The sequence below is a fragment of the Romboutsia faecis genome (genome assembly GCF_014323405.1).
Lineage (GTDB): Bacteria > Bacillota > Clostridia > Peptostreptococcales > Peptostreptococcaceae > Romboutsia_E > Romboutsia_E faecis.
In genome coordinates, this window is sequence record NZ_JACRWE010000003.1 from 461,371 (window position 1) to 570,534 (window position 109,164).

Below are 109,164 nucleotides of genomic sequence, written 5' to 3' on the forward strand. Positions count from 1 at the left end.
GATCCAATATCTATTTTAATTAATGTGATTATGATAGCTTAATAGGTAAGGCGTTATTTATTAATATAACTAATACGTAACCTTCAAATTCAGTTTACTATCACATTACCTCCATTTACCCATAGACTAAATACAAAGACATTTTTTATAATTAACAGGATGATTTTTTATGTATTATAAAACTAATAGGCAGACACTTAAAACAACAGATACTAGAGATGTTTATGATGCCATAGATAAATATAATATCAGAAGACTTAGAATAACATTTTGCTCTCTTACTTTAAATAACGAATGTATAAACTCTAGAACTGAGGTAGGGTTAATAGATCTTGCGGTATTATAGAAGGACAAATTCTTAGGAATAATCAACCATTTGAGAATATAATTTTAAGATATAGTAAAATACTTAGAATTGAGTATGTAGGTGATAATACACCGTCATCAGTGCTTCCAATATTTGATATTATAGAAGGTTGTAGAGGATTTATTATGGTAACAGAATGTACACAATTGCAAGGAGGACAATGCACGCAACGTAGGAGTTATCCTTTCTTAGTTACTAGTATAGATGAGAGAAATAATGCTATTAGAGTTTTAGAATAAGAGGTAATCAAAATCCTGAGTTCTTTATTTTAGATGCTCGTATGATATTAAGGGTTGAATGTTTGAGCCAAAGTAGTAATCCTAGCCTTCCTTGGAACTTAATTCCTATTTTACTTCAAAATATACCCAATAGATATGAAAATTAATAACTAAATTAATAAAAAAATAAGAACTATTCCTTAATTTCCACATATGATATAAAGAACAACATTTATATCATAAAAAGGGGAATCAGCAATGGAAAGAAATTATTGGCAAGAATATTGGGACAATTATTATAAGTTTATGGCTGTATATCTAAGAGAATTACAAAATGCTTATCCTAATAAGGATATTACAAATGAATACGTAGAGGTTGCTAACTTATTTGCACCTTCTATGCCTTTAGAGAATTCCGAAAATTCTAATGAATCTAATGACAGTAGTGGTTATAACAATCCAGAATTAGATAATAACCCTACTTCTACATCACCTGATGGTGGACAGTCTTCTAATCCTTTTACATCACCTGGTGGCGGGCAATCTCCTGCTCCTTTTACATCACCTGGTGGTGGGCAATCTCCTGCTCCTTTTACATCACCTGGTGGCGGGCAATCTCCTGCTCCTTTTATATCACCTGGTGGCTGGCAATCTCCTGCTCCTTTTATATCACCTGGTGGTGGGCAATTTACTATAAATAATTGTAGAAGGATGGCTATAGTTAGAATAGAAATGAGGAGAGGTTTTAACCCTTCTAACTTCTTTATGATAGTAGATAGAGCTGATAGAAGGAGTATTCAAGGATTTAGAATAGCTTGCGAATCTGGTAGAATTAGATTCATACCAATGGCTGTAGAATATAGAAATATAAATCTCATAGAATGCGCATTTTAGATTAAATCCAAAAGATGTTATCTTAAGTAATATATCTATGTACTACTTGAGATAACGTCTCTTTATTTATTCTTGCTAATTATTGATGTATTTATAGAATGTGACTTTCAACTCCTTATTATCGCATTTAAAATTTGCTAGAAAGTCTAACGAATTATATTTATAAATGGTTTAAGATTTATATAATAATGAAAAAATACCTTCTATATTTGAAAAAAATAGAACATAGATGTTCTTCATCTTATCGAATATAAAAGGTATTTCAAAACTTTTCTTATTAAGCTTTAATTTATCAATTATGCATTAACAGCATACATTTCTTTTAATTTATTCTGGATGTCTTTATTTTCAAGATATTCATCAAGAGTAGTCTTTCTATCCATTATTCCACCAGGAGTTATCTCTATTATTCTGTTAGCAAGAGTTTGTATCATCTCGTGGTCATGAGAGTTGAATATTAAAACTCCAGGGAACTTTTCAAGCCCTTTGTTTACAGAAGTTATACTTTCTAAGTCTAAGTGGTTAGTTGGGTCATCTAATACTAAAACGTTAGAGTTAGATAACATTAACTTAGATAACATACATCTAACTTTTTCTCCTCCAGATAAAACTTGAGCTTCTTTTAAAGCTTCTTCTCCAGAGAATAACATTCTACCTAAGAATCCTCTTATGAAACTTTCACTCTTTTCTTCAGAGTATTGTCTTAACCAATCAACTAAAGAGTAGCTTACTCCATCGAAGTATTGATTATGATTTTTAGGAAGATATGCTTGTGATGTAGTTACTCCCCATTTAAAAGTACCACTATCGGCAGTATCTTCTCCCATTATTATATTAAATAATGTAGTTACAGCTATTTCGTCACCCATGAAGGCTACTTTATCATCTCTATCTAATCTGAATGATACGTTATCTAAAACTTTAACACCATCTATAGTTTTAGTTAATCCTTCAACTTCTAATACTTCATTTCCTATTTCTCTTTCAGGAGTGAATCCAACGTATGGATATCTTCTTCTTGATGGTTGTATCTCTTCTATTTCTATTTTATCTAATTGTTTCTTTCTAGCTGTTGCTTGTTTTGCTTTAGAAGCATTTGAGCTAAATCTAGCAATGAACTCTTTTAATTGAGCTATTTTTTCTTCAGCTTTTTTATTTTGGTCTTTAGCAAGTTGTAATGCTAATTGGCTTGACTCATACCAGAAGTCATAGTTACCCACGTACATTTGTATCTTACCAAAGTCAACGTCAACTATATTTGTACATATTTGGTTAAGGAAGTGTCTATCATGTGATACAACTATAACTATAGAATCTTCTAAATCCATTATGAAGTTGTTTAACCAGTTTATTGATTGGAAGTCTAAGTGGTTAGTAGGTTCATCCATTACTAGTATTTCAGGTTTACCAAATAATGCTTGTGCAAGTAATACTTTAACCTTTTCTCCACCAGTTAATTCCTTCATTTGCTTATAGTGTAAGCTCTTGTCTATTCCTAGACCCATTAATAGTCTTTCTGCATTTGTTTCTGCATCCCATCCGTCAAGTTCTGCAAATTCTCCTTCAAGTTCTGCAGCTTTTATACCATCTTCTTCAGAGAAGTCTTCTTTCATATATAATGCATCTTTTTCTTGCATTATAGAGTACAGTCTTTCATGTCCCATTATAACAACATTTAAAACTGTATCTTCTTCATATTTGAAGTGGTCCTGTCTAAGAACTGACATTCTTTCCTTTTCAGTTATTGAAACACTTCCTGTGTTTGGCTCTATATCTCCAGCTAATATTTTAAGGAAAGTTGATTTTCCTGCACCATTAGCACCTATTATCCCGTAGCAGTTTCCTTTAGTGAACTTTAAGTTAACATCTTTGAATAACTCTTTATCACCAAATCTAAGTCCTACATTAGTAACTTGTAACATTCGCTTAATTCCTTTCTTGTCTATATTTTCTTTATAATACACAACATTATTTATAATATAATAAATATTAGTTTTAGTCAACTAAATCGAACCTATGTTTTAACATTATTTTATATTTTTATCTCCATATTATATAAATGATTTTATAAAATAATAAATTTATATTTGCATATTATATCTTCATTAATGTGAACTTTATTGTAAGGCCTCCAATATTATTATTTTCAGCCCAAATCTTACCACCATGCCCTTCAATAGCACTTTTACATATTGATAAGCCAAGTCCAGCAACTTTTCTACTTTTATCTGATGTATAAAGAGCTTCAAAAATTTTATCTAGTTCTTCTTTATTAACCCCTTTTCCACTATCACTTATAGAAACTACAATATTTTCATCAAAGTCTTCAAAAGTAACTATAATTTCTTTTTTAACCGAATTCATATTTTTTATACTATTACCTATTATATTACCAAATACTCTTCTAATCTTTGATAAGTCTATGTCAATAAAATCTTCATCACAATCAGATTCTATATAAAAATCTATATTTAATTGATTTAATTCATCTTCATATTCTTCATTAATTAAATTGACTAGTTTTTTAATTCTTATTTTTTCTTTTTTGCTACTACTTTCTAAGTTATAACTTAAATAATCATCAAATTCATCAATTAATCCCTTAATATCTTGTGATTTTGAATACATTATATCAATATATTTCTTTTGTCTTTCTTCAGGTAATGATTTATTTTTCATTCTTTCAGCATATCCCATTATTGAAGTAAGCGGAGTTTTTATATCATGTGATATTGAGGCTATTATTCTATTTTGATTTTCTTTTTCTTCATCTAATTGCTCTGTAAGTTCTACAAAGTTATTTTTCAACCATCCAATTTCATCGCACCTATGACACTTTACAGGCTTTATACCATATTTATAATTTTCAATATCTTTTATAAGATTTAATATTGGATTTACTAATTTTATATAAATAATTGTCATTAAAGCAATTAAAATACCTCCTAGTATTACTATTTCAGCCTTTACAATTGATATATATATAGGTACTATTTCTACATCATTTATTGGGATTACTTGAATAACTCTAAGCAAATAATTCTCACCATTAATGCTAATTATCTCTGATGATGTCATATTTAAACTACCCTTATTTTTTTGTCCCTTTTCTAATAGTACATGCCCTTTTGAATCCTTTATTTCAAGAAAATACTGTCCTTCGTCTTTTATTTCATCAATATTATATATAATTTCCTTTATTTCATTTATACTTGATTTATCCTCAGACTTTATATCTATATATTCTACTATATTATCTAAGTTATTTTGTCTATTATCGAGTTCATTAGATAACTTTTTGGATAAAAACAACTCATAGTATCCTAAAAGTAAAATATTATTTAGTATAAATGCACTTATAATAGCTAATGCTAATTTATTTTTAATCTTCATATTATCCACTTGTAGGTCTAACTAATTTATAACCCACTCCCCATACAGTTTTTATATACTTATTTTCTTTATCAATCTTATTTCGTAAACTTTTTATATGAACTGCCACTGTTCCAATATCTCCAAATTCGCTACCCCACACAGAATCAAATATTTGTTCACGAGATAGTACTTTGCCTGCATTTTCACATAAATATAGAAGCAGTTGAAATTCTCTAGTTGAGAATTCTACTAAATTTTTGTTTATATATACTTCATAACTATCTTTATGCACTTCAATTTCGCCAATACTAATTATGTTAATTGGTGCTATCTGTTTTCTTTTTTCTCTTCTTAAGTGAGCTTTTACTCTAGCTACTAATTCTTCTACTACAAATGGCTTAGTTATATAATCATCGGCTCCCATTTCTAACCCTAAAAGTGTATCTAATGTTCTACTTTTAGCTGTTACAAATAATATAGGACAATTTATTTTTTCTCTTATGGTCTTACAAACCGCTAATCCATCTACTTTTGGCATCATTATATCTAGTATAATCATCGATAATTCTTCTTTATTATCTACTAATTTTATAGCCCTTTCTCCATCGTAGGCTAACAATACATCAAAACCTTCATCACAAAGAGAATCCCCTATAAGTGATGCAATCTCTTTATCATCATCTACTACTAAAATTTTTGACATCTTAATTCTCCTTTATTTAAAATAAGGGCGTGTTATAAAGCTATAAGCTCTACATCATGCCCTTTTACCTAATCATTATATTATTTATTGTTACATATTTCCATATATATTTTATTTATTAAAAAGAGCTAAGAATAACTCCCATATACTTGGTTTTTCTTCTTTTACATCTTCTACTTCTTTAACTTCATCTTCTAATTTATATACTCCATCTGTTCTCATAGCAAATTGTACAGATTCAATATTCGTGTTTTCTTCACTTACAAATGAAGCTGGCTTAAAATCTTTTCCTGAGTATTTTTCCATTATTTCATTAATTTGTTTGTCTATCTCTTCTGGCATAGAGTTAGTTTGTGAATTAAGCTCATTTGTTCCTGAACTTAATTTTGAAGCACCTTTATTGATTTCACTAATACCACTTACAAGTTGAATACTTCCATCATTTAGACCTGTAACACCCGTATCTATTGATTTTATTCCAGTCACTAGTTGGCTACTTCCACCTTTTAATTCTTTTGCACCTGAGTCAATACCATCTATACCTTGAACAAGTTGCCCTACACCTGTATTAAATTTACCCATACCATTATATATTCCATTAATTCCACTTTTTAAAGGAGATATATTAGTATACAAATTGTTTATTCCGCTATTTAATTCATCATATCTTGATGTTGTACTTTTTATTCCAGAATCTATAAGATTATATCCATCTAGTATCCCTTCAGCTCCTTTTTCTAGTTTGACTAATTCTATTTGTAATGCTTCTAACTGTTCTCCTGTTAAATTTGACTTAATTTTATCAATAGAGCTCTTAACTGAATTTATATTTGATTCTAAGGCTTGCTTATATCCTATAGACCCTTTAGATAATTCTGATAAACCTTGGTTAAATGCATTTGAACCTTCTTTAACTTGTGATAATCCACCTTCAAAAGACTTCATACCGCTATTAACCTCTTCTAGCCCTAAAAGTAAGTCATTACTATTCTTATAAATAGCTTTTACTCCAGTTTTGTATTCACCTATGCCTGATGATAAACTTTCTATACCACTATCTAATGAAGTTACTCCTGTTTTATATTGGCTTACTCCATTTTTTAATTCTGAAGTCCCATTATGAAGTGAATTTACCCCAATAGTATATTTATCTAATCCATCTTTTAAAGTTCCAGTACCATCATTTACAGATTCTATAGCTTCAACTAATGTATTTAAATCTCCAGTCATTTCTGATGCATCTACATCTACACTAATTGCCATATTCATACCATTTATAGATATTGCATCCATTTCAAAGTCTGTAACATCTGCCGTTAATGTATAATTTGCATCAGTACCTGGTAGTTTTATATAATTTATAGATTTTGTAGATCCGACATTTGCTATAGTAGCATCTTCTGACACTACATTTTTGCAACTATCTCCATTTAAAGTTAAAGCTATTTGTAAAGCATAGTTATCATAAAACACAGCGTTAATATTTTTATTTTGTGTTATATCTAATTTTATTTCTAATTTACCACTTTTACCAGCTAATTCCTCTGAAGTTATTAGTTTCCCATCAAGATAATACTTTAAACTTATATTCCAAGGTAGCTCATCAGATTCTAGTTCCCCTTGATAATAAAACTTTCCATCTATATTTGGAGCTTTAGCATTCAATACTCCACTTATATAGTTTAATTTATCATCAGTTGAAAGATTTAATACATTCGAGTAGTTTCCATAGTCTACTATGTCTTTATTTGAATCAAATCCATTAACTACATAAATATTGTTAATCTTACCATCTTCATTTAATTTGGCATATACAACTTCTTCTTTAGGAGTATTTCCATCTGCAAATACTGGTAAAATATTACTCATTAAAACTGTTGCTGTAATGACAAATGCTGTCGCCTTCTTTGTATTATTATAGTTACTATTTTTCATGTGCGAATTCATAGTGAACTTCCCCCTTATAAAATTCTGATTTATATGTAGTCTTTTCAATCACTTTATCAAACATAATTAATATTGTTGGTAAAAAGAATAATACTGAAATTGCTGAAATTACAGTTCCTCTACCAAGTAATGTTCCAAGTTGAACAATAACTGTATTAGTTGATATATTACCTAAAGCAAAACCTGATATTGAAAGAATACTTGCTGATGTTAATATACTTCCTGTCGCATGACTTATAGTATTTTTTATTGAAATATGCTTATCATATTGTTTTCTATTACTTAAATACTCATTAGCAAATAATATTGCATAATCAACTGTTGCACCTAGCTGAACTGCACTTATAACCATATATCCTATATATGCGATCTCTGAATTTGAAAAATATGAAACTGATAAATTTATCCATATTGCCGATTCAATTGCAATTAAAAGTAATAATGGTACCGATAATGATTTATAAGTAATAAGTATCACTATACCTATTGCAATAATTGCAGCTATAGTTGTTACCTTATTATCATTGGTTACAGTTTCTTTTATATCATAAGCACTTGCACTACCACCCGCTAAATAGCAGTCTTCTCCAAAATATTTTTCACCTAAACTTCTTATATCCTCTACTGCTTTAAATGCCTCTTTACTTTCTTCTTCTGCATTAAGTGTTATTATCATTCTACTATAATCCTCACTGACTAAAGCAGATAATTGATCTTCTGGAACAAAACCTTTTGGTATTTCATTGCCTACAGTCATAGAATAAGACATTATATTTGATACACTATCAATATTAGAAACTTCCTCACCAAATTCTTTTTCTAGAGCTGTCTTATCTCTTGGTAGTAAAAAAACTAGTGAATTAGATTTTCCAAATATATTATTAGTTTTGATTGTATCTCTACCTATTTCAGTTTCTTCTCCACTTGCCATTGATGATGCTCCATAAGTAAAATTACTTTTACCTTGAGCTATGTAGCAAGGAGCTACAATAAGTATTATTAAAGCCACTACTATTGGACCAATCTTCATAGATAAATTTCCTAAGTTTTTAAAAGAAGGCATAAATGATCTATGCTGAGTTTTGTCAATTATTTTATAAGTATAAATTGTTAAAACTGGTAACAGTAGCAATACTGATAAAAGACTAAACACTATACCTTTTGCAAGTACAATTCCAAGGTCTGGACCTATCTTAAATCTCATTAGTGTAAGTGCTAAGAAACCAAGTACTGTTGTTGCTCCACTTGCCAATATAGATGAAAATGATCTGGTCATCGCATTTAACATAGCTTCTTTTACATTCATGCCTTCATTTCTAAAATCTGCAAACCTATGAAGCAAAAATACAGCATAATCTATAGATACAGCTAACTGCAAAATAGAAGCTGTTGCTTCTGTTATAAAGGAAACCTCTCCTAAAAATACATTAGTTCCTCTATTTATTAAAATAGAGATTCCAACTGTAAATAAGAATAAAAATGGCTCAAACCATGAGCTAGTACTTATCATAAGAATAAATATTATTATAGGAATTAAGAATGCCATAATCTTAGAAATTTCTTCATTTGTTGAAGATTGAGCAAATGAAAGAGTCGCTGCGTCTCCAGATACAACGCCATCTTCTCCTACAAGCGTCTTTAACTGAGCAATTGTTGCAATTAGCCCTTCCTCATCCTCAACAACAACTTCTATTAATGCATTTCTATCTTTATATGAAGTTTCTAAAATGCTTTTATCTATCATGTCTAACGGTTGCTCTACATTAACATAATCATCCATCCAAGTTACTTCTTCTACTCCATCTACTTGTGATATAAGCTTTTTATATTCTAAAGCCTTTGCTACACTGACGTCTTCTAGCATTATCCTTAAATTTGGTGGACTTTTATCAAATTGCTCCTCCATAATTTTAAGTGATATTGTAGATTTAGAATCTTCTGGTAAATACTCTACCATATCAAAATTAACCTTAACCATTTGCATTGCAAATATGCTAAATAGTGTTAGTAAGAAAAAAACTATAAGCACTATGAACTTATGTTTTAATATTTGCTCTGATAATTTTTTCATTTTACACCCCCTGTTATATTTCAATGTTGATAAAATAAATTATATTAGTAAAAAATTAATAAGTTATGTATAAATTATTAAAAATTATTAAAAATAAAAAAATTCTGTATGATTTATATGTATATCAACATATTCATACAGAATTTTCATTAGAGTATTATATTTTTGCTATAGTTATATCTTTGCAAAATTACATGCAGGATAAGTACAAGTATCACATTGCATACAAAGTCCACCATGACCATAAGCTGCTATATCAGCTTTATTTAATCTCTCATTTACTAATAATCTAGGTAATATTACATCAAATACAGTAGTCTTGTTATACATTGCACATCCTGGTATTCCCATTATAGGTACTTCATTGTAGTAAGCAAGTAAAAACATCGCCCCTGGAAGTATTGGTGAACCATAAGTAACAAGTTCTGCACCACATTCCTTTATTGCAGTAGGTGTAACATCATCTGGGTCTACACTCATTCCGCCTGTACAACATATAAGCTCTGCACCTTTATTAATAAACTTTTGTATTGCTTCTTTTATTACTTCTTTATCATCTGGACATATAATTTGTCCAATTATTTCACAATTATATTTCCCTACTTTACCTTCTATCACTGGTCCAAATTTATCAACTATTCTTTTGTGATAAATTTCATTACCTGTTGTTACTATGCCTACTTTCTTGGGTTTAAAAGGGAGAACACTCACAATCTTATTTTCTCCAACTACTTTTTTAGCTTCTTCTAGTTTTTCTTCTCCAATTAACAAAGGTATTACCCTTGTTCCTGCTACCTTAGTTCCTTTTTTAACTTCAAAGTTATTATGAAGAGTTGCCATCATTATATCATCTATAGAATTTAACTTTAATAAAGTATCTACATCTATTTTTAATAAACCATCTATACCTGCTATAAAATCTATTTTACCTTCTTTTATTTCACTAAACTCTAAATTTTCTCCTGCTGCTATATCCTTTAAAAATATAGCACCATCATTTTCATGAATCATACCTTCTACAGCTTCCCATACATATAAATTATCTTTCCCTAAAGATAATAAAACAGGTATATCTTCTTCTTTTACAACATGCCCTTTTTTAAACTTTCTTCCTTTAAATTGACCTGGCAATATTTGAGTAATATCATGGCATAATACCTGACCTACTGCATCTACTGTTTTTATTTGTTTCATACTCTTACTCTCCTTTTACCTTTTCATAATCTTCTTTAGTATCTATATCAAATAACATTTCTTCATTTACATCCACATACATAACTTGATTACTATTATTTATTACCTTTTTACCCTTTTCATCACCATTTAATAATAATAGATCATTTTTCTTATCATAAGGAAATATCACTGGATTACCACATCTATTTTCGTGTTTCGGTATTACTATATTATCTTTATTTTTTTCAAATCTATCTATTAGCTTATTTATATACTTTCTACTGACTTTAGGTTGGTCACCTACAAAAAACATAAAACCATCACATTTTGTACTACTTTTTAATCCTAATTTTATGGATTCACTTTGTCCTATCTCTGCGTTATTATTTTTGATTAGTTTAAATCCATATTTTTCACCTATTTTAAGAACCTCATCATATTGGCTAACCAGTATTACTTCATTAAACTTACATTTACTTACTTCTCTTATCACATGCTCTACTACAGGTATTTCTTTATATTTTAATAGTAATTTATTCTCACCCATTCTCTTTGATAAACCCGATGCCATTATTATTGCATTAACCATATATCATCCTACCTTTATAAACATTTTACACAAAAATTCTTCTTTATACTTCCATAAAATATACTAATATTAGGGTTTTCATATTTTATAAGTTTAATTAGTTCTTTAGCAATACTTTCATAGTTTTCATCTTCTACTTTATTAATAAAAAGGATTTTATTATTCGTAGCATTTTTAAAAAGTCCATCTTTATGTAATATCATACTCTTTAAATGAAGAAGGTTAACTTTATCTTCATGTATATCAGTTATTTTTAAAAATTCCTTTAAGTTATGTATATTCTCATCCTTAATATCCATTCCATAAGATGTTATATCCACAATACCTATAACTTTATTTGTTTTAGGGTATACTACTGGTTCATAATCCCTCCATCCTTTTAGCTTTTTTTTCTTTGAACCATCTCCTTCTATAAGAATAAGTTCAAAATTATCTTCTATCTCATTTATTTCATAAAAGTCTAATCCAATTATTTTATTTTCATGGTTTATATACTTTCCTGCTACAGTCACTCCACAAGAATTAATTGTAGGTAATTCTTTATCATATTCAGTCATAAGTAGATTATCATAAGTATTTTCATTCAATAAATATATTTTCGTAGTTGTAGTTAAAAGCACCTTACACTTATTTCTATAATACTTAGCAAAATAATTTATAAAACTTGTCTTTCCACCTGCACCTACTACTGTTATAATCTTATCATTTGATTCTAACATTTCCATTAAAAGCATTATATCACCTCATACTACTTAACTATATAATAACATAAAAAAAGATATACTAGAGTGTCTCTGTATATCTTTTTTATATTTAATATTAATTTTATATAATTAAATTTAGTTATATACTAATCCAAATTTAACTTCATTTTTACTGCTTTCTCTCATATATAATGAGAATATTATCTCATAAGTAGAAGGAGATTTTTCTTGTATTTCTGTTAAAACGTTGTTTAAGAATACTATTGTACTTTCACTGTTATCCATTTCTACAAGTAGTATTCCTTTCTTTTCTATAAAATCAGTTCCTACTTCTTTTATATTACTTATAAGTTCTTCTGCTATGTCTCCCTCACTTTTACTTATGTCAAATTTATTGAATGAGTATTTTATCCCACCTTCACTTGCAAAAAGCTCTTTTAAGTCAGTTAGATCTATACTTATCATACAGAAGTCAGATACAGCTTCTATCATAAGATTTATTATATTCATTATTTCATTACAGTTCTCTTCATTTATTAAGAATTCTTGATTTAATCCTAACTCTTCTTTATGTTCTTTTTCTGAAGAGTTTAAACCTATACTTAATACTCTTCTTTCTCCTGCCATAAATGATATTGCTTTTACTATGTCTACCGCTCTCTTATCTTCTGTTGAGTAAGTTAATAATAATATATCTACTCCATCTAATAATTGTCTAACATATTCTTTGTCTACATCTTGGTTGATGTTTATTTTTTCAGTATCCATATTTTCTTTAACTACATTATATATAGATTCTAGGTTACTTATTCCTTCGTTACCTATTCCTATTATCTTTGCATTTTTACTTATGTTTTCCATTGTACTTCTCCTTATGGTTCTCGTTTTAAAATTACCTTATTATTAAATTAAAACATATTATTTAAATATTTTCCATATTTATTATTAACAGCTTTAAATAAAGGCACACCTATTATAGTTATTACCATAAATTGTCCAAATCCTACTTCTAACATTGTAATAAATAATGGCATTTCGAAGAATACGTTTAATTGTACTGCTACTATTATAGCATTCACAATTACTGGCCATAAAGATGCAATATATATATATCCTGTCTTATCTTTTATATACTTTCCTGTTATATAAACTAAGTATACACTTATGAAAGTTGCTAATGTTCCAAATATTATATCTGGTACTCCGTAAGGCCCTAATAAATTAGCCAAGAAACATCCTAGTGTAAGTCCTACTATATATTTTCTGCTAAATAAAGGCAATAGTGTCATTACCTCTGATAATCTAAATTGTATTGGCCCATAACTTATTAATGGCAAACCTAACGTTAATGTTGCATATAAAGCAGCAACTATTGCAGTCATTACTATTGATCTAGTCTTTTTTGTCATATGTTTCCTCCTATTGTTTACTTGTATAATTAGAATTTCATTTGCTTATTTATTTTATACAATAAAAAAACCGTAGATAATCTACGGTTATGCACAAATTTAGAACATTCATTAAAATGCAGGTTACCGTAGTTTTATTTAGAGACAGGAGGTTTACGAACTGTCTTATAGTTTTATATCCTATTATATAATAAATCTTGAATAAACTCAATATAGTTATTTTTATTAGTTATATTTCATATTATAAATTAGTATCTTTGTACTCTTATGGAGGTAATATGCCCGAAAAAAATAATTCAAATACACATTGTAACCCATGCGATATAAGCAACTATTGCAACAATCTAGCTAATCAATTCAACTTTTTGGCAGCTATTTATACTGCTATTATTTCACAAGAAATTGAGGATGATGAAGTTTTAGGTTTATTAGGATCTTTTTTAATTGTACTTGGAGAACAAGTTTCTTTAGCTTCTGAAACACGTATATTTTGTAAATCTCAATTTGAGGAGGGTGAAGAAAATAATCTTGAATCAGATACTAATATAGCTGTTGAAGACATTTTTGATAGAGGTATATCTAAAAATATTCCTAAACCTAAATATAGGAAAATTCGTAAGAAGATAAGAAAGAAAAAAAGAACTAAAAGATAAAAAGACTTATGATATTAATAAATAACTATCATAAGTCTTTGTTTTATATAATTAAGCAATAGGCTATTTTATATATTTATAATTTTAATCATTCCCCATGCATGTCTTTTATCTTATCCTTATCCAATACAACATTTTTATCATCATAAGCTGCTTTACTGAATATTTTTTCAGCTTCTTGTATATCTAAACCCTTTATATCCATTTTCTCAACTCTAGCCTCGCCTACTTTATCATTGTATAATCCATATAAATAAGCTACAGCTTGTGGTAAAAATCCTAATAACCTAGCTCCAACTGCATCTGCCGCCACTGGATCTGTACTTGCGATTATAAGGCCTGGTGTATCTACGCTTTTTCCACTCGAAGGGCCTGTACCTACCATCGCTTTATCACAACTTACTATTGATAAATCTATAGGGACTTTATTAGCAAACGCTCTTATAAACCCATGTAAATCTTCATGTATGCCTGTATTTTTCTTAGGATATCCATGAACTTCTGCTGGTGGCCATCCCATTGCTATATTTTTTATACTTGCAGTTACAGTTGCTTCTTCATGATTTTTAAGTTGGGTAAAAGATATAATCACATCTGCTTCATCTATTATCTTATTTATTGGAGTTGATTTTATTATATGATGATCTAGTTGTAAATTAACATATGGTCCATAGTTTAAATCAACAAATTCTACATTTTCCTCATCTATAACTTTGTCATATCCTACCTTAGTCATTATATCTGAAGTTTTACCGCCACCTGAACCTGTTGCTATATATATTTTAGCTACCTCTTTTGATTTCACATATTCTATTAAAGTTTTTAAAGTCTTTGGCCCTACCACTGCACCTGTTCTTGGCCCCTTATCATTGACCCAATTAGGAGTTATAATTACTGTATCACCTTTCTCAATTACCTTATCTATTGGAAGCATATCTAAAGCCTTCTCTAAGGATTTACTTTCTGTAAATGCTTTAGTTATAGCAACATACGGCTCTTTCACTTTGCGTTTTCTCATTCTTTCACCTCTTTAAATAATATTTTTCTATATTTTAATTATTTGTAAATTCCTCATAATTACACCTCTATAATCATAAATTTCATTAAGTATATTTTTAAAAGTTAGCAGGTGATTTTTTGCGTTTATTAAGAACTTATAGAAAACCAATTCATTTAGAAGTACTTACCAGTGTACTACTTATATGTGCAACTGTATTAGCATTAGTTACATACAACAGCCCTTATAGAAGTGTTTATAAATATATTTTTAATAAGATATATATTACTCCTAATTTTTCTTTACATATGTTTATAAATGATTTTTTAATGGCAATATTTTTTTTGGTGGCTGGACTTGAAATTAAGCATGAGATACTATATGGAAATCTTTCAAGTTTAAAAAAAGCATCCTTTCCAGTTATAGCTTCTTTAGGAGGAGTAGTTGTACCTGCAATTATATTTTTTCTATTTAATAAAAATACTCCTTTTTTAAATGGAATTTGTATCCCAATATCTACTGATATAGCTTTTGCTGTTGGTTTATTTTTATTATTTAGAAATAAACTAAACCCTTCTCTAAAGATATTTTTATTATCATTAGCTGTCGTAGATGACTTAATCTCTATTGCTGCAATTGGTATAATTTATTCTCTAGATATTAATCTATTATATCTTTCTATAGCTTTGTTATTCTTGATAGTATTATGTTTAGCTAACGCAGTTTTTAAAGTAGACAGTATTACATATTATCTTATTGGTGGTGTTTGCTTGTGGTATTTTATTCATTTAAGTGGTGTACACTCTACTATTAGTGGTATCCTTTTAACACTTGCAATCCCCTCTAAGCCTAGATTATATAATTTAAGCGTATTAGAAAGGCTCCAACGTTTTTTGGTTCCCTTAAATAGTTTGATTATCATTCCATTATTCGCTTTTTCTAATACTGGTGTATCACTTAACTATAATTTAGATTTTTCTAGTGCTACGTCATTATCTTTAGGTATTATTCTAGGTTTATGTATAGGTAAACCATTAGGAATTATGCTATTTTCATATGTATCTTGTTTATTTGGAATTACTGAAAAACCGTCTTATATACCTTGGAACTCTGTTTTTTTAGTTTCTTTACTAGCTGGTGTCGGTTTTACTATGTCTATATTTGTCTCAGAGATTGCTTTTATTCGAGATGCAGCTCTTATTAATATTGCTAAGATGTCTATACTTACATCGGCTATAATATCAATATGTTCTACTAGTATTGCGATTTATGTAAATAGCTTTTTTGAAAAGAAACATAATAAAAATAAATTTCAAAAATCAGATAAGTGTAATATTTCATAATTACATATTAATAAAGGTAGATAGTTTTTAAACTATCTACCTTTATTTTATAACTTCTCTTGTACTTCATTATATAGTGCATTAAAAAAAGGTCTTAGATTTGTTTTGATATAGTTATAGTTGTTGTCTTGTGAACTATTGTTAAGATTATCAACCATGTAATTAATTGCTCTTAGTAGACATTCTATTTGTATCGGTGTAAATGTTATTGGTTCTAATGTTCCTTCTTCATTGGATTCTATAGTCGCTTCTCTTAATAAACTTATAATATATTTTGCATATATATTTCCTGGCATTATTTGTTCTGCATATTTCATTTGTTCTTTAGTATTATTTGGGTGTTTTGATTTTATTTTCGTTATATAATCTTTATATGCTAACTTTCTTTCTTGCATCCTATCCCACCTTTCATATAACTTATTCTATTCACTTGCTTTAGCTTTTATTTGTATAAAAAGGCTGTATATGATTATTAACTAATTTTCATTATTTTAATTTAATATTTCCTATACATTATTTATCTATTTTACAACCTACATAGATCTCTACTAGCTTATCAATAGTTTTTGCTTTTATATTACTCTCATACCTTTACTACTTATATATTGTTTATACATTTTATGAAAGATACTTAGAATATATTTAAGTTTAAAATACAAATCAAACTCTAACTTAGATTTCAATTCTTTTAATTTTTATAAACTTATTATAATTATCTTATTTTTTTAGTATAATAAGATGATATATTTTCCAATATATAAAAATAATACTTCTTATCTAATAATCTAATAAAAAATTGAGAAAGGATGTGAGCTATTTTTGAATTTACCAAAGAATAATATAAAAATATTAGATAATATATTTATGATTCAACGCATTGTCGATCCTCAAGAAAAAAAAGTTATAGAACTTGAAAGTACACTTAAAGCATTTGGCTCTCATAAGTGTTTTGACTTTTGGAAAAGTGGTGCGTCATGCCCTAACTGTATTTCAATGAGAGCTTTGAATGAAAATAGTTCATTTTCTAAATTAGAAAGTTTAAATGATAAACTATATATGATAATAGCTGCTCCATTAAATATAAATAATAAAACTTATATCCTTGAGCTTATAAAAGATGTCACAAATGATACATTATTCTCTAATTACAAAGATAAAACTATAGAAGAATTAAAGTATGAAATAAATAAATTAAATATGCTAGTCGTGACAGATGAGTTAACAAGTATATATAATCTTAGATATTTAAATGAAAACTTACCTGTTGCCCTTAATCATTTGTCCTTACCAGATTATTCTGTTAGCATAATAATTTTAGATATTGATAAATTTAAGCTAATTAATGATACTTACGGCCATCTATGTGGCGATTATATAATTAAAGAGTTTGCGAATTTAATAAATTCATATATAAATAAAATAGGTGGATGGGCTTGTAGGTATGGTGGTGACGAGTTTATATGTGTTATTGAAAATATTTCAGAAAAAGATACTTATGATAAAATCTATTCCTTTAAAAGGATATTAAAAAATACTTCTTTTATCTATCAAGATAATGAAATTCATATTACATGTAGCTATGGCATTGCCAATCTTTCCAATGAAAATATAACCCTTACTGAAGCTTTGAATCTAGTTGATTCTAGACTTTATGAATCAAAAAAAACTAGAGATACTATTTCTTAAATTTATAAAACTTTAAAAATAATATAAAAAATAGAGCCCCCTATGCTCTATTTTTATATATTATTTATTAAATATTATCTTCTTGTAAATCTATAACTATCTTGTCACATCTATTACAAAAATAAGCCCCTACACTATTAGAACTAGACTTATCAGAAAGCCTAATCCCTTTAATAAATGGTGATAAAAATATACCCTTATCTTTTCCTTGTGGTATCCATTTAATAGAGTATCTATCTCCATGTATAATACCAGATTCCATATTTTTATTACAATATGGACAAACCATGTAATCCCCCCTAAATTTCAACTTGAAATTTTCTATGATACACTGTATCTTTCAAATTAGTATATTATTAAATAATGCTATTTCACATTAAAGTTTTCTTAAATATTGATATCATAGTAAATCCTAATGCAACTATAATTGATAACGAAATAACTATATTTTCAAAAATAATCATTACTATATATCCAACATATTCCAGTTGTACTCCTCCTTAACACAATAATTGTAATAATAAATTAATTTTATTTCAACAATATATAATAAATCTATTTTATTTAATTTTAAATATACAATTAATTCATTTTCATTTAAACTTACTCCTTAATAATATAAAATTTTTATACATTCTCAATTCAAAATACAAAATCAGTCAATAAGTTAACAAAACTGGATCATTTATATGAATTTCATATAATAATTCACAATTACCACATAGTAATATATAATACTACTTGGGGGTAATTGGTATAATATTTTACTAAAACATATGGGGGGTATTATGAAATTAAATTACAAGCATACTATGTATGCATCTTTTACCGGTTATATCGTACAAGCAATAATAAATAACTTTATACCTTTATTATTTTTAACCTTTCAGTCATCTTACAATATTCCAATTTCAAAGATTACTTTTTTAGTTACTTTCAATTTTGGATTTCAATTAGTGATTGATTTTTTATCAGCTGGATTTATTGATAAAATTGGTTATAGGACTTCAGTTGTTATTGCTCATATCTGCTCAGCTTCAGGTCTTATATCATTAACTGTATTACCAGAACTTTTTAATGATCCTTTTATAGGACTAATACTTTCTGTTATGATTTATGCTGTTGGCGGTGGATTAATTGAAGTACTTATAAGTCCAATTGTAGAAGCTTGTCCTACAGATAACAAGGAAACCGCTATGAGCCTTTTGCATTCTTTCTACTGTTGGGGACATGTAGGCGTAGTATTATTATCAACTGTATTTTTTGCAGTATTTGGAATTTCAAATTGGAAAGTACTTGCAATTATTTGGTCTATCGTACCATTAGCTAATACATTTTTCTTTATGAAGGTCCCTATTGCAAATTTAGTCGAAGAAGATGAAAATGGATTAACAATAAAAGAACTTTTGTCTCAAAAAATATTTTGGATTATGGTAATCTTAATGATATGCGCTGGTGCAAGTGAGCAATCTATTAGCCAATGGGCTTCAACATTTGCTGAAAAAGGTCTTGGTGTTAGTAAGTCAATCGGTGATTTAGCTGGACCAATGCTTTTTGCTGTAATGATGGGATTATCTCGAATTGTCTATAGTAAATTTGGTGAAAAAATTGATCTTGAAAAATCAATGATATATAGTGGAGTTCTTTGCTTTCTAAGTTATCTTATTATCTCTTTATCTCCTTGGCCAATATTAAGTCTTATCGGATGCAGCTTATGTGGATTATCAGTTGGTATACTTTGGCCTGGAACTTTCAGTATATCTTCTTCAAAAATAAAAGGCGGTTCAACAGCTATGTTTGCTTTTTTAGCACTAGCAGGAGATGTTGGTTGTTCTATAGGACCTACAGTTGTTGGTAGAGTTTCTAGTATTTTTAATGATAATATTAAAATTGGAATTATATCTGCTAGCATATTTCCTATCTTATTGATTGTAGGTATTTTTATAAACAAATTTATACAAAAGCCAAACACTTCTATTATAGAAGATATTTAATATAATTACTATATATTAATAAATTAAAAACCTGGGATAATACCCAGGTTTAATCAATTATAATTATATATCCCATTAAATATAAAACTCTTTCATCTCATCAAGTTTAAGACAAGCTAAATATTTCCCATAACAACATCCACAATCAATAAGAATCTTTCCTGGTTTGTGCATTATTTTGTCATGTCCTAAAGTATATGTTGGAGTATGCCCTAAAACAACTGTATAATCTTTTACTTTGATATCAGAAAGAAAGAATTCTCTATTCCATAATCTTTTATCTTCAGACGTATTATTGAGTGCTTCTTCTAATGTATAGTCTCTATCCGAATTATAAAATCCACCATGGACTAAAATATATTTACCTAAATTAACTACAGTAGGTAATTTATCTAGATACTCCACCAATTCTTCTATATATTTATCATCTTTTTCTTGTAATTTATTATACGTTATAAGTCCATCTGCTTTAAACCAAGGATTTTTTTGTATAGGAAATTCATCATACATACCTTTATAAAAATCTACCAATCTACGTTCATGGTTTCCTTTTATTAGGTGTATATTATTATATTGTCTAATATGATCTACAATTTCAAGTCCGCCTTCTTTTCTATCTATAACATCTCCAATTATATAAAGATTATCATTTTCATTAAATTCTATTTTTGATAACATTTCAATATACTTATTATATTCTCCATGTATATCTGAACATATATAAGTAGCCATAAATTTAGTCTCCATTTCATTATGATTAATAATTATATCATAAAATTTCAACAAAATTCACTAAATCACTTAAAAAACTAATTTATGGCTTATTATATACACTATATCATCCATCATTATATTTATATATTAGTTTTCTTAATTAACTATTCTTATGAGCCCATTTAATTAATTCATCCCATAAGTTCTCTGTACATACTCCTAATATTAAAACAAAAACAACAACATATAAAATATATATGGGTAAGATTAAGTATCTACGTTTCTTTCCATTAAGAAAATTCTTGCATTTATCTCTTAACAAATACATCAATAACCCTCCTCTTTATACCTTAATCATAGTTCAATTTAAGGAAATAATCATTATCTCTTATTTTTTACTAATATACTTCTATAGAATCAATGTCAATATACTACTTTAATTTATTTATAATTCATATAACGTATTTAATCCTAATAGTATATACTATAACTTTATTGTTAAAGGAGAATATTAATGAGAATAAAAGGTAAAAACGTACTTATAAATGATAATTGTATATTTCGATATATGCTAATGATATTTGGCATATTTTTATGCTCTATAGGTATCAATGCATTTTTAACTCCCTCTAAGCTTCTAAGTGGTGGCGTTGCAGGAATAAGTGTAATTTTATATCAGCTTTTTGGATTAAATCAAGGTATAAGTACCTTTTTAATCAATATTCCTATATTTATAATAGGAATAAAATATTTGGACAAAGATTTTTTAATTATTAGCTTCATTAATATGTTTATATTTTCTTTCGCATTAGGTGTAACTCAAAATTTATATAGATACATATACCTTAATGACAATATAATTCAATGTATATATGGTGGGTTATTAAACGGTTGTGGTATGGGTATTATATTCAAGTCTAGAGCATGTTGTGGAGGATTAGATATAATAGCTGCTAGCTTAAAAAAAGAATTCAATATAGAGATGAAAAATACCTTTTTAGCTATAAATTTATTTATTGTTGCTGTTGGTGGATTTTTCTTTGGATTTAAATTAGCATTATACACTCTAGTTGCAATGTATATTGCTTCACATACAATGGATGTGGTAAAAGATTCTTTCAATAGTCAGAAATCAATAATTGTTGTTACTGATTATGATGCACAAATTGCAGATTCAATAATGACTAAATTAGGAAGAGGTGTTACTTATTTATCTGCTGAAGGAGCATATACTCATCATAAAAAGAAACTTCTCTATTGCATTGTAAAAACTAGTGAAATAGCTAAATTTAAGGATTTAGTATATTCCATTGATAACAAATCCTTGGTTTGTATTAATGATGTTAATGAAGTTAGAGGTGGAGGATTTAGAGGTAAGTTTTTATAGTAAATATACTATTTTAATAATAAATAAACCCTACATATTTTAGCAGGGTTTATTTTCTTTATTTTTTAGGACTTGTTGCTTCCTCAAGTTCAATTAAATATTTTAAAGCTTCTTCTCTATTATTCTTGCACATATCTTCACATGGCTTTAATTCACCACATACTTTCGGTCGTTTAGGATTTTTAAATATTCTACACATGTTGTTGTCATCTAATTGAACACATCTTTGTCCTGCAGGTTTTCCATTTTCCATATTTGGAATAGGAGATGTAATAGATGGAGCTATACAACATGCGCCACAATTTGGCCTACATTCCATAGTTGTTATCTCCTTAAGTTTTATGTTCTAATATAATAACATAACTAACTATAATTTATAAAGTATTTATTTTGATATTTATTAAATATAACTAAACCTCTATTATACCAATCTCTTCTAATTCTGAAATATTTCCACTTTGCTTTATTTCATCTAGTATCCATCTGTCATTCACATTATTAAACTTCCAATATTCTATAAATGGTGCAGAAATATTTTTATTACCTTCAATAATTTTTGTATCTTTCTCTATATAATCTATCATAGATCCTTTTATAGCTACCCATATAACTTTTCTATTTTCTACTTTATCAATTTCTATCCCAAAAACTCTAATAGATAATAGTTTTACTTTTTTCAATACATTTCTTTCATTTCTTACTTTCATCCACTCAAGTTTAGTTTTATGATTATTGTAAAGCTTATCAGTAGAATATCCTATAGCTATATCTTGATTCATCTCTGTCCAAGCCTTTTGCATTATATAAAAAGTAGATTCTATATCTTTATTTATTTTATCCAATTCATAATTAAAGTCATTTACACATAACTCTTTTAAAACCCGATTGCATTCCTTTTGTTTTCTTATAACTCTAACATTGCAAAGTATATTATTTGTTCTTTGTATAATTATCATCGAAGTTGTCATAACTATCATTGTTATAGCTCCAGAGATAGGATTTACATTTTCTGATCTAGAACCTGAACCATGGCTGCCTGAACCTCCTCCAGATCCACCTCCAGATCCACCTCCACCTCCTCCTGCTCTAGCAAAAGATATTGATGTAAACATAAGAAATATAATTGTAAATACCACTAAATTCCTTGCTTTTCGCACTATAAGTCCCCCTAAATTCATTATATCAAAATAAAAAATAAAAGCTAACCAAATATGGCTAACTTATATAAAACATATTATCATAGTCCCAGCTAAAGTCAACAATAGTATAAATGTCATTACCTTACCTAATGGATGCGCCATATTCATACTCCATCCTGCTCCTAATCTTTTTTCTACCATAAGACAAGGATCTTCTTCATTGTAGTATATAAATCCATAAATCCATTTTTCATCATCATTTTCAGCTGCATATAAAGATTTATCCTTTGGTTTTAAACTTCCTAACATTATATAGAAATAAATTAAAGCTACTGATATAAATATAGGCGCTATACATACAAATAAAGTAAGTTGTAATGGTATGTTCTTTTCTTTAACCATAAAAATAGGTATTGTTGTAGTAACAGATTGAATGGTCAAAGTCATTATAAAAAATGAATATCCAATCCCATTTAAATATTTAATAGCTTTCTTTCTATTTATTTCTAAGTTTTTATTATCTATATATGTATTACTTGATACACTACCTACCCCCATTACTGCAAGTAAGATAACCATACATATATCTATAAAGTTAGTATAAAATACATCTATTATATTTTTTTTAGCAAAACCATCTGGCCTTCCTCCTGATCCCCAGTGAGTAATAATAGTTTCTGGCATACTATTATAATTTACTAGTACGTATAAAAAAGATAAAATCGATAACACTATACATATACCAAATAGTATTTTGAATTTTTTTATTATCTTTAATTTTATTTTTCTTAGCTCATTATCTTCTTTTAAAAATTTTCTTTCTTTTCTTTCCGTTTTAACATTTTCTTCATTTATAACTAAGTAATTATTCTTGATATTCTTAACTTTTTTATATTCATTTTTTAAAAATATATAATATAAAGCCAAATATATAGTTGTACTAACCATTATGTTAAGACCTATATTCAACTTGAATATTAAATTAAATATTATATATATTATAATAACAATTAATAGTGAAATATTTAACTTCAGTTTAAAATCCTTATCTATTTCCTTTTCTATATTTTCGTCTATATTAATCTGCTTTATATATACACCGTAAAAATACTGCTTAGAGCTTATATTTTGTGTATTAATACTTAGCATATGAGCAAACAATAATATTAATATAAAAATTATATAATCTAAAAATATATTCATAAATTCTCCTCCGATTTAGATTATTATATAATACATTTACAGTATTATCCATATCTAAATGGTTACAACTTATAATATTTTTATTTCCACACATAAGCATCCTTCATTATATTTCTGAATTGTAAGTCTTCAAATTCAGTATGAATCTTCATAAATACATCTATAGCTATATATTTATCATTATCTAATATAAAATCATTTATCATTGTAAGTCCTATTGAATATTTACCCATAGCTATCATATAATCTTCATAGTCCCTATCATAGAGTTTATAATTTGTGCTTAAGTTTTGTAACTTTTCTAATTCATATTTAGCAGTATTTTGAAATTTATTAATATCTTCTAATGATTTTATTTCATTAAATATCTTTTCAGTATTATATTCTATTTTTTTTAAGTAATTTTCATATTCCTTTAATATTTTATGTTTTTTATTCATATTTAAAATCTCCTATATTTAATATCAATTGTATTATTTTATTAGTACCCATATTTTAAGTAAATTAATTTATAAAAATATAAAAAAGTACCTAAAAGAAAAATAATAATTTTCTTTTAGGTACTTTTTTATCCAAAGAATTTTATACTTAACATTAATGCTCCTAGTATTACTAAAACTCCACCTGTTACACGATTAAGTTTTTCTTGAGTAGCTTTATTTGCAAACTTCGATGCTACCCAAGCTCCTAATAAAGTAGTTACCACACAAGTTATAAGTGCAACTATATCGCCTAATCCTCCAATAACCATGTGACTAGTAGCTCCTGTAAATGCAGTAAATGACATAATAAATACGCTTGTTCCTACTGCTGTTTTTAAACTATACCCAAGTACGCTAGTTAAAATTATTAGCATCATCATTCCACCACCAGCACCTATAAATCCACATATGAATCCTACTACACATCCTGCAACTGCTGATTTTATATACTTTTGAGTTTTTATGTTTTTTGCTGAAGTTAACACATCAGATGCTATAGATAACTCATCGCTTTCAATCACTTCTGTATTTTCTTCTGTTTTTATAACGGGTTTTACTATAAACTTTATTCCTAATAATAATGTCATATATACAGAAAAATCACCTAGAGCTTTTTGAGGTACAAGTGAGGCTAAAAAACTACCAATTGCAGTAAAAATTAAAGTAGTTACAAGCATAACTAAACCATTTCTTATATCTATATTTTTATTTTTGTAATAAGTATAAGCAGAGACTGCTGATGCTAAAACATCACTAGCTAAAGCTATACCTATAGCTTCATATGCATTAAATCCTAAAATCGTTGTAAGCATAGGTGTAATAATTGCAGCTGCTGATAGACCTGCAAGCCCTGTTGATATACCAGCTCCTAATCCTGCTATAGTATATATTAATAATGAATATGCCATAATTATTCCTCTCCTTCTTTCATAAAATTACTTTTCATTTTTTCTAATACACTATTAAATATTTTTAATTCTTCTTCACTTATTCCTTCTGTAAGCCTTTTGATAATTTTTTCACGCCCATCTTTTAATGTTCTTACAATGGGCATAGCTTCTTCAAGTAGTTTCAAACGTGTTATTCTTCTATCATTTTCATCTTTAACAGATTCAATATAACCCCTTTTTATTAATGAGTCGACAGACCTACATACAAGTGATTTTGATATTCCTAAAAATTCTACAATGTCACTTGCAGTATCATGTTCACTTTGTATATCTAAAAATACTAAAACGTCAATTTCATTTGGGGAAAGCTTATATGAAGATACTATTCTTCGATTTTTATCTTTTATCTCCTTAGCTATTTGAGCCATACTTAGGGTATAATTCTCCATGGTAACACCTCTTCAAATTAGTTTACTTGTTAATTATTGTATGTTAAATTAGTTCACTTGTCAACTATATAAAAATAATAGATCTATCATAGATAATTTACCTTAATCTACCCATAGCTATATCTTAGGTAATATAAAAAACTTCTTTTGGAGCGACTGATTGTAAGATTTCAGTATATGAACCTTGAGTAAGTAGATCAACACCTCTTACTAATAAATGGAGTTCTGCAAATATAATTCTAAATCCAATAAACCAAAATATAACACTTCCAATGGCAAAATTCATTAGTTTTTTCATAATTATGTTTAATGCATTTTTTGCTCTTGCAAATCCGGCTTGCATAAAGGATACAATAACATCACCTAAAAGTGCCATATAGTTGATATTGATTAATACATAAAATACCACCTTAAAATATAAATAGGCGTGCGATTCCTCTAATAGGAAACACACGCCTTTGTGAGTTTTTTAAATTAGGCTATGTTTTAGACTAATGTTGATTTTATAACTTATTTTAGAAACTAAAAAGTAAGGGTATAAACTCCTACTTTTTGATTCGCATTATATTAAAATTGTGAATGATTATCTTATTTACCATAAATTACTTTATTATTGTCACATTATTATTGTATTATTTGATTATATTAAATCATATAAATTCTTTTATATTTCTCTTAAAAGTATAATACGTTCCAACAAAGTAGCACACATAAACACAAATCGTTAAAATAATCCCTGTAACAATACTCAAAATGAATAATTTACCACCAATAAAAGTAGTGATTACCTCTTGATACATTAGATAATAGTTATATATGAAGATTCCTACACCTACCAGTGCAATAGCTACAGGTACTACAAAATATATTGATATTTGCTTTAATACTATCTTATTTATATACTTTTCCTCAACGCCTAACTTTCTAAGAACGTTAAATCTATCCTTATGTTCAATAGAATCCGCAAGTTGTCCAAGGGCAAGCACTGTAAAACTTATGGTAAGTAGAACTATGCATAAATATACCCCAAGAATTCTCATTGCCAAAGTCATATTTAAAATATCATTTGTTTCAGATGATTTTACTCTTCCATCTATAATACTAGACGTTATATCGAATTCTTTGCTATATTTTTCAATTAATTCCCTGTTATTTTCTTTAAACCATTTTTCAATATATTCATATTCAAAATTCGCTGCATCTTCATAGCTCATTTCATTATTTAGATTAGCCAAAAAATTAGTTTCTGCTAGAGTAAGATCCTTACACACCTTATCTGGCAAAATAATAATATTATAAGAATAAAAATCATATATTCCTTCCCCGATTGATTCTTTGTAATGTGAATCTTTAGTAATGTTAAAAATTTTTCCATTAACATTTAAATGTTTATTCTTTGCTAAGAAATTGCTTATATCAGTATCATTAGCCACACTATGCCATTGTGTTGTAAACTCATTTTCTTTAAGATTTATTTTTTCATAACCTAACATGGTCCTTAATTTGTTAAAATCACTTAAGCTTATTGCTAACATAGGTGAACTATTCCTATCCCCAGTATAAAACTCATCTTTATCTATAAAATATTTTTCAACTTGGCAATAACTTTTTACACCATAACCTTCATCATTCAAATATTGCACAACCTCACCATAATCTAACTTTGGTATATCTTCCATATCAAAGTTGTAACTATAGTCATTTCTTATATCAATATCATAAGGAACTCTCATATCTAGATATCCCAATGACCACTGTGCCATTGCAAGTGTCATAATAAAACTTATCATAGCCCCTAAAAAAGTCATTGATATTGTTGCCATTAATATTGGTGCTGTCTTTATTTTAGATACAATACTCCCTATTAGAAATAAATTTGTTCCTTCATACTTAAAGTTAATACATTTGTCCTTTAAATATATTAAAATATAGGAAATAGAGTAAAATAGTGCAAAAGTACCTATAATAAAACTTACTAGTGATACACCTATATACGTCAGCGATTTTATGCTATAATCAATTTCTGCATTTATTAATTCAAAAGTACAGTATCCACATACCATATATAATAATATTGATAATGCAAATATTACACCGTATACTTTTCCACTTCTTCTAAACTGGAACTCTACTTGTTTACTTGCATTTAACATATCTATTAGTTTTATTTTATTTAATACGGAAATATTATACAAACCTATTATACAAAACATAGATATAAAGAATATAAATGTAATGGCCACTGTATCCATATATAACCTTAAGGTAAATACTACTTCTTGATTTACACTTACTAAAACCAACACTGTGATAACTTGTGAAAACAAGGTTCCCACAAAGATTCCTGCTATTATTGCCAATGTCCCAATTACAAGTGTTTCAATAAAAAACATGAACGCAATACTCTTTTGTTCTGATCCAAGTAGTATGTATGTTGCAAACTCTCTTTGACGTCGTCTTATCATATATTTGTTCACATATGCTATAAGTAAAATTAATATTGCTGTAATTACATAAGTAGAGTACTTTAATATTAGTTGTAAAGTTCTAAAATTATAAGATTCCTCTGTTATAAATTCGTAACTAGAGCTGGAAAGTGATGTTATTGCATAAAACAAACTTACACATATTGTTATAGTTATAAAATAAATTAAATAATCTTTTATGGATTTCTTCGCATTACTTTTAGCTAACTTAGCGTACATCTCTAACATCACCACCTAATAATGCTACCACATCTAATATTTTATTAAAAAATTGTCTACGTGTATTTTCACCTCTCACTAACTCTGTAAATATCTTTCCATCCTTGATAAATAATATCCTATTACAATAACTAGCTGTAAAAGAATCATGAGTTACCATCAGAATAGTTGCTCCCAAATCTTTATTTAAATTTGCCATCATCTCTATTAACATTTGTGCTGATTTAGAATCAAGTGCTCCTGTTGGTTCATCAGCTAATATTAGTTTTGGATTTGTTACCAATGCCCTTGCACAGGCAGTCCTTTGCTTTTGACCACCTGATACTTCATAAGGATACTTACCTAGTAACTCCTCTATTCCCAGTTCCTTTGCCACTGCCAACACTTTGCCATCTATTTCACTTTTTTTAGTCTTGTTAATTGTAAGTGCCAATGCAATATTTTCATGTATAGTTAACGTATCTAATAAGTTGAAGTCCTGGAATATAAATCCTAAATTTTCTCTTCTAAACTTTGCTATATTCTTGAGATTTATCTCTGTTAAATCTTTTCCATCTAAATAAATATTACCTGAACTCACATCATCAATAGTTGCTATCATATTTAATAATGTTGTTTTCCCCGAACCTGAAGGTCCCATTATCCCCACAAATTCACTTTTTTTCACATCAAAGCTTACATCATCTATGGCCTTAACTATATTCCCTTTATTACCATAATATTTTTCTACTTTATTTATTTTTAATATTTCTTTCATATTTATCACCTCGATAATATTTTAACTTCTAAGTAACTTCCTTGATTCGATTTAATCTTACTTTTAGGTGACAATATCGTAACATTAACTGAATTAAAACTTACAAAAGCTTCCCTTTGGAAAAGTTATTATTACCTTTGTATAATTATTTATTTTAGATTCTATGTCTATTAATAATCCTAATTTATCACATAGTTTGTTGCATAAATATAGTCCCATGCCTGTAGATTTACTATTTATTCGTCCAATATTTCCTGTAAATCCTTTTTCAAATACTCTATCTATTTCATTGCTTGGTATACCTATTCCGTTATCCTCAATAATTAATCTAGTACCATTTTTTATATCAATTGCATCTATCTTAATTTTTGGACACTCATTTTGTCTATATTTTATAGCATTTACTATTATCTGATTTAAAATAAATTCAAGCCATTTACTATCTGAGAATACCTGTTTATCTATATCATTTATTTCAAGATCTATATTATTTAAAATAAATCCTTGCTTATTTCTTGTAATGACACTATGTACACAACTTTGCAAACTTATTTCTTTTATAAGGTAATCTTTGTCTACATCTTCACTTCTTGCATAAAACAAAGCTTGTTCCACATATCTATCTATTTCTTCTAACTGAATAAGTACTTCTGATGATTTCGCTGTTCTGTTGTTTTCTTCAATTAATTTTATAAGTGATATGGGTGTCTTTACTTCATGAATCCATTGTTCTATATACTCTTTATAATATTTAAGCCTAAATTTTTCTTTGTTAATTTCTTCTCTCATTGATTTACTTGATTTTTTTAATAGATAATAGTAAGGTTTAGCTTCAACAAAAGGCGGCTCTTTTAACACTTCACTTATTAAGAACTTTTTATCAATACTTGCTACACTTTTTTCTATGATTTCAAAATAAGCTCTCCTCTTTCTATACGCAAACATAAAATATACAAATAAAAAAATAATCCATGTAATTGCTATAGTTATTATAACTTTAAATTTATTTCCCACACTCAAAAGAAAAACTGATAACGTTATTAAAGCTATAATATTTAAAAATATTATAGCTACTCTACTTTTCAAATAATCTTTTAAACTCATATAATATAACCTTGTCCTCTTTTAGTTTTTATAAAATCTTTCAAACCAATCTCTTCAATTTTATTTCTTATTCTAGTTATATTAACTGTAAGTGTGTTATCATTTACAAACATGGAACTATCCCATAAATACTCCATAATATCTACTCTGGATACAATTTTACCTTTATTTATTAATAGATAATAAAGTATCTTTAATTCATTCTTTGTAAGCTCTATATTCTTTTGATCATGCTCAATTGTGCTAGATAAAATATTTAGCGTTAATCCATTATATTCGATTACATCCATATTAGAGTTATTTGGATAAGCTCTTTTAAGAAGAGCATTTATTCTAGCCAAAAGTATTTGAGTATTATATGGTTTTGTAATAAAATCATCCCCACCTAATGTGATTGACATAAGTTCATCAATATTTGTATTTCTACTTGTTATAAATATTATTGGTATATTTGAAAAACTTCGTATCTCTGTACATATCTTAAATCCATCATCATTAGGTAAATTTATATCTAATAAAATTAAGTCTGGACTACTTTCTTTTACTATTTGTGATATTTTATTAAAATCTTTTGGTTTTAAGATTGAGTATCCGTTTGCTATTAGTAAATTTCCTATTTCATTTTGTAATTGTTCATTATCATCTACTACCATTATTGTAAACATGTTGTTATCTCCATATATAATTTGTTTTATGTTATTAATTATATTATCTTATTAATTAGATAACTTCAACTTAAAGAAAGTATAAATTTAATTTATACTAATTAATTCACAATATATAACAATTGTGCATTTACTCTTATTGTATCATTTTCAACACTGATTTAAAACATAGCCTTAAATTATTAAGTTAATATTTTATTGATAAATTTCTTTTTTGATTGTATATAATACAGATTTTAAATATAAATAATTTTATTTAATAATTCTTCAATATCATTTTTTATTTTAAGTGGTGATACTGTAGGTGCATATCTTTTAATTACATTTCCATTTGTATCTATTAAGAATTTAGTAAAATTCCATTTTATTTCTTTACTTAGTAAACCTTTAGCTTCATTTTTTAAATACTTATAAAGTGGATGAGCATCCTTTCCATTTACATTTATTTTTTCAAACATATTAAAACTTACTCCATAGTTTAATTGGCAAAACTCATGTATTTCTTCATTACTTCCTGAATCTTGTTTTGCAAACTGATTGCAAGGAAACCCTAATATTTCAAAACCATTAGATTTATATTCTTCATATATTTCTTGTAACTCTTTAAATTGAGGTGTTAGTCCACATTTACTAGCAGTATTTACTACTAGTACAACTTTTCCTTCATATTCATGCATACTAATTTCTTGCCCATTCATCTTTCTTGCTTGAAAATCATAAAATTTCATTTAGCACCTTCTCCTATTCTAATTTATATAAATTTAATTTAATCCAACCAATTATGTTGTATTTTAGAGTTAAACTCGTATATGAATTTAACTCCATAGTAAATATATTTTCGCATTATTAATTAAACATTTTTAATAGAGTATCTAATTGAGATTTTAAAGAATTCAAATCTACTCCATCCTCTAAACATATTGAATGCATATTTTCTGGTACTTCTATTATATCTTCTTTTAATAATCTACCTTTTTCTGTAAGTTCTACAGTGACTACTCTATCATCTTCTTTATTTCTATATTTACTTACTAATTCCATCGACTCTAATTTTTTAACAACTGGGGTAAGAGTTCCAGAATCAAGGTGTAATCTTTTTCCTAATTCTTTAAAAATAATTTTTTCTTTTTCCCACATTACTAACATAGCTATATATTGTGTATATGTCAAATTATACTTATCAAGTAGTGGCTTATATAATTTTATTACCTCCCTTGATAAAGCATATAATGAAAAACATAATTGATTATCTAATTTTAATTTATTGTATTTATCCATATGAACCTCTTTAATTATCAATTTTTATAAATTTAATTGAATTAAATTAATTTGTAAAATAATTATATATTACAATATTATTAGTGTCAACATATTTTATTTATATATGTATCTGAAATCTATTTTATCAAATATATAGCCTATATTCATTTTGTATATAAAAAAGTTATCTTATTAGCATCTAAGATAACTCATTCTATAATCTATTACTTTAATTCATCTTTTGTATAAACAATATTTCCATCTATAATTGTATATAAAGTTTCTGTAAAAGTTTCCATTGGATTTCCAGAGAATATTGCTATATCTGCATCTTTTCCAACTTCTAAACTACCTACTCTATCATCTACATTACATATTTTAGCAGGATTTATTGTAATTGCTTTTAACCCCTCTTCTATTCCAAGGCCCGCTTTAGCAGCTAGCCCTGCCGATAAAGCAAGATATTGTATAGGTACTACTGGATGATCTGTCATTATTGCAACCCTACATCCAGCTTTATTTAATATTCCTGCTGTAGCAAAAGTTTTATTTTGTACTTCTGGCTTTGTTACACTTCCAAGACTTGGACCTAAAATTATATCGAATTCACTATCTTTAACATGTTCTGCGATTAAATGCCCTTCTGTGCAATGGTCCAATGTCATATTCAAATCAAATTCTTTAGCTATTCTAATAGCTGTTAATATATCATCAGCCCTATGTGCATGAGCTTTTAAGGGTATTCTTTTATCTAAAACGTCTATCCATGGTTCTTTTTTAAAATCTATTTCAAAATTTTCATTATTTTTTAATGCTCTATCTTTTCTAACTTTATACTTATTAGCCTCAAATAAAGTCTCTCTTAATATAGATGCTGTACCCATTCTTGTTGAAGGTGATGTAGTTCTTTGAGAATATACATTTTTAGTATTTTCTCCAAATGCCACCTTCATTGCCGCTGGATTTTTTACTATCATATCATCTAATGATTTCCCTTTAGTCTTCATAAATACAGATTGCCCACCACATACATTTGCACTTCCTGGACCTGTCATTAATGACGTTACCCCACCTTCAATGGCATCTTCAAATCCTTTATCTAAGATATTTACACTGTCAATCCCTCTTGCATATGGAGTTACTGAATTGATACGTTCATTTACATCATCTCCTTCCCAACCTACACCTCCAAGAGATAATCCTACATGACAATGTGCATCTATAAGACCCGGCATAACCCATGCTCCATTTACATCTATTACTTTCATTTCATTAGTTTCTTTTATATCTTTATCTACTTCTATAATCTTACCTTTATTTATTAAAATACATCCATTTTCAATAGCTTCTTCTACCATAGTTAGTATTTTCCCATTTTTTATTAATAACATTATTCAATTCCCCCCATTTTAATTATTATTAATTTAAAGGCATGAGATTATTTCAACCCATGCCTTCTTATTTTTAAATTTATATTTTGATTACTATATTATAAGCTGTAAGAAGGATATATTCCTGGTCCTAATGGCAAGTTAAATATCATAAACACTATTAAGAATATGGTCCATACTATTAAAAATGCTACTGAGAATGGAATCATATTTGCTATTATAGTTCCTATTCCAGCTTCTTCATCATACTTTTTAGTAAATGCTAATATTATTGGTAAGTATGGGAATAATGGACTTAAAGGATTAGTTATACAGTCTCCTATACGATAAGCCATTTGAGTAAGTGCTGGGTTATATCCTACTATCATAAACATAGGTACAAATATTGGTGCAAGTATTGCCCACTTAGCAGATGCACTTCCTATAAATAAATTTATAAAACAAGACAGTAATATAAATCCTATTAGTAATAATGGACCTTTTATTCCTGCACTTTCTAAAAATTCTCCACCTTTAACTGCTAATATTATACCTAAATTACTATTAGTAAATAATTGTAGAAATTGTGACGCTGCAAATGCAAGTATTATATATCCTCCCATATCTCTCATAGAGTCGGCCATTAACCCTACAACATCTTTATCCCTTTTTATCTTTCCTGTTACTTTACCATATACAACTCCAGGTATAAAAAACGCTAAAGCTATTATCGGAACCATCCCTGACATTAAGGGAGCGTTTTTTGATAATAAATCCCCAGTCTCTGGATCTGCTAAGAATGGCCTTTCACCAATTGTACTTAACGCCACTATTATTACTATATATATAAGGATTGCTATCCCAGCAGATTTAAGACCTTTTTTCTCTTTATCTGTAAGGCTTCCATCTACATCTATTTGAACTTCACCTTCGTATTTACCAAATCTAGGTGCTATTATTTTTTCAGTTACCCACGTAGCAAGAGCTATTAATATAAATGTTGAAGCTATCATAAATATTAAGTTCATTGTTGCATTAGCTTCAAAGTTTGCATCTAACATTTGAGCTGCCGGTACTGTAAAACTTGCTGCTAATATATCATTTACACTTATCATTATATTTGCTGCAAACCCTAAGCAAACTGATGCATATCCTGAAAATAACCCTATAAGTGGATGTCTACCTACTCCTAAATAAACTAATGCTGCAAGTGGAGGAAATAAGATAGTCCCTGCATCTGATGCTAGATTAGCTAACATACCTATAGTCATAACTACTACTGTTACTCTTGATTTTGGTATCTTGCTTACAGACGCTTTTATTGTTGATGTCATAAGTCCTGTTTTATCACATACACCTGCCCCTATCATAGTAACAAGTACAAGTCCTAATGGTGCAAATCCTTGGAAATTACTAACTATACTTCCTAGTAAAATTTGAATTTGCTCTACTGTCATAAGGTTCACTACTTTTATAGTTTCTCCTGTTCCTGGATGAACTACTGACACACCATTAGATGCTACAACTGCAGACAATATCATTATAACTACACATAAACCTAAAAATATTGTAACTGGATCTGGTAATTTATTACCAACCCTTTCTATCCCATTTAGCATTCTATCAAAAAAGCTTACTTTCTCTACTCTTGTGTTCTCCATAACTTTTCTCCCCTTAATTATTAAATGTCTAATGTCATCATATTTACTATTGCATTTGTTGTTATATATAACTCGTCTAAATTTAAGTATTCATTTAATGCGTGTGGATTATATACCCCCATACTAATAATTGCACAATCATATCCTTTTTCAGCAAGTATATTAGCATCACTTCCTCCACCTATCACCATTGGATTCGGAATAATTCCTGATAATTTCATACTTTTCTCTGTTAACTTATAAATATAACTTTCTTTTAAAAGTTCAAAGGATGGATACGAGTTTTTATTTTTAAATTTATATGTAGTGTTGAATTTTTTAGCTGCTTCTTCACAACAAATCCTCATTTTTTCTATTTCTTCTTCCAACTTATCCATTGAATGGGCTCTTATCTCAACACTAAAACTTACACTATCAGTTACTATATTAGTAGCTCCACCCCCTTTTATTTCTCCAATATTAGAAGTTGTTTCACTATCAATTCTTCCTATATTCATATTTGATATTGCGTTGCTTGCAACTACAATTGCATTTATTCCTTTTTCAGGTTCTATGCCTGCATGCGCTTTTTTCCCATAGAATGTAATATCTATATGTTCTTTTGACGGTGCTTTATAAGCAATTGTACCTGGTTTCCCGACTGAATCTATTATCACTACATTTTTTACAGGTAAATCATCACAATCTAAGTTTTTACACCCATACATACCTATTTCTTCACACACACTAAACATTAAGTATATATCCCTATGAGGAGTGTTAGTTTCCATTACGTACTCTAATGCTTCTAATATAGAAGCTATTCCAGCTTTGTCATCTGCACCTAGTGTAGTAGTTCCATCAGATTTTATAATATTACCATCTACTATTGGATTCACACCTAAACAAGGATGAACTTGATCCATATGTGCTTGTAAGCAAATCGGCTCTAAATCTAGACTTCCTTTTATATAAGCAATTACATTTCCGCTATTTCCACCAAATTTTTCTCCAGCTTTATCAATTTTTACATCTATATCTCTTTCTTTTAAATATGATACTAGCCATTTTGCCATTTCATATTCTTTTTCAGGTGGGCTATCTACCTTCACCATATTTATGAATATATCTTTTAATCTATCCTTTGAAACCACGTTTTAAATCCCCCCATATAAAGTCTTTTATATATTTTATCAATTTTCTGAATTTTTTACAATATTCTTTATTTTTTATTTAATTTTTTTAATAAAAAAGCACTTTGATTTTATCAAAGTGCTTTAAAAGTATTATTTAATCTTATTTATATATTTTTTAAATCTATTTTACAAGTGCATTATATTCTTCTTCTGTTTTTGGAGCAGTTAATTCACCACTTTTGAATTTTTCCATTTGCTCATTAACATAATCTAATATTTCTTGTGATACTAAGTTCGAAGTAGTATCTGGTATACCTACTGCATCTTCATTTAATCCGTATACTGTAGTAGTTCCACCATCAAAGTTTCCTTCTGATAAAGCCTTTACAGCTTCATATACACCTACATCAACTCTTTTTATTGCTGAAGTTAATACATTTTCTGGAGCTAAGTCACTTTGGTCTCTATCTACACCTATAGCATATTTTCCAAGTTCTTTAGCTGCTTCTATAGCACCAGTTCCAACATCTCCACCACATATAAATACTATATCTGCATTATTCTTATACATTTGTGTAGCTATAGCCTTACCTTTAGCTTGGTCTGTAAATGAGTTTGCATATTGAGCTTGTATTTCTGCATCTGGATTAGCAGCCTTTACTCCTGCCATGAATCCATATTTAAAAGTATCTATAACTCCAATTTGCATTCCGCCTATAAATCCAACATTATCTGTTTTTGTCATTTTACCAGCTATTAATCCTACTAAGTATCCTGATTGTTCTGCATTAAATTGTATTGACTTTACATTTGATGGTATTTCTTCATAAGTTTCATCAACTAACGCAAATTTTTGGTCTGGGTATGATTTAGCTGCTTCTTCTATTGTTGGAGCTAATTTCTGACCTACTCCTATTATTAAATCAGTATCTTGATCTACTAATGTCTCTACATTTTGCATATAATCTGCATCTTGATTAGATTCTAAGTATCTAACTTCAACTCCAAGCTCTTTTTCAGCTCTTTGTAATCCTTCCCATGCACTTTGGTTGAAAGATTGGTCATTTACACCAGCAACATCTGTTATCATTGCTATTTTTATTTTACCATCTTCCTCAGAATTACTTGAACATCCTACTAATAACGATGTTGATAATATAGCTGTCATAGCTATCGCTGCCATCTTTTTTAATTTCATTGTCATTCCTCCGTTGTCTTTAGCAAAATATCTTTACTGACACTCCTATGCTTACATATTTTATATATTTTTTACCTATAAAAAAATCCTTCTATCTGTAGAGGATAAAAGGATACTTACACAATTTTATATTAAAATATGTAAATCTCTTCATAGCCTCTCTGGACTAAATTAAAGTATCAATATTTTTTTCTTTAAAAATCATACTATTATTTTCTTTAATTGTCAATATCTTTAATATAATAAAATATGAATTATTATTATATATTTTAATTTATTGTTTCTTTTTGTCGAATCATTATTTAAATTTTCATTTTATAATTAGCATAATATCCAAACATTATTTTATAATTACTTCTTTACATACCTATATTTTAATTAAATGTAATATTTTTACTCCGATTTTTTTATTTTTATTAGTATTTTTTAATATTTATATTTATTAAAAGTACACGGTATTCTACTTTCTTGTATAATCTTCTTTATCTAATTTTATAAAATTATCTAATAAATTTAGATATTTTACTAAATTGTACTTGAGCTTCACCTAGTCTTTTTGATGCTTAGCCATTGATGAAATAAGATCTCAACCAAATAAGTCTAGAGTTACCCACGATTTTACAGATGCTAATTTATTATTATTGTAGTTTTATCTAATATATTATCATAAATCCATTGAGCATTTTCTACAGCTAATCGAATACACCCATGACTTAAAGCCATTCCAAGTCTGTCATCAATTATCTCTGTTCCAGATGCATTAAATAAAATCGAATGATAGTAGTAGCTACCTCTAATTCTAGTAGCATATTTTACCCTATAAGTATCAGAGCCAAAGTAAGGCTTTCTTCCATTCACATAAAAAGTTCCCTTAATTGTTGGTGTGCTTGGCTTTCCTACTGTACATGACCATTTATATAGTAATTTCCATAAACCATCATTATTTTTTTCAAATATATAAGTAAGTTTATTTTCTAAATCTGTTGTAATTAAGTTTAAAGTCGGACTTTTAATTTGATTATCATTTACAAATCTTGTCATATCTGTATAAAAATATTCAAAATCATATCCTTCTGGTGGGTTTCCATCATCAGAAAGAAAATAACTAAATATATATCCTTCTTGATTATCATACATAACATGACTCCAGTCTCCATTTACAGCTAACACTTGTACTATAGATTTTGGAGAAATTACTGTTACTGGATTAGACTCCGCAGATGGATAAGATCTTAAAGTAACATCTGTCCATGTATATTTCGTTTTTGATAAGTAATCGCTATATACATATCCCTGCTGACCATTATACATTACTTCATACCAATCTTCTTCAGCATCAATAACCTGAACCTTCCCTCCTTCAGGTATTACCATTATAACATTTGAAGAAGTTGATTTTTCTTCCCTTAGATTAGTATTAGCTATAGTATATTTATATGAATTTTGTTGCCTTTTATATATTCTCATACTTCACCTCGAAATTTACTTTTTATAATATCTTATGAAACTGTTTCTTTATTTATCACTATTTTACTCTAAGCTAATTAATATAAATTCTTAACTTTATCATTATTAAAATAAATAATAATTTTAGTAAACGTATCTAATAATGAAAAGAGATGCCTACCCAAAATAATAAAAATTATTTTAGATAGGCATCTTACTTTGAATTATCACTAATATTATTCTATTTAATTCTATATACTATAATTAACGTCTAGTATCAGCTAATTCACAGAATGAATTTACTGGATCTATACCTTTAAATTCTGATTTTCCTACCATTTTATCAACTAAAGCTTTTAGTGTAAAGTCATTATCATCATAAGCATTTATGTAAGTCTTTACTTGAGGTACATCAGCTAAATGGAATGGACATTGAACTGAAACAAATATAGTTGGTACCTCATGTACATAGAATGGTATATCTGGAGTTCCCTTACTTACTGGCCATTGTATACGTTGATCTGTATTTCCTCCAACTTTAGCTAAGTTTATTATTAAATCATAGTTATCAGTTAGAGTTGATATAGGACGCTTACTTGCATATACATTCATAGCAGCTTTTATCATCTCTTCTGGTGGTAATTTCATAATCTTATCCATTGGAGATTCATATATTTCAACAGAGAACCCTTCAGCTTCTAATAATTCTTTAAACACTTCTATCATACTTTTACGGTTACCACCCATCATAGACATAAGTTTAGCGAATCCACCTTCATGTCCTTTAGGTTGTACAAGTAATATACGCTTATGTTTTTCTAAAGATATTGGGAATATATCTTCTTTATTTTTAACTAAAGTTATAGCTTTATCAGCTATTTCTACAGCAGGTATTTTATTTTCTTCTAATCCGATTTTAGCCATAGCTTCTTCTTTTGGAGGTAATATTTCATTCTTAGCCTTATTATGAAGTCCAAGCTTAGCTTTTAGACCTAATATCCTAGTTAAAGCTTCTTCTAATCTTTCATCTGTTATTATTCCTTTTTTATATCCTTCCATCATCCACTCAAAGTCTTCATCTGGATCGTTAAAGAATAAGAATAAATCAGAACCTGCTGCAATTGCAGTAGGTAACATCTCACTACGCTTCATTGCTGAAGTCATAGCAACCATGTGAGAAGCATCAGTTACTACTACCCCATTGAAGTTTAATTTATCTCTTAATAAGTCAACTAATATGTACTTACTTAATGTAGCTGGCATAGTTAATTCTTCTGAAGTTGCATCGGGATTAAAGTGACGTACATATTCTGGTAATGCTATATGCCCTGCCATTATTGATGGAAGACCTGCATCTATTAATCCTCCGTAAACCTTTCCAAATGAATTATCCCACTCCTCTACTGAATACCAGTTCGGAGCATATGATAAATGTTGATCTCTTTCATCTACACCGTCTCCTGGGAAATGCTTTGCAGCTGGCATGATACCATGCTCCATTATTCCTCTCATGTATTCTAATGAGAATTCTAATACTTTATCTGCATCTGATGAATAGCAACGATTTGATATTATAGGATTTCTCCAGTTTCTATTTATATCAACTATTGGTGCAAAACTCCAGTTACATCCTATAGCAGATGCTTCAATTCCTGAAATACGCCCTAATTCATATGCATACTTTGGATCATTTGTAGCACCTATTTTAACTTGGTGTCCTACATATGTACCATCTGTACAAGCTCCATTACCACCTTGTTCAGTATTAGCAGCTATTAATAGAGGTATCTTACTATTTTCTTGTAATATTTTATTTTGATCATATACTTCTGAAGCTTTAGCTGGATTATAACGAACAGCTCCTATATGATAATTATCTAACATACTTTTCAGATATTCTTCTTCACGGCTTGCTCCCATGTTTACGAATAGTTGCCCTATTTTTTCTTCTATAGTCATATTTGCTATAGTATCTTTTACCCACTCTATTGATTCATCATCAAGATTATATGGCTTTGCTTTTAAATCAACCTTGTATTTAGTCATTTTTACTCTCCCTAAATATTTCTATTTTAAAAAGTCATTTTTTTAACTTTCTTGAACTAATTATAACAGACTGAAAACATTTACTTATATAACAAATAATGATATAATCGTACAAATAATGAATATTTTTTAAGGATGTGATATTATATGACAGATAACGATATTAGTTTTTGGGCACAAAGTATATCAATATCTTTAGGTATATCAATATATATGACTTCAGGTGAAGAAGAAATTGTTAGAGTGCTTAAAAACAATCCTTTTTTCAAATTAATTTCAAATGTTAATTTGAAAAAATTTGCAAATAAATATACAAATATATGCGTTAAAAAGGTTTCTTATTTTATCGAAGGACCTTTTAGTACATATTTTATGATAATTTGTTTAGATGAAAATTTTAATAAGAATCTGGTAATAGGCCCATTCATTAATAAAGTTGTCTCAAAAGATGAGATTTTAGAAGTAACTTCTTTATTAAATTTTGATTATTCTTTGGTAGAAGAGATAGTTAAGTATTATAATACAGTTCCTATCGTTGAAAACCTTAAACTAATTTCTTTAATTAATTTATTTCTAGAAAAATATTTTAATACTAATGGACCATTTCCATTTATCTTTATACAAAAAAATAATTTATCAGAAAATAACTTCGATTTTAATATAAATTTAGATAATATATCATTTAGCTCGATAGAAAATCAGTATAAAATGGAAAATGAATTTTTAAATTATGTATCCGCGGGTAATTTTTCTAGTGCATGTATTACCTTTAAAAACTTAATTTTAGATGCAGAAGTTAATTTTAAATTAGACAGTTATTTTTATAGTAGTAGCGGTTTTTTTATGCTTAATTCTATGCTAAAAAAATCAGTAGAATCAAGTGGAGTTCATCCCACATACTTAGATTCAGTTTTTAGAAGATATAATTTAATTATATCCTCTAATAAAAATTTAAATAAAAATATGGCCTTAAAAATGATCAAAGATTATTGTAATCTAGTAACCAAATATAGTTTAAATTATATTAATCCTTTACTAAGAAAAATAATTGCTTATATTAATTATAATTACTCTAGTGAATTAACTGTTTCCGGTATATCTAATCATTTCGGTATAACATCAAATTATTTGTATTGTCTATTTAAAAAAGAAATGGGAATTTCTGCTATTGAATTTATTAATAAAACTAGAATTGATGAAGCTTCTAAACTAATTAGAGAAACAGATATGCAAATTCAAAATGTTGCTGAGAGCGTTGGGTTAAATGACACTAGCTATTTTGCAAGACTTTTTAAAAAATATATGGGGATAACCCCTTCTAGATATAAAAAGAATTTTAATTTATAAATTCACCTTATTCAATCTTTTGTACTTTTATATTTTTATACTTTTGGACATTTGTCCTTAACTTTAATTTGAAAGCTTACTTATAATAATATAGCTCAAGAGTTTTGCTATACACTATATTCAAATTTCAACGTAAGTGCAGCGTATACACTAATAAACTGTGTGGAAAAGGCGGATTTTTTAAGTCAATACTTGAAGGTCATAAAAAATTCACAGCCATAGCAGTTATATCATATGTAAACAAGTTATGAATGAGTTCTGTAATTTAAAAACTTTTAAGATAATTATAGCTAAAAGTACTAATAAGTATTTAGAATATACATTAGACTGACTTTTACCATTCACAGGTAAATATCTATATTAATAATATAAAAAGGTATTTAGTTTAACCTAAATACCTTTTTATATTATTAATATTTTTTAAATCATTATCAAATCTATCTATTTATTCATTTCCATAAATATTTTTTCAGGTGTCATAGGAAGACTATTTATCCTAACCCCAACACCATTATATATAGCATCTTGGATAGCAGGAGCAGGAGTATTTATAACAACCTCACCTATACTCTTAGCACCAAATGGTCCAGTTGGCTCATAAGTCTCAACAAAATCAACTCTCACTCTGCCAATATCACTCCTAGCAGGTATTTTATACTGCATAAATGAATTACTGTCCATTTGACCGTTCTCAAGGTATCTAACTTCTTCAAATAAAGCAAGTCCCATCCCTTGAACTATACCACCTTCTGTTTGTATAGTAGCAAGACCTCTATTTATTACTGTGCCACAGTCTACTACTGCAACATAATCTATAATTTCAAGCTTACCAGTTTCTTTATCTATTTCAGTTTCAACAAAACCAGCTATATAAGGTGGTGGAGAAACTGGGCTTCCATGAGATGCAAATCCATTTAATTGAACTTTATTTGGACCGACAGTAAAGTCTACTGCTAAATCAAATATAGATATAGATTTATCATCACAGAATACTTTCTTGCCATCAAACTCAGCAAGTTCTTTAGCTACTTGAAGTCTATCTGCTCCAACTTCTATTATCTTTTCTCTTAATTGTTGACAAGCCTTGACTACGGCCATTCCAGTTACATATGTTGTACTTGATGCATAAGAACCTGGATCATAAGGAACTATATCGGTATCAGCTGATACAACAGTTATTTTATCCATAGTAGTTTCAAGTATATCACATGCCATTTGAGCAAGTATTGTATCGCTACCTGTCCCCATATCTGTAGAACCAACGAATAATGTATAGTTTCCATCATCATTTAATCTTATTTCAACTGAAGATGTATCTATATTGGCTATTCCAGATCCTTGCATAGTAAGAGCCATACCAATACTTCTTACTTTTCCGTTTCCAAGGTCTTTTGATGGATATTTTTCATCCCACTTTATCATTTCTTTACCTTTTTTTATACATTCTTCTAAGTTAGCACTATTTATAGATTTATCATATGCAAAAGTAGTTTCTCCTTCTTTTACAATATTTTTAAGTCTTAATTCTACAGGATCTATGTTTAACTTAACTGCCAACTTATTTATAGTAGATTCAACAGCAAAACACCCTTGAGTAGCTCCATAACCTCTAAATGCACCTGCTGGCATTTTATTAGTATATACTACATTACCTGTAAATCTAGCTGCCTCTAATTTATTGTATATTGGCATACTCTTTTCTCCAACTAATCCAAATGTAGTTGATGCATGTTCTCCGTATGCTCCTGTATCAGACAGTGCATTTATATCTATAACTTTTATTACCCCATCCTTAGTAGCACCCATTCTAACTTTCATCTTCATAGCATGTCTACTATTAGAACAATTGAATGTTTCTTTTCTACTGTATATTAATTTTGCTGGCTTTCCTGTTTTTAATGTTACAAGAGCTGAGAATATTTCAACGCAAGCAGTTTGCTTACCTCCAAAACCTCCACCTATTCTAGGCTTTATAACTCTTATTTTACTTGATGGTATATTTAATGCTCTACTTAAATGTCTTCTTACGTGAAAAGGTATTTGAGTAGAAGAAATCACTACTAATCGTCCCATATGATCTAGATAGTTATAAGCTCTATATGTTTCCATCATAGCTTGTGCTTGCGCTTGAGTATAGTAAGTTTCTTCAAGAACAATATCACATTCAGATAAAGTTTTTTCTATGTCTCCCTTTGTATAGTTATGAGTAGAAACTATGTTTCTTTCTCTTTGCATGCCTATATCAAAGTTAGTATGTATCTCTTCTTCATGAACTATTACCTTATTATCTATTGCAGTTTCAAAATCTATAACTGCATCTAATACTTCATATTCAACCTTTATCATTTTCATTGCTTTAATTGCTGTTTTTTCATCAACTGCTGCAACTATAGCAACTTCATCTCCTACGTATCTTACTCTATTTTCTAATATTAATCTATCATATGGAGATGGTTCTGGATAAGATTGTCCAGCTAGTGTAAATCTTTTATTAGGAACATCTTTGTATGTAAGTACGCACTCTACTCCAGGTACTAACATAGCTTTCGAAGTATCTATATTTTTTATTATTGCATTTGCATATGGGCTTCTTAATATTTTAACTATCAATGCGTCCTTTGAAGATAAGTCATCAGTATATACAGGCTTACCTGTTGCTATTGCCATACCATCAGTTTTCGGTATACTTCTTCCTACGAAACTCATATTATTTTACCCCCATATAAGTCTTTATTGCTCTTAATTGCCCCATATATCCTGTACATCTACATAGGTTACCTGTTAAGTAATGTTTTATTTCTTCTTCGCTTGGATTTTCCAGCTCATTTTTCATAGCAAGTACAGTTATTATAAATCCTGGTGAACAGAATCCACACTGCTCAGCTCCTTCTGCTATTAATATTCTAGCAAATTCATCAGATTCTTTTTCTAATCCTTCTATTGTAGTTATTTCTTTATTTAAAGCTCTAACTGTCAACGTAGCACATGATAAAGTTGGCTTTTTATCTATCCATATTGAACAAAGTCCACAACAACCTGTATCACAACCTCTTTTTACACTTAAATTTCCAACTTTTCTAAGTGTATCTACTAAAAATTCATCTGGCTCTATATCAATTTTATGTTTTTTACCATTAATCTTTAATTCTACTAACATTACTTAACCTCCATTAATGCTCTCTTAACAAGTACCTTACTCATTAAGGTTCTATATTCCTTAGATGCTCTCATATTAGTTCCAAATGCTAATTCTTCACTAACTATTTGAGATGCTTTTTCTATATTTTCATCACTTAGTTCATTATTTGATAAAAATTCACTAGCTTTTACTGCAAGAGTAGCTATTTGTGGTCTTGCTCCTACGTAAATTTCTAATTTATTATCATATTTTGATACAGATACATTAAGTAATGCATAATCACTTTGAGCATTTCTTAAGCTTTTATATGTAGCTTTTACATCGTTTTTCTTTATATAAATTTTAGTTAGTAAATCTTTTTCATATTCTTTATTTAAAAAATCACAAAGTTTTATTCTTCCTGCATTTACTAACTCTACTTCTGTACCTAATGCAAGTAGAGCTACTATTAAATCAGAAAAACCAAATTTAGAGAAGATAGTTCCTCCAACAGTTACTACATTTCTAAATTGAACTCCTATTATGTCTTTCACAGAATCTTTTATTATGCTACCAAAGTTACTTTCTATAACTTCACTAGTTTCTAAGCTTCTGAATGTAGTCATAGCACCTATTTCTATATATTCTTCCTCTTCTTTTATATAGTCTAAGTTTAGCTGTGATAATTCAACAGCTGTGCCTATTCTTTTACTTCCCATCCTTAACCAAGCACTTCCACCGATAACTTGATTATTTTTTCTTTTAGTCAATATTGAGTATGCTTCTTCAACTGTAGTCGGTTGAACTATATCCATAACTGTAAACATACTTTTCCTCCCTAATTATATGATATTTCTTTTAATCATTCTAAATTATACCATATTTCTTTTTTATATGACAGTAAAATTCGTATTAAACATTATATTTTTTATTAATAATATATATATGTACGTATTTATATGAATAAATATCAAGGGTATACCTTATATAAATTTAGATATACCCTCGATATTTTTATACTTCTTCTTTTTCTTTAATTTCTTCAGACTCTAATAATCCTAATTTTTTCGCTACTAGTTTTGTGCTACTACCTTGAACTATTAGAGTTAATAATATAGTCATAAATACCACTGAAGAAATAATTTCATGGCCTGGAATCTTCATAGCAGTTATAATACCACAAAGAGCTGCAGGTATTACACCTGTTTCTCTTACCCACATCATAAAAAGTATTTCTCTTTTATTCCATTTTGCTTTTTTATCAAAAATAGTGCATACGAAAACAGCTATTGGTCTAGCTATAAATACTAATCCTAATACACATATTATAGATGGTACTAAGTATTTTCCTAATATACTCAAATCTACTTGTGTCCCAAGAATAATAAATATAGACATTCTACAAATAGTACCTAATGTTTCTACTACATGACAATCAGCATCATAACATTTTTGACTTAACCATAATTTAAAGTTCTTTTTATTACCAGTAATTATTCCAACAATAAAACAAGACATATAACCACTGCCACCAAGCTTAGTAGACAGTTCATATGCTATTATTACTGATAAGATAGACACTATTGGAGTATAATCCTTAAATACTCCATAGGGCTTATCATTCACTAATGCTAACAATAAAATACCTGTAATTACACCAACTAGTACACCTACGACCACCATAATCATTAATTCATATAAGTTTTCTTGTAATGAAAATTTTCCTGATAAGATAATTGCTAAAACAGCAGATGTTAAAATAGCTCCTGTTGCATCATTGAATGCAGATTCACTTATTACAGTTTGTTTTACTTTTTTATCTATCCTTATACTATTGAAAATAGGAACTAAAGTTGCTGGGTCTGTCGATGCTATAATAGAACCAATAAGTAGGGCTGTAATTGCACTAGTATTAAATGTTAATCCTATAATTTTTTGCATAACAAATGCCGAAATCAAAACACCTAAACTAGATAATAAAAATACTGATATTCTTACATTTTTTAAAACCTTTAAACTTATTTCCTTTCCACCTAAATACAAAATAAAGGCTGATCCAAATGTAAGTATTAGCTGATTTTCAACTTGATACTGGCTTATATCAATAAATTTAAAAACTGATGGCCCAATGAATATTCCTGCAAGTAAAAATAATACTACATCTGGTACTCTTATCATTTCACTTATTTTACTGCAAATAATACCAGTCATAGCAACTACTGCAAAAATAATTAATAAGTTGTTACAAGCTATAGCATGTATTGACGATTCCATAATAGCATCTCCTTTAATTATATTTTCTAATTATTATATTAAATAGTTTTATTTTTGATATATTTTTTAATTTAAATTTAACATATCAATAATAATATAATAAAAATTCCCAACAAAAAAGCTGAATTTAAATACAAGAATTCTTTTATTCCTTTATTCAAATTCAGCTTTGTCCCTTTATGTAATTAACAAACCTTTATATTTTTTTCACTTACTTTTACTTCTTCTATATCTTTTGGTAATATTAAATTTAAAATTGTAGCTATAACAAAAGTCATTATTATCCCATTTTGTGCAAATATATTAGAAACCCAAGTTGGCATTTGATCTAATACCTCAGGTACATTCCCTATTCCAACACCTATTCCTATCGCTAGTGCTATAATTAGTCCATTTCTTCCATCTATTCTTTCTCTTGCTAATGATTGCAGTCCACTAACAAAAATCATTGCAAACATTATTACTGCTGCCCCACCTAATACAGATTGTGGCATTACAGAAAATACTGCACTTAATTTTGGACAAAACCCACACAGTATTAAGAATATTGCACCTGTCATTATAACAAACTTATTTACTACTTTTGTAACAGCAACAAGCCCTACGTTTTGGCTAAAAGAAGTATTTGGTAATATACCAAATATAGAACCTATAAAACTTGCTACACCATCTGCAACTACACCACCTGATAATTCACTATCTGTAGCTTCTCTATCAAGCCCTCCATTTGCTATTGCTGATATATCTCCTATTGTTTCAACTGTTGTAGCTATAAACATTATTGTCATTGCTATTATTGCTTCTATATTAAATTCTAAACCTACAGCAAAAGGTTTTGGTAAGCTTATCCATGCTGCTTCCTTAACTTGTGTAAAATCAACCATTCCTAATGTTATAGATAATATATATCCTATTATGATTCCTATTAAAATTGATGATTCACCTAAAAATCCTTTAAATTGTTTTAATATTAAAATAGATATTATTACTGTTGTTCCTAATAATAAATGTTGCCAACTACCAAAATCACTTGCTCCTGCTCCACCACCAAAGTATTTAATACCTACTGGTAATAATGATAATCCTATAGATACAACTACTAGACTTGTAACAATCGGTGGGAATAATTTTTTAAGTGGCTTTATAAAAAATCCTAAAAACATTTCTATGATTGAACCTACTAACGCAGCACCAAGTATTGAACCATATCCATATTGAGCACCTATTGCCTTCGCAGTTCCAATAAAACCTGAACTTGTCCCCATTACTATAGGCAATCCTGCTCCTACTTTAAATACTGGATATAATTGAATTAATGTTGCTATACCTGCTATAAACATTGAGTTCTGTATTAACATTGTTTTGGTTTCTATTGGCATTTGTAACATTCCACTAATTATTATTAATGGTGATATATTACCTAAAAACATTGCTAATACATGCTGTATGCCAAGAGGAATTGCTTTGCTTAGTGCAACCCTTCCTTCTAATTCATAAACTGATCCTTGCTTCATTTTACATCCCCCTACATATTTATAATCTTAGATTTTACATTTACTTTTTTTATATTATCATATAAAAAAATATTTTTCTATATTTTTCCGTATTTTTTTTATATTTACACGAAAATCATTCGGCATTTTTCATATTTTAAATAGTTTTATCTTTTTTTAGTTCAATATAATTATAAAAATCCCATTTTCCTGATATACAAATATAGACGAAATACTCTATATTGACAGAGACTCCATCTACTGATTAAACGAGTTAAACGAGGTATTTTTAAAACATTTAAAGTTTAGTAATTTGAATTACATATATAAATAACTTAGATCATTTTTAACCCCTTGTTATATAAAAATAGGTGAATCTCTCGATACACCTATTTTCTAATCTCTAATATCTATTTTCTTTAATTCTTTCTTCCATTTCTTCTTTTGTTTCTTCTTGAATATTTGCATTTATTACAATATCATTGATAGAGGAACTAGCACGAAGTACATCTTTGGTATACTCAAGTGCATTGCTATAATGTCCATTACTAAATCTGCTATCATTACTCATGTGTATCACTCCTCTACATAATTTTTATCTAGCAAGGAGGAAAGCGTCTTTTTCTTGCTAACCTATCTCCTAAAACTTCTGCAACCTTTTTATTAGTTGAGATCTCCTTTGCTATTTCCATTTTATTGTCATGTTCTTTTAGAAGTTTTTTTATTGTTTCATTGTTATCTAATTCTTCTCTTTCATTGTTATTTTTATTGTCCATTAATATCTTCCTTTCATAATATTTGCTTATAACTATAAATTGTCCATATTATTTTCTTTTACAACTATAAGTTTTTTCTATTTTTTATAAATTATTTTTAATAATCCTATTATTTATTGTTATATATTTTGAATTTTTTTAATCATAAAAATATAATTTTGTATAAAAAATAAAACAAGGTAAATAATAATATAATTATCACCTTGTTTATTTTAATTTAAAGTTTTTTAAAGATTTCTATACCTTTAGTTTTTATTAAATTCCATAATATTAAAGTTATTACTAACGTTATAATAACTGCTATACTTAAGAATATGTTTAAATTTAGTACACTAAATTTAAAATATATAAATGCATAAGCAGCAATATATAAAACAGAAATTAGCATTACTGCAATCATAGAAAAGCTTCTTTTTACTACTGCTATTTCATTCTTCCAATCAAAATTAGGATATAATAGATTCAAAAATAATCCTAATATTGCCACTAATAGTTCCATTGAGATTATTACTAAACTTCCTGTAAGTGTAAAATTAAAGTCAAATTTCATTCTTAAACTTATTAAAATAAAGCAAATTATACTTATAGGTATTGTGATAAGTAAATTTAAACCTATTTTACCTTTAAATATATCTATTTCTTTTATAGGCAATGATTTTATTATCCATAAATTTTTGCCTTCTATAGATATCGAACAATAAGTAGTGCAACTTGTTATTATACAAAATAATATAATACCTAACAATTGAATTTTTATAAAAGTAAAATCTAGATTCAATTGAAGTAAATCTGATGCCTTGTCTGCTCCAAGTATCACTAAACTTATAGAAAATATACTTAGTAAAACCATTCCTATAGATGAATTTAGTACGTATATATAAGAAGAAAAATATCTCTTAATTTCTTTTTGTAGTAAGGCTTCAATTATATTATAAGTTTTTAATTCTGTAGCTTCGTATTTTTTAGTCTTATAACTTTCATTCATTCTAGAATTTATAAGTTTAAATTGTTTTGAAAATAAATTTACAAATATTAGAAATAACCCTAATGATAATCCAATAAATTTAATAACTGATAAAAAATTATTATTTGTTAAACCATCTATAAAGTAATAAGATAAAAAGTATACTTTCTTTACAGCTTCATTTATTGAAGTACTATTTACCAGTATTGATTTTCCTATCTCCTCCATTTGAGTAACAAGTAACATATACGCTACAAGTAATATTATACTTCCTATTATTAATATTGCATTCTTATATTTAAGCTTTGATGATATATTTCCTAAAAAGAATGAAATAATTGATGATATTATCATAGGAATTAATGGTGTACATAAGAACATTAATATTAAATTGATATAGAAAAATATACTTACATTAACTTTCATTAAGTACACTATTGCTGGAATTAATATAATTGGTGCTGTAAATAAGTAATTAGATATTAACAACATAAATATTTTACTTATTAGTATTGTTGATTCCTTTAATGGAAGACTTATTAACATTTCAAAATCCTTAGCTTCAAATAGATATGATGAAGATTTATATAGTGTAGTAAATAAGCTAAATAATACAGCTCCTACAAAACCTATTAGAAGTAATAAATCCATTTGATTATATAGAATTAATAAATCACTTACATCTAAGCATAATTTAAAAATACCATATATCAAGTATCCTATAAGAACTATGGAACCAGCTATAATTGTTAGTATCTTATTTCTTTCTTTCGAGTTTAAATTTTTTACTTTATTTAAACCAAATTCGTTTATTATATTAGTATTTATTAATAATCCTAAATTACTCATTTTCAATCAACTCCATAAATAGACTTTCAAGACTTTTATTACCTTTTACATCATCAGTATTTCCTGTAGTTATAAGCTTTCCACCTTTTATTATTGCTATCTTATTACAAATTTTTTCAGCTACATCAAGTACATGAGTTGAAAAGAATATAGCTCCACCTTTTGAACAAAACTCATTCATAATTTCCTTTAAGGTAAATGCAGCCTTTGGATCAAGTCCTACAAAAGGTTCATCTAAAATTAAAATTTTAGGACTATGAATTAACGCAGATATTATAGCTAATTTTTGCTTCATTCCATGAGAATAAGAACTTATCATATCTCCTAAGCTATCCTTTATTTCAAATCTATCTGCATAGTAATGTATTAAATCTTCTCTTTCTTTTTTATTAACATTAAAAATATTTGCTATAAAGTTAAGATACTGTATTGCAGTTAAAGAATCATATAAATCTGGATTATCAGGAATATAAGCCATATCCTTTTTACACTCTATAGGTTTTTTCTTAATACTTTTAGAATTAACTAAAATCTCACCTTCTTCAAAATCATGGATTCCTACTATACACTTTATAGTCGTAGTTTTACCAGCACCGTTGTGGCCAATAAATCCAAATATATCTCCTTCTTTAATTTCAAAACTTATATTATCAATTGCCTTGCCATTATTCTTATAAGATTTTGAAAGATTTTTTATACTTAACATATTACCCTCCACCATTATATATTTTATATTTGTTATATATAATATATAACAAACGAACAATAAGTGCAATATTTTTTATTATTTTTACCTCTTTAAAATTTAAATATTAAATAAGGGACTTTTAGGATAGTTTTGAATCAAAAGCAAAGGCTTGATAGAATAATTCTACTATACTTGAGGCATTTTTATAGCTACAAGTAATAGAATTATTTATCAAGCCCACGCTACTATTAAAACTCTCTAAAAGTCCCTTAATTTAAATCTAATTTCTCTATGTTTTCTTTCATTATTTTTATCGAATCATCTAATTTCTTTTTCTCTGTTGTATCTAAAGCTAAATGAATAACTTCTCTAACACCATCTTGATTTACTATACTTGGAACAGCAATATAAACATCTTCATGTCCGTATTCACCATTTAGGTATGAAGAAACAGTTAGAATACTATTTTCATTTTCAAGTATTGCTTTCGTTATTCTAGTTAGTGCCATTCCTATACCATAGTATGTTGAATTCTTGCACTTTATTATCTCATAGGCTATATTTCTAACTGTGTCTTCTATTTTCTCTAACTCATCAAATGTTAACTTACTGTCTTTTCTTGATGCAATTTGATAAATTGGTTGAACACCGCATAATGCATAGCTCCATGCAACAAATTGAGAGTCACCATGTTCTCCCATTACATACGCATTTATGTCCTTAGGATTTACATCTAATTTTTCGCCTAAAGTATATCTAAGTCTTGCTGAATCTAATGTCGTACCTGATCCTATAACTTTAGATTTATCAAAACCTGATAGTTTTTGAGCTACATAAGTCATAATATCAACTGGATTGGTAGCTATTAATAATATACCATCAAATCCTGATTTCTTTATTTCATCAATTATTGATCTCATAATTTTACTATTCTTATGAAGTAAGTCTAGTCTAGTTTCTCCTTCTATTTGTATAGCACCAGCTGTTATACAAATTATATACGCATCCTTGCAATCACTATAATCACCTGCATATATATTCATCTTTCTTGGTGCAAAACTAAGACCATGATTTAAGTCTATTGCTTCACCTCTAGCACGTTCTTTATTTATATCTATTAAAACTAGTTCCTCACATGCACCTTGATTTACCATAGAGTATGCGTAGCTCATACCTACCATACCCGTTCCTACTATAACAACTTTGTTCTTCTTCATAAAATCAACCTCCAATACTCTTGATTATTTTATTCCCAAAATAATCCATATTAAAACTATAATCACTATTATTATGCTTATTATTTATTTTTTGATACTAAACATATATTAGTTTTACTACATTTTGCCCCTCATTACAATAACTTTGCTAGTTTTTGTCATTTTTCTAACAATATTAAGTTAAAATTTTATATTATTACCTATAATTTTTTTTACATTAAGTGTATAATAAAATATACTAATTTAGATATTAAAAATAAAAGGAGTTATATATGAAGACATTTGAAGAGTTAAAATTAAATAGTAATTTAATAAATGGACTTAAAAAGCAAGAAATTACATCTCCTACTGAGGTACAATCTCTTGTTTTTGAAAATATACTTAATAACAAAGATATTCTTGCAAACTCTCAAACTGGAAGCGGTAAAACATTAGCATATTTACTTCCTATGTTTGAGAAGGTTGATACAACAAAAAGAGAAACACAAGTATTAGTTTTAGCGCCTACTCATGAGCTAGTTGTTCAAATACATAATCAAATCGAATTATTGTCTAAGAATTCAGGAATAGAGGTTACTTCCCTTCCAATATTCGGTGAGGTTAATATTCAAAAGCAAATAAAAAATATAAAAAATGTAAAACCACATATAGCAGTAGGTTCTTGTGGTAGAGTTTTAGATTTAATAAAACAAAAAAAGTTAAAAGCTCATACTATTAAAACTATTATATTAGATGAGGTTGACAGCTTACTAAGTGGAAATAACATATCTTATGTTAAAGATATAGTAAAATCAACGTTAAGAGATAGACAATTACTAGGATTCTCTGCTTCATTAACTGCTGAAACTATTGATTTATGCAAAGAAATGATGAAAGAACCTTTGGTTATAAATGCGACAAGGGAAGTTACTATAAATCCTAAAATAAGACACATGTACTTATTAGGTGAACGAAGAGAAAAATTTGATTTACTTAGAAAAGCTTTAGCCGCTACTACTCCAAAAAGAGCAATAGTATTCGTCAATAACGAAAAAAGTATTGAAGTTATAGCATCTAAATTAAATTATCATGGATATAAATCTGTTGGCATTTTCGGAGATATGTCAAAAGAAGATAGAAGAAATTCTATTAATGCCTTTAGATTAGGAAAAGCTACAATCTTAGTATCATCCGATTTATCTGCAAGAGGATTAGATATTGTTGATACTAGCCACGTATTTAACCTAGACTTCCCTGGTAGTAAAAATGAATATATTCATAGGGCTGGTAGAACTGCAAGAGGTAATAGGAATGGTAATGCTATTTCTATAGTTACTAAAGGTGAACTTGCTGATATAAAAAGATATAAAAGAGAATTTAATATTGATATAAAACCAAAAGTAATAAAGTACGGTAAATTCTTCGATAGCAGAAGTAAATAATTAAATTATCAAATATAATATTAAAAAGGATATGCTTCTTGCATATCCTTTTTAATATTATATTTATTACAAATCTCCATTGAAGATAATACATTAAATAATTTGGTATTATTAAATACATTTAATTATATTTGCTTTTTAGTTCCAATTTATATTCTTTTAAAATATTATATAGTATTTCAATAAGTTTTGGAGGTAAGAAATGGATTTTATTGACAACATAGTTTCAAATCGACTTGGAGGCAACAAATTTTTTAACGAAAGTAGAGTATTTAAATTTGAAAAACTAAAAATGATAAGAGATGATTTGAAAGCCAAAAACCCTAACATAAAAATAATAGATATGGGTGTAGGAGAGCCTGATAAAATGGCTGATAAGTCTATAGTAAATATACTTAGCATTGAAGCTAATAAAGAAGAAAATCGATTTTATGCTGATAACGGAATATTAGATTTCAAAATCGCAGCTTGCTCTTATCTAAATGATGTATATAATTTAGATAATATAAACCCCAATAATATTGTTCATGGTATCGGATCTAAATCTATACTAGCTATGATACCAACTTGTTTTATTAATCCTGGTGATGTCACTTTAATGACAGTACCTGGTTATCCAATAATAGCTAACCATACTAGGTTCCTTGGCGGTGAAGTATATAACTTAAAATTATGTGAAGATAATAACTTCTATCCAGAATTAGACTCTATACCAAAATACATTTTAAAAAGAGCTAAACTGCTATATTTAAACTATCCAAACAATCCTACAGGGCAAGTAGCCACAATAGAGTTTTATGAAAGAGTAATTGAATTTGCCAAGAAAAACAATATTTTAATCGTGTCTGATGTTGCTTATGGGCCTTTAGTTTTTGATGGAAATAAACCATTAAGCATATTTACTGTTGATAAAAATATGGAATATTCAATAGAACTACATTCTTTGTCTAAAGCCTTTAATATGACAGGTTGGAGACTTGCATTTTTACTTGGATCAGAAAAATCTATAAAATTATTTTCTACAGTTAAAAGTTATGGTGATTCTGGACAATTTAGAGCTATACAAAAAGCAGGCATATATGCACTAAATCATAAAGAATTAATAGATGAAAATATAAAAAGATATGATAGAAGATTTAAACTACTAGTGGATGCACTAAATGAAGTTGGTTTTGATGCAAAAAAACCAAAAGGAGGGTTTTACTGTTATACTGCCATTCCAAAAGGGGTAAAAAATAAATTAACCTTTGAAAATGCAGAAGAAGCGAGTTATTATATATTAAAAAATGCATACATCTCAACAGTACCATGGGATGAATGTGGAGGCTTTTTAAGATTCTCGGTAACCTTCGAAGCAAACTCCATAGAAGAAGAAATTCAAACAATAAACGAACTCAAAGAAAGACTTCTAAGCCTAAACCTAGAATTTTAATTTGCTCTTAATATTAGATATTAATATAGAGTGCAATATTTAAAGAGAGTGTCAATCACTCTCTTTAAATATTCACAACACTAATAAGCTAATATTTCTATTCCATCTTCAGTTACTAATATCATATTTTCCCATTGTGCAGATAAAGAACCATCTTCTGTACAAGCTGTCCATCCATTATCAGCATCTATATATATGTCACTCTTACCTTCATTAATCATCGGCTCAATAGTAAACATCATACCTGGAGCTAATACCATTCCTTCTCCTTCTTTTCCATAGTGAAACACAAAAGGCTCTTCGTGAAAATCAAGCCCTATACCGTGGCCACCAAATTCCCTTACTACGCTATATCCATTTTCTTTTGCATGTTTTTGTATAGCTGATCCTATATCTCCTAAGTTACCCCAAGGTTTTACAGCTTCTATACCTTTTATCATACACTCTTTAGTTACTTCTACTAATTTTTTAGCTCTATCGCTAACTTCACCTATCATAAACATTCTAGATGCATCAGAATAGTATCCATTATAAATTGTAGATACATCTACATTTACTATATCTCCACTTTGTAATACTCTATCTTCACTTGGTATACCATGGCATACTTCATCATTTATAGAAGTACAAACACTTTTTGGAAATCCTGAGAACCCTAAAGGAGCTGGTATTGCGCCTTTAGATATAGTATATTCATAAACTATTTTATCTATATCTTCAGTAGTCATACCTTCTTTTATATTTTCAGCAACTAGATCTAATATTTCATTGTTTATTTTTGCACTCTCTTTTATTTTTTCTATTTGTTCCTTATTTTTGATAAGATCTCTAGAAGGCACTTTATTGCCTTTTCTTTTTAACTCATCTAGCTTCTCATCAAATTTCATATGACATTTTTTATATTTTTGATTACTACCACACCAGCATTCATCATTTCTTCCTAAGCTCATTTTTTAACTCCTTTCTAACTATAGATATAATATAATAATATACCTATGCATTTTACATGTCAAAGAAGCCTTAGATTTCCTAAGACTTCTTAATTTAATCTATTATTATATATTTAAAACTGTAATTGGCTTTCTTAACATATAGTCTTTTTCTACATCGATATCTAATTTCATTTTTACAGTTTGTCTTGCATGTGGAGCTGATTCTATTGGATCACCATCTTCATTATACATTTCTAATATTGTTGCATGCATAGTTTCTTTAAATGGACCTATAACTTCTATCTTATCTCCTACATACATCTTATTTCTTTGTTCTACTATTACAAGTCCTGTTTCATATTCATGACCTTTTACCAATCCTATAAAATCATAGTTTCTTATATACGAAGCTGACTTATAGTTATGAGAATTTGAGTCTGGTCTATCAAAGAAGAAACCAGTGCTATAGTCTCTATGGCTACCTTTTTTAAGTTCTTCTAACCACATAGGATTAAACGTCCAATTTTCTGGATCTTTATAATATTCATCAAGCGCCATTCTGTATGCCCTAACAGTAGTCGCGACATAGTAAGCTGTTTTCATTCTTCCTTCTATTTTTAAACTTGTTATACCACTATCAAATATTTCGGGTATATATTGTATCATGCATAAATCTTTAGAGTTAAAGAAGAACTCTGGATCTATATCATCTAGTACTTGCTTATATTCCCCTGGACCTACTTCTTCCATTAATGTGTACTTCCATCTACACGATTGTGCACATGAACCTTTATTTGCATCTCTACCTGTAGTATGATTACTTATAACACATTTACCTGAGTAAGACATACACATTGCACCATGAACAAAAGTTTCTATATCCATATCAGCTGGCGTATTTTCTCTTAACTCTTTTATCTCTTCAAATGATAATTCTCTTGCAGTAACAACTCTCTTAGCTCCCTGATTATACCAAAAAGCTGCAGAAGCAGCATTTGTAGTGCTGGCTTGAGTACTTATGTGTATTTCCATATTTGGAATTGTTTCTTTCACATAAGTAAATACACCTGGATCACTTACTATAACTGCATCAACACCGATCTCTTGTAGCTCTAATAAGTAGTCTTTTAATTGTAATAAATCATCATTTCTTGGAATTATATTTATAGTAACAAAAACTTGTTTTCCTCTTTCATGAGCAAAGTTTACACCTTCTATCATATCCTCTTTGCTAAAGTTTTTTGCAGCAGATCTCATTCCAAATATTTCTCCGCCTATATATACTGCATCCGCTCCATAAGTAAATGCTATCTTTAATCTCTCTAAATCACCTGCAGGTGCTAATAATTCTACCTTTCTCATTTTGTCTCCTTTATATATTAATTTTTTCTTTTTACATAATTAGGTTCGATTTTATTAATTTACCCAAATAAAATTATACAAAACTTATATTATATATATCCTATTTGGTAATATTTTATATAGTATTATATCATATTTTATACTAACTATTTTATATAAAAATATTTATAATAAAATCTTGCAACTTTTATAATAACTCTTATCTAATTAAATATAAAGGAATAATTAAAAATTTATTCTATTTAATATAAAAGGCCTATCTATAAGATAGGCCTATTTATTTAATGTTTCATGTTATTTTTAGATTCTTTTTCCATTTGTTTTTTTAATTCTCTTGAAAATTTCTTTTCTTCATACTTTTCCATCATTTCATCTTTTTTCATTTCCATAGATGCCATAGCACCCATAACATCATCTTTTAAATCTTCCGCTGTATGCTTCATTACATGACCTACTTTTTGTGCGCCTTCTTTCATATCATTTTTCATATTCTTCATTTCTCTTTGCATTTTATCCATACAAAAGCCTCCTCTAGTATTGTTTTTATTATTTTTTCCAAAAAGTATAAAATTATTTGCTTCACTAATGTATTTAAATTTTCATACATTAAAGTATTAGATTAATTAGGAGGTTCTTTTTTATGACATCTTATATTCTTTATAGTCTTGCAATAGTCTTATTTGTAATTTCATTTATAAAAGACAAATCAAAAACAAAAGTTGCTCTAAAAAAAGCCTTTAAGTCATTTGAAAATATAATGCCTCAATTTTTGGCTATTATTATTATAGTAGGAATAGTTTTATCAATTCTAGATACAGATACAATTTCAAAACTTATAGGCTCTGAGTCAGGATTTTTAGGAGTATTTTTGTCTTCTACAGTAGGCTCTATTGTCCTTATGCCTACCTTTGTAGCCTTTTCTACAGCAGATAGCCTGCTTAAAAGTGGTGCTGGATACGCTCAAGTTGCAGCATTAGTATCAACTCTTACCCTAGTTGGTGTTATGACATTTACGCTTGAGTCTCAGTATATTGGTAAAAAAGCCGCTTTTTATAGAAATTTCATAGCCTTTTTATTTTCATTTATAGTTGCTTTCTTCATGGGGGTGATTTTAGGGTGACTAAATTGAAATTTATATTAAATAGATATAAATTTTTCTTATTACTTTCTATTATTTTAATAATTATATTAATTTTTAATAATAACTTAGGTATTAATGTCTTTAATAATGCAAAAAGTAGTTTTTTACAAATGTTAGCTGTACTTCCTCCTATCATGCTTTTATTAGGGCTTATAGATGAATGGGTTTCTAGAGAATCAATGATGAAGTATATGGGTGAAGATTCAAGCATTCTAGGTATAATTTTATCAATTGCTTTAGCTGCATTTGCCGCTGGACCTATGTATGCTGCCTTTCCTTTTACTGCAGTTCTAATAAATAAAGGAGTTAAGTTTTCTAATATAATAATTTTCATGAATTCTTGGTGTGTAATTAAAATTTCAACTTTGTTATTTGAAATTAGCTCACTAGGATATAAATTTACCTTATATAGATTGTTGATAGATTTTGTAGGTGTTATTGCCATGGGGTATTTAATAGACTATATAGTTAATAAAATGCCAAAAAAGAAAAAATCCTGTAAGTTTTAACATACAGGATTTTTTCACTATGACTATATCCTAACGGAGGATGTGAGGGAGTATTATAGCCATAGTTGGGTATTATGGTTTTAAGTTAGTCTTCTTATTTATAATAATATAACACTTATATGAATTTAATGTGTAATTATTATGAATACTACTTGAATTTAATACTTTATAGAGTTTTGTAAATGTTATTGTAATTTAATAATTTATTTAGAATTTTATAGTAAATACAACCGAGTTTATTTTATTTCTTATGCTATATTCGAATCCGTGGCTCTTTAAAATTGTGCTTACTATATATAACCCAAGCCCACTTCCTCCAGTCTTTCTAGAGCGTGATTTCTCTATCCTAAAGAATGGATTAAATACCTCTTCTAGATATTTTTTTTCTATTGTTATACCTGAGTTTTCAACTTCTAAATAAGTTTTTATACCTCTTCCATTTTTCCTTTTATAAAGTCTTATTATTACAGTTTCTCCTTCCGGAGAGTACTTTATTGCATTATTAATAATATTATTAATTGCCCTTGTTATTTTTTCTTCATCAGCAATTATAGCTATATTTGAATCTATATTTAAAACTGTTTTTAGATTTTTGTCTTCAATTAGAAATATTTGTCTTTTAACAAGGTTATCTATAAGGTTACTTAAGTTTATATTTGTTAAATATAAATCTTGTTTTAATGTCTCACTCTTAGAAACCTCTATCATCTCATTGACTAGTTCTTTTAATTCTTGAGTACTTTCATATGATTTTCTAAGATATGTATCTCTATCCTTGTATTTTCCTATATTGTAAATCATACCTTCTATCTGACCGCTTATTATAGTTATTGGTGTTTTTAATTCATGAGATATTGTCGCTATGAAATCTCTTCTCTTTTGTTCTTGTTCTCTTTCACTTTCGATTATTTTGATTAATGGCCTTGTAACAGTTGATGAATATATAAATGCTCCAATCATACCTACAAAAACTGCCACTAATAATATATACGGCATAATCTTTCTAATAACCTGACTAGCTTCATCTATAGGTTGAAGTGGCATCATTATATCAAGTCTATATGGAGTATTTTTATCATTAGTAGATACATGCGTTGACATAGTATACTCCTTAGCTATTTTACCTAATTTCAAAATATTTTTTGACTGATATTTATCAAATTTAAATAAAAAAATCTCATTCTTTCCATATACAACTCTTCCACTTGTATCACTTAATAAAATTGCTAAATTTTGTTTTTTTGCTATATCATAAAGATTATTTTCCAAATCTTTAGTATCATGGTAAGCAGCTTCTTGTATTAATGAACTTACCTCTTCATGTAAAGATTCTATTTTATATTTATGATAGTATGATGGCAGTAAATAATATAATATTAGATATATTATTAAAGCTAAGGCTATAAGTAATCCGCTTGTTATACAAAATAACTTATACTTTATACTTATATTCTCCCATTTATTCAATATCTTTTTCAAGCGTATAACCAATCCCTTTAACAGTTTTTATATATGGCAATTCTATTTTTTTCCTTATGTTTTTAATATGCGCATCTACTATTCTAGTGTCTCCATAATAATCATAGCCCCATATACTATCCAAAAGGCTTTCTCTTGTTATAACTTGAGGATATTTCTCAATCAAACTTTTTAAAATATTGAATTCCTTTAGCGTTAGTTCAACTATATTTCCATCTACATTTACAGTATATGTATTTAAATCTAATCTTAATTTCCCAAAGCTTAAATAATCATTACTTTCTGATGTAGTATTGCTTCTTCTTAGTACCGCTTCAACTCTTTTTATTAGTAAGTTAAAAGAAAAAGGCTTTGTTATATAATCATCACATTCTAATTCAAATCCTTTAACTTCATCATTTTCTTGGTTTAGTGCTGTTAAAAATATTATAGGTACACTGGATGTCTTTCTTATCATTTTACATGCAGAGTATCCATCTAAATTAGGCATCATTATATCTAAAATTATTAAATCATAGTCATTTTTCTTAAAAAGCTGTATGCCCTCTAGACCATCACTTGCATAATCTACAGTATAATCTTCAGCTCTTAAAAACTCAACTATAAGTTCTTGAATATTTGCATCATCTTCAACAACTAATATGGATTTACTCATTCTAGCACCTCCTAGTATAATTATATACATATATTCTACACTATCTATATGAATTTTACATGAAATTTTATTTGAATAAATTACAGTAATAAAAAACACGTTATGGTAAAATTCTTCTCATAACGTGTTTAATGAATTATATTAGTTTAACTTAAAATTCTTAAGTCTAAGTGCATTTGTCACTACTGATACAGAGCTTAAGCTCATTGCTGCGGCTGCTATCATTGGATTTAAAAGAGGCCCTCCAAATATATATAAAAGTCCAGCAGCTACTGGTATTCCTATTGTATTATATCCAAATGCCCAAAATAAATTTTGTTTAATATTTTTAATTGTCGCATTACTTAATTTTATCGCATTAGGTACATCCATTAGGTCACTTCTCATTAAAACTATATCTGCAGATTCCATAGCTACATCTGTACCACTTCCTATAGCAATTCCTATATCTGCCTTAGCCAACGCTGGAGCATCATTAATTCCATCTCCAACCATTGCAACAAAGTTACCTTTTTTCTGCAGTTTTTCTACTTCTTGAGATTTATCTTCTGGTAATACTTCTGCAAGAACTATATCTATTCCAACTTGTGATGCTATTGCATTAGCAGTTTTCTTGTTATCACCAGTAACCATTGCTACCTTTATACCCATTTGATGTAATATTTCTATAGCCCTTTTGCTACTTTCTTTTACAACATCTGCTACTGCTATAATTCCACCTATATTATTATCTATTGCAATATACATAGGTGTTTTGCCTTCTCTTGCTAATTCATCAGATTTATCTTCTAAGTTTAGTAAACTTATATTTCTTTCATTCATAAGTTTTCTATTACCTAATAATATATTTTTATTATTAATTATAACTTCTATACCATAACCTGGAATAGCTTTAAAATTTTCTAAATTTTTAAAGTCAATTTCTTTTTCTATACCACATCTGACTATAGCTTCACCTAGAGGATGTTCAGATTTTTTTTCTGCGCTAGCTGCTATTTCTAATAAATATCTTTCTTCGATACCTTCACTTGTTATTATATCTGTAACTTTAGGCTTACCTTCTGTTATTGTTCCAGTCTTATCAAATATTATTGTGTTTATTTTATGTGATAATTCTAATGCTTCTCCACTTTTTATAAGTATTCCATTTTCAGCACCTTTACCTGTTCCTACCATTATAGCTGTAGGTGTTGCAAGGCCAAGTGCACAAGGACAAGCAATAACTAAAATTGATATAAATATAGTAAGTACGAAAACAATATCCTTTCCTCCAAATATCCACCATAATAAAGCTGAAACTACTGCTATAGTCATTACAATAGGAACAAAATATCCTGATACAGTATCTGCAAGCTTTGCAATAGGCGCTTTTGTTCCTTGAGCATCTTCTACTAACTTAACAATTTGGGCAAGTGCTGTATTACTGCCTACTTTTTCTGCTTTAAACTTAATACTACCATTTTTATTTATACTTGCTCCAGTAACCTTTGATCCTACAGTTTTTTCTACAGGGATACTTTCTCCTGTAAGCATAGATTCATCAACAGATGTATTTCCTTCTATTACTATACCATCTACAGGTATCTTTTCTCCTGGCTTAACTAAAATAATATCTCCCACCATAACTTCATCTATTGGGGTTTCAACTTCACTTCCATTAATTATTAAAATTGCTGTTTTGGGTTGAAGTCCCATAAGCTTTTTAATTGCCTCTGAAGTTTTTCCTTTTGATCTTGATTCAAAGTATTTTCCTAGTAATATAAGTGCAATTATTATACCTGCACTTTCATAGTATAATTGGTGATGATGCATACCTGTGATACTACCATTAGCTATTTGAATAGTTGTGTATACACTATATAAAAATGCTGCACTTGTACCTATAGCTACTAAAGTATCCATATTGGGACTTTTAGAAAATAAAGATTTGAATCCATGTACATAAAATTTATATCCTGCTCCCATTACAGGTATTACTAATAGTAATTGTATAAGTGCATAGTTTATTGTATTTGTCATTGGATTTAATATTTCAGGTAATGCCCATGGCCCAAAAGGTTTTGGTATCATTGGCCCCATTGCTATATAGAATAAAGGTATTGCAAATACAGTTGCTATGATAAATTTCGTAAATAAAGTTTTCATTTCTTTCTCTTTTTTTAACTTATCTTCATCAACATTTATCTTTTTTTGCTCTTCTATAGGTTTATATCCTGATTTTTCAATTGCAGCTTTTATCTGAGATAATTTTACTTTAGCTGGATTATATATTATATTGGCTTTATCAGTTGCTATATTGACGCTAATAGATTCCACTCCCTCAAGTTTCTTGCCTACTCTTTCGACAGCTTTTGCACAAGCTGCACAAGTCATTCCTTCTATTTTAAGTTCAATGACTTTATTGTCTTCTTCAACTTCAACCCCATATCCAGCTTTTTCAATTGCACTTTTTATGTCATCAAATTTAACCTTTGAATTATCATAAGATATATTTAGTTTTTCTGTGGCTATATTTACATTTTGTTCTTCTACTCCATCTAACTTTTTTACTACTCTCTCTACTGCCTTTGCACAAGCTGCACAGGTCATTCCGGTTATCTTGTATGTTTCATTTATTTTATTAGAATCCATATGTTTCTCCTTTCATATCTTTATGATCTTTATACCCTATAAGGGTATATTAAAACACTTTATTCCAAAAATCAATTAAATCATGGCTTTAATTTAAATTTTATCCATTCAATATTTTTCTACTCATATATTTTACCTCGAAGATTATTTCACTAAGGTATCTACCTTCTTAAAAAGTATGAAAAAAACTAGCTCAAAAGATAATTCCTTATCATTTAAGCTAGTTTCATTTTAGAACTTTATAATTTAGATATTAATTTGTCTATTAATTTTTTTTTCACATCTTGAATTAAATCTTTATTTGAATTAGTTTTTGTATTATTACCTTTTTTATTTGAGCCCTTAGTTGAAGTTGACTTTTTCTTTCTTCCCATATTCAAACCTCCATAATAATATATTTATTACTATATAATTATGAAATTCAACTCCAAAAGTAGACAATTATTTTAAAAATAAAAAAAATATATACTAATTAATTTACAATTATTTTAATACATTTATTAGATTGTTAAATATATCTTTATTTTCTTTAATATCTTTTTCATTTCCAACTACAGTTAAGTAATCTTGACTCATAATCTTTCTTACTATTTCTGAATATCCTTTAATATCTTCTACCTTTGTATTTAATACCTCAGCTCTTTCTTTTTCTCTATCTTCCTTAGTTATATTTCTTATATACATAGAAACGGCTTTTATACCTTTATAATAAGGCATAAGCGGACTCTCTAAATTACTTATAGTTCCTATTATATATTTAGTCATTTCTCTATCTGATATATCAAATTTTTCTAGGTAACTAGAAGCCCCATCATAAGCGTTAAGTGTATTTAATAAATTTGGATCTCTATATGATACAAATATAAGACTACCTTCTCTACTTATATTACTCATTGCACCATAAGCCCCACCTTTTACTCTTACGTTATTCCATAAATAATCATATCCTAGTATTGTTTTTAATACTAACATACTACCACTATAATCATAACCTAATTCTCTATAGTTATAACCTTTAGCTACATATTGAACATTTGCAGGAGTCATTAATCCTTCATTTTTTTGTTCTTTAGTAAATTTATACTCATAATTATCTAATTTGTTATTACATAATACATTTGTTACTTTATTTATATTTTCTTTTAATAATTCTAACTCTTTTTCTTCACCAGTAATAGCTATCGTTAAATTATTCTTATTAAATACTATTTTTTGAATTTCATATAACTTTGATTTTATATTTTCAAATTCTGAGTCATAATTTTTTTCTATATTTTTTAAGAACTCATAATAATCATATCCAGATATTTTTTGTAAGTAAGAAGCAACTGGTGAGAAATAAGAACTAAGTCTACTATTTGCAACTTGATGTCCAGATTGCATTAAGTTCATTTCAATTCTTGAAATTAACTCTCTTATTATCTCTCTTATTCTCTTACTGTCTTCAAATAATGAGTTCTCTATTATTTCTGAAAGTAAATCCAGTGATTTTCCAACCTTATCGTTCATAACCTTTATATGAGATTCTATAAATGGATAAAATTTAGTTATATCCTTGTCATTTGAATAAACTTGATTCTTAAAGAATAAATCTCCAGTATTTATAAGTATTTCATTAGATAATTCTTTGTAGTCATAATTTTTTGTATCTACTTTTCCTAACAAGTTTCCTATTAAGCTAAAATATGGTATATCTTCTTCCTTTATACATCTTCCATAAAACATAAAGTTTAAGTAAGAAATATTACTTGTGAACACATTATAATGAAGTAATTCTATATCATCATACTTAACTTCTTCAATTTTTAAATTTTCTACATCTTTTCCTATATCATCTATGGATAACATTGGTATTGTCTCTAATACTTCTTGTGAATCAGGAGTACTTTGACGTAATACTAGATTTTTAGTTTCATCTACAATTTTATCTAATTCTTTATCACTTAAACTTTCTTTATAAGATTTAAGTTTTTCTTTTAATTCTAATTCATCTTTTTCAGCTAGACCTTTCTCCGGCTTTAAAATAAGTAGTGAAGAATGTGTGTTGTTTAAAATATACTTTTCTATAAGCTTTTCAAAATAATTGCTTGTAAGAGCCTTTTTAACATTTTCTATAGCTTTTTCATATCTTATATGCATAAGTGGATCTCCACCATATAACCAGCTATCCATAGCATTCATATAATAAATAAGACCCTTTGGATAACTTCCTGTATCCCCTTCTCTTAGCTTAAACTCAAATGTATTTATACAACCTTCTATTAACTTCTTATCTATTCCATTCTTTACAAGATCATTTAAAGTATCAAATACTATTGTCTTAAATTCTTCTTTTTTATCTACTTCACTGTTTTTTACTATTATACTAAATACTGGTTGAAGTATACCATTATCAAAACTACCGAATACATCTTTTCCTACTTGTGCATCTATTAATGCCTTTTTAAGTGGAGCTCCTTCTGTTTCTAACAATAAATACTCAAGAATATTTAAATCCGTATATACTTCGTCCTCAGTAGATCTTCCGGTTACAAAGTTTAAAGCTAAGAAAGTTTTTTCACTTTCTTCATCTTCATTTGAAATAGAATATGAATAACTTATCTCTTTCATTTCACTATAAGGCTCTTGCACTTTAATATCTGCATCTACTTCAATTTTATCAAAATTAGATAAGTAGTTATCATTTATAAACGCAAGTTCTTTATCTAAGTCTCCATCTCCATATAAGAATATATAACTATTTGATGGATGATAGTATTTTTTATGAGTTCCTATAAATTGTTCATATGTTAAATTAGGTATATCATGAGGATCTCCACCGGATTCATTATAATAAGTATTATCTGGGAATAGAGTCTGTTGTATTCTTCTTAAAAGTATTCCCTCTGGAGAAGAAAATGCCCCCTTCATCTCATTATATACTACACCCTTATATGTCAAATCTTCATTCTTATCTTCAAGATCATAATGCCAACCTTCTTGCATAAGTATTTCTTTAGTATTATATATATTGGGATAAAATACTGCATCTAAGTATACATCCATTAAATTAAAAAAGTCTTTCTCATTTTGACTTGCTACTGGATATATAGTTTTATCTGGATATGTCATAGCATTTAAAAATGTATTTAAAGATCCCTTTACCAATTCAACAAAAGGCTCTTTAGTAGGGAACTTTCTTGAACCACATAAAACACTATGTTCTAATATGTGCATTACACCTGTACTATCACTTGGTGGTGTTTTAAATCCTATGGAAAATACTTTATTATCATCGTCATTTTCCATATGTAAAAGTCTTGCTCCTGTTTTTTCATGTTCAAAAATTCTAGCATTAGAATTAACTTCTTTTATATATTCTTCATCTTTTAAAATAAAACCATTATATATTTTGCCTATTTTATATTCCATTTTTACCTCCTACTTTTGTTTGTATATATATTTTCCTATATTTATATTATAGTTATACCCTATTTTTTGGTAAACCTTTAATTATTTATTTATATTTTTAAAAATAAGTTTCTACTTACTAAATTAATAAATTGTATCAGTACAATATATATTGTTTTATATAATATTATTACATATAATTAAATTATTAATTCGCTTATAATAAGGAGGGGTTTTATGAATAATCAAACTAAAAAGGTTGTTTTAAATGGACTTATGATTGCTTTAGTTTGTATTGCTACAATGGCTATACAAATTCCAATTCCTGGTACAAATGGATATGTTAATATAGGTGATTCAGTTATATTTATATCCTCTATTTTATTTGGTCCAATATCAGGTATGTTAGCTGGGGGAATAGGTTCTGCTCTTGCGGACTTACTTAGTGGATATACTCATTGGGCGCTATTTACGTTAGTAATAAAAGGATGTGAGGGTTATATTGTTGGTTTAATTCTAACAAAAAGTAATACAATTTTAAAAAACACATCAGGTGTTCTAATAGGCATGGTATTTATGGTGTTTGGTTACTTTATTGCTGGTTCAATTTTAGAAGGAAGTTTTATTGTCGCAGCTAGGTCTATACCCTCTAATATAATTCAGGGGACTGTAAGTATCGTTTTAGCAATACCTTTGTCACATTCTTTAAGTAACGTCAAGTATGTAAAATCATTAAAGATATAAAAATGTTTTAATAAAAAAGCTAGGTAAAATTCCAAATCTACAGGAATCTTACCTAGCTTTTATTTAATCTAAAATTTTGATTTAATAATTGTATTTACTATTGTATTTAAATTATCCTTAACTCTAAATTTTGTATATACAGGAACAATAAAATTAATTTTTCTTCTTAATTCGCTTCCATTTTCTTGTATACTCTTACTTAAACTTATATATTTATTTATAAAATCCTTATCTTCATTTGTAAAATCATTTACATCCTTTATTAAAAGATCTCCAAGATTTTCTGATATATTTATCATAGATCCATCTATTGTACTGAGATGCTTTCTTAAAAGGTTTGTATTTAAAGAATAATTTCTACAGTTTAATAAAAAGCCTCTCAGGTTATCCCAATCTTCTTTTACTTTATAAATTACTTTATTTTTAAAATCATTGTCTTTTTTTCCATCTGCTATATCGCTTAAATTACTGTTGTAATCTCCTACATTCATCAAACATTGAGATTCATAAGTAAATACATCTTTTAAATTTTTAGAAAAAGATATGTTAAAAGCAACAGATATTAGAAGTAATATTATTAGCATGTACATAATACTATTTTTGGACCTACTCATATTGTTCTCTCCTTTAAATGTTAGTATTATTATATTATGCTTTTTTTTGAATTCTATAATTTAAATCTGCAGTGGTAAACATAGTAAAAATACTCTATCTATTAAATTATTTACCCATGCCTATCATCATCCCAATAATATATGGAACTAACCATATAATCCAAACAATTATACTAAACTTATGGAATGTCTCTTTTTTCTTTTCATCATTTTTATATAATACCCATGTTGCCCATACTGCATGAAATAGCATCAATATAATTGCTAAAAATCCTGTTAATCCATGCAAAGTTTGTGTTGCTACATTCATAACCTCTACACCAGATTTAGCAATTTTGCCCATTGTAAGAGTTCCTGTTGTATCACATAATAAACCTAACCAAAATATGACAACATGATTTTTATTTAGACTTTTAGCTCGTCTTTCGCCAAATACACCAATTGTATAAAATACTAATGCTAATGTTATTGTTACTATTGCAAATATTAAAGTACTATCCATTTTTTTTCTCTCCTTTTAACTTATTTCTTAATTTAATTAAATTTTCTTTAGTTTCTTTTACTTCTTCATCAGTGAAATTCTCAAATATCTTATCAAAACTTTTATTTATTTCCTGTTTGAAATTTTTAGCGTATTCTATTCCTTTATTAGAAAACTCTATATAAGTATTTCGTTTATCACTTTCAACCTTGATTTTCTTAACATAGTCAGCAGCTTCTAACCTACTAACTATACCAGACATAGTCCCCTTTGCCAGTGACATCTCTTTGCATAATTCTGATATAGTAATTCTACCTTTGTGTGCTATTAATTTTATAACCATTGTTTGTTGGTGAGTAAGATTACTTCCCTTTAAATTATCATTAACTATTTCTATTGTACTTGCATATATTTCTTTAATAAGCATAGCAACTTCAAATGAGTCGTACTTCATAAAATTTCCCCTTTATTGATTAATATATTTTAATTTAGTATTTTCATAATTCATCCAATTTATTAAGAAAAATACACCCGATGTAAATAAGGCAGCTCCTAATCCTAGGTAAAAGCTTCCTAAGTATATTGGATTAAATATGCCTAAGTTTCTTATACCTATACCAAAGAACATCATAAATCCCATGATAAAATAACTTTTTTTATCAAAGAAAGCAAATAAACATCTCATTTCTAATTCATGATTTACAATTCTTTTAGTATGTTTTTTTAGCATTTTTCTAAAAATGAAATTAAAGAATAAATAAAATATTACTAATGCAATTCCTAAAACTAAAATTATATTTCCCTTATTATTGCTCACATCATCCTTTCCTAAAGTAAACACTCTAAATCCTGCAAATAACCAAACAAGTCCTGCTATTAGTAATAAAGTCTGCTTACTTACTTTTAATATATCTTTACTTATATTGCTCATAATTTTGTCCTCCTAATTATATATTATAGTTTGCATGCGTACTATTTAGTTCCTATGCAAACTATTTTAGTTCTATTTATTACTTTTGTCAACAAAAAAATAAGTTATCTCAAGATTATTCAAGAGATAACTTATTCTTTACTTTATTAAAATTCCCATTAATTTTGTTAAATCTAAAGCCTGACCTGCTGAGAAAATCCCACCATATACGTCTTTTAGTCTTAATTCTATTCCATCTATATCACAATTTGTAAAGTCCACCTTATCTAAAGATGTTCCTGTAAACACTGATTTTACTAAGTTTGTTGAATCTAGTAAAAGCATTCCATTTTCCACTTCTTGAAAGACAGAAGAGTTAAAATCTGAATTAATAAAACTTACACCTTTAAATTTAGAAAATGCAAAATTTGAATATCTTCCTGCACAATCTTCAAATAAAACACTTTTTAAAATACAATCATTAAAAATACTTCCTATTAGTTTACAATTTTTAAATTCAACTCTATAAATGCCACTATCTGAAAAATCTATATTTGATAAATCACAGTTTTCAAAAATTACATCAACCATGTCAATTTTTCTAAAATCACAATTCTCAAAAACTACATTTCTAAATATACATCCATTAAGCTTAATACTTATATTATTGATTTCTTGTATTTTTGTATTCTCTACTAATGTGTCTTCTACTGTTTCATAATCTAGTATCTTCTCTATTATATCTGTAGACTCTATTAATTTACTAGAAATCTTAGGTTTTTCTATCTTCATTTTTTTACTCATTATTATCATCCATTTCTATAGTTTTTAATTAAAGATTATTTATATTTTATAAAAATAGTTCAAAACTACTTCATATAAAATACATTATATCATTAATACTTATATTTATTATACTATAGAAATTTATTTTTATTGTACAGGGTTTCTCTCAACTAAGTATTATAAGATAGCCTCTCTTCAGATGTATATTCTTTAGTTGATAAAAGCTTATCACTAGTTAACTTTATTCCTATAGCTCCTATTGGTGCTGTAATTAGAACACTTAATATAGCAATTGCCTGCATTATTTCACCACCTACAACCCCCATTTGTAAAGGTATTGCAGCTTTTGCAGATTGAACTGTTGCTTTTGGAAGATATGCAACAACACAAAATAATCGTTCTTTTGTATTTAAATTAGTACCTACTAAAGCTAATAATACACCTATTGATCTAATAAATAAAGAGCATGTAAGTATTACTATACCAATAAATAAGTATTCGCCTACTAATACAGGATTAATTGCCATCCCTACAAAAGTAAATAAATATAACTTCCCTATCTTCCATATTGAGTTCATATTATCTAAAATCATCTTAGAACTATTTATAGTATAATTCCTTATTAAAAATCCATAAACCATAACAGTTAGTAAAGAATTAAAAATTTCTAAATGTAAATACTTCTCAATAAATCTCATTCCTAAACATATAAGAAAAGCTATTGATACCTTTATATATTTATTTTCTGCATTTTCAATACATCTCTTAGTAATTTTAAATATTATAGCTCCAACGATTATACTAAGGATAATTGTAAATGGTATACTTATAATCTGACTTGTTATAGATATACTTTCACCATTATTACTTTGCATATAGATACCTAAAAAAGTTGTAAACATTGTTATTGCTATAGTATCATCTGCACTTGCACCCACCAGTAACATTTGCGGTATAGCTTTATCCTGTCCAATCTTCCTATTGATTAAAGATACCATAGATGGAATAAGTACAGCTGGACTAACTGCAGCAATTATAAAACCTAAAATAGCACCTTGTATAAATGTGAAATCTAAAAATATCATTGCCAAAAATGCTACTGTAAATCCTTCTAAAGTAGCAGGTATAATACTTAATAAAATTGCTGGCCTTCCTATATCTTTTATTTGAGAAACACTAATCCCAAGCCCTCCTATAAATAATACTGTTACTAAAGCTATATCCTTTAATGTTGAAGATATATCCAAAGTAACTTGAGGTACTAGATTAAAAAATGAAGGTCCTATTAACATTCCCATTATCATCATACCAATAAGCCCTGGTAATTTAATTTTCTCTGCTAAAGCTCCACTGTAGTTTGCTATAATACCAATAAGTAATAAACTAAATAATAAAACCATATACACTCCTCCTAATTTACAAAAAAATAGACTCCTACCCTCATATAGAGAGTAGGAGTCATTAGCTTTCGCATTTAATGGCGAACTCCATCGCCTATTAACTTTATAGTAAAAATAATAACACATTTATTTAACTTTGTAAATTTAATCTACATATTTATTTATAAATGTTTCTATTGTTGACCAATAAAGTTCTGGATTAACAGTAGATGACTTAGCATGTCCTGCACCTTTAACAACTAATTTTTCCTTTTCTGATTTAGTGCTATCGTATAGTTCATCCATCATATAATACGGTACAAAATCATCTTCATCTCCGTGTATAAATAGTATAGGAGTTTTAGATTTTGATACTTGTTCTATCGCCGAAGCTTCTCCTAGCCAATACCCAGCACGAATTTTAGTTACTATACTAGATACATTCATAAAAGGAAATGCATCTAAATTAAATAACTCTTTTAATTGGTAAGAAAATTCATCCCAAACTGAAGTATATCCACAGTCAGCTACTATTGATTTTACATTATATGGTAGCTCCTCTCCAGATGTCATCATAACAGTCGCCGCTCCCATAGAAACTCCGTGTAATACTATCTCTGCATCTGGATCTTCATTCTTTATAAAATCTATCCATGATATTATATCTTTTCTATCGTCCCATCCCATTCCTATATAGTCTCCTTCACTCTTACCATGAGCTCTTAGGTCTGGAATTAATACATTATAACCCATATTATAATATTCTTTTGCTACATTACTCATATTTATACCTTCACTAGTATATCCATGAACTGCAATGACCCATTTATTACTATTAGCCTTATTGTTTACTTTGTAAGCATGTAATTTTAATTTATCAAATGATGTAATATACTCATCTTTATAATTAGACTCTTCTAATAGCCACTTTTCAGCTGCTTTATTTATCTCTTCACTTGTTTCATCTTCATCTTCTTCTTTAAATATCATGCTTTTTGAAGTATTCGGGTCAAGGGCTAAATTATAAAGATAATTTCCAATGTATCCAAAAATTCCAATTCCTAAAATAATAATTACAGCCACAATATATTTTAGCATTTTTTTAATCTTCTTCTTAGTCATAAAATTTTATATTTCCTTTCAAACATTCCCCATACTCCTCATAAAAAATTATTAATATCTAACAAGTATATTTCCATAACCATATGTAGATATTTTTTCTAAACCATTCACTTTATATCTTAATATTTTAACTACGAAACCTTTGAATGTCAAAGCTTTTTTTTTGATTTTAATTAAAAAAATTCAAATAAAGAACTTATATTAATACTATATATACTGCAATAAATATCTTCATAAAAAAAGCTTGCCTAAAATAGGAAACTCCTATATTTCAGCAAGCTATAATTTCTAAGTATAAAATATAACCTTTATTTAGAAAGAATCATATAATTAGCTTTTAAACCCTCTTGCTCAAAAGTAGTAACATATCTTTCTTTTGGCAACAATTCTTTAAGTTTTTCTATTGATATAAATGTGTCAGCATCTTTTACTATATCCTCTACAAAAGTTACATGGGCTTCATCAACTAATTTACTTTCCATAACTTGATTGTAAATTGAAGCTCCTCCCATAATATATATATCTTTTTCTGTTTCTTTTAAATAGTTTTCTAATTTATCAAGACTATTTAATACTTTTGCTCCATTTAATTCTTTTTTACTAGTTGTTAGCACTATATTTTCTCTATTTGGAAGAGGCTTAATAGGTAATGATTCCCATGTATTTCTTCCCATAACTACCACATTTCCTGATGTTAAATTTTTAAAATTTTTCAAATCATCTTTTATGTGATATAAAAGTTCATTATCTCTTCCTATTGCACCTTTTTTATCTACTGCAACTATAATCTTTATCATGTCGACCTCTCTTGATGATTTATTTTATAATTAATATTATATAGCTAATTCAAACTTTAACTGTGGTTTTACACTCTCATATCCAACTAATTCGAAGTCATCTATTGTAAATGAATAGAAGTCCGTTTTCTCTGGATTTAATATAAGTTTTGGTTCACAGTCAATAGATTCTCTTTCTATCATTAATTTTGCATTATCTTCATGTCTATCATATAAATGAAGATTTATTATATAATGAGTAAACTTACCTGGCTTTAATCCACAATGTCTTGCTACCATCATTAGCAATGCAACATATTGCATACCATTAATGTGACCAGCTACTATGAAGTCTGAACTTCTTTGAGTTAACGACATATCTAAGTAGTCACCTCTAACAGTCCATATTGTTTCATATGCACAAGGCTTTAATCCATCAGTTTCTTTAAAATCTTCTTCTTGCCATAAATTCATTATGTGCCTTCTACCATAAGGGTTCTTTTTTATTTCATCTAAAAGATTGTTCATTAAGTTATGTTTTTTTACTGTTGCTCCATATCTTTGTCCAATTGTTCCTGGTCTATCTTTACTTTCCCATTCATCCCACCAGTGTATGTTATATTTATTTTTTAATATATCTAAACTACTAGTTTGGTCTTGGTATATCCAAAGTATTTCTTTAATAGCGTTTTTTATAGCAATAGGTCTAAGAGTTATTATAGGTAATTCACCTTTACTAATATCATAAGTATGTACTTGATGTGTTATAAATGTACTATGAGCAGGTGCATTATCTGATGGATAATATGGTCTAGGACCTTCATCTTTAGTACCTTCTTCAAGTATTTTTATCATTGTTTCTTTAAATATTTTATCTGCTTTGTTCATAGAACAGCGCCTCCCATCCAGTATAATATTAATTATTATATATTATTTTACTGTATTTTCTTACAATATATTTCATTATTCTATTATATAATAAATTCATTTTTTTATCATATGTTTTATTATATAAATATATAATTTTTAGTTTTTGTTATAGTTATTAGTCTCAATAAAAAAATCAAGTATATAACTTGATCTTTTTTATTGAGACTGACTTAACTTTATAAAATAAATAATATTAGCTTTTCATTTAACCTAAAGAGCAAGCTTTAGTTTCTAAATATTTCTTAACTTCTAATAAATTATTACATATAAGTGATGCTTGCTTTTTCATTTTCTCATCAGGCATTTTCATATCAGGAACATTAATAACCTTCATTCCACCTTTATACCCTGCTTCCACTCCAGCTGGTGAGTCTTCGATAACTATACATTCTTTAGGTTGTAAACCTAACCTTTCAGCTGCTTTTATAAATATCTCTGGATCTGGTTTAGAGTGATCTATTTCATCTCCACATACAATCCCATCAAACTTTCCTTTAATTCCCACACTTTCCAACCTTTGAATAGCTCTTTCTCTATGAGTAGAAGTAGCTACAGCTATTTTATAGTTACATTCTCTTAGAAATTCTAATAATTCAAATACCCCTATCTTAAGTGGTGTTCCCTCTTCTAATAAATAGTTAATCATACTTTCAGATTTATAATTACAAATTTCCTCTAACGGAAAATCTGTTCCAAATGTTTCCCTAAGTATGTTTCTAATACTTTGGTCATTTCTTCCGATTATAGATAAATGAATATCCATAGAATACTTATATCCATATTTTTCAAATGACTTAACCCAGAATTCAAATGATATTCTTTCAGTATCAACTAAAACTCCATCCATATCAAATATTACTCCCTGTATTTTTCCCATACTTCCCTACATTATAAATATTCATCTATTTAAGATATTATCAGAGTTATATAAATAAATCTATCAAATTATCCTCTGTTAAACTTTTAAGAACACTACTATCCTCTAAATTTTTATCTATTATACTATCTATTAAATCTTTTTTACTTTCTTGCATACCGATAACTTTTTCTTCTACTGTATCTTTAGCTATAAGCTTTAGCACATCTACTACATTTTTTTGCCCAATCCTATGAGCTCTATCGCTTGCTTGATTTTCCATAGATGGATTCCACCATGGATCAAAATGTATTACCATAGATGCACTCGTTAAATTAAGTCCAGTTCCTCCCGCTTTTAATGAGATTAAGAATATCTTTGTGTCTTCTGATTCATTAAATTCATTAACTAAACTTAATCTATTTTTTGCATCTGTTTTTCCATCTAAATAACTATATGGTATATTATTTTCTTTCAATCTATCTCCAATTAAACCTAATACCTTTGTAAATTGTGGAAATATAAGTATTTTTCTTTCCTTATTATCGTTGATAATATCTAATAAAATATCTATCTTGGAGTTCTTTCCAAAATAATTTTTAACCATAATATCTGGTGCTAAGGCTAGCTGTCTTAATTTTGTTAAGTAAGAAAAAATAGTTATTTTATCTTGGTTAGCTTCCTTTAGTTTATTCCTTATTAATTTAACAAAACCTAAATATGCTCTTTTATGTTCCTTTTCTAACTCAATATAATATTTATGTTCTATTTTATCAGGCAATTCTCTTATAACTTCTTTTTTAGTTCTTCTTAAAATAAATGGCTTTATCATTTTTTTAAGTTCTTCAATATTTTTATCGTTGTTAACAAATATATTTTTAAATCTTTCTTTATTGTATAAATATCCAGGCATAATAAAATCAAATATAGACCAAAGTTCTAATAAATTATTTTCTATAGGAGTACCTGTTAGTGCAAACTTAGTTTTTGCATTGATATCCTTAATCACTTTAGCAATTGTAGAATCTGGATTTTTTATATTCTGAGCTTCATCTATAATACAGTAATCAAATCTAATATTTTCATATTTCTCTAAATCATTTCTATAAGTCGAGTAAGTAGTTAAAATCACATCATAATCACTATAGTTCTTTAATATATTTTCCCTTTCAATTTTATTACCATGACATAATGCAACCTTTAAGCTTGGGGCAAATTTATTAAACTCACTCTTCCAGTTATGAATTAATGCTGTAGGAGCAATAACTATACTTTTCTTGTTTTCTTCTGACAATAGAAACGCTATAGATTGTAATATTTTACCTAATCCCATTTCATCTGCTAATATACCACCAAACTCATAATCTGCTAATGATTTGAAATAATTAAAACCTTCTATTTGATAATCTCTCAATTTTGCATTTAAATTTTCTGGGATTTCATAAGTTGCCTTTGATACTTTTTTATATTTTTTAGTAATATTACTAACATATTTTCTACCATCTATAAAATCTAAATTTTCTTTTTCTATAAAACTTTCAAGGTATAAAGATTTATTATTAGGTATTTTCATATTATCAAAATCAATATATACCCCTAAACTATCAATTAATTTAAATGCAGTTATTAAATCTTCATTTTTTAAATCTAAATATCCACCTGAAGATAATCTATGAAGTTTTTTCTTTTCTTTATAAGAATTAAATATTCTTCTATACTCATTCTTATCTATACCTTCTATATCTAACTCCAATCCTAAATATCCACCTCTAGATTGAGATATATTTAAAGTTAAACTAGGATCAATTATATTTTCATAATATTCATTCTCAATAGACTCTTCTTTATCTAAATCATCTATGCCCTTAAGTACAGTTGCAACTATATGAGAACATATTTTCGGTTGATTATCCTTAGCTATAAAATCCTTACAATCACAGCTACAATTTAATATATCTCTACTTTCACTATTTATCATTATTAAGCTTGTATAATTTTGCCTCGTATACTCATCAATAACAGTTCCATAAAAAGTAAATACATTATTTTCTTCTTTTGCATAGCTATCTTTAACTAAATTTCTTTTATATGCTGTGAATCCACTATTATATCTAACTCTATCCGTATAAAACTCTAACATACTTTTTATTTTATCAATCTTCATATTTATCACCTATCTTTCATTCTTATAATTATACAAAAACAAATTATTATTTACTATATAAGATTTTGAAAAGAATAAAATTTTATAGACAATTAAAAATTTTAATGTTAATATGTATTAGCATATTTATATGTGGGAGGGCGAGGGATACAAAATAAAAAGGAAAGAGGAATGAATCAACAAACAGTAACACTTCAAACAAACAATTTTAAAACGGAGGTATTAGCAGGTATAACCACATTTATATCAAGTGCTTATATTATAATGACTAATGCACTCATACTATCAGATGCTGGTATCAGCCCAGATGCAGCTATGATAGCCACAATTTTTACTTGCGCAATATCAACATTTTTAATGGGATTTGTTGCAAACTCACCATTTATAATAGTACCTGGAATGGGTATTAATTCACTATTTACTTATACAATTGTAAACTCAATGGGACTTAGCTGGCAATCTGCATTAGGTGCAGTATTTGTTAGTGGTATAATATTTACCATTATTGCAAGTACAAAAATAACTCCTATACTTATGAAGTCAATTCCAAATAATTTAAAACATGCTATAACTGTAGGAGTAGGATTTTTAATTTTATTTATTGGACTTCAAAAAAGTGGTCTCGTTGTAAGCAATGAAAATACCTTAGTAGGTTTAGGTAACTTAGCTAATAAGGAAACTATTTTAACATTAATAACTTTACTTATTATTTTAGTTTTAGACTTGAGAAAAGTTAATGGCGGAATACTTATTAGTATTCTTATTGGAACATTATTATCTATGGCCATGAAAATAACTTCTATTAGTGATTTAGATTTTACAGCTTTCAATATAGGTGATTTTAAAAATGTTTTCTTAAGTTTATCTTTTGAAAATATATTTACAATACCATTCTTTATGGCAGTATTATCTATAACTGTAGTAATAGTATTTGAAAATATGGGCATTTTATATGGAATGTTAGGCGCATTAAATAAAGAAAATGACTTCCAAAGAAACTTTACTTTAGCTGGTGTTTCTAACATGATAGCAGGTTTATTTGGTACTAGTCCAACTATAATTGCCGCTGAAAACTTCTCTGGTATAAGTGCTGGAGGAAAAGGAAGAATAGCAGCTTTAACTTCTGGAATATTATTTTTAATGTCATTATTTTTAATACCAGTACTAAAACTTATACCGAATAGTGTTATAAGTGCTGTTCTTATATTTATAGGCATATTAATGATTCAAACTTTCTTTGATTTAGAAAAAGGAGATATAATAGATACTATATCTATAGCTATTATAATTACTGTAATACCACTTACTTATAATATAGTAAATGGTATAGCTGCAGGATTTATAATTTATACTATTTTAAAGATAGCTTCTAATCAAGGTAAGAAAGTTTCACCTGCAATGTATGTTTTAACATTCTTATTTATGTTAAACTTTATATTAAGTACATCGATGGGATTATCTCATTAATATAGATAAAGAGCTTGATAGAGCTATTCTAAAATCACGGCTCGGTGTGAATATAAATTTGCTTACATGCAGCTGAAAAAATGCTGCAAATGTTAGCAAATTTATATTTCACACCGAGCCGGGGTATTTGAGAATTGGCCCTTATCTAGCTCTTTTTGTTTTCTTAATTTCGAATATGTACTTATAAAACCTCAATTATATCGTTTGATTGTATTGTTCCTTCTTTTAGTACTTTTACGAAGATTCCTTCTCTTGGCATTACACAGTCGCCTGTTGTTTGCTTTATCGCACATCCATTATGACACTTTTTTCCGATCTGAGTTACTTCTACTTCACATTCACCTATTTTTAGTTTTGTTCCTACAGGTAAAGTATGAACTTCTATCCCTTCTGTAGTTATATTTTCTGCAAAGTCTCCAAATTTTAAGTGATCAAAACCTTTATCTTTCATCTTTTGAATACTTTCTTCAGCTAACATACTTATTTGACGATGCCAATTTCCTGCATGAGCATCACCAACTATACCATGATTAATTTTTAACTCTGCTTTACTTATTGGTTCTTTTATGACACCCTTTTTAGTACTTATATTTATTGATACTATCTTTGCCATTTACTCACTCTCCAAAACAATTAATATTTAAAATCTCCTGATTTTCCACCTGTTTTTTCTATTAAATGAATGTTACTTATCACCATTCTCTTATCTACTGCTTTACACATATCATAAATTGTTAAGGCTGCTATTGAGCAAGCATTTAATGCTTCCATTTCTACACCCGTTTTGCCTAAACTTTTACAAGTAGCATATATTATTATAGAGGAAGTCCCTTCATCTATTTCAAAGTCTAAATCACAACCAACTAAGTTGATTTGATGACACATAGGTATATTATTTGATGTATTTTTTGCCCCCATAATTCCCGCTATCTGAGCAACTGATAATACATCTCCCTTTTTTATTTGTCCACTTTTTATTTTTTCTAATGCTTCATTCGTCATAGATATAGTAGCTGTTGCTACTGCTACTCTTGTAGTATTCTCCTTTTCGCTTATATCTACCATTTTTGCATAGCCTTTTTCGTTAATATGAGTTAACATTATTAACCTCCTATCTCATACATTTTTCTAGTCGTCTCACTACTTTGTCTTTCTACTAAATTATGTTTTTCTGGCTTTCCTAAAATTATATCTTTTAAAACTTCTCTAAATATTAATGGCTTATTAATATAATTTCTTATATCTATTTCTTCTTTAGAATGAAGACATAATTTTATTTTACCGTTAGAGGTAACTCTTATCCTATTGCAGTTTTTACAAAAACTACAACTAAGAGGTGTTATGACTCCGATTCTTCCTTTTGCACCTTTGAACTTATAGTATTTAGCTGGAGAATCTTCTTCTGATGGTACAGGGTATAATCCATCAATAGATTCAATCATTTCATGAACATTTATATATCCATTTTCATATATTTTTTGTCCTTCTCCAATAGGCATAAGTTCAATAAACCTAACATCAATAGGATTATATCTTATTAATTCTATAAAATCTAAAATCTCATCATCATTGAATCCTTTTATTGCTACACAATTTATCTTAACTTTGATCCCTTCCTTTAGGCATTCATTTATACCGTTTAATACTTTAGTCAAATCTCCACCTCTGGTAACAGATTTGTATTTATACACTTTTAATGAATCAATACTTATATTAACTTTGTTTAATCCATTTGCTTTTAAAGTTGATGCTATTTTCGCCAAATTAAGTCCATTAGTAGTTATTGCTATATCATTTATATTACACTCATTTTTAGCAAACCAAATAAGATCATTTAAACCTGGATGTAGGGTAGGTTCTCCTCCAGTAAATCTTAATTTGGTTATCCCAGAGTTTGCCATTGACTTTATTATAAATTTATAATCTCCTGTGCTTAAAGTATCATTTATATATTCATCTCTAAATTCAATATCTGATGGCATACAATAAATACATCTTAAATTGCACCTATCTGTAAGTGAAATTCTAAGATAATTTATATTTCTTCCATATTTATCTATCATTTACTTCCCTCTTTGCTATCTAATTATTTTTTAAAGGTGTAGCACACTCACTTGCATCACCCTTAAGTATTTCTATACCATGCTCTAATACATCAAATATAAAACTTAAATTTTCAACTGCACCTTTAGGGCTACCAGGTAAATTAATTATTATTGTACTTTTTCTTATTCCACTTATACCTCTGCTTAGTATAGCTTTTTTAGTTATTTCTGAAGATTTCATTCTCATATATTCACTTATTCCTGGTATTTCTCTTTCTATAGCTTCTTTAGTACCTTCCGGTGTAACATCTCTTTTTGAGAATCCCGTTCCACCATTAGTTAATACTAAATCAGCTTTGTTGTTATCACATATATCTATAAGTTCATTTACTAACATTTCTTTGTCATCTTTTATCAACGCATAATGTACAACTTTATAATGTCCATTACTTTCAACATATTCTTTAAGTTTTTTTCCTGTGATATCTTCTCTTAATCCTTCATAACCTTTATCACTAAGTGTTATAATTGCAACTTTAAACATAAAATCACCTCTGATTAATCTTTTTTATAATTAACTATTTTATATAATCCGTCATATTCCTTTAAATTTATTTAATATTATTTATAAAATCTCAAATTTTTGTCTTTTCTATGAGATAAACATCCTTTATTTTTTACTAATAAAATTTCTGCCATTATTCCAAAGGCAATTTCATTTACTTCGTTTGAAGATATATTTAGACCTACAGGAGCATATACAGAATTTAATAATTCTTCACTTACTCCTTCATTAATCAATGCTGATTTTAGAGTCGTCCATTTTTTAAGGCTACCGATCATCCCTATATAGCCAGCATTTTTATTGATAATACATCTTAATGCTTCTAAATCTTTTTCATAACCTCTTGTAGCTATTACTACATATGTATTTTCATCAATATTTATATTTTTCAAGATATTTTCTATATTACCACTGTATACTTCCTTGGCATTTTTAAATCTATCTTTATTTGCAAATTCTTCTCTATCATCAATAATTATAATATTAAAATCTAAAGTATTTGATATATTATATAAACTATATCCCACATGACCTCCACCAACTATTAATAATCTCGGTTTAGGTTTGAATACTTTTATATAACCTCTTACATTTCCGCCACACTGCATTGGTGTATCTTCTGAGTTTTTTGTTAGATTATGTTCAAAATTCATATCGTCTCCATTTTTTAAACACTCTTTACATTTGTTTATTATCTCATATTCTAAGATTCCTCCCCCTACAGTTCCTATTATACTTCCATCAGAAAGGTATGCTAAAGTTGAACCCTGCTTACCTGGGCTTGATCCTTCTACTTCTGTAATCATTGCAAATGCAACTTTATTTCCATTTTTTATTTCTTCATTTATCTTTGATAATATTGCTTCATGCATATTTATCCCTCCTAATATTTAGGTAGTATTTTACTTGATAAAATAGCCTCTAATACTCCACCCGCTATATTTCTTCCTTTATCTGATATTGTAAATGCATTTTTCACTTGATCTAATCTTGGATCTATATCTAGAATTTTTAGATTACTTTTAACATATGCCCCATCTCTAATAATCCCTCTTAACAATCCATCTATACTTGCCAAAACCTCATGTTTATTTCCACTATTGTCTTCTATATAAGCTAAAACTTGATTTTTTTTCACTATATCTCCAATATCACATAATATACTAATTATTCCATTTACTTGAGAGTAGACTACCCTGTCTTTAGATACACCGTTTATTTCTCCCGGTATTCCGGTATTTTCTTTCGGTTTACCCATTCTTATCACTCTTCCTAAATTATGACCTCTCATAGTTTCAATTACTATATCCACATCTTCTCCTGCACAAAAACCTGGACCTAGTCCAATAGTTAAATCTGCCATATCCCTATTAGTCCCAATATTTTTCTTTGCTAATATACAATCAACCACAACTTTCGGATTTATCTCTTTTATCGATTCTCCTTTCGGATCAATATACAAGGCAACTTTATTTATTTTTAAAGTCTCTTTAACTTGAGAAATACTATTACATAATTTGCATGAAACCCCCTCGATTTCTACTTCCCCTTCATATACTGCTTCACAAAATGCAACTTGCCTTCTTATAGCTAGAGGTTTTTCAATTTCTAATGCTACAACTTTAAATCCACACATATGTAATTTATGTATTACTGCAGAAGCTAAATCTCCAGCTCCTCTAACTAATATAATATTATTCATTTCAACCTCCTGCTTTAAATACTCTGATAAAGAATATTATACAATATATCAATCTTTTTTTATATAAAATAACATATATTAAGTATATAATTTTATAATATATTTGTCTTAAACCTAATAATGTTATATTCTAATAAATTAAAAGTGTGTATTTCAAAAATAATTCGAAATACACACTTCTATGTTAATATTTTTTATATTTATCTAAGTCTTTATCATCTTTTGGTTTTTCTTTTATTCTCTCTATAATTTTGATTATCCCAAAAACAAGTAAGAAAAGTAAAAATCCTCCATATAATAAAATAATCATATTTATCATTCTTACTCCTCAATTTTTACTGCAGTACCATAAGCCACCATTTCAGATGCACTATTCATAATACTTGAAGACATTAGTCTTAACCCAACTATAGCATTAGCATTAAGAGCTTCTGCTTGTTCTACCAATCTACCTATCGCTATTTGTCTAGATTCATTTTGCATTTCTGTATAAGAATGTAATTCTCCACCTGCTAGTGACTTTAATCCCGCTCCTATGTCCTTACCTAAATTCTTACTACGTACAGTCCCCGAAGCAACATATCCTATCACTTCTATTATATTTTTACCTGGTATCGCATCTGTCGTTACTATTAACATCTCTACTCACATCCTTTAGTTTATTTAAAATAATATTTTAAAATACTTTTATAAATATATAACTAACCTAATACTATTAAATCAATTATATTATATTTTTATTCAGCTTCAAAGATCAAAATAAGTAAAATATTTAATTAAATATTTTACTTATCCTATTATCTATATTATTTAATGTATCTTCCTTAACTTCTAAATAGCCCTCGTAGTCTTCTATATCTCTACAAATACTACTTGTAATTTCACAAATTGTATAATTAATTTTTTCTAAATTATAATCATACATAGTTTCTACTGTATCAACCTCAATAATTATTTTACATATAGTCATATATATATCATTAATTATTATATTCCCCTCATCTTTAAACGTAGATAATATTTGTTCTTGACTATCTTTAGAAATAACTTTCATTTTTATAAAAGATATAAAATTTTCAAAATCTTCTTTATTATTATGAGGTTCAATCTCAAACAAAATTCTAAAGAATAAGTTCCATGCAAATTCATCATTTAATTTGTTCATTATATACTTTCCTAGTTTTTTGCAAAAATCATCTTTTAATACTGGCTTTTTATCAAATAAAATTGGCTGATTAAAGTCAATTTCTTTTTTAGATATTTCATTTATCCTTGATAATCCATTAATCATTAAGTCTCCAAATATGCTATCATCAACATCTTCTTCATTTTTATTAAAAGAGTAATTTAAAATTGTTTCACAAGGTTTTTTAAAGTCAACGATAAATCCTATACTTTCTTTCATCTTCATTGAAAAAGTATCATGTGCCATCTTTGCTAATAATTTCTCTAACTCTTTTTTCTTTCCTACTGAATGTTCAAAACTCCCTGTATTAAAATTTTTATATACATTCACTAATTGGTTATCTATCATTGTAAGATTATTCTTAATAGATAACATCATATCTTTTAAAAAGCTATCACCTAATAAGTATGTGTTATTTTTATAAATAACCTTGTGTTCAATTTCACTCCAAAAAATATTTACTAGTGATTTTATCTGAAGTTCAAATTTAATTTGTCTATCTAAATAATTAAATTTACCGTCTATTCTATATATCTCAAATCCATTTTTTTGTTTTTTAGGTTGTTTTTCGCTAAGCTTTAATTTTATATTTGGATTTTCTTTATTATAATAATAAACTTTATCATCAGTCTTATTAAAGTATCGTCTTAATACTCTATATATTTTATTTTCATCTTCAATAAATCTACACTCAATTCTTACTCCTATTAAATCTGTGAGATTATGTATAAGATTGCTAGCCTCATTATATTTTTTTAAATATCTATTTCTTATTATTTTTTCTCTTAAGCTACACTCTGATTTCACTCTTGATGTTACATTTATATACTCTTCTTCTTTATAATCTAAAATCACTTCGAAGTATTCTTCTAACTCATCTCCTATTAGCTCTAATGTTGAACTCATAGATTTTAACTTGTCTATTGATTCTTCTATAAAATCAAATTCTAGCAGTCCCATAATTTACACTCCTAATTTAATCTATTCTTGTTTTATTATTCTACCACCTTTTTATACTTAAAGTAACTTACTACACTAAAATTTCATAGTAATTTCACATAAGTGTTATATTATCAATGTAATATAACATCTATAAAAGTAGGTTTAAACATAATAGATCATAGATAAAATAAAAATACACCTTTATATCAGAAATTTAAGGTGTATTTTTATATATATTTAGTTTTGTAAATTATATCTTATATTTTATTTCAATTTATAGAATAAGAATTCTATGGTATTTCGTATACAAAGTACATATAATCTCATTTTTATTTATCTAAATCCTATTATTTTATAACAAATTTATTAAAATAAAAATAAAATTCTAAACTGTATTTTTATTATTTTTATATTTCCTGTGCAATAATTATTAAAATTATTATTAATTTATTGTAGATTATCCCTAAGATTTTTTCTGATTTTAATGGCATAAAAATACATTCAAATTTCTTACTCAATAACTCAATAAGCAAATTTGAATGTATTATATATATCCTAGAAGTTAAAATATCTTAAACTATAGTATAAATACTACCTTAAATTAATTCCTAGGAAATAAAAACTTCTATATAGTTCTATTATAAGTATTTTCTCATTAACATTTAATATTTTTGGACTTTATATAAATATATTATTACTTTATACCTAAAAAATATATATGAAGTAAATTCTAATTTAATTACCCAAGCAATATTACTATAAGTTAATACATCTATATCCATTGTAGTAATTTATTCTTTATTTTAAAAGATGAATACAATATATTATTTCTATATTAACTTACAAATTTCCTTTTTATTTTCTAAAGCTTCTAAATATTTTTCGAGTATTACAGCCCTAATACTCTCATATCTAATATAATTAGGTAAATTTTTCTTAATTATGCTTATTTTTTCTTCTCCAAATGCATTACAAGCATTTATAATAAGGTCAGCTTCTTCATCATTATAAAATGCTTTTAAGTTTAATTTAAATTTGATTTCTTGATTTTCTTTTATATAATCATATACATATCCTAAAATTGTTGATATAGAAGTTTCAAGTTCTTCACCTACAAAATTAATATCTTTTCCTTGATTTAATAAGTCTAAAGCTATTTCATTATTCTTTCTGCTCTCTCCGTCTATAACAACTTTTAACTTTTCTTTTTCATTCCAATTAACGTTCATATTATTTTCTATTATATGATCTTCAACTAAACGTAATATTTCTTGACCATATTTTTCAATCTTAACAGGTCCAATTCCTGAAATATCATTTAGCTGTTCTGTAGTTCTAGGATATCTACCACTTATTTCTTTTAGGGTATTATTACCTAATATTCTATATGAAGTTACTTCCTCTTCTTTAGCATATCTATCTCTTAATTCTTTTAGCTTTTTATATAGATTTATATCAGTTTTGACAAATAAAAACTCTTCATCTTTAGCATTTTTATCTCGATTTATTTTTTCTTCTTTTTTTATATCTTTTTCTAATATATATTGTTCTATTACTTTAATAAATTTATTTGAGTACTTTTCATATTTAATTTCTCCAACACCTGATATACTAAGCATATCTTCTTTATTAGTTGCATAAATAGATGCCATTGTTTTTAACACACTATCACCGAATACCATGTAAGGAGCTATTTTTTCTTCAGATGCAATCTCATATCTTAATGATTTTAATCTTTCATATAATTCATCATTTGTATTTAAAGATTTACTTATTATAGTTTCTTTAAATTTAACCTCCACTTCACCTTTTAATACTTTCATAGATAAATCATTTAACTTCACGGTTGGGTAAGTTCCATTATATCCTATATTTTTTACTAATTCTAAGTAACCATGAGAAACTAGTGTATTTATAAATATTTTTAAATTTTCATTTGAATACTCCTTCATTATTCCATAGGTAGAAAGTTCATCAAATCCAAAGTCTAATAGTTTTTTATTCTTAGATCCTATAAGTACATCTACAATAATATTCACTCCATAACTCTTTTTCATTCTATATATACATGATATAACTTTCTGAGCATCTAAAGTTTTATCTATTATCTCTCCTTCAGTTAAACAATTGCTACAATTATTACACTCCTCTAAAAGAGTTTCACCAAAATAAGATAATATACTTTTTCTATAACAATCATTGCTATAAATCAAGTCTTTCATTTGCTGAAGTTTTTCATGCTGGAATAACTTCCTCTTATTGTTATCTATACTTATGTCGATTAAATACTGCTGTATATGAATATCTCCTGGAGAGAATAAAAGAATACATTCACTTTTTTGATTATCTCTTCCTGCTCTACCTATTTCTTGATAATAATTTTCTATACTTTGAGGCATATTATAATGTATTACCCACCTAATATTAGGTTTATCGATACCCATACCAAAGGCATTAGTAGCAACAATTATATTAACTTTATCATTGATAAAATCTTCTTGATTTATTTTTCTTTCTTCTTGTGATAAACCAGCATGATATTTTGATACTGAATATCCTCTTTTATATAATCCTTCATATATTTTTTCTACATCTTTCCTTGTAGCTGCATAAATAATTCCATTTTCTTTTTTATGATTTTCTAAGTAATCAATAATATATTTATTTTTACTAGATGACTTCACTATGTTTATATATAAATTTTCTCTATTAAATCCAGTTATATAAATATCTGGATTTAATAATCTTAAACTAGCAATAATATCTTTCCTTACCTCTTGAGATGCCGTTGCTGTAAATGCAGTTACTACTGGTCTATTTAATAATTTTTCTATAAATGAATAAATCTTAGTATAACTTATCCTAAAATCATGCCCCCATTGAGATACACAATGAGCCTCATCTACAGCTATTTGGCTTACATTTTTATCTTTTATAAGATTGATAAATTCATAGCTATCTAATCTCTCTGGAGCTACATAAATAATTTTATATTCATTATTTTTAATATTTTCTAGAATCTCATTAAATTCACTACTACTTAGAGAACTATTAATATATGTTGCATTAATTCCCATAGTTTTTAAAGCATCTACCTGATCCTTCATTAAAGATATTAGGGGTGAAATAACTAATGTAATTCCATCTAATAATAAAGCTGGAACTTGATAGCAGATAGATTTACCTCCACCTGTTGGCATAATAGCAAGAACATCATTTCTATTTATAATAGAGTTTATTATATCTTCTTGGCCTCTCCTAAAATTCGTATATCCATAATACTTAGTTAATATATCTAAAGGTTTTAAACTCATTTTTTCCTCCTAGTAACCGAACTTATGTTTGCTTTAATTATAATCTATTTATTTATATTTTATTCAAGCATATTATTATTTTATATTATCATAAACTTATTTAAATTTATTAACATTCTTTAATAAACTTATTTTTTTATGATAAATACATTTATTCATATATAGTTTTAATTTATATATAATCTCATCATATAGCAATTTTCTATAGTAAAGTAAATTAAATATATTTATAAGCAATAGTTTGTATATTTTTATTATAGTAATAAATTATGGAGGTATGGCAATGTACTATAACTATATAGAAGATCTAAGTATTGATAAACAGAAACTTCTAAAAAAATATTCTCTATCTCTTAATGATGAGTTAATTTGGGAATTTAATCATAAAAAATATTATAAAGTTAAATACTTCACTCATAAATTTGCTATTAAACACTCTACATTAAGTCTCTTATTTCATATCTACAAGCTTTGTTATGCAAAAATAAAATATTTCGAAAATAACTTTGAAAAATATGAACCTTTAAAGTATAGCTATAAGGAAGGCTTCTTTAAATGTGAACTATATGACATGGAGTTCATGATTCATAAAAGTAGCAATATTATAATAGATCTAAGAAACTTAAGCGAAATAAAAACCATAGAAGATTTTAGAAGTTTTTGTAAATATCTAGAAAGCTTTGAAAAATAAAAAGGCGTGCATCAAATTAATTTGATACACGCTTATTATGTCTTAAGCAGTTACTTCATCTTTATCACGTTTCCATTCAGTTACATTTTCAAGACCTTCTATTTTTGAAGAGTCAAATATAGGATCTTCTATACCTGCTTTTCTTTGTTCTTCATAATCTTTTAATACTCTAAAAGCATATTTTCCTAAAAATGCTATTGCTATTAAGTTTATTATTGCCATTAATCCCATAAACACATCTGCCAAATTCCAAACTATTTCTATTTGAGCTACAGATCCAAATAAAACAAATCCAACAACTGCTACTCTAAATATTGTCATTGTAGATTTACTATTATTCATAAACTCAACATTTGACTGACCATAGTAGTAGTTACCAACTATTGAGCTGAATGCAAATAATAATATACAAACTGCTATAAATATATTTCCTATTGGACCTATATGATAAGCTAAAGCTTCTTGTGTTAATCCTATACCTTCAGCTGAACTTGTTGCATACCCTGGGTATAAAAGCACTACAAATGCTGTACAAGAACATATTATTAAAGTGTCAACAAAAACTCCAAGAGCTTGTATTAAACCTTGCTTAACTGGATGTGATACTTCTGCTGTTGCAGCAGCATTAGGAGCACTCCCCATACCTGCTTCATTTGAGAATAAACCTCTTTTTACACCAACAAGTATTATTCCACCCATTGTACCCATCGACATACTTCTAAAATCAAGAGCATTCGTAAATATTAATTTTATTATATTAGGTAACTCTGTTATATTAGTTACTACTACAAATAAAGAAACTAATATATATAAGACTGCAAGAATTGGAACAATAACTTCAGATACTTTTGCTATTCTGTGAGATCCACCAAATATTACTATTGCAGTTACTGCAGCTATTACTAGACCTAAACCAAATCTATTAATTCCAAAAGCATTATTAAATGCAGCTGTTATGGTATTTGCTTGAACTGCATTAAATACAAATGCAAAACAAATAGTTATAAGAACTGAGAACATAACTCCCATCCACTTTTTATTTAGACCTTGCTCCATATAATAAGCAGGTCCACCTCTATATGAATTTCCATCTTTTACTTTATAAATTTGAGCTAACGTACTTTCTACAAATCCTGATGCCGAACCTATTAACGCTATAAGCCACATCCAGAATATCGCCCCAGGTCCACCAGCAACAACAGCAATAGCTATACCAGCTATGTTACCTGTACCTACTCTAGATGCTGTACTAATACAAAATGCTTGGAAAGAAGATATTTTTCCTTCTTTTTTTGCATTTTTGGAAGCTCCATCTCCTAAAAGTTTAAACATCTCTTTGAAAAACCTAAATTGTACAAAGTTTGTCTTTACTGTAAAGTAAATTCCTAAAACAATAAGCATTGCTATTAGTATGTAAGTCCAAATAAAGTCATTAACTTGTAATACTAATTTGTTTAATAATTCCATTATTAATTCCCCCTATTTATTATTTATTTTTCGTATTAATTTTCTTGTTATCTAAATAAATTAAATTTTCTATAAAAATGCAATTTATTGATTTCTTTATTCATTTATACTTATTATATGTTATTTTTTTATAAAATACAATAGATAAAATGCAAATTCATTTTTATAAATTGCAAATTCCCCATATACAAATCATTTTCCTCTTTAGCTCTTCTTAAGATTCATGAATTTTTTACTACTTATTTAATTTGTAGAAATATTCTATAATTGATAAAGATTTTCAAACTCGTTTAAATTCCTACATTTTTTATGTTATAATATTTATATTAATATATATATAGAGAGGATTTTTATATGAACTCATGGTTATTATACGCTTTATTAGCAGCAGTAAGCGCAAGCTTCGTAACAATATTTACAAAGATAGGTATTAATAATTTATCACCTTCATTAGCAACAGCAGTACGCTCTATAATTATGGCCCTATTTTTAATTTCTGTATCTTTCTTTAAAGGAGATTTAAATAATATCAATCAATTATTTGAATATAAAAAAGATTTTGTTTATTTAGTTTTTGCAGGAATTTCAGGAGCACTTTCATGGTTATTTTTAAATATAGCTTTAAAAACAGGAAAAACGTGGCAAGTAGCACCTATAGATAAATTATCAGTTGTTATAACAGTAGTTGTATCAATCTTAATTTTCAAAGAACAAATTTCAATAAAAGGAATTGTAGGGGTTATGCTAATAGCTTTAGGAACGATTTTTGTCGCTTTAGGATAAATACTTATTGTATATGGTATAATAGTAATTATTTAAAAAGAAAGGAAGATTATTTTATGGCTGGAATTAAATATGATATAGAAAAAGAAATAGGTGTAATTTCTCAATCATCTAAAGGATGGAATAAAGAACTCAATTTAGTTAGTTGGAATAACAGAGAAGCTAAATATGATATAAGAGATTGGGATGAAACTCATCAAAAAATGGGTAAAGGTATTACATTTACGAGAGAAGAGCTGTTAAATTTAAAAGAATTATTAAATAGTATTGATATTTAATACCTACATAGAAAATGAGAGCCTAATGTTATATTTGTGGCAATTATAACATTAGGCTCTCATTATTTATATCATATTCTTTTATCCTTCTTAGTGATGGCCGCAACCGTCATGCGAGCAAGTGTGATTTGATGGGAATTCTTCAAGCTTATTTTCTTTATATAGCTCAATATTTTCTTTTATTGTATCACCTTGTGATTTATATACTTTAACACCCATAGAATTTAATTTCATTATAGCGCCTTGACCTATTCCTCCTACTATAACTGCATCAACAACATTACCTTGCAATGCCTTTAGTGGTTGACATTTTCCATGCTCATGATGTAAATCCTGGTTATTTATTTCAGTTACTTCTTGATTTTCTAAATTACAAATTACAAATAATGGTGCTGATCCAAAATGTCCATAAGGTTTACTTTCTAATCCTTTATTTACCTCTACTGGTATACAAATTTTCATTTTAAAATCCTCCCTTTTTACAACACTTGTTTATTGATTTACAATTGCTTTTACATCCAATATTATTTATAGAATTTAAATCATCATCTTCAATAAAAATATCTATTGGATTTCCTTTAATAAAATTAATAAATGATACACATTGATTAAAAGCTTCTTTATCAACACTATAAAATACAAAGTAACCTTCTTTAGTACCTTTAAGTATTCCAGCTTCTTTAAGTACTTTTATATGTTGAGAGACAGCTGAATCTGATATTCCTAAAAACTTAGACATCCCTTTTTGGCATATATTTCTTTTAGATGACAATACCAATATCTTAAGCCTAGTTTCATCACTTAAGGCCTTAAATACTTTACTTATATTTTCCATGTATCACCTCTTGTAATTAAGTGTTTACTTAATTAAATTATAATAATCTTAATTAATTTTATCAAGTCTTATTTAAAATACCTAAAAAAATAAATAAAAAAAGATATAAAGTAAATTTTTTCAAAATTTATCTTTATATCTTCTTAAATAAATTAATTATTTAAACTTATCTTTGCTCTAATTTTTCCTTTTTTCTTGCTTCCATCTTTAACTTATCTAAATAAGATACTGCATTTAATGCAGCGATTTGACCTTGACCTGCTGATTTAATATATGAGTATGGCTTTCCTGCACAATCACCACAAGCAAAGCATCCATCTATATTAGTCTTCATGTTTATATCTACTATTACATGAGGTCCATCAGTTTCAAGACCTGGTACAAGAGATTTTAATGAAGCACTATCTTTTATTACAAATACTCCATCTACATCAATATCTTTCTCTTTAAAAGATACCTTATTTACAAGAGTCTCTCCTTGTATCTGTATAGGTCTATCATTTATAACTTCTATAGAAGTATCTAATTCATGATTACCTCTCATTAATGATTCATTTTTATACATTGGTATAAAATAAGTTTTAGATGCAATTTCACTTAAGAAATTAGCTTCTTCTTCTGACTCCTTATTATATCCTATTATAGCTACTTTTTTATCTCTATATAAAGGAGCATCGCAAGTTGCGCAATACCCAACTCCTTTTCCTAGAAATTCTTCTTCTCCTTTAATAGGCTTGCCATATTCAACTCCAGTTGCAAGTATAACTGTTGTTGCTTCATACATCGAGTCGCCAGACATTAATGCAAAATAATCACCCATTGAGTAGATGTTATTTATTCTTTTTTCACATATATCAATATCTAAATTTTTTACATGTTCTAAAAATTTATCTTTTAACTCTACTCCACTTATATCATAAAACCCTAAATAGTTATCTATCGAAGGTGCTTTAGTAAGCTTATTGCTTAAATTTTCATTTCCAAATAATATAATATTCTTATTTCTTATTTTTGCATTTATAGCAGCTGATAATCCCGCAGGTCCACTACCTACTATTGCTATATCATATCTCATAATATCACCTATCATTTTTATAAGTAAGATTCAACCTTAGCTTTTATTTGTTCCTTAGGTATAAATCCTATCATTTTGTCTACTACCTTACCATCTTTAAATATTATCATCGTTGGTACTGTTGATACACTAAATTGTTGAGCTATTTCTAAACTTTGATCTACATCTAATTTCAAGAACTTAGCCTTACCATCCATTTCTGTTCCTAATGCTTCAAATACTGGTGCTAACATCTTACAAGGACCACACCAAGTTGCGAAAAAGTCTACTACAACTACTCCTTGTTTTTCTTCTACTTCACTTCTAAATTCTGATGTTTTTATTATTTTAGCCATATTAATTTCCTCCTAGTTCTTCTCTATAATTATATTATGATATTTTCTTAATATAGTTATTATATTTTATAAAAATTTCTAATATTTGTTAATATAATTATACCCATGAATTATCCAACAAATCAAATTTTTTTAATTTGCCTTTTTAGTCTTAGGTATTTTTATTTCAAATACTGTATATTCTCCAATTTTAGAATCAACATTAATATCATATTTTAAATTAATACTAAGCATTTTAGCTATTGAGAGTCCAATTCCTGAACCATCTATATATTTACTTCTTACAGCGTCACTTCTAAAGAATCTATCAAAAACATACTTTATTTCATCTTCCTTAATACCTATACCTGTATCCTTTATAGACAATTTTATATTATTATCTTCTTCCTTAAGATTTATAAATATACCATCATACTCATTAGTATATTTAAAAGCATTATCTATAAAAATTAGAATTAATTGTCTTAATTTATTTTTATCCGTAACTATTATTTTATTCTCTAATTCACTTTTAAAAATAAATTCTTTATCTTGCATCTCTGCTATTTCTTCATAATCTTTATATATTTCACATACTATATTCTCTATATCTATGTTTTCGAAATTCATTTTAGATATATAATCTTCTTTGGTAAGTGATAAAAGATCGTTTATCATCTTTTTCATTCTTCTTGTTTCTCTCATAGCATCTGCCACTGTTTCTACTTCATCGTTTATTGTATTTTCAGGATTCTTTAACATCCCTTCTAATTTAGATGATATTATAGAAATTGGAGTTCTAAGTTCATGTGAGGCATCCTGTATAAAACTAGCTTGATTATTCCATGCTGTTTCTATAGGGACTAATGCTTTCTTTGTAAGGTATATAGCAATAAAATAAGCTACTATTAATGATATTAGTATTCCTATAATCAGCGAAAAAACAAGTTGCTTTAATGAGCTAAGTTCTGAATCAATATTTCTTATTATCTCAATAGTGTATTTTCCAATATTTAAATTAAGAACTCTAAATGCGTAACCATTATCTGACCATGTAAAGAAAGTATCCTTTTTAGAATTATTTATTTCAGGATATATATTTTCAAAATACCTATTTTCAGTATAATATCTTATTTTTCCATTTTCATATACATAAACCATATTTCTTGGATCTTCAAGAATAATAGGATTGAACATTGAACTTCTATTAAATTGTACACTTATTGATTCTAATTCTTCTTCTATTTTACTATCTATATTAGTATATGTAAGTTCTTTAAAATAAAAGAATATAAAAATAGAAAAAATCAGTAAGAATCCCCCGACAACAAATAAATTTATTTTTATTAATCTTTGTTTTGTATCAGTAAATACATTTTTATTTATCATCAAACATATATCCTACCTTACGCTTAGTTTTTATGTACTTATCATATCCATATTTACCTAATTTTTTCCTCAAGTTACTTACATAAACCTCTACAATCTCAATAGTAGCATCTGATTCTACCCCCCATATTCTATCATATATCTGTTCCTTTAATAAAATTGTACCTTTATTTAATAAGAAATATTCTAATAAACCAAATTGTTTGTTTTGAAGATTTATTTCATCTCCATTTATGAATACTCTTCTTTTACTAAGATCTAAGTGTAAGTCTTTAAAATCTAAACTATTTTTATCATTTATTTTTCCATTAGTTCTTAATATTGCGTATATCCTAGCTATTAGTTCTTCCATATAAAATGGTTTTGTTAAATAATCATTTGCACCTATTGAAAATGCTCCAACCTTATCATCTAATGACTCTTTTGCAGTTAAAATTATTACTGGTGTATCTATATAATTATCTCTCATTTTTTTTAATATATCTAATCCATTTAGATTTGGGAGCATTAAATCTAATACTACTAGATCATATATATCTTGTTTTATCAAATACAAGGCCTCTTCTCCATCTTCACAACTTTCACATTGAAAGTGACTACTGATTTCTTTTACTATACCTTCTAAGAGCTTTTTATTGTCTTCAACTACTAATATCTTCATATTATCCTCCAATTATCTCTTCTTAAAATACATTATAACTCTTTATTTCTTATATTTTAATACAAAAAAATAAAAAGACATGATTTAATATACTATAGAGTTACATTAATCATGCCATCTTATTATTTTATTCTTATTGTAATTGATTATTTGAATAATTTGTTAGTATATCTACAAAATCACTTATGCTTACATCCTCGTTGGTTTTATCTGACATTTTTTCGTAATACCAACTAGCAAAATCCGGATTGGCTAGTAGTGAATTCAATTGTTCAAAATCTAATTCATTTTTATTGCGTTTATCATCATTCATATTTATACCCCCTTATTAAGATATAACTTATTATTAGTGATAAACATCAATTTTATACTATTTTAATATAAATACCTTAGTATTTATTAATTTGAGCCTTATGAGATATTAAATCAATATCAATATTTGATTTTGCATCTATATCGTCATAAACATATCCTATTAATTTTATTTTCTCTGTATGCTTTGATACTTTTATTGTGATTTCAGCTTCTTGTAATGGTTTTAAGGCTGAGTATGAAGATTCATGATTTACACCTATATATTCTTTTCTTGAATTAATTTCTCCTATTTTTAAAGTTATGTTTCCTAAGCTTTTAGAAGAATTATTTTTTACCTTTACAATATAAGTATCTCCGTCATCTGCATCATCAACCTTTTTTGCATCTGAAAAAGCCAAAACTTCATAAGGGCTACTATCTTCTTCTCTATCTTCAATATTTACTGAGTATACACTACCATCTTTTAAATTAACAGTAACATTTTCTTCTGATGTCATATATTCATAAGAAGTAATACTTATATTTTCTCCTAATTCCTTCAGTTTAAAGCTAGCATTAAAAATATCTCCTGGAGTTAAAGTCATATCTAAAAACATTTTTGATTCAGATATAATCTTACCTTCTTTATCTAATTCATTGTATACTATCCAAATATTTGATACATCAAACTTTGCTATGTTTTCTACTCTATTTACAACAACTCCACTAAAATCCCTAGTATACTCATCAAATTCATTAATTTGTAAAGCTTTAGCTTCATATTTTTTTACTAACGAGCCATTTAAAAGTACTTCACCATTATTTTCTACTTTACTTCCTCTACATCCTACTAATCCTATTATTATTAATATCATCATTATTAGTACTGATACTTTTATTATATTTTTCATATATTATGCACCTCATACCTTGCATCTATTTTAATTATAATATTTTATAATAAAAAATATTTACTATAATAAATGTTTATATTCTTTCATAAAGTCTTTCAAGGCTTGTGTTAATATTTGTTGTTTACTAAACTCCGAGTTGCTACACAACCTTTCAAATTCTTCCCATGTATTTTTATCTACCTTTATACTTGTTCCCTTTACATCCTTTAATTCTTTATCCTCGATAATTACATCTTTTTTATTATATCTTTTTCTAGGTTTCATTGATTTATAGTCTTTTACTTCTAAATACCAATCGTATACCTCACATATTTTATCTAAATCCTCTTGAGTAATATTTATTTTCCTATCTTTTTTAGGTTTTGCTTTAGATACTTTACTCTTTTTAGAACTGTTTGTTTTTTGAGGTTTATCTTCTAAGTTTTCAAATACTATTTGCATCTCTTTTTTAGTTACTTTTTTAGTTGACTTTTTATTTGATGAAGTTTTATCATATTTTTTATTAGTTTTAGCAATTTCTTTTTTTTCTATTTCAGATGTTAAAACATATTTTCCATCTTCAGACTTATAACCCATCTTATTTAAAAATCTTCTTAATGTAGCTGAACTAATACCTATCTCTTTTGATATATTCTCAAAAGAAACATTTTTATTTTGAAGTTTCAAAAACTTTTCTAGCCTTTCATTTCCTTTCATACTATCCTTCATATGTCACTCCTTTATCTTTTAAACTTTATATTCAATCTTTATGTAAATGTTTTCCTGTTTTACTTTATTTTTATCAACACTACTTATTAAATTAATCTTATTAAAAATAATTATATATAGTAAATATAATACATTAATAAGTGTATCATGGCAAATTTATTTTATTAAATCCGAGTTTTTTTGACAAATTTTATTATTTTTATATAAAAAAGTATCAGAATAAATTTATTCTGATACTTTTTCTACTAATATATATTAATCACCAACTCCGAAGTCTGTATTATTATAAAGGACTTCAAAATCAGTATTTTTATCTATAAATTTGTATTTTTCAATAAACCAATCTACAAGTTCTTCATCTCTTTTTATATCCGTCGTATTATTTACAAAAATATTAATAGTTGCATGGTTAAAATTATTTAAAATTATATCCATATCATTATCAATCATTTCTTTTGTTTGCCCCTTAATTCCAACAAGCATACATGGTGAATCAAAATGCTCCTTTAATTCTTCAACATTTTTAAATCTAGCATTTTTATTTAAGACAACATTTCTAAATTCATAATCAAATGTCTCTACCCCAATTTTAAATATTATAGGTATTTCGAAAAAATCTCTCATCTCTTGTAATTTATTTTTATAACACCAATGACTTTCTAAAAATAATTTTTCTATATTTTTTTCTGTTATTATCTCTTTAATTCTCAATAATGTATCTTTTGGGATTTCAAAGCAGCTTCCTGAATTTATAACTTCAAGAACCTTATATTTTCCCGTTATATTCTCTAAAACTTGAAAATTTATATTATTTATTTCATCTTCTAATTTCGAATTATCATCTATATAATCACAAAAAGAACATTTCCCCCATACACATGGAAATCCCTTTAGTAAAACAATCTCTCTTTGATTTTTGTTTTCTATAATACTATATCTATCCATATATTATCTCCTTACTTACTAGCTATAAAAGATGATTTTAAATTTTTTGGAATAGCACTTATTCCTAAGTTAACTAAAACTACACCTAAGAACTTATCCATGTAATCTGTTATTATTTGAGTTAAAAATATATTACTGAATAAATTACCTATACTTAATACCTCTAAAGCTTGAACAATGTATGATGAACCTGCAGATGTTACACCTTCAAATACTATAGCAGCAATCATTGCACTGATTATTGAAGTTGGTAATACAAATATAAACGTTCCTAATGGAGTTTTTACTCCATCTAAAAATCCCTTTCTAAACATAATTCCTGAAAGAAGACCAGTTGTTATCTGTACCGGAGCAAAATATATAGAATATACATCAAAAGTTATACCACTGACTATGCTACCTAAAACACCAGATATCATCGCATAGTTTGGACCTAATATAGCTGCGATAAATATAGTTCCTATAGAATCTAGGTATATCGGTAATTTTAGTGTATAGGCTATAAATGCACCTACTACATTTATTGATATTCCAAGGCCTATTAATGAGATATTTTTAACAGATATACTTTTCATCTTATATAACTCCTTTTACTGAATCTATAATTTCTTCATATCCCTTAAACAATCTTTTAAGGAACATATACATAAATTTCTTTTCATCAACATCAGTCAATACAACTGCATTATTATCATTTTTATAAAAATTAAATTCATCTACCACCGATTGACCCATAGCAATACCATCCTCTACCACTTCTACATAAGATTCAAATCCACTACATATACTTCTATCTATAAAGTAAGCTACAGCTAATGGATCATTTATCACACAGCCAATTATTCCCTCTTGCTCCCAGTGGAAATCTATATAAAATCTTGTTATATCTGTAATATATTTAGATATATCTTTATCGAGCCTGTTAATAAACTCAATAATATTTGGCGTAAGTACAATTTTTCTAGTTACATCTAGTCCTACCATATGAATTTTCCTTGACAAATTCTTGTAAACATAATCTGCTGCATGAGGATCTACCCAATAATTAAATTCTGCAACTGGAGAGCAGTTTCCATGTATTCTAAAAGCACCTCCCATAGATACGAACTCATCTAAGTTATCAAATACTTTTTTATCTTTCATAATAGCTTTAGCAATATTAGTTAAAGGTCCTAGTGCTATAATAGATACATCTTTATTATTCTTTAATGTGTCTATTATAAAGTCTACTCCATTTTCCTTTATCTTATATTCAGTTACATCTTCATAGAAGTTCTCTCCTATTCCATCTTCTCCATGGGTATCTTGGGCTGTTACAAGATCTCTTTTTAAAGGTTTCTCTTCACCTTTATATACAGGTATATTTAATGAAGAACATATTTGAAGTGTTTTAAGAGCATTTTTTGCTCCCATTTCAGCTTCTACATTACCACTACAAGTAGTAATGCCAAGTATCTCTAGCTCTGGTGAGTTTACAGCTAGAAGAATTGCCAGAGAATCATCTATTCCTGGATCACAATCAATTATTACTTTTCTTTTTTGCATGACAAATGCCTCCTTAAAAATTATTAATAAGGAGAACCCTACAACTTTTTATAATAAAAAAATTGTAGCTAAGGGTATATCTTATATACTGCCACTATATAAATACCTTAGTTTTTTATACTTGGAGGTTCTCGAACAAGTCCTAGGTTTTTCATACATCCTAGTATTTTTAATCTTTACATTAGATTATATTATTAAAATGTCAGTTTGATGTCAGTTTTCGAAATTTATCCACAACATCTCATAACATTAAAGACTAAGATTACATTTCTTAGTCTTTTTTATTTTAACTATACATTTTTAAAATGTAAATACTATAAAATTATTTTTTATCATAGTACATGCATTTTTTACGAGGTGATTTGCATATGCTATAATATGCGAAGCGAACATGTAAATGAGTGTAACGCAGTAAACTCGTTGGAATGTAAGTGTAGCGGTTATGTTAGCCTATAGCAATATAGGGAAAGTATATGCATTTACAAATATATGCCTAAAATTATAGGAGGGTGTCATCCCTCCTATTTTTAGGCTATATTTTGTTGTTCATATTCTGAAACCTCTAATTTTAACTCTGGTGGTAACTTAGTTATTAATGCATCATATCCATTTTTATTTTTAATCAAATGTAGTGCAGTATATTGCTCTAGATTAAGCATATCATCTAAACAATAACCCTGAATACTAAATTCTTCTTCTAAAGCTTCAAATGCTTTTTTATCTACACCAGATATTAAGGTATAAGTTGTGTTAGCACCTTTTAATGATGCTAAAGCTTCTTTACTTAATCCTTCCAGATTATGAAGTGTAAACATATACTTAAGTCCAAACTTAGCACTTTGAAGAAATGTTTTTTCTAATATTTTCTGACAAGTAGGTACCTGGAATATTTCATCTACTAATAAAGTAACTCTAGGAGGTATTTTATTAATTTCTTTTTCTTCCTTTGCTGCTCTCAGTTTTGTAGCTAACCAAATCTTCTGCATAAAGAATGTCATTAAAACATCTTTAGAAGTTTCATCTTCAAAATCACAATCTCTCATTCTTATTAATATAACTTTCTTTTGTTCCATAGCTTCTACAAAATCTATATTACATTCTGGTGTTTTAGAAAACATAGCATCTATTACATCATTCTCTCTAAATAAATCTATCCTATCTATTATACCTTCTATTTTATTTTCTTTAGTACCGCAAATAACACCAACAGGATTTTCTTTAGTCACCTTAGTATATTCATCTAGTTCATTTAAAGAAATTATACTATCTTCTAGTAATACCTTTAGATCCTCTGTTAATCTATTAATAAATTCATGCCTTACAGTATGAAGTTGTAAATTTTTCCTCTTCGGTTAAATTTGATTCTTTGTCTATAAATTCCTTAGTTTCTACATAAAATGTTTTAGTTAAATACTTACTATTAATCGACTGTCTACATCCTAGAAAATTATCATAGAAATATTTAGCAGCATCCGATTTCGCACCTCTACCTAAATTGCTATCATATACAAAACACTTGTATTGACTCTCAGTTTTAATAAACATTCCTATTTTATAAAGCTTCTGATGAGGTGTTAATAATAGCTCAGTAATATGATCTAATGTGAATCTATCGTCTTCTTTTACAATAGAGAATCCATCTTGAGTCTCAGCTTTCATTACACCAACAAATTCATTTTCATTATCACCTATTGTACCACTGAATATAAATATAATACCTCCTGGTATTCTTGTTGTATTTTGTGCATTAGATAGATTTAGTGCTATATTCTTAGAATTTTGAATAAATTTTTCTTCATCTATCTCAATAATTTCCCTAATAAGACTGAATACACTTCCTGAATCTCTATTATATATATCCATTTCTATACTGTTCGAATCACTCCCTATAGCCTGAATAACCCTCTGATTAAATGTAAAAAGTGCTTGTTCACCTAATTCAATTATTTCATCGTTATATATAGGCAGAGTTGCTGAATTACTAGTTGTCCTTTTAAAAATTTTATGTGCTATTATCTTATTTATAGTTAAGTTGCACAGTAAATCCTCCATAATACTATCTCCCTTACTATTTACTATTGTACTCTTTAGTATTATCCTATATAATTAGATTATATTTAAGTTTAAAGAATACTCTAAAAGAAACTACTATCCTCTTTTAAATATTAGTAGTTTCTTTTTTATTGTACATTTATTTACTATTTTTGGCAATAAAAACAAAGCTAGGAAGGAAATTAATCCAACCTAGCTATTTATTTAATCTTCATACCCACAAAGAGTAAGTCCTTGTGATTTAGCTTTACTTAAAGTAGTTGTTTGTATAGAATTAGCATTACTTAATCCTCTGCAATTCTTTTTATAATGATACTTCTTGCCTGTTTTAGTTATATAAACTGTCTTTGAATTACTTATGGATGGTTTTGATGTACTTGGTTTTGAAGTAGATGGTTTTGAGCTACTTGAAGAACTAGAAGTAACTCCTGGTTTCGTTGAGCCTATCTTTTGAGAAGAACTTTTATCTGTTTTAACCCACCATTTCTTTCCATTTGCATAAACTTTTATATTTCCATTTCTATCAGTTCTGTAAACATCTATATTTTTATCATATTTCTTATATCTATCTAATGCTTCTTTAGCTGGGTGGCCATACTTTTTCCCATCTGTAGAAATAATTATTTTCTCTGGATCATACTTCTTTATAAAAGATGTACTTGATGAACCCTTTGAACCATGATGAGGTACTTGTAATATATCTACATTATACTTTTTACCAGCTGCCTCTGCGCCTTTTTCTGCATCTCCAGTTAAAAGCATCTCTAAATTGCCATAATCTATATATGTCATAACACTATCTTCATTATCTGTTTTATAGTTGGTTTTGCTATGTACAAATTCTAGTGTCGCACCAGCCGATTTTATTTTAGTACCTGTTTTAGCATCATATATTTTGCATCCTTTTTCTTTCTTAGCTAGATTCATTACAGCCTTCCCTGTCTTTGTAGATGTGTATGCTGTATCTTTAGGATAATAAAACTTCTTCACCTTCATTCTTTTAAATACTTCCTGTAGTCCGCCTGCATGATCTGCATCTTGATGAGTTGATATAACGTACTCTAAATTCATATTTTTTTCTTGTTTTAATAGATAATCAACTACTTTTTTACCACTAGTTGCTGAACCTGCATCAATTAATATGTCAGTACCATCTGGAGTTTCAATGTAAATAGCATCTCCTGCACCTACATTGATAAATTCAACTTTCATATCTTGCTTAGTTGCTGCAGAACTAGTAAAAAAAGAACTAGCTACTAGTGTTACTACTAGTCCTAATGACATTAATTTTTGTTTTAATTTCATAATTTCTCTCCCTCTATAATTAATCCTCGGTATTATTATACATATTTGCTATGTCTTTTTTTGTCATTTTTTCTGCGATATATATTTAAACAAAAATAAGGTAGCAAGCCTTAGCCTACTACCTGTGGTTAAATGAATTAAAAAAATTTTAAAATATAAAAAAGATACTTAAATTATTTCCAATAAATAGAAATTATATACTTCTTATTTCTATATGATAATACTTAGTATATATCAAAATATTTATCCAGCTTTGTAACTTTATCGACCTTTTATGTCAAAATTATTGAAAATATATGTAGTATAGGTAAAAATAGTATTTAAGTAGAGGGGGTGTTTTATGAAAAATTTAAAATTGATATTTTGTGGCTTAGCGACTTTATTTTTTATAATAATTTCAGTTAATATTTTTAAATCCGATGATGATATAACAATAAGTAAAAGTGGCGAAAATCATAATTTAGGAATGACTTATAATATTGATAATTTAAAGAAGGGTACATATAAAGTTAATATTTATGCAAAAGAATATAAGAATGGTAAATTTATAGAAGAGTATCGTCTATATGATAAGGATATAAAGCACAAAAGTAAAAATATTAGTTTAAAAGTAGGAGTGGATGTATCTGATTATAATAAAGAGATTAAAGTATTAGTTAATGATTCCTACTCTAAGGAATTAAAGTTAAACTTTTTTGAAAATGATTCTGGAAGTTTATTAATTATAGAAAACAGTAAAGTTATAAATCTAGATAAAGAAGAACCAATTGTAGTCTTTAATACTGATATTTTTGGCAAATATTCTGATATAAGTGATGGATATAATGTAGAAGATAATGAAGGTGATTTAATAGTTTTCTTAAAGCTAATTAAAATTAACTAGTTTCAATTCAATTATTCTTACTAAGCATATGACAAAAAGAGCTATGGGATTTAATCCTCTAGCTCTTTTTTATTTACATTCTATTTTTTATATATTGCAATAAATGGATTATATCCTTTCTTTTTAAGCGATGCTAATTGAGTTTCAGCATTTTTTCTATTTGCATAACTTCCAGCCACTACTCTTAAATATGTTTTATTATCTTTCTTGAACGCATCTAAGAAAGCACTGACACCTAGTTTCTTTAGTTCTGAAACTTCTTTTTCAGCATTTTTTCTATCTAAATAGCTATTAGTTACAACTCTGTAAAAAACTTCTTCTTTTGATGTATTATTTTCTTTCTTAGGTGTTTTATATGTAATACTGAAGTATTTACATATACCTTTCATAGTTGCCTCTACTAGATCATCTACATTATTTTGTAATATTTTTAAATCGGATTTATTTGTATAGAATCCATATTCAACTAATATAGATGGCATTTGAGCCTTGTATATTACAGTAAAATCCTCTGTCTTAACTCCTCTATTTTTAGCTCCATTATCTAGTTTCTTAAAAGCACTATATATTTCATCATTTATAAATTTGGCTGCATTCTTAGAGTTCGTACTAGCATTACTAGCTACATAAGTTTCTGTTCCCCTCGCATCATTAAATACACTCTTATATGCATTAGCATGATAACTTATAAATAATGCTTTTGGTTTCCCTTGTTTCTTCCAATGTGCATTTGCAAGTTCTGCCCTTTTACTTAATCCCATTTCATCTTTACCTGCAGGTGATGGATTAGTTTGATAATAATCTATACCATGATCCTTACATCTTTTTTTTATTTTTGTATCAACTTCTTGATTAAACTTCCATTCATATAAAGATTTATCAGGAGCACACTTTCCTGCTACCTTTTCTGCATGTCCACCATCACCTAATACTAAATATTTACTCATATTATTTTACCTCCCTATTTAATACATTTAGACTATCATTTAGACCTCTTGTCGTAGGATCTAATACTGCATTATAGACACTTATAGCTACTAATCCTAAAACATATGGATTAGAAAAAGCACCTAGTAATAAATCACCCAGTGCTTTCCATGTTGTTAAATCTTGTACTGTTAGTCCTGCATAAGCTAGTATAGGAACTAATATACTCATGCCTAATTGTGCCACAAACAAAGGGTTTTTAAATCTTACTTTCCAGTTTATTTTCATAAAACTACCTCCTAAAATTTTTATTTAATTAAAAAAGCAATAACTGAACTTATTAAAGCTCCTGCTATTGCTCTCCATAACCATGTATTACTATTTTCTAAATCTGAAATTCTATTATTTGCTACTTTTATTTTTTCTTCTAGAATTTCATTTTTTAATTCACTATTTTTATTCATATTTTCTAAGAGAACTTCAATTTTAATAAGCCGTTCTCTTACCTCTTGTAAAGTGTCATCAGCCATACTAACCTCCTTAATTTGTATTAAAAAAGGACCTATATTTTAGGTCCTATAATTATTTAGTTTAGTTCGCAATTTGTATCAATTGTGACTTAAATTTTTGTAATAAAAAAGGCCTTATTTATAAGACCCTTAATCTACTTCTTATATAGTTTTTTATTTATTTTTATCTCCCAGGCTTTATATTTACTTA

Annotated in this window: 110 protein-coding genes and 2 riboswitches; of the genes, 18 read left to right on the forward strand and 92 right to left on the reverse strand. The window is 27.4% G+C overall.

Annotated elements, in window-relative coordinates:
- Positions 1-169: 169 nt before the first annotated feature.
- On the forward strand, positions 170-346 hold the full coding sequence (locus H8923_RS08715) for a hypothetical protein (RefSeq protein ID WP_153971692.1): 177 nt from the start codon (positions 170-172) through the stop codon (positions 344-346).
- A 497-nt stretch (positions 347-843) separates the two neighbouring features.
- Positions 844-1,479, forward strand: a complete 636-nt coding sequence (locus H8923_RS08720; protein WP_153971691.1) for a hypothetical protein — start codon at positions 844-846, stop codon at positions 1,477-1,479.
- Positions 1,480-1,775: 296 nt separating this feature from the next.
- Here the strand turns inward: H8923_RS08720 and H8923_RS08725 are convergent, their stop codons facing one another.
- From H8923_RS08725 to H8923_RS08770, 10 genes are all read right to left on the reverse strand, one after another.
- Positions 1,776-3,401, reverse strand: a complete 1,626-nt coding sequence (locus H8923_RS08725; RefSeq protein ID WP_153971690.1) for an ABC-F family ATP-binding cassette domain-containing protein — start codon at positions 3,399-3,401, stop codon at positions 1,776-1,778.
- 172 nt (positions 3,402-3,573) lie between these two features.
- Positions 3,574-4,872 carry a sensor histidine kinase gene (locus H8923_RS08730; protein ID WP_153971689.1) on the reverse strand — a complete coding sequence of 433 codons (1,299 nt, stop codon included), beginning with the start codon at positions 4,870-4,872 and terminating at the stop codon, positions 3,574-3,576.
- A gap of 1 nt (position 4,873) precedes the next feature.
- Positions 4,874-5,557: a response regulator transcription factor gene (locus H8923_RS08735; RefSeq protein WP_153971688.1), complete on the reverse strand. Its 684-nt coding sequence runs from the start codon at positions 5,555-5,557 to the stop codon at positions 4,874-4,876.
- 111 nt (positions 5,558-5,668) lie between these two features.
- Complete coding sequence (locus tag H8923_RS08740) at positions 5,669-7,504, reverse strand: hypothetical protein (RefSeq protein ID WP_153971687.1); 1,836 nt, start codon at positions 7,502-7,504, stop codon at positions 5,669-5,671.
- Entirely contained in the window at positions 7,482-9,575 is a 2,094-nt protein-coding gene (locus H8923_RS08745; RefSeq protein ID WP_153971686.1) for an efflux RND transporter permease subunit, read from the reverse strand. The genes H8923_RS08740 and H8923_RS08745 overlap by 23 nt, the downstream gene beginning before the upstream one ends.
- A 174-nt stretch (positions 9,576-9,749) precedes the next feature.
- Positions 9,750-10,769, reverse strand: a complete 1,020-nt coding sequence (locus H8923_RS08750; protein ID WP_153971685.1) for a molybdopterin-binding protein — start codon at positions 10,767-10,769, stop codon at positions 9,750-9,752.
- Between the two features lie 4 nt (positions 10,770-10,773).
- Positions 10,774-11,340, reverse strand: a complete 567-nt coding sequence (mocA, locus tag H8923_RS08755) for a molybdenum cofactor cytidylyltransferase (RefSeq protein ID WP_153971684.1) — start codon at positions 11,338-11,340, stop codon at positions 10,774-10,776.
- A gap of 14 nt (positions 11,341-11,354) precedes the next feature.
- Positions 11,355-12,074: a selenium cofactor biosynthesis protein YqeC gene (yqeC, locus tag H8923_RS08760; RefSeq protein ID WP_153971683.1), complete on the reverse strand. Its 720-nt coding sequence runs from the start codon at positions 12,072-12,074 to the stop codon at positions 11,355-11,357.
- Between the two features lie 105 nt (positions 12,075-12,179).
- Positions 12,180-12,905, reverse strand: coding sequence for a cell division protein (locus tag H8923_RS08765; RefSeq protein ID WP_153971682.1), 726 nt, complete (start codon positions 12,903-12,905; stop codon positions 12,180-12,182).
- A gap of 47 nt (positions 12,906-12,952) precedes the next feature.
- Entirely contained in the window at positions 12,953-13,453 is a 501-nt protein-coding gene (locus H8923_RS08770; RefSeq protein ID WP_153971681.1) for a QueT transporter family protein, read from the reverse strand.
- A gap of 278 nt (positions 13,454-13,731) precedes the next feature.
- Here H8923_RS08770 and H8923_RS08775 point away from each other — a divergent pair, with 278 nt between their 5' ends.
- A complete protein-coding gene (locus tag H8923_RS08775; RefSeq protein ID WP_153971680.1) occupies positions 13,732-14,106 on the forward strand; it encodes a hypothetical protein in 375 nt (124 codons plus the stop codon).
- A gap of 88 nt (positions 14,107-14,194) precedes the next feature.
- On the opposite strand, the gene H8923_RS08780 is transcribed toward H8923_RS08775, so the two are convergent.
- The gene (locus H8923_RS08780) at positions 14,195-15,124 is read right to left on the reverse strand and encodes a DUF362 domain-containing protein (protein WP_153971679.1); all 930 of its coding nucleotides are present in this window, start codon (positions 15,122-15,124) and stop codon (positions 14,195-14,197) included.
- Between the two features lie 119 nt (positions 15,125-15,243).
- Between H8923_RS08780 and nhaA the strand changes: the two genes are divergently transcribed.
- Positions 15,244-16,446 (forward strand): Na+/H+ antiporter NhaA, encoded by a 1,203-nt coding sequence (nhaA, locus tag H8923_RS08785; protein WP_153971678.1) that lies wholly within the window; start codon positions 15,244-15,246, stop codon positions 16,444-16,446.
- A 47-nt stretch (positions 16,447-16,493) separates the two neighbouring features.
- On the opposite strand, the gene H8923_RS08790 is transcribed toward nhaA, so the two are convergent.
- Positions 16,494-16,841: a hypothetical protein gene (locus tag H8923_RS08790; RefSeq protein ID WP_153971677.1), complete on the reverse strand. Its 348-nt coding sequence runs from the start codon at positions 16,839-16,841 to the stop codon at positions 16,494-16,496.
- Between the two features lie 424 nt (positions 16,842-17,265).
- Here H8923_RS08790 and H8923_RS08795 point away from each other — a divergent pair, with 424 nt between their 5' ends.
- Positions 17,266-18,132 carry a GGDEF domain-containing protein gene (locus H8923_RS08795; RefSeq protein ID WP_153971676.1) on the forward strand — a complete coding sequence of 289 codons (867 nt, stop codon included), beginning with the start codon at positions 17,266-17,268 and terminating at the stop codon, positions 18,130-18,132.
- Between the two features lie 67 nt (positions 18,133-18,199).
- Here the strand turns inward: H8923_RS08795 and H8923_RS08800 are convergent, their stop codons facing one another.
- On the reverse strand, positions 18,200-18,421 hold the full coding sequence (locus H8923_RS08800; RefSeq protein ID WP_153971675.1) for a PF20097 family protein: 222 nt from the start codon (positions 18,419-18,421) through the stop codon (positions 18,200-18,202).
- 523 nt (positions 18,422-18,944) lie between these two features.
- Here H8923_RS08800 and H8923_RS08805 point away from each other — a divergent pair.
- On the forward strand, positions 18,945-20,126 hold the full coding sequence (locus H8923_RS08805; protein WP_330596660.1) for an MFS transporter: 1,182 nt from the start codon (positions 18,945-18,947) through the stop codon (positions 20,124-20,126).
- A 75-nt stretch (positions 20,127-20,201) separates the two neighbouring features.
- Here H8923_RS08805 and H8923_RS08810 read toward each other — a convergent pair whose 3' ends face one another.
- Complete coding sequence (locus H8923_RS08810) at positions 20,202-20,858, reverse strand: metallophosphoesterase (RefSeq protein WP_172976720.1); 657 nt, start codon at positions 20,856-20,858, stop codon at positions 20,202-20,204.
- Between the two features lie 142 nt (positions 20,859-21,000).
- Positions 21,001-21,168 carry a hypothetical protein gene (locus tag H8923_RS08815; protein WP_153971672.1) on the reverse strand — a complete coding sequence of 56 codons (168 nt, stop codon included), beginning with the start codon at positions 21,166-21,168 and terminating at the stop codon, positions 21,001-21,003.
- 186 nt (positions 21,169-21,354) lie between these two features.
- On the opposite strand from H8923_RS08815, the gene H8923_RS08820 reads away from it, so the two are divergent.
- Positions 21,355-22,227 carry a YitT family protein gene (locus tag H8923_RS08820; RefSeq protein ID WP_153971671.1) on the forward strand — a complete coding sequence of 291 codons (873 nt, stop codon included), beginning with the start codon at positions 21,355-21,357 and terminating at the stop codon, positions 22,225-22,227.
- 58 nt (positions 22,228-22,285) lie between these two features.
- Here the strand turns inward: H8923_RS08820 and H8923_RS08825 are convergent, their stop codons facing one another.
- From H8923_RS08825 to H8923_RS08915, 19 genes are all read right to left on the reverse strand, one after another.
- Positions 22,286-22,546, reverse strand: a complete 261-nt coding sequence (locus H8923_RS08825) for a YkgJ family cysteine cluster protein (protein WP_153971670.1) — start codon at positions 22,544-22,546, stop codon at positions 22,286-22,288.
- 91 nt (positions 22,547-22,637) lie between these two features.
- Positions 22,638-23,384, reverse strand: a complete 747-nt coding sequence (locus H8923_RS08830) for a Tim44 domain-containing protein (RefSeq protein ID WP_153971669.1) — start codon at positions 23,382-23,384, stop codon at positions 22,638-22,640.
- A 63-nt stretch (positions 23,385-23,447) separates the two neighbouring features.
- The gene (locus H8923_RS08835) at positions 23,448-24,569 is read right to left on the reverse strand and encodes a DUF1648 domain-containing protein (RefSeq protein WP_153971668.1); all 1,122 of its coding nucleotides are present in this window, start codon (positions 24,567-24,569) and stop codon (positions 23,448-23,450) included.
- Positions 24,570-24,649: 80 nt separating this feature from the next.
- On the reverse strand, positions 24,650-25,009 hold the full coding sequence (locus tag H8923_RS08840; RefSeq protein WP_153971667.1) for a hypothetical protein: 360 nt from the start codon (positions 25,007-25,009) through the stop codon (positions 24,650-24,652).
- 128 nt (positions 25,010-25,137) lie between these two features.
- On the reverse strand, positions 25,138-25,959 hold the full coding sequence (locus H8923_RS08845) for a sulfite exporter TauE/SafE family protein (RefSeq protein ID WP_153971666.1): 822 nt from the start codon (positions 25,957-25,959) through the stop codon (positions 25,138-25,140).
- 2 nt (positions 25,960-25,961) lie between these two features.
- Positions 25,962-26,390 (reverse strand): MarR family winged helix-turn-helix transcriptional regulator, encoded by a 429-nt coding sequence (locus tag H8923_RS08850; RefSeq protein WP_153971665.1) that lies wholly within the window; start codon positions 26,388-26,390, stop codon positions 25,962-25,964.
- 124 nt (positions 26,391-26,514) lie between these two features.
- A complete protein-coding gene (locus H8923_RS08855) occupies positions 26,515-26,733 on the reverse strand; it encodes a hypothetical protein (RefSeq protein WP_187127888.1) in 219 nt (72 codons plus the stop codon).
- A gap of 307 nt (positions 26,734-27,040) precedes the next feature.
- Positions 27,041-29,095 (reverse strand): FtsX-like permease family protein, encoded by a 2,055-nt coding sequence (locus tag H8923_RS08860; protein WP_153971802.1) that lies wholly within the window; start codon positions 29,093-29,095, stop codon positions 27,041-27,043.
- On the reverse strand, positions 29,085-29,852 hold the full coding sequence (locus H8923_RS08865; RefSeq protein WP_153971663.1) for an ABC transporter ATP-binding protein: 768 nt from the start codon (positions 29,850-29,852) through the stop codon (positions 29,085-29,087). The genes H8923_RS08860 and H8923_RS08865 overlap by 11 nt, the downstream gene beginning before the upstream one ends.
- 93 nt (positions 29,853-29,945) lie before the next feature.
- Entirely contained in the window at positions 29,946-30,956 is a 1,011-nt protein-coding gene (locus H8923_RS08870) for a sensor histidine kinase (protein WP_153971662.1), read from the reverse strand.
- Positions 30,953-31,621: a response regulator transcription factor gene (locus H8923_RS08875; RefSeq protein WP_153971661.1), complete on the reverse strand. Its 669-nt coding sequence runs from the start codon at positions 31,619-31,621 to the stop codon at positions 30,953-30,955. Before H8923_RS08875 ends, H8923_RS08870 begins: the two co-directional genes overlap by 4 nt.
- 236 nt (positions 31,622-31,857) lie before the next feature.
- Positions 31,858-32,349 carry a glutathione peroxidase gene (locus H8923_RS08880; protein ID WP_153971660.1) on the reverse strand — a complete coding sequence of 164 codons (492 nt, stop codon included), beginning with the start codon at positions 32,347-32,349 and terminating at the stop codon, positions 31,858-31,860.
- 118 nt (positions 32,350-32,467) lie between these two features.
- A complete protein-coding gene (locus tag H8923_RS08885) occupies positions 32,468-32,899 on the reverse strand; it encodes a MarR family winged helix-turn-helix transcriptional regulator (protein ID WP_153971659.1) in 432 nt (143 codons plus the stop codon).
- Positions 32,900-33,105: 206 nt separating this feature from the next.
- Entirely contained in the window at positions 33,106-34,272 is a 1,167-nt protein-coding gene (locus H8923_RS08890; protein WP_153971658.1) for an amidohydrolase, read from the reverse strand.
- Positions 34,273-34,370: 98 nt separating this feature from the next.
- Entirely contained in the window at positions 34,371-35,912 is a 1,542-nt protein-coding gene (locus tag H8923_RS08895) for an AbgT family transporter (RefSeq protein ID WP_153971657.1), read from the reverse strand.
- Between the two features lie 20 nt (positions 35,913-35,932).
- The gene (locus H8923_RS08900; RefSeq protein ID WP_187127889.1) at positions 35,933-37,045 is read right to left on the reverse strand and encodes a M20/M25/M40 family metallo-hydrolase; all 1,113 of its coding nucleotides are present in this window, start codon (positions 37,043-37,045) and stop codon (positions 35,933-35,935) included.
- Positions 37,046-37,208: 163 nt separating this feature from the next.
- Entirely contained in the window at positions 37,209-38,225 is a 1,017-nt protein-coding gene (locus H8923_RS08905; RefSeq protein ID WP_153971656.1) for a BMP family lipoprotein, read from the reverse strand.
- Between the two features lie 627 nt (positions 38,226-38,852).
- The gene (locus H8923_RS08910; protein ID WP_153971655.1) at positions 38,853-39,692 is read right to left on the reverse strand and encodes a L,D-transpeptidase family protein; all 840 of its coding nucleotides are present in this window, start codon (positions 39,690-39,692) and stop codon (positions 38,853-38,855) included.
- Positions 39,693-39,935: 243 nt separating this feature from the next.
- Positions 39,936-41,717 (reverse strand): glycoside hydrolase family 3 protein, encoded by a 1,782-nt coding sequence (locus H8923_RS08915; RefSeq protein ID WP_153971654.1) that lies wholly within the window; start codon positions 41,715-41,717, stop codon positions 39,936-39,938.
- Between the two features lie 147 nt (positions 41,718-41,864).
- Between H8923_RS08915 and H8923_RS08920 the strand changes: the two genes are divergently transcribed.
- Complete coding sequence (locus tag H8923_RS08920) at positions 41,865-43,064, forward strand: AraC family transcriptional regulator (RefSeq protein WP_153971653.1); 1,200 nt, start codon at positions 41,865-41,867, stop codon at positions 43,062-43,064.
- Between the two features lie 441 nt (positions 43,065-43,505).
- On the opposite strand, the gene H8923_RS08925 is transcribed toward H8923_RS08920, so the two are convergent.
- From H8923_RS08925 to H8923_RS08970, 10 genes are all read right to left on the reverse strand, one after another.
- Positions 43,506-45,770 (reverse strand): xanthine dehydrogenase family protein molybdopterin-binding subunit, encoded by a 2,265-nt coding sequence (locus H8923_RS08925; RefSeq protein WP_153971652.1) that lies wholly within the window; start codon positions 45,768-45,770, stop codon positions 43,506-43,508.
- A gap of 1 nt (position 45,771) precedes the next feature.
- Positions 45,772-46,221 carry a (2Fe-2S)-binding protein gene (locus H8923_RS08930; RefSeq protein WP_153971651.1) on the reverse strand — a complete coding sequence of 150 codons (450 nt, stop codon included), beginning with the start codon at positions 46,219-46,221 and terminating at the stop codon, positions 45,772-45,774.
- Positions 46,221-47,009 carry an FAD binding domain-containing protein gene (locus tag H8923_RS08935; RefSeq protein WP_153971650.1) on the reverse strand — a complete coding sequence of 263 codons (789 nt, stop codon included), beginning with the start codon at positions 47,007-47,009 and terminating at the stop codon, positions 46,221-46,223. Before H8923_RS08935 ends, H8923_RS08930 begins: the two co-directional genes overlap by 1 nt.
- 187 nt (positions 47,010-47,196) lie before the next feature.
- The gene (locus tag H8923_RS08940) at positions 47,197-48,456 is read right to left on the reverse strand and encodes a cation:proton antiporter (RefSeq protein WP_153971649.1); all 1,260 of its coding nucleotides are present in this window, start codon (positions 48,454-48,456) and stop codon (positions 47,197-47,199) included.
- 185 nt (positions 48,457-48,641) lie between these two features.
- The gene (locus tag H8923_RS08945) at positions 48,642-49,970 is read right to left on the reverse strand and encodes a uracil-xanthine permease family protein (RefSeq protein WP_153971648.1); all 1,329 of its coding nucleotides are present in this window, start codon (positions 49,968-49,970) and stop codon (positions 48,642-48,644) included.
- 382 nt (positions 49,971-50,352) lie between these two features.
- Positions 50,353-50,520, reverse strand: a complete 168-nt coding sequence (locus H8923_RS08950) for a hypothetical protein (protein ID WP_153971647.1) — start codon at positions 50,518-50,520, stop codon at positions 50,353-50,355.
- Between the two features lie 28 nt (positions 50,521-50,548).
- A complete protein-coding gene (locus H8923_RS08955) occupies positions 50,549-50,725 on the reverse strand; it encodes a hypothetical protein (protein WP_153971646.1) in 177 nt (58 codons plus the stop codon).
- Positions 50,726-50,942: 217 nt separating this feature from the next.
- On the reverse strand, positions 50,943-52,538 hold the full coding sequence (locus tag H8923_RS08960; protein WP_153971645.1) for a putative ABC transporter permease subunit: 1,596 nt from the start codon (positions 52,536-52,538) through the stop codon (positions 50,943-50,945).
- Positions 52,531-53,244, reverse strand: a complete 714-nt coding sequence (locus H8923_RS08965; RefSeq protein WP_153971644.1) for an ABC transporter ATP-binding protein — start codon at positions 53,242-53,244, stop codon at positions 52,531-52,533. The genes H8923_RS08960 and H8923_RS08965 overlap by 8 nt, the downstream gene beginning before the upstream one ends.
- A gap of 251 nt (positions 53,245-53,495) precedes the next feature.
- The gene (locus tag H8923_RS08970) at positions 53,496-54,443 is read right to left on the reverse strand and encodes an L-lactate dehydrogenase (RefSeq protein ID WP_153971643.1); all 948 of its coding nucleotides are present in this window, start codon (positions 54,441-54,443) and stop codon (positions 53,496-53,498) included.
- A gap of 272 nt (positions 54,444-54,715) precedes the next feature.
- Between H8923_RS08970 and H8923_RS08975 the strand changes: the two genes are divergently transcribed.
- Entirely contained in the window at positions 54,716-55,864 is a 1,149-nt protein-coding gene (locus H8923_RS08975) for a DEAD/DEAH box helicase (protein ID WP_153971642.1), read from the forward strand.
- 202 nt (positions 55,865-56,066) lie between these two features.
- Positions 56,067-57,296: an LL-diaminopimelate aminotransferase gene (locus tag H8923_RS08980; protein ID WP_153971641.1), complete on the forward strand. Its 1,230-nt coding sequence runs from the start codon at positions 56,067-56,069 to the stop codon at positions 57,294-57,296.
- An 80-nt stretch (positions 57,297-57,376) separates the two neighbouring features.
- Here H8923_RS08980 and H8923_RS08985 read toward each other — a convergent pair whose 3' ends face one another.
- From H8923_RS08985 to H8923_RS08995, 3 genes are all read right to left on the reverse strand, one after another.
- Complete coding sequence (locus tag H8923_RS08985; RefSeq protein WP_153971640.1) at positions 57,377-58,246, reverse strand: methionyl aminopeptidase; 870 nt, start codon at positions 58,244-58,246, stop codon at positions 57,377-57,379.
- Between the two features lie 105 nt (positions 58,247-58,351).
- Complete coding sequence (locus tag H8923_RS08990; RefSeq protein ID WP_153971639.1) at positions 58,352-59,590, reverse strand: peptidase U32 family protein; 1,239 nt, start codon at positions 59,588-59,590, stop codon at positions 58,352-58,354.
- 281 nt (positions 59,591-59,871) lie between these two features.
- Entirely contained in the window at positions 59,872-60,108 is a 237-nt protein-coding gene (locus tag H8923_RS08995; RefSeq protein ID WP_153971638.1) for a hypothetical protein, read from the reverse strand.
- A 122-nt stretch (positions 60,109-60,230) separates the two neighbouring features.
- Here H8923_RS08995 and H8923_RS09000 point away from each other — a divergent pair, with 122 nt between their 5' ends.
- Both H8923_RS09000 and H8923_RS09005 read left to right on the forward strand, forming a co-directional pair.
- Positions 60,231-60,710, forward strand: a complete 480-nt coding sequence (locus tag H8923_RS09000) for a permease (protein WP_153971637.1) — start codon at positions 60,231-60,233, stop codon at positions 60,708-60,710.
- Entirely contained in the window at positions 60,707-61,240 is a 534-nt protein-coding gene (locus tag H8923_RS09005) for a permease (RefSeq protein WP_330596656.1), read from the forward strand. Before H8923_RS09000 ends, H8923_RS09005 begins: the two co-directional genes overlap by 4 nt.
- Before the next feature lie 207 nt (positions 61,241-61,447).
- Here H8923_RS09005 and H8923_RS09010 read toward each other — a convergent pair whose 3' ends face one another.
- The 5 genes from H8923_RS09010 to H8923_RS09025 all read right to left on the reverse strand — a co-directional run bounded on the left by H8923_RS09010 (position 61,448) and on the right by H8923_RS09025 (position 69,416).
- Positions 61,448-62,719, reverse strand: a complete 1,272-nt coding sequence (locus H8923_RS09010; protein WP_153971636.1) for a sensor histidine kinase — start codon at positions 62,717-62,719, stop codon at positions 61,448-61,450.
- Positions 62,700-63,374, reverse strand: a complete 675-nt coding sequence (locus H8923_RS09015) for a response regulator transcription factor (RefSeq protein ID WP_153971635.1) — start codon at positions 63,372-63,374, stop codon at positions 62,700-62,702. The genes H8923_RS09010 and H8923_RS09015 overlap by 20 nt, the downstream gene beginning before the upstream one ends.
- A gap of 141 nt (positions 63,375-63,515) precedes the next feature.
- Positions 63,516-66,005, reverse strand: coding sequence for a heavy metal translocating P-type ATPase (locus tag H8923_RS09020; RefSeq protein ID WP_153971634.1), 2,490 nt, complete (start codon positions 66,003-66,005; stop codon positions 63,516-63,518).
- Between the two features lie 239 nt (positions 66,006-66,244).
- Positions 66,245-66,379 carry a hypothetical protein gene (locus H8923_RS17505; RefSeq protein WP_263457706.1) on the reverse strand — a complete coding sequence of 45 codons (135 nt, stop codon included), beginning with the start codon at positions 66,377-66,379 and terminating at the stop codon, positions 66,245-66,247.
- 109 nt (positions 66,380-66,488) lie between these two features.
- Positions 66,489-69,416, reverse strand: a complete 2,928-nt coding sequence (locus H8923_RS09025) for an insulinase family protein (RefSeq protein WP_153971633.1) — start codon at positions 69,414-69,416, stop codon at positions 66,489-66,491.
- A 216-nt stretch (positions 69,417-69,632) separates the two neighbouring features.
- Between H8923_RS09025 and H8923_RS09030 the strand changes: the two genes are divergently transcribed.
- Complete coding sequence (locus H8923_RS09030) at positions 69,633-70,139, forward strand: ECF transporter S component (protein WP_153971632.1); 507 nt, start codon at positions 69,633-69,635, stop codon at positions 70,137-70,139.
- 68 nt (positions 70,140-70,207) lie between these two features.
- Here H8923_RS09030 and H8923_RS09035 read toward each other — a convergent pair whose 3' ends face one another.
- From H8923_RS09035 to H8923_RS09085, 11 genes are all read right to left on the reverse strand, one after another.
- A complete protein-coding gene (locus H8923_RS09035) occupies positions 70,208-70,753 on the reverse strand; it encodes a hypothetical protein (protein ID WP_153971631.1) in 546 nt (181 codons plus the stop codon).
- 106 nt (positions 70,754-70,859) lie between these two features.
- On the reverse strand, positions 70,860-71,255 hold the full coding sequence (locus H8923_RS09040) for an HsmA family protein (protein ID WP_153971630.1): 396 nt from the start codon (positions 71,253-71,255) through the stop codon (positions 70,860-70,862).
- Complete coding sequence (locus tag H8923_RS09045) at positions 71,248-71,688, reverse strand: MarR family winged helix-turn-helix transcriptional regulator (RefSeq protein ID WP_153971629.1); 441 nt, start codon at positions 71,686-71,688, stop codon at positions 71,248-71,250. Before H8923_RS09045 ends, H8923_RS09040 begins: the two co-directional genes overlap by 8 nt.
- Before the next feature lie 12 nt (positions 71,689-71,700).
- Positions 71,701-72,165 carry a hypothetical protein gene (locus tag H8923_RS09050; protein ID WP_153971628.1) on the reverse strand — a complete coding sequence of 155 codons (465 nt, stop codon included), beginning with the start codon at positions 72,163-72,165 and terminating at the stop codon, positions 71,701-71,703.
- Between the two features lie 138 nt (positions 72,166-72,303).
- The gene (locus H8923_RS09055) at positions 72,304-72,948 is read right to left on the reverse strand and encodes a pentapeptide repeat-containing protein (RefSeq protein WP_153971627.1); all 645 of its coding nucleotides are present in this window, start codon (positions 72,946-72,948) and stop codon (positions 72,304-72,306) included.
- Between the two features lie 152 nt (positions 72,949-73,100).
- Positions 73,101-74,330 (reverse strand): cation:proton antiporter, encoded by a 1,230-nt coding sequence (locus tag H8923_RS09060; protein WP_153971626.1) that lies wholly within the window; start codon positions 74,328-74,330, stop codon positions 73,101-73,103.
- A gap of 45 nt (positions 74,331-74,375) precedes the next feature.
- Positions 74,376-74,434, reverse strand: a riboswitch (Fluoride riboswitch).
- Between the two features lie 40 nt (positions 74,435-74,474).
- On the reverse strand, positions 74,475-75,407 hold the full coding sequence (locus tag H8923_RS09065; protein ID WP_243239220.1) for an alpha/beta hydrolase: 933 nt from the start codon (positions 75,405-75,407) through the stop codon (positions 74,475-74,477).
- Positions 75,408-75,739: 332 nt separating this feature from the next.
- Positions 75,740-76,228 carry a dihydrofolate reductase gene (locus H8923_RS09070; protein WP_153971624.1) on the reverse strand — a complete coding sequence of 163 codons (489 nt, stop codon included), beginning with the start codon at positions 76,226-76,228 and terminating at the stop codon, positions 75,740-75,742.
- Between the two features lie 36 nt (positions 76,229-76,264).
- Positions 76,265-77,095 (reverse strand): thymidylate synthase, encoded by an 831-nt coding sequence (locus H8923_RS09075; RefSeq protein WP_153971623.1) that lies wholly within the window; start codon positions 77,093-77,095, stop codon positions 76,265-76,267.
- Positions 77,096-77,342: 247 nt separating this feature from the next.
- Complete coding sequence (locus H8923_RS09080; protein WP_153971622.1) at positions 77,343-78,014, reverse strand: HAD family hydrolase; 672 nt, start codon at positions 78,012-78,014, stop codon at positions 77,343-77,345.
- 46 nt (positions 78,015-78,060) lie between these two features.
- Complete coding sequence (locus H8923_RS09085) at positions 78,061-80,157, reverse strand: DEAD/DEAH box helicase (protein WP_153971621.1); 2,097 nt, start codon at positions 80,155-80,157, stop codon at positions 78,061-78,063.
- A 171-nt stretch (positions 80,158-80,328) separates the two neighbouring features.
- Here H8923_RS09085 and H8923_RS09090 point away from each other — a divergent pair, with 171 nt between their 5' ends.
- Positions 80,329-81,624, forward strand: coding sequence for an NCS2 family permease (locus tag H8923_RS09090; protein ID WP_153971620.1), 1,296 nt, complete (start codon positions 80,329-80,331; stop codon positions 81,622-81,624).
- Between the two features lie 181 nt (positions 81,625-81,805).
- Here the strand turns inward: H8923_RS09090 and H8923_RS09095 are convergent, their stop codons facing one another.
- The 10 genes from H8923_RS09095 to recQ form a co-directional block, all read right to left on the reverse strand.
- Positions 81,806-82,237 (reverse strand): MOSC domain-containing protein, encoded by a 432-nt coding sequence (locus tag H8923_RS09095; RefSeq protein WP_153971619.1) that lies wholly within the window; start codon positions 82,235-82,237, stop codon positions 81,806-81,808.
- 20 nt (positions 82,238-82,257) lie between these two features.
- The gene (moaC, locus tag H8923_RS09100; protein ID WP_153971618.1) at positions 82,258-82,725 is read right to left on the reverse strand and encodes a cyclic pyranopterin monophosphate synthase MoaC; all 468 of its coding nucleotides are present in this window, start codon (positions 82,723-82,725) and stop codon (positions 82,258-82,260) included.
- Between the two features lie 2 nt (positions 82,726-82,727).
- The gene (moaA, locus tag H8923_RS09105) at positions 82,728-83,687 is read right to left on the reverse strand and encodes a GTP 3',8-cyclase MoaA (protein ID WP_153971617.1); all 960 of its coding nucleotides are present in this window, start codon (positions 83,685-83,687) and stop codon (positions 82,728-82,730) included.
- A gap of 19 nt (positions 83,688-83,706) precedes the next feature.
- Complete coding sequence (locus H8923_RS09110) at positions 83,707-84,213, reverse strand: MogA/MoaB family molybdenum cofactor biosynthesis protein (protein ID WP_153971616.1); 507 nt, start codon at positions 84,211-84,213, stop codon at positions 83,707-83,709.
- 77 nt (positions 84,214-84,290) lie between these two features.
- Positions 84,291-85,106 carry an XdhC family protein gene (locus H8923_RS09115; RefSeq protein ID WP_153971615.1) on the reverse strand — a complete coding sequence of 272 codons (816 nt, stop codon included), beginning with the start codon at positions 85,104-85,106 and terminating at the stop codon, positions 84,291-84,293.
- 11 nt (positions 85,107-85,117) lie between these two features.
- Positions 85,118-85,936: a selenium-dependent molybdenum cofactor biosynthesis protein YqeB gene (yqeB, locus tag H8923_RS09120; protein WP_153971614.1), complete on the reverse strand. Its 819-nt coding sequence runs from the start codon at positions 85,934-85,936 to the stop codon at positions 85,118-85,120.
- 184 nt (positions 85,937-86,120) lie between these two features.
- Positions 86,121-86,255 carry a hypothetical protein gene (locus tag H8923_RS17510; RefSeq protein ID WP_263457707.1) on the reverse strand — a complete coding sequence of 45 codons (135 nt, stop codon included), beginning with the start codon at positions 86,253-86,255 and terminating at the stop codon, positions 86,121-86,123.
- Positions 86,256-86,257: 2 nt separating this feature from the next.
- Positions 86,258-86,575 (reverse strand): heavy metal-binding domain-containing protein, encoded by a 318-nt coding sequence (locus H8923_RS09125; protein ID WP_153971613.1) that lies wholly within the window; start codon positions 86,573-86,575, stop codon positions 86,258-86,260.
- A 133-nt stretch (positions 86,576-86,708) separates the two neighbouring features.
- Positions 86,709-88,082 carry a GTP pyrophosphokinase gene (locus H8923_RS09130; protein WP_153971612.1) on the reverse strand — a complete coding sequence of 458 codons (1,374 nt, stop codon included), beginning with the start codon at positions 88,080-88,082 and terminating at the stop codon, positions 86,709-86,711.
- Positions 88,083-88,894: 812 nt separating this feature from the next.
- Complete coding sequence (gene recQ / locus H8923_RS09135) at positions 88,895-91,378, reverse strand: DNA helicase RecQ (RefSeq protein ID WP_153971611.1); 2,484 nt, start codon at positions 91,376-91,378, stop codon at positions 88,895-88,897.
- 283 nt (positions 91,379-91,661) lie between these two features.
- On the opposite strand from recQ, the gene H8923_RS09140 reads away from it, so the two are divergent.
- On the forward strand, positions 91,662-92,069 hold the full coding sequence (locus H8923_RS09140) for a hypothetical protein (protein ID WP_153971610.1): 408 nt from the start codon (positions 91,662-91,664) through the stop codon (positions 92,067-92,069).
- 42 nt (positions 92,070-92,111) lie between these two features.
- On the opposite strand, the gene H8923_RS09145 is transcribed toward H8923_RS09140, so the two are convergent.
- Positions 92,112-93,536: an alanine/glycine:cation symporter family protein gene (locus H8923_RS09145; protein ID WP_153971609.1), complete on the reverse strand. Its 1,425-nt coding sequence runs from the start codon at positions 93,534-93,536 to the stop codon at positions 92,112-92,114.
- Between the two features lie 354 nt (positions 93,537-93,890).
- Between H8923_RS09145 and H8923_RS09150 the strand changes: the two genes are divergently transcribed.
- Positions 93,891-94,319 carry an EamA family transporter gene (locus H8923_RS09150; RefSeq protein WP_153971608.1) on the forward strand — a complete coding sequence of 143 codons (429 nt, stop codon included), beginning with the start codon at positions 93,891-93,893 and terminating at the stop codon, positions 94,317-94,319.
- A 56-nt stretch (positions 94,320-94,375) separates the two neighbouring features.
- Complete coding sequence (locus H8923_RS09155; protein WP_153971607.1) at positions 94,376-94,597, forward strand: YdbC family protein; 222 nt, start codon at positions 94,376-94,378, stop codon at positions 94,595-94,597.
- 90 nt (positions 94,598-94,687) lie between these two features.
- Here the strand turns inward: H8923_RS09155 and H8923_RS09160 are convergent, their stop codons facing one another.
- From H8923_RS09160 to H8923_RS09230, 15 genes are all read right to left on the reverse strand, one after another.
- Entirely contained in the window at positions 94,688-95,059 is a 372-nt protein-coding gene (locus H8923_RS09160) for a NifB/NifX family molybdenum-iron cluster-binding protein (RefSeq protein WP_153971606.1), read from the reverse strand.
- A gap of 1 nt (position 95,060) precedes the next feature.
- Positions 95,061-95,432, reverse strand: a complete 372-nt coding sequence (locus H8923_RS09165) for an ArsR/SmtB family transcription factor (RefSeq protein WP_153971605.1) — start codon at positions 95,430-95,432, stop codon at positions 95,061-95,063.
- Between the two features lie 166 nt (positions 95,433-95,598).
- Entirely contained in the window at positions 95,599-96,507 is a 909-nt protein-coding gene (locus H8923_RS09170) for an NAD(P)/FAD-dependent oxidoreductase (RefSeq protein ID WP_153971604.1), read from the reverse strand.
- Positions 96,508-96,524: 17 nt separating this feature from the next.
- Positions 96,525-96,842, reverse strand: coding sequence for a thioredoxin (gene trxA / locus H8923_RS09175; protein WP_153971603.1), 318 nt, complete (start codon positions 96,840-96,842; stop codon positions 96,525-96,527).
- Between the two features lie 132 nt (positions 96,843-96,974).
- The gene (locus H8923_RS09180; RefSeq protein ID WP_153971602.1) at positions 96,975-98,210 is read right to left on the reverse strand and encodes a sensor histidine kinase; all 1,236 of its coding nucleotides are present in this window, start codon (positions 98,208-98,210) and stop codon (positions 96,975-96,977) included.
- Positions 98,200-98,871 carry a response regulator transcription factor gene (locus tag H8923_RS09185; RefSeq protein WP_153971601.1) on the reverse strand — a complete coding sequence of 224 codons (672 nt, stop codon included), beginning with the start codon at positions 98,869-98,871 and terminating at the stop codon, positions 98,200-98,202. Before H8923_RS09185 ends, H8923_RS09180 begins: the two co-directional genes overlap by 11 nt.
- Before the next feature lie 133 nt (positions 98,872-99,004).
- On the reverse strand, positions 99,005-99,184 hold the full coding sequence (locus H8923_RS09190) for a hypothetical protein (protein WP_153971600.1): 180 nt from the start codon (positions 99,182-99,184) through the stop codon (positions 99,005-99,007).
- 76 nt (positions 99,185-99,260) lie between these two features.
- Positions 99,261-100,076 (reverse strand): hypothetical protein, encoded by an 816-nt coding sequence (locus H8923_RS09195; RefSeq protein ID WP_153971599.1) that lies wholly within the window; start codon positions 100,074-100,076, stop codon positions 99,261-99,263.
- 63 nt (positions 100,077-100,139) lie between these two features.
- On the reverse strand, positions 100,140-100,787 hold the full coding sequence (locus H8923_RS09200) for a DNA-binding protein (protein ID WP_243139941.1): 648 nt from the start codon (positions 100,785-100,787) through the stop codon (positions 100,140-100,142).
- A 255-nt stretch (positions 100,788-101,042) separates the two neighbouring features.
- The gene (locus H8923_RS09205) at positions 101,043-101,732 is read right to left on the reverse strand and encodes a radical SAM protein (RefSeq protein WP_153971598.1); all 690 of its coding nucleotides are present in this window, start codon (positions 101,730-101,732) and stop codon (positions 101,043-101,045) included.
- A gap of 11 nt (positions 101,733-101,743) precedes the next feature.
- Positions 101,744-102,307, reverse strand: coding sequence for an ECF transporter S component (locus tag H8923_RS09210; protein WP_153971597.1), 564 nt, complete (start codon positions 102,305-102,307; stop codon positions 101,744-101,746).
- A 1-nt stretch (position 102,308) separates the two neighbouring features.
- Positions 102,309-103,277, reverse strand: coding sequence for a nucleoside hydrolase (locus H8923_RS09215; RefSeq protein WP_153971596.1), 969 nt, complete (start codon positions 103,275-103,277; stop codon positions 102,309-102,311).
- Between the two features lie 101 nt (positions 103,278-103,378).
- A riboswitch (PreQ1 riboswitch) is annotated at positions 103,379-103,423 on the reverse strand.
- A 381-nt stretch (positions 103,424-103,804) separates the two neighbouring features.
- Complete coding sequence (locus H8923_RS09220) at positions 103,805-104,503, reverse strand: hypothetical protein (protein WP_153971595.1); 699 nt, start codon at positions 104,501-104,503, stop codon at positions 103,805-103,807.
- A gap of 85 nt (positions 104,504-104,588) precedes the next feature.
- Positions 104,589-105,329, reverse strand: coding sequence for a nucleoid-associated protein (locus tag H8923_RS09225; protein WP_153971594.1), 741 nt, complete (start codon positions 105,327-105,329; stop codon positions 104,589-104,591).
- 204 nt (positions 105,330-105,533) lie between these two features.
- Positions 105,534-106,634 (reverse strand): ComEC/Rec2 family competence protein, encoded by a 1,101-nt coding sequence (locus tag H8923_RS09230; protein ID WP_153971593.1) that lies wholly within the window; start codon positions 106,632-106,634, stop codon positions 105,534-105,536.
- A 340-nt stretch (positions 106,635-106,974) separates the two neighbouring features.
- Here H8923_RS09230 and H8923_RS09235 point away from each other — a divergent pair, with 340 nt between their 5' ends.
- On the forward strand, positions 106,975-107,517 hold the full coding sequence (locus H8923_RS09235; RefSeq protein ID WP_153971592.1) for a hypothetical protein: 543 nt from the start codon (positions 106,975-106,977) through the stop codon (positions 107,515-107,517).
- 80 nt (positions 107,518-107,597) lie between these two features.
- Here the strand turns inward: H8923_RS09235 and H8923_RS09240 are convergent, their stop codons facing one another.
- Genes H8923_RS09240 through H8923_RS09250 form a run of 3 tightly spaced genes read right to left on the reverse strand, consistent with a single transcriptional unit; the run spans position 107,598 to position 108,974 of the window.
- A complete protein-coding gene (locus H8923_RS09240; protein ID WP_153971591.1) occupies positions 107,598-108,464 on the reverse strand; it encodes an N-acetylmuramoyl-L-alanine amidase in 867 nt (288 codons plus the stop codon).
- A 1-nt stretch (position 108,465) separates the two neighbouring features.
- Positions 108,466-108,732 carry a phage holin gene (locus H8923_RS09245; protein WP_153971590.1) on the reverse strand — a complete coding sequence of 89 codons (267 nt, stop codon included), beginning with the start codon at positions 108,730-108,732 and terminating at the stop codon, positions 108,466-108,468.
- Between the two features lie 20 nt (positions 108,733-108,752).
- On the reverse strand, positions 108,753-108,974 hold the full coding sequence (locus H8923_RS09250) for a hemolysin XhlA family protein (protein WP_153971589.1): 222 nt from the start codon (positions 108,972-108,974) through the stop codon (positions 108,753-108,755).
- Positions 108,975-109,164 lie beyond the last annotated feature (190 nt).

What these genes read in the sequence shown, in the direction of transcription:
- H8923_RS17510 (WP_263457707.1), bottom strand. Translation starts at nt 86,255, where the DNA reads ATGATAAATATGATTATTTTATTATATGGAGGATTTTTACTTTTCTTA.
- moaC (WP_153971618.1), bottom strand. Translation starts at nt 82,725, where the DNA reads ATGTTAACTCATATTAACGAAAAAGGCTATGCAAAAATGGTAGATATA.
- H8923_RS09015 (WP_153971635.1), bottom strand. Translation starts at nt 63,374, where the DNA reads ATGAGTAAATCCATATTAGTTGTTGAAGATGATGCAAATATTCAAGAA.
- H8923_RS08750 (WP_153971685.1), bottom strand. Translation starts at nt 10,769, where the DNA reads ATGAAACAAATAAAAACAGTAGATGCAGTAGGTCAGGTATTATGCCAT.
- yqeC (WP_153971683.1), bottom strand. Translation starts at nt 12,074, where the DNA reads ATGCTTTTAATGGAAATGTTAGAATCAAATGATAAGATTATAACAGTA.
- H8923_RS08740 (WP_153971687.1), bottom strand. Translation starts at nt 7,504, where the DNA reads ATGAATTCGCACATGAAAAATAGTAACTATAATAATACAAAGAAGGCG.
- H8923_RS08935 (WP_153971650.1), bottom strand. Translation starts at nt 47,009, where the DNA reads ATGTTTACAGTTATGGATATAGTTCAACCGACTACAGTTGAAGAAGCA.
- H8923_RS08985 (WP_153971640.1), bottom strand. Translation starts at nt 58,246, where the DNA reads ATGAGCTTAGGAAGAAATGATGAATGCTGGTGTGGTAGTAATCAAAAA.
- H8923_RS08930 (WP_153971651.1), bottom strand. Translation starts at nt 46,221, where the DNA reads ATGTTAGTAGAATTAAAGATTAATGGTAAAAAACATAAAATTGATATA.
- H8923_RS08925 (WP_153971652.1), bottom strand. Translation starts at nt 45,770, where the DNA reads ATGAGTTTCGTAGGAAGAAGTATACCGAAAACTGATGGTATGGCAATA.
- H8923_RS08725 (WP_153971690.1), bottom strand. Translation starts at nt 3,401, where the DNA reads ATGTTACAAGTTACTAATGTAGGACTTAGATTTGGTGATAAAGAGTTA.
- H8923_RS08810 (WP_172976720.1), bottom strand. Translation starts at nt 20,858, where the DNA reads ATGGCTACTTATATATGTTCAGATATACATGGAGAATATAATAAGTAT.
- mocA (WP_153971684.1), bottom strand. Translation starts at nt 11,340, where the DNA reads ATGGTTAATGCAATAATAATGGCATCGGGTTTATCAAAGAGAATGGGT.
- H8923_RS08840 (WP_153971667.1), bottom strand. Translation starts at nt 25,009, where the DNA reads ATGAATAAAAAACATAAAATATTAAAGGAATATGAAAATTACTTAAAA.
- H8923_RS08960 (WP_153971645.1), bottom strand. Translation starts at nt 52,538, where the DNA reads ATGAGTAATTTAGGATTATTAATAAATACTAATATAATAAACGAATTT.
- H8923_RS09200 (WP_243139941.1), bottom strand. Translation starts at nt 100,787, where the DNA reads ATGAAGGATAGTATGAAAGGAAATGAAAGGCTAGAAAAGTTTTTGAAA.
- H8923_RS09035 (WP_153971631.1), bottom strand. Translation starts at nt 70,753, where the DNA reads ATGAGTAGGTCCAAAAATAGTATTATGTACATGCTAATAATATTACTT.
- H8923_RS09195 (WP_153971599.1), bottom strand. Translation starts at nt 100,076, where the DNA reads ATGAAAAATATAATAAAAGTATCAGTACTAATAATGATGATATTAATA.
- H8923_RS09245 (WP_153971590.1), bottom strand. Translation starts at nt 108,732, where the DNA reads ATGAAAATAAACTGGAAAGTAAGATTTAAAAACCCTTTGTTTGTGGCA.
- H8923_RS09085 (WP_153971621.1), bottom strand. Translation starts at nt 80,157, where the DNA reads ATGAAGATTGATAAAATAAAAAGTATGTTAGAGTTTTATACGGATAGA.
- H8923_RS09185 (WP_153971601.1), bottom strand. Translation starts at nt 98,871, where the DNA reads ATGAAGATATTAGTAGTTGAAGACAATAAAAAGCTCTTAGAAGGTATA.
- H8923_RS09190 (WP_153971600.1), bottom strand. Translation starts at nt 99,184, where the DNA reads ATGAATGATGATAAACGCAATAAAAATGAATTAGATTTTGAACAATTG.
- H8923_RS09140 (WP_153971610.1), top strand. Translation starts at nt 91,662, where the DNA reads ATGTACTATAACTATATAGAAGATCTAAGTATTGATAAACAGAAACTT.
- H8923_RS09225 (WP_153971594.1), bottom strand. Translation starts at nt 105,329, where the DNA reads ATGGAGGATTTACTGTGCAACTTAACTATAAATAAGATAATAGCACAT.
- H8923_RS09170 (WP_153971604.1), bottom strand. Translation starts at nt 96,507, where the DNA reads ATGAGATATGATATAGCAATAGTAGGTAGTGGACCTGCGGGATTATCA.
- H8923_RS08850 (WP_153971665.1), bottom strand. Translation starts at nt 26,390, where the DNA reads ATGGAGAATTATACCCTAAGTATGGCTCAAATAGCTAAGGAGATAAAA.
- H8923_RS09150 (WP_153971608.1), top strand. Translation starts at nt 93,891, where the DNA reads ATGAACTCATGGTTATTATACGCTTTATTAGCAGCAGTAAGCGCAAGC.
- H8923_RS08800 (WP_153971675.1), bottom strand. Translation starts at nt 18,421, where the DNA reads ATGGTTTGTCCATATTGTAATAAAAATATGGAATCTGGTATTATACAT.
- H8923_RS09165 (WP_153971605.1), bottom strand. Translation starts at nt 95,432, where the DNA reads ATGGAAAATATAAGTAAAGTATTTAAGGCCTTAAGTGATGAAACTAGG.
- H8923_RS08825 (WP_153971670.1), bottom strand. Translation starts at nt 22,546, where the DNA reads ATGGAATGTAGGCCAAATTGTGGCGCATGTTGTATAGCTCCATCTATT.
- H8923_RS08780 (WP_153971679.1), bottom strand. Translation starts at nt 15,124, where the DNA reads ATGAGAAAACGCAAAGTGAAAGAGCCGTATGTTGCTATAACTAAAGCA.
- yqeB (WP_153971614.1), bottom strand. Translation starts at nt 85,936, where the DNA reads ATGAATAATATTATATTAGTTAGAGGAGCTGGAGATTTAGCTTCTGCA.
- H8923_RS08980 (WP_153971641.1), top strand. Translation starts at nt 56,067, where the DNA reads ATGGATTTTATTGACAACATAGTTTCAAATCGACTTGGAGGCAACAAA.
- H8923_RS08950 (WP_153971647.1), bottom strand. Translation starts at nt 50,520, where the DNA reads ATGAGTAATGATAGCAGATTTAGTAATGGACATTATAGCAATGCACTT.
- H8923_RS08945 (WP_153971648.1), bottom strand. Translation starts at nt 49,970, where the DNA reads ATGAAGCAAGGATCAGTTTATGAATTAGAAGGAAGGGTTGCACTAAGC.
- H8923_RS08970 (WP_153971643.1), bottom strand. Translation starts at nt 54,443, where the DNA reads ATGAAGAAGAACAAAGTTGTTATAGTAGGAACGGGTATGGTAGGTATG.
- H8923_RS08920 (WP_153971653.1), top strand. Translation starts at nt 41,865, where the DNA reads ATGACAGATAACGATATTAGTTTTTGGGCACAAAGTATATCAATATCT.
- H8923_RS09155 (WP_153971607.1), top strand. Translation starts at nt 94,376, where the DNA reads ATGGCTGGAATTAAATATGATATAGAAAAAGAAATAGGTGTAATTTCT.
- H8923_RS08940 (WP_153971649.1), bottom strand. Translation starts at nt 48,456, where the DNA reads ATGGAATCGTCAATACATGCTATAGCTTGTAACAACTTATTAATTATT.
- H8923_RS09205 (WP_153971598.1), bottom strand. Translation starts at nt 101,732, where the DNA reads ATGGATAGATATAGTATTATAGAAAACAAAAATCAAAGAGAGATTGTT.
- H8923_RS17505 (WP_263457706.1), bottom strand. Translation starts at nt 66,379, where the DNA reads ATGGGAAGAAAGAAAAAGTCAACTTCAACTAAGGGCTCAAATAAAAAA.
- H8923_RS08790 (WP_153971677.1), bottom strand. Translation starts at nt 16,841, where the DNA reads ATGCAAGAAAGAAAGTTAGCATATAAAGATTATATAACGAAAATAAAA.
- H8923_RS08915 (WP_153971654.1), bottom strand. Translation starts at nt 41,717, where the DNA reads ATGACTAAATACAAGGTTGATTTAAAAGCAAAGCCATATAATCTTGAT.
- H8923_RS08805 (WP_330596660.1), top strand. Translation starts at nt 18,945, where the DNA reads ATGTATGCATCTTTTACCGGTTATATCGTACAAGCAATAATAAATAAC.
- H8923_RS09095 (WP_153971619.1), bottom strand. Translation starts at nt 82,237, where the DNA reads ATGGCAAAGATAGTATCAATAAATATAAGTACTAAAAAGGGTGTCATA.
- H8923_RS09040 (WP_153971630.1), bottom strand. Translation starts at nt 71,255, where the DNA reads ATGGATAGTACTTTAATATTTGCAATAGTAACAATAACATTAGCATTA.
- H8923_RS08820 (WP_153971671.1), top strand. Translation starts at nt 21,355, where the DNA reads ATGAGAATAAAAGGTAAAAACGTACTTATAAATGATAATTGTATATTT.
- H8923_RS08990 (WP_153971639.1), bottom strand. Translation starts at nt 59,590, where the DNA reads ATGAGAAAGGTAGAATTATTAGCACCTGCAGGTGATTTAGAGAGATTA.
- H8923_RS09090 (WP_153971620.1), top strand. Translation starts at nt 80,329, where the DNA reads ATGAATCAACAAACAGTAACACTTCAAACAAACAATTTTAAAACGGAG.
- H8923_RS09145 (WP_153971609.1), bottom strand. Translation starts at nt 93,536, where the DNA reads ATGGAATTATTAAACAAATTAGTATTACAAGTTAATGACTTTATTTGG.
- H8923_RS09250 (WP_153971589.1), bottom strand. Translation starts at nt 108,974, where the DNA reads ATGGCTGATGACACTTTACAAGAGGTAAGAGAACGGCTTATTAAAATT.
- H8923_RS09160 (WP_153971606.1), bottom strand. Translation starts at nt 95,059, where the DNA reads ATGAAAATTTGTATACCAGTAGAGGTAAATAAAGGATTAGAAAGTAAA.
- H8923_RS08815 (WP_153971672.1), bottom strand. Translation starts at nt 21,168, where the DNA reads ATGTATTTGTTAAGAGATAAATGCAAGAATTTTCTTAATGGAAAGAAA.
- H8923_RS09235 (WP_153971592.1), top strand. Translation starts at nt 106,975, where the DNA reads ATGAAAAATTTAAAATTGATATTTTGTGGCTTAGCGACTTTATTTTTT.
- H8923_RS08875 (WP_153971661.1), bottom strand. Translation starts at nt 31,621, where the DNA reads ATGTTTACAATAATGGTAGTAGATGATAATGAACAATTACAAAATGAA.
- trxA (WP_153971603.1), bottom strand. Translation starts at nt 96,842, where the DNA reads ATGGCTAAAATAATAAAAACATCAGAATTTAGAAGTGAAGTAGAAGAA.
- H8923_RS08895 (WP_153971657.1), bottom strand. Translation starts at nt 35,912, where the DNA reads ATGGAGAACACAAGAGTAGAGAAAGTAAGCTTTTTTGATAGAATGCTA.
- H8923_RS09210 (WP_153971597.1), bottom strand. Translation starts at nt 102,307, where the DNA reads ATGAAAAGTATATCTGTTAAAAATATCTCATTAATAGGCCTTGGAATA.
- H8923_RS09080 (WP_153971622.1), bottom strand. Translation starts at nt 78,014, where the DNA reads ATGGGAAAAATACAGGGAGTAATATTTGATATGGATGGAGTTTTAGTT.
- H8923_RS08845 (WP_153971666.1), bottom strand. Translation starts at nt 25,959, where the DNA reads ATGGCATATTCATTATTAATATATACTATAGCAGGATTAGGAGCTGGT.
- H8923_RS08885 (WP_153971659.1), bottom strand. Translation starts at nt 32,899, where the DNA reads ATGGATAAATACAATAAATTAAAATTAGATAATCAATTATGTTTTTCA.
- H8923_RS09125 (WP_153971613.1), bottom strand. Translation starts at nt 86,575, where the DNA reads ATGTTAATAGTAACGACAGATGCGATACCAGGTAAAAATATAATAGAA.
- H8923_RS09065 (WP_243239220.1), bottom strand. Translation starts at nt 75,407, where the DNA reads ATGCTAAAATATATTGTGGCTGTAATTATTATTTTAGGAATTGGAATT.
- H8923_RS08905 (WP_153971656.1), bottom strand. Translation starts at nt 38,225, where the DNA reads ATGAAATTAAAAAAGATGGCAGCGATAGCTATGACAGCTATATTATCA.
- H8923_RS08955 (WP_153971646.1), bottom strand. Translation starts at nt 50,725, where the DNA reads ATGGACAATAAAAATAACAATGAAAGAGAAGAATTAGATAACAATGAA.
- H8923_RS09060 (WP_153971626.1), bottom strand. Translation starts at nt 74,330, where the DNA reads ATGGTTTTATTATTTAGTTTATTACTTATTGGTATTATAGCAAACTAC.
- H8923_RS09230 (WP_153971593.1), bottom strand. Translation starts at nt 106,634, where the DNA reads ATGAAATTAAAACAAAAATTAATGTCATTAGGACTAGTAGTAACACTA.
- H8923_RS08730 (WP_153971689.1), bottom strand. Translation starts at nt 4,872, where the DNA reads ATGAAGATTAAAAATAAATTAGCATTAGCTATTATAAGTGCATTTATA.
- H8923_RS08765 (WP_153971682.1), bottom strand. Translation starts at nt 12,905, where the DNA reads ATGGAAAACATAAGTAAAAATGCAAAGATAATAGGAATAGGTAACGAA.
- H8923_RS08855 (WP_187127888.1), bottom strand. Translation starts at nt 26,733, where the DNA reads ATGCAAGCCGGATTTGCAAGAGCAAAAAATGCATTAAACATAATTATG.
- H8923_RS08975 (WP_153971642.1), top strand. Translation starts at nt 54,716, where the DNA reads ATGAAGACATTTGAAGAGTTAAAATTAAATAGTAATTTAATAAATGGA.
- H8923_RS09180 (WP_153971602.1), bottom strand. Translation starts at nt 98,210, where the DNA reads ATGATAAATAAAAATGTATTTACTGATACAAAACAAAGATTAATAAAA.
- H8923_RS08775 (WP_153971680.1), top strand. Translation starts at nt 13,732, where the DNA reads ATGCCCGAAAAAAATAATTCAAATACACATTGTAACCCATGCGATATA.
- H8923_RS08880 (WP_153971660.1), bottom strand. Translation starts at nt 32,349, where the DNA reads ATGAAATTTTATGATTTTCAAGCAAGAAAGATGAATGGGCAAGAAATT.
- H8923_RS09240 (WP_153971591.1), bottom strand. Translation starts at nt 108,464, where the DNA reads ATGAGTAAATATTTAGTATTAGGTGATGGTGGACATGCAGAAAAGGTA.
- H8923_RS09215 (WP_153971596.1), bottom strand. Translation starts at nt 103,277, where the DNA reads ATGCAAAAAAGAAAAGTAATAATTGATTGTGATCCAGGAATAGATGAT.
- H8923_RS08870 (WP_153971662.1), bottom strand. Translation starts at nt 30,956, where the DNA reads ATGAGTTTAAAAGATTATTTGAAAAGTAGAGTAGCTATAATATTTTTA.
- H8923_RS08865 (WP_153971663.1), bottom strand. Translation starts at nt 29,852, where the DNA reads ATGAAAGAAATATTAAAAATAAATAAAGTAGAAAAATATTATGGTAAT.
- H8923_RS09025 (WP_153971633.1), bottom strand. Translation starts at nt 69,416, where the DNA reads ATGGAATATAAAATAGGCAAAATATATAATGGTTTTATTTTAAAAGAT.
- H8923_RS08770 (WP_153971681.1), bottom strand. Translation starts at nt 13,453, where the DNA reads ATGACAAAAAAGACTAGATCAATAGTAATGACTGCAATAGTTGCTGCT.
- H8923_RS09110 (WP_153971616.1), bottom strand. Translation starts at nt 84,213, where the DNA reads ATGTTTAAAGTTGCAATTATAACACTTAGTGATAAAGGTTATGAAGGA.
- H8923_RS09055 (WP_153971627.1), bottom strand. Translation starts at nt 72,948, where the DNA reads ATGAGTAAAAAAATGAAGATAGAAAAACCTAAGATTTCTAGTAAATTA.
- H8923_RS09115 (WP_153971615.1), bottom strand. Translation starts at nt 85,106, where the DNA reads ATGCATGAAGCAATATTATCAAAGATAAATGAAGAAATAAAAAATGGA.
- moaA (WP_153971617.1), bottom strand. Translation starts at nt 83,687, where the DNA reads ATGATAGATAAATATGGAAGAAATATAAATTATCTTAGAATTTCACTT.
- H8923_RS08835 (WP_153971668.1), bottom strand. Translation starts at nt 24,569, where the DNA reads ATGAATATATTTTTAGATTATATAATTTTTATATTAATATTATTGTTT.
- H8923_RS09050 (WP_153971628.1), bottom strand. Translation starts at nt 72,165, where the DNA reads ATGAGCAATATAAGTAAAGATATATTAAAAGTAAGTAAGCAGACTTTA.
- H8923_RS08910 (WP_153971655.1), bottom strand. Translation starts at nt 39,692, where the DNA reads ATGAGAATATATAAAAGGCAACAAAATTCATATAAATATACTATAGCT.
- H8923_RS08720 (WP_153971691.1), top strand. Translation starts at nt 844, where the DNA reads ATGGAAAGAAATTATTGGCAAGAATATTGGGACAATTATTATAAGTTT.
- H8923_RS08965 (WP_153971644.1), bottom strand. Translation starts at nt 53,244, where the DNA reads ATGTTAAGTATAAAAAATCTTTCAAAATCTTATAAGAATAATGGCAAG.
- H8923_RS09000 (WP_153971637.1), top strand. Translation starts at nt 60,231, where the DNA reads ATGACATCTTATATTCTTTATAGTCTTGCAATAGTCTTATTTGTAATT.
- H8923_RS08860 (WP_153971802.1), bottom strand. Translation starts at nt 29,095, where the DNA reads ATGTACGCTAAGTTAGCTAAAAGTAATGCGAAGAAATCCATAAAAGAT.
- H8923_RS09075 (WP_153971623.1), bottom strand. Translation starts at nt 77,095, where the DNA reads ATGAACAAAGCAGATAAAATATTTAAAGAAACAATGATAAAAATACTT.
- recQ (WP_153971611.1), bottom strand. Translation starts at nt 91,378, where the DNA reads ATGAGTTTAAAACCTTTAGATATATTAACTAAGTATTATGGATATACG.
- H8923_RS08995 (WP_153971638.1), bottom strand. Translation starts at nt 60,108, where the DNA reads ATGGATAAAATGCAAAGAGAAATGAAGAATATGAAAAATGATATGAAA.
- H8923_RS09020 (WP_153971634.1), bottom strand. Translation starts at nt 66,005, where the DNA reads ATGGATTCTAATAAAATAAATGAAACATACAAGATAACCGGAATGACC.
- H8923_RS09030 (WP_153971632.1), top strand. Translation starts at nt 69,633, where the DNA reads ATGAATAATCAAACTAAAAAGGTTGTTTTAAATGGACTTATGATTGCT.
- H8923_RS09070 (WP_153971624.1), bottom strand. Translation starts at nt 76,228, where the DNA reads ATGATAAAGATTATAGTTGCAGTAGATAAAAAAGGTGCAATAGGAAGA.
- H8923_RS09045 (WP_153971629.1), bottom strand. Translation starts at nt 71,688, where the DNA reads ATGAAGTACGACTCATTTGAAGTTGCTATGCTTATTAAAGAAATATAT.
- H8923_RS09130 (WP_153971612.1), bottom strand. Translation starts at nt 88,082, where the DNA reads ATGGGACTGCTAGAATTTGATTTTATAGAAGAATCAATAGACAAGTTA.
- H8923_RS08715 (WP_153971692.1), top strand. Translation starts at nt 170, where the DNA reads ATGTATTATAAAACTAATAGGCAGACACTTAAAACAACAGATACTAGA.
- H8923_RS08745 (WP_153971686.1), bottom strand. Translation starts at nt 9,575, where the DNA reads ATGAAAAAATTATCAGAGCAAATATTAAAACATAAGTTCATAGTGCTT.
- H8923_RS08890 (WP_153971658.1), bottom strand. Translation starts at nt 34,272, where the DNA reads ATGTTATTAATAAAAAATGGGAAAATACTAACTATGGTAGAAGAAGCT.
- H8923_RS08735 (WP_153971688.1), bottom strand. Translation starts at nt 5,557, where the DNA reads ATGTCAAAAATTTTAGTAGTAGATGATGATAAAGAGATTGCATCACTT.